Source organism: Flavobacterium plurextorum (assembly GCF_024638035.1).
Lineage (GTDB): Bacteria > Bacteroidota > Bacteroidia > Flavobacteriales > Flavobacteriaceae > Flavobacterium > Flavobacterium plurextorum.
On record NZ_CP100442.1, the window covers coordinates 3,459,013 to 3,574,355 of the forward strand.

Genomic DNA, 115,343 nt, shown 5'->3' on the forward strand with positions numbered 1-115,343 from the left:
AATCTAAGTTTTCCGCCAGCAGATTTTTTTGTAGTTACTAAAATTACTCCATTTGCACCTTGCGCACCATAAATAGAAGTAGAGGATGCATCTTTTAAGACATCAATAGATTCGATATCCATTGGATCTAAAAAGGCAAGACCGCCAGTTTGTGCTACTCCATCGACTACATAAAGAGGTTCGTTACTCTGCGTGATCGAAGTTCCTCCTCTAATTCGTAATGAAGGCTGTGCTCCAGGAGTTCCGTCTGGCATAGTTACTTGCAATCCGGCAATACGACCTTGCATTGCCTGCGCTACATCCTGTACAGGAATTTTAGCTATTTCAGTTCCTTTTACAGAAGATATTGCACCAGTAAGGTTTTTTCGTGTTTTTGTTCCATATCCAACTACAACAACTTCATCAAGATTATTGGCATTGTCAATAAGCTTTGTATTGATAAGTGTTCTGTTCTTTACCTGTTCTTCAGTAGTTTTGGTTCCAATAAAAGAAAATACTAATACAGCATTAGATTTTACTTTAATTTGATATTCACCATCCATAGAGGTAATTGTACTGTTTTTAGTTCCTTTTTCAGAAACGGTTGCCCCAGGCATAGGCATATTTTGGGAGTCGGTTACAACACCTTTAACTGTAATAACATCTTGCCCGTACATCACGCAAGTTGTCAGCAGTAAAAATAAAAATAGAGTCCTTTTCATAATTTTGGTTTTAACCGGAATAAGTTTTGGCTTATTCCAAATAGCTAATATTTGAGTTAGTTTTAACCTTGTAAGGCAAAAGTTACTGATGCATTATTTTTCCGGCAGTTAACGATTGGCTTTAATAAGGTTTGGTTTAATGTCTCTTAAATTGTATTCTTTTTAAATCACAATCGGCCGATGATTGTTTTTGGAGAAAAGTATAACAATTTATGAACTTGAAAAAATGACTTAGGGATTTTTTGTCTTGTAAACAAAAGATGTTTTTGTAAAAATTGATTCATTAGCTTTTGATTAGTCATGTTGGTTATTATTTGATAGAAACAAATATAGAAATCGACCTAAAATGACAGTTTTGAAAACGTCCAAAATACTATTGATTTTGATTAAAACAAGCTTTAAACCCCAAAAAATTAAGGGTAAAAATGTATTTTTAATATTTTTTCTTACTTTTTATTTAGTATTATCTTTTTCTATTTCATGCAAAAGATAAACAAGGTTTAAAATGCGGTTAAAAAGCATTTAAATAAGTGAAAAATAAAGTCGATATAAGCCGTTGATATTTAAGTAGAAAGTAAATTTAATCTGTTACAGTCTATTATTTTGTGTCTAGATTTTGAAAATTATAAGTAAAGGTTATTTGCTAAAAGGTGGATTTAGTTTCTTTGTAATAGACAAGATAAAAACAAGACAAAAAAAAGACGTCCTGTTGAGACGTCTTTGAAATAGAATATTTAAAATATTTTCTTTTACTGCTTTTAGAAGGATGTTTTAATATCGCTTTTCTTGCCGTCAATACTAATTGTAAGGCTCACAATTCCTTTTTCCAGATTATGATCGGCATTTGGTTTAATAATAATTTCAGGAGCTTTAGAACCATTATAAGGATATACGATACTTATAAAATCTTGTGTTTTGTTATCGATTTTATTTTTTTCGAATACAAAAGCAGGTCTTGGAGTTTCTTTGCCGTATGCATAAGATACTTTTCCATCTTCTTCACTAAGAGTTATTTTATCTGAATTTAAAGATTGTATCAACAAGTTGTTGCCGTCTTCGTAAGTAGTATACACCTTATTATTCGTTTTGTCGAAAAACGGTTTACTGTCTTCTTTCAACTGAAAATGAACACCTAATTTTCCAACTGCATTTCCGACAGCTTTATCTATGATCAAGAAATATTTTTTATTAATAAAAAGCACACTTCTCTGATGGTTTAAATCTTTATAACTTGGATTTGTGTAGGTTAAAATATCTAAATTTTGTCCAGTCTGCCATTTTTCTTCTTTCGCTTTAGTAATGACCATATTTTGGTTGTCTAAAGTCAATGTGTTGTGCACTTTGGTTTGACGATACCAATTTCTCATTTTGGTAACTTCGGCATCACCGCTGTAAATATAACAGCCTGTATCTGGCATAAAATTGCGTCCGTTATTCCAAAGTTCAAAAGTTCCGTTGTCAGGTTGTGCGTGAAATTCTCCCGGAGGACTGGCTTTTAAAATCATTACAGTTGACTGCTCGTTCCAGCCGTTTCTAAAAGTATAAAAACCACCATTTGATAATGCGTTTGACAAGTTAGACGGCAGTTTTCCTGATGCGCCATCTGTTGCAAAATATTTAATTTCTTCATTTTCTGGAAACGCTTTCGACCATACAACAAATTGTTTTAATCTTGCGTTTTTCTCAACCAGCCATGCATCGCCAAACATTGGAATGTTATAGTTAGGGAAAGTGATGTTTATAAGTGCAAGTATCATTTTTTCGATTGTTTTCGAATAGGAAGCAGGAAATTCTTTTTCAACTCCTGCCATTTTAGCCGAATTGTATGCTTTTAAGAAAATATCGATTGTAGCAACATGGTAAGTAGGAGATAATTCCCACTGAACACCATCAGCCAAGACTTGTAATTTTATTTCTCGGTTTAGAATTTCAATACCGCTTTTTCGCCATTCAGAAGCTTCTTTTAGTTCAGGAAAAAAAGCACCCGCGCCTAAAATTCTCTGTGCTTCAAACAATAAATGGTTTCCATCTTTTGTGTAATGTGCTGGAATATACGAAGCTTGTTTAGCATAGCAATTCAAAAACTCCATTAAAAAAGCAGGAGTGAAATTGGGAGAGGATACAAACAAATTAAAAGTTCCAGGAAGACTTTGTACACGATCAGAAACTTCTAACGGACGCCATGCATATCGATCATTGTCTTTAGAAAGTCCTAACGGATTTTTTTTCTCCCAATCACGAAATTGAGCAATCCATTCTTTAGCATACTTTTCATCACCAGTACTTCTATACACAATACCCATTGGCTGCCACCAATTTACACGGTGAAGCTGCCAGCGCATTTCGTTGTCTTTTATAGGCCAATAATTCCAGTCTATATCTGCGCCATAATCAAAATAGCTGTAACCTTTTATAGGTTGAAATTTATGCTGCAAAGCGTTATCAGCTTTTTCTTGATTTGCTTTTCCAACATCTTTTCCTTTAAATCTATCTTCATCACCCACATTGAAATCAGGATGTTTTATGTTTTTTCGATTGCGATAGTAGCTTAGCAACTCTTTTGCAGCCTCATTGTATTGTGCTGCGTCAAAGAGTTTTTTTGCTTTTTCTAAACCTGGATAGTTTAAATTGACAACGTCAAAATTTTCTTTTTTAATTAGAGTTTCTTGAGCATTGACAAAGGATGTTGTCAACGAAAGAAACAATATGCTTATAATGTTTTTTAGGTTTTTCATTCAGATTTTTAATTTAATTAGTTGCATAGATTGTGGTTATTTAATAAAATTAAAAGCTGTTTGATTTCAGTTTTTCTGAATTCCAAAGATAGCTTCGTAAAGTTTTTGTTGTATCACTGAGGCAATAAAAGTTGTCCTGAGTTTTTTAATCTTTTAAGGATTAAGGTTTTGTTGAATTTGGTTTATTTTTCCATTTATGGTTAAGGTTAGATCAATTTTACCATTTGGCAGATCATGTCCTTTATTCTCGATGATTTTTATTTCTGGTGGTTTGTTGTCATTGTATGGATAAAGTACGGAGATAAAGCCTTGCGTATGCTCATTGTTTTTAGGTTTTTTAAATACAAAAGCAGGTCGATTTGTCTCTTTTTGATATTGGTAGGAAACAAAACTGGATTCTTCTTTTAGAGTAACTTTATCTTTATTAAGAAGTTGAATAACAAGATTGTTTCCATCGCTATAATTTGTAACGATGCTGTTGTTTAAGCTATTTATGCTCGCTTTACTATCTTCTTTTAAATTGTAATGAATTGCTAAATCGCCTTTTGCGGTTCCAATTGCTCTGTCGATAATGATGAAAAAAGTTTTATCTACGAACAAAAAGTTTCTTTCATGATTTAAATTCTTATAACTTGGATTGAGGTACGAAAGTAGTTGAAGATTTCCATCTGGCTGCCACTTAATTAGTTTTGCATCATTTTGGATATTTTGATCATCAAGAGTTAAGGTTTGATGTGCTTTAGTAGAACGATACCAATCTCTTTTACTATTTTCCTGATTACCAACATTCGCATAAACAAAACTGCCAGCGTCAGGAGTAAAGTCACGACCTTTTACCCAAAGAACAAAATTTCCGTTATCAGGTTGAGAATGAAACCCGGCGGGAGGTCCAGCTTTAATTTGCATTACAGTCGATGTTGTGTCCCAGCCGTTTCTAAAGGCATAAAAACCCGCGTTGGGCAGACTGCTGGAAAGATACTCAGGTTTCAAACCTGATTTTCCGTCTGCAGCGTAATATTCAATTGTTTTATTTTGAGGAAAAACCTTTGTCCATACTTGATAATTTTTAAGCATGGCACTTTTAGTTGTTAGGAAAGAGTTGCCATATAATGGAAATGTATAGTCAGGAAATGAATATTTACCAACTGCCAGTATCATTTTCTCGACTAGATTATGATAACTTTCTGGAAACTCTTTTTCTACACCATTTAGTTGTGCAATTTGCAAGGCATCTAGAAAGATCTTAATTGTGCCAATATGATAGGATGGTGACAACTCAAACTGAACTCCATCAGGTAAAACTTGTTTTTTGATTTCGTCGTTTAAAACTGTGATACCGCTCTTACGCCATGTTTCGGCATGATTCATTTCTGGAAAAGAGCTTCCTGCATACATCATATGGAGTGCTTCGTATAAGCGATGATTTCCAATATCAGTATAATTATTCATTACATAATCAGCTTGTTCCTTATAAGAGTTTAAAAATTCCATTAAAAAAGCTGGAGTAAAATGCGGCGAATTAATAAACATATTAAAATATGAAGACCAGTGATTAAGCCTAAAAGAAACGACAAAGGCTTTCCATGCATATTGTTTATCATCAGGATAAGCACCTTGTTTGTTTTTTTGGATCCAATCGTGTACTTCAAATACCCATTCTTTTGCATATGTTTCATTACCAGTACTATTGTAAACAATTCCTAACGGCTCCCAAAAAGCAGTACGATGCAAAAAGGTAGTCAGTAATTGATCTTGAACAGGACGATACTGCCAGTTGATGTCTTTTCCGTAATCGTAAGCAGGATAGCCTTTGTGCGGTTTAAATTTGTGCAATAAAATATCATTCGCTAGTTCCAAGGTATTGTCGCTTACTTTTTTACCAGCATATTTTTGTCTGTCTGTACTGTTAAAATCTAAATTTTTAACATCAGTACGACCGCGATAATATTTTAAAAGCTGTTCACTGGCATCTTCGTACTTTTTTGCAGTAACTAATGCTTTTACTTTTTCAAGTCCCTTATAATCTAAATTAATAAGGTCGAAACTCGTTTTATTTATTTTGGTTTCCTGTGCTAAAATGTTTTGTGCAGAAAACAGAATAAATGCAAAAATGAATAGGTATTTGTTAGTCTTCATCTTTAATTTATGGAGTTACGATTTCTCTGTAAAATTTATTTTTTTAATTTCAGCATATTTTTTTAATGCCTCTAAATAATAATAATCTGCATAATCCAGTGGTGTATCAATTTCTGAATTGTATAAAAATGCTCCAACACTATGTTTCAATAAAAAGAAATTATTTTCACCTGGTTTAGCTAAATAAGCTTCAGAAGACAATGATTTTAAAATTGCTTCAGCATAATCTTCATATTTTTTTCCGTCCTTAACCTGAGTGCTTAAGTCTAATAATCCGCATGCAATTACTGCTGCAGCCGATGCATCTCTTGGAGCTAGTTCATCAGTATCCATTGCATTATGAACATCAAAATCCCAAACAGGAACCTTGTCTTTTGGCATACGAGGATGATTCATTATAAAAGAAGCAATGTTTTCTGCCTGCTGTAAAAATTTCTGATTTTTAGTATTTGCATAACACATTGCATAACCATAAAGTCCCCAAGCTTGTCCGCGTGCCCAAGCCGAATCGTCTGTTACTCCTTGGTGTGTTGCTTTGCGTAGTACTTTACCCGTTTTTGGATCGTAATCTACCAAGTGATAAGAACTATAATCTTTTCTAAAATGGTTTTTAATTGTTGTTAAAGCGTGTAAATTGGCAGCGTTTGCGTATTCTGGCTTATTAAATTGATTAGCGCCCCAATACAAATATTCAAGGTTCATCATATTGTCGATAATAACAGGGTAGTGCCACCAATCAAAATCCCAAGAACGAATGGCTCCAACTGTTGGACTAAAACGAGCATATAAATTTTGGGCACCATCTGCAAGTGCAGGAAGATAAGTTTTATCGCCAGTAATTCTGTAGGCATTTCCGTAAGAACAATAAAGCATAAAGCCTAAATCGTGCGTATTTTTTATATGTCGGATAGAATCTAGTGCAAGTGTGAACTTTTGTGCTTCTTGAGCTAGCTTTTTATCTCCAGTTAATTCATATCCGTACCAAAGACTTCCGGGAAAGAATCCAGTTGTCCAATCGGTCAAACCAGCAAGTCTAACAGTTCCATCGGGATTTGTCGAACGAGGGTTTTTTCCCGGTTTATACGTTTCAGCTGCTTTGCTTAACTGATAATGTATTACTTCAGATGTCTTTTTTAACCAAGCGAGTGAGGGATCATTTTGGTTGGTTTGCGCAAACGAACTGAAGGTAATTACAAAGGCAGTAAAAAATAGGTTAAAGGTTTTTTTCATAGTTTAATCGTTTTTAGATCTATATCCATTTTGATTGGATATTTACAAAAGCGAAGTTAAACTTGAGGTGCAAATTCGTCTTTCAGTTTTTGTTATAATTGTTTCGAATTTGTCTAAACACAGCTGTTTTACTGGCAATTTTAAGCAATTCTACTGAAAATCGTATAAAAACAAAAAACGGTCTGAAAAGACCGTTTTTGATTTAAAATAGAATTAAGAAATTTCTATTTTTATTCTTTCACTATTACAATTGTTGCTTTGTAACCCGTACCAACATTCCATTGACTCGCTTCAATCACAACACCTTTATCATCATAAACTTGAAACTCTGCTGTATTTGGCGAAGCAGATCCTTCATTTAATGCTTCAAAGTCAATTTTATTAACTCCGTTTACCAAATTAATTTTAAAACCTTTAAACTCTCCGTCTAAACTTACTTCTGGCTCAACAACTTTATCGTTTAAATATACTTTTATTTTATCACCGTCTACAAAAGCAGCGTCGCGATAACGAATTGTAGAAGTAAAAGATGTTGTTTTAAAACTTCCTAAAAATTGATTTCGTCTATAAAAAATACCATCAACATTTGACTCTTTTTTATACAGATTTGTATCTTTAAAAAGTTCCTCTGGATTAACTTTTAAAGGATCTGGTTTTTCGGTAACAACCGGCGGTTCTGCTTTTGGAGTATTTTCTTTAGGAGGAGGAATCACTTCTTTAACTTCTGAATTCTTTTTAGGAATCGGTTTAAATTTGGCATTGAGTTCATCCTGCGAATATCCTTGTAAGCAAACACTAAACATAATAACTAAAAAAACTATTTTTTTCATATCTCTGAACTATTTATTATAGATTAAACACTATTGAGGTGTATTTATAAAAACAATTAATTGAAATATTTATTGTATTTACAGAATAAATTAATGTTCTCAAAAGGATAATTAATTTGATGCCGTTTAAGTTCAAAGTTTTTATGTTTCTTCTCTATTTTTAGATCGTACTGGTTTTTCTTTCGGCAGGTCTAAAATACCAAGAAACAATAGTTAAAACGATCAACAATATTGGACCAAAATAATCTTTGGCAGAATCTCCTATAGCAAAATGCGAAAAAACAGCTCCTGTCATTGCAAAAAAGAAACCAGCATATGCCCATTCTTTCAATAAAGAAAATTTAGGGATTAAAATCGCTATAACTCCTAAAAGTTTCCATACTCCTAAAAGAGTTAAAAAGTATAAAGGATAACCTAAGCGCGTTATCATTTCTGCTTCATCTTTCATTTTTAATAATTGCACAATTCCTGTCGCAGTCATTCCTAATGCCAGCCAGAGCGTAGCAATCCAGTAGATAATTTTATTTCTTTTGCTCATAATATTTTAGTTTAATGTTTTACTTAAAATTTCTTGTAATCGATTATGCGCCATGTTAATACCTTGGGCAAACGGCATTTTCAATGTTTGATCTCTAAGTTCAATTGATCTATAAATAATTTGAATCGTAAGCCTGCTGGTTTCATCGGTAATTTTTTCAAATTCTAAAAATTCTAATTGAGGAGAGAAGCTCGTGTTTTCCATTTCAAAAGTTCGTGTTATTTTTTGATTAGGAATATATTCATGTATAACTCCGTTTGCTTTAAAAACCACATTTCCATTAGGATCTGAAGTTTCAAACTGCCAGCCGCCATGTTTTTTGTTTTCTAGTTTCAGTACTTTCGTTCCCATCCATTGTTCTACAATTTCGGCTTCCGTATATCCTTTGAAAAGTAACTCCAAGGGAAGATCAAAATCTCTAGTAATCACTAATTGCTGTTGTCCATTTACGGCACTAACTTTAGTTTTTGGTTCCATGTATTAATCGTTTTTGGGTTTATAGTTCTTCATTATACTTTCTAATTTATTAAACCTGTCATCCCACATTTTGCGAAAAGGTTCAATAAAATTGTCGATTTCCTTAATTTTTTCTGGATTTAAATGATAGTGAATTTCTCTTCCTGTTTGTGTTTGGTGCAGTAACTCACATTCACTCAATATTTGTATGTGTTTTGAAATAGTCTGTCTAGACGATTTAAAATTCTCGGCTATGGCTCCAGGAGTCATTGCTTGTATAGCAACTAAACTTAAAATTGCTCGGCGGGTAGGATCAGCGATCGCTTGAAAAACATCTCTTCTAATTTCCATTATGCAGTTATTTGACTGCAAATATAATGCAGTTATTTGACTGCGCAATATTTTTTTAAAGTTTTTTTCAAAAAAAAACTCCTAAATAAATAATTTAGGAGTTTTCAATGTCTTTATTTTTTTTGAATTATGATTCTGATTTTAAAAATGTTACACTAAACTTAAGTTAGATTTTCTTAAGAGTAAGCTTCATTTCTTTTGTATCTAAAACCAGTTCATCTGTTGTAATCGTGCTTTCACAAGGGTATGGAGTACCAACTTCATCTTTTATCACTAAACTTTTTCCACCTTTTGTCAATGCATAAGTACCATTTGTAATCTCTCTAGTTAAAAAGCCAGTTACGTGCCCATCTTCTGTAAAAGTTAGGGTTCCGTCGCTTAGAATAACTGCTTTTAAAGAATCTGAAAGTGGCATTTTAGCTTCTACAGCAGTAATTTTCCAAGAATTTACAAGTTTATTTCTACCCTTAGCGCATGAAATAATTAATACTGCAGCCAATGCAATTCCGAAGATAAATAATTTAGATTTTTTCATGATTTTGTGATTAAAAATTAGACAGGAAAAGTTACAAAAAAAAGTATTACTCCTAACATTTTATTAACACAAAATGAATTAATGTATCTGATTTATAATATTTTATTGAAATTGTTATTGCTTTCTTAGGTTTTGTTTATTTTTAAAAAAGGCTTAGTAAAACGCTGTTTTCTTTCTATTATAAAAGTTAATTAAGAGTCAAAGCTCCTAAAATTTCCTCGTACATGAATGGTCCTCCAGGATATTTGGCAGTATAATCAAGATTCATCCACACCTGACCACGTTCATCAATATGATAGTGAATTTTCTTTTTATAGCTTTCCTTTGGAAAAAGCACATTTTTGATTAGATAATTGACTTTTTCCAAATCGATTAAAGAACCAATCAGTATTTCAGGATATATGTGTCCTTTTGTATGAATTAATCGCGGAGTGCCGCCAATAGAACGAATTGCGGCTGCCATTAAAATAGAGTGATCGTCGCAGTCTCCAGAAAAATATTCTAATGACTCGCTGGCAGTTGCAATATAATCGCCCTCTTTTGGATCATTTACATAATTCCAACGGCTGTTGATTTCTTTAAATACTGCAAAACATTGAATTATAGTTCTATAATCAGAATATCCTTTTATTCCTTTAAAATGTTTAGTAGTCGCCATTATAGCAAAATTCCTAACTTTTGGATTTTGATATTCGATCGCGTTTATAATTTTTGATTTGTTTGGAAACGGCAGCAGTTTTGCAACAATAATATCCTGAGGAAAAGGATTGTCTGACATGGTGTAAATCATCGAATTATAATCCTCAGAGATTTCGCTGAATCCATAATTTCCTATCACAGTTCCGTAAAACAGTATCAGCAGATAAAGTGCAACACATAATATTATTATGGTTCTAAGCAGCATTAGAGAGAAAAAAACGGCAGAGAAAACTACAATAAAAATTAATACTCGATCTAAGTTAAAAGCCCAGTTTAAATCGATTAGATTTTGATGCAGTATGATAAAAATAGGTATCGTTATCAAAAGACTCAACAGCATAATAATCACCCTATCCCAAGGTGATTTCACCTGTAATTTGGATTTTAATTGCGGAAAGTCAATTTTAGGAAAATTTATCATAAGAATCGAAAGCAGTTTTTACAGCGCTTTTACCGTTTCAACAAAAGTACTTTTTTTATCAATAATTCCGAGATCAAATAATTGATTTTGGATTTTGATAAAAGCTTTCTCATTTAAATGTTTTTGAGACCATTGTGTTAATTTCAGCCATTCTTGAATGTCTTCTGCTTTTTGATTGAATAATTCAGCCAATGTTTTATCAATACTCGGAATTTGAGCAAAATCAACAGTAGTTTTGTTTATAATTTCTAGGACTTTTTCAACTACTTTTGGGTTTTTCTTCAAAAATTCGTCGCGAACAGTTATTACAAAAGACGGCCATGGAGTAGGACAGTCGCCAATGCGTCTAAAAATACCTTTATCTACAAGAGGTTTGGTCATAAAACGTTCCCACATAAAATAATCTGCAGTTCCGTTTGTCAAAGCTTCAACAGCACCATCAATTGTATTTATGATTTCAAATTGCAAATCATCACTCTTCCAGCCTTGCTCGTTTGCATTAACGTAAGCCATCAATTGAGAACCTGATCCAATTCTAGAAATTGCGGCTTTTTTATTTTTTAAATCTGCGATATTCTTAAAATCAGATTTTGCAGCCACGTGAATTCCCCAGATTAATGGCGATTGCACATAAATTTGAACAATTTTACTAGGGTTTCCTGCAACAATATCTTTTACAATTCCTTCGGTCAAGATAACCGCCATATCAGTTTCTCCGTCGCGCAGCATTTGGCACATTTTACCAGTTCCTTCTGGAATGTCCTTCCATTGCAAATCAATATTTTCTGCTTCAAATTCGCCGTTTTCAATGCATAAATGCCATGGCAGATTGAAGTGTTCCGGAACACCTGCAATTTTTACCGTTTTCATTGTAGTTAAGTTTAAGTTAAGTTTGGTATGCGTATTTAAGTTTGTTTAGTTTTTTAATAAATCAGCACGATGTTTTTCAGAAAGACATGGCTCTGCAAATTCAAAAACAGAAAGCGTTTCATATTCATTTAAAACACTTCGCACAATCGAATAATCTGTTTCTCTTGCAATTTCGACAGCTAGAAAAGTATCGTTTAAACTTTCAGACAAACAATTAATTGCTTTCAGTTTTTCGATTATAATTTCCTTGTCAAAATCTTTTTCTAAAATTAAAATCTGAACTATCGAATTTCCAGAACTTTCAATCGTTTTTTGATAGACCAAACGTTCTTCTTTTTCATCTAATTCAGCATAAAATAAATCGTCTGTTGCAATTAATGCTCCAAAAAAAGGAATATTATCTAATTTAAAAAGTCCCTTTTCTAAATCTACAATTTCAGCCCACATAGTTTCTGAAACGGTTTCTTCTAGATAATCGCTATAGTATTTGAATAGGATTTTTTTATGTGTTTCTGCCATTATTTATTTTGTAATATTTTTTTGCGCAATCTCTTTTCATTATCTAATTCTCAAATTGACTAATTATCTAATTCTATAATTGCTTAATTAATTTCACTTATTATTGCTTTCAATGGAGATATAACAATTCTATAACCATCAGGATCCTGAAACATTTTTCCGTTTTCATTCCAAAAAGGATTTACGGCAGTTATAGTTGAAATATTATGATGCTCAAGCTTATCTATTAATTCGTTGTAATCTAAAATTGTTTTTGGATAAAGGATAATAACATCATCTTCATCAAAAGAATGATTGGCTTTTACTTTAGATTGCGTAAATTCAAAATGCCAGTCTAAACCTGTTTTTCCAATAAAAACGCCGTCATAATCTTTATGATTCTGAAAATCACCTAATCGCTCAAAACCAAGAATATTGATATAAAAATTTTCAATTATTTCTAAGTTATCCGTGTGTCTTGCAACTCTTAAAAACATAACTTAAGATTTTATTTGATTAATATGATGCTCTAAATGTTCAACATAATCGGTCATTAGAAATTTTAAATCAATTTCTGAATGATCGCTTAAGACAATTTTATATGCTAAGGCTTTCTCATTGACAGTTTTCATGATTCTAAGAATTTGTTTGTTGATTGATAACCACAACTGTGTTAATTCCTGAATATCCATTGTTTGATATTGATTTAATTTTACTAAATCAATTTGATTGTATGGTCTGTGTTGATAAGGTTTTTCTAGATAATTAATTTCTGTAAAACGAACCAAATTATGAATTCCTGAATCTGTCAAATGTCCGATGATTTCCTTCTTTAACCATTTTCCTGGATTTCTAGCTTCTAGAATTTCATCCTCTATTGTTGGAAAAAAAAGGAAATTTTCGTTTAGTAATTTTTCAAATTTAAGAATTGCATCATTCATAAATGATCTAATTAACAAATTATCTAATTATTTCCCCGCCAATTTATTCAATGTATAAGTAATAAGCTCATCAACTGCTCTATAAGGATCCTCGCTGAATGTTCCTGATGCACGGTTGGCAATAATGGCATTTAAAGATAAAGCATTATGACCTAAAAGTGCCGAAAGTCCATAAATCGCAGCTGTTTCCATTTCTAAATTTGTGATTCTTTCATCCTCAAATTTAAAATTATCCATTTTACTGTTTAATTCCTCATCCTGAATATTTAAACGTAAAACTCTGCCTTGCGGACCATAAAAACCTCCCGCAGTTGCAGTAATTCCTTTAAAAATTTTATCAGATTCTATAAGTTGTTCCAGTTTTTCTGAACACGGAATTACATAAGGTCTTCCTTTACGGCTGTCCCAATTGGTATGTTTGATAAAAGCATCTTCAAGAGCTGTATTTGAAACTTCGTCGATTAAATAGGAGCGAAGCATATTATCTAAACCAAGTCCAAATTTCGACATTACAAAACTATCTACAGGAATATCTTCTTGTAAAGAACCAGAAGTTCCAATTCTTATAATATTTAATGAAGTTAGGTTTTCTTTTGGTTCACGGGTTTTTAAATCGATGTTTACCAAAGCATCCAGTTCATTTACAACAATGTCAATATTATCAGGACCAATTCCAGTTGAGATTACAGAAATTCTTTTGCCTTTATAAATTCCAGTTTGAGTTTTAAATTCTCTTTTTTGAGTCGAGAATTCAATTGAATCAAAAAACTGAGTGATTTTTTCAACTCTATTTTGGTCACCAACAAAAATTATATCATTGGCAATATGTTCAGGACGAAGGTTTAAGTGATAAACACTTCCGTCTGGATTAAGTATTAATTCTGATGATTGTATCATTTTTTTTTAGATTCTAAGGGTTTGTCTGAGGTTCAAAGATTTTTTTTAGAGACGCACGGCTGTGCATCTTGTTGAAATTCCAATTTTAAAAATTGAGATTTTCTATTTATCCGCCAACGCGTTTCGTTTTAAATCCTTTTTCTTTTAAAATAGCCATAATTTTATCGCGGTAATCACCTTGAATAATTATAGAATCATCTTTAAAAGTACCGCCAACGCTTAATTTTGTTTTTATCTCTTTGGCTAATAGTTTAAAATCTTCATCACTTCCTTCGTAACCTTCGATTATGGTAGTTGCTTTTCCTTTTCGTTTTTCAAACTTGCAGATCATTGGTTCTTTTTGAATGTAAAGAACATGATCTTGCTCTTGAACCTCTTCTGGTTCGTTTGACTCGATATGATCGGGAAACAAATTTTTTAATTGATCTTTAAAATCCATATGTTTTCTTCTTCTAACAAAATAAGCTCCAATTTAAAAATTAAATTCCAAATTCCAATGAAAGTTTGGAATTTGGAATTTTTAAAATTGAAACTTAAATAAGTTTTATTTTTTGATTAAACCTAGATCTACCAAACGTTCGTATAAATAATCACCAGCGGTAATATCATCAAACTTCTTTGGGTTTTCTTCATCAATACAATTTTCTAAACAATCTAAACGCATATCACTTACAGGATGCATAAAGAACGGTACAGAAAAACGTGAAGTTCCCCATAATTCTCTAGGAGGATTCACTACTTGGTGAATGGTTGATTTAAGTTTGTTATTAGTATGTCTAGACAACATATCTCCAACATTGATAACTAATTCGTCATCAGCTGCAATAGCGTCAATCCAGTCTCCATTATGGTTTTGAACCTGAAGTCCTTTACCTTGAGCACCCATTAATAAAGTAATCAAATTAATATCACCATGAGCCGCTGCACGAATTGCATTTTCTGGCTCAGAAGTAATTGGCGGATAGTGAATTGGTCTTAAAATAGAGTTTCCATCTTTTGCATATTGATCAAAATAAAATTCATCTAAACCAAGGTGCAAAGCCAATGCTCTTAATACATAAACACCAGTTTTTTCAAGCATCTGGTAAGTTTCTTTTCCTACAGCATTAAAACGAGGCAACTCAGTAACTTCTACATTTTCAGGATATTCTGATGCGTATTTTGAGTTTTCATCAACGTATTGGCCAAAATGCCAAAACTCTTTTAAATCTCCCTCTTTGCGGCCTTTAGCATGTTCTTTTCCAAAAGAAACATAACCTCTTTGTCCGCCGATTCCAGGAATTTCATAATTATGCTTAGTTTCTACTGGCAAGGCGAAAAATTTTCTAATTTCACCATAAAGTTCGTCTACCAATTGGTCGTCAAGAAAATGACCTTTTAGGGCTACGAAGCCAATGTTTTCAAATGCACTGCCGATTTCATTTACAAATTTTTGTTTACGTTTCGGGTCGTCCGAAAGGAAATCACGTAAGTCTACACTAGGAATGTTTTGCATACTTTACATTTTTATTTAAGAAAAAAAGGCTTTAAAAGCCTTTATATAACAAAGGTAGAGAATATTTTAGAATTGAATTTTAAAAGTTATAATAAAATTAAAAAATTATAACATAAATAAGTAAAATTGTTATATTTTTTTATATTTGATATATAAAAACCAAGAACTATGATCTTTTATAGAGAAAACCTTACAGATGAGCAGTTGCTAGACCTATACAAAAAACTGCTTAAGCCGCGTTTAATCGAAGAAAAAATGCTCATTTTAATTCGGCAGGGTAAAGTATCTAAATGGTTTTCAGGAATTGGTCAGGAAGCAATTTCTGTTGGTGTTACTTCTGTTTTAGACGAATCTGAATACGTTTTGCCAATGCATCGAAATCTCGGAGTTTTTACTACTCGAAATATTCCTTTGCACCGATTATTTTCACAATGGCAGGGAAAAGCAAATGGCTTTACAAAAGGCCGTGACAGAAGTTTTCATTTTGGAACTCAGGAATATAATATTATCGGAATGATCTCGCATTTGGGTCCTCAGTTAGGAATTGCTGACGGAATTGCGTTGGCGAATAAACTTCAAGATAATAAAAAAGTTACGGCTGTTTTTACTGGCGAAGGCGGCACAAGTGAAGGCGATTTTCATGAAGCATTGAACATTGCTGCGGTTTGGAAACTTCCCGTAATGTTTGTTATCGAAAATAATGGCTACGGATTGTCTACACCAACGAAAGAGCAATATTCTTGCGAGAATTTAGCCGATAAAGGAATTGGTTATGGTATTGAAAGTTATATTATTGACGGAAATAATATTTTGGAGGTTTATAATAAACTGTCAAAATTAAAAGAAGACATGCAAAACGATCCGCATCCTGTTTTGCTGGAGTTTAAAACTTTTAGAATGCGCGGTCACGAGGAAGCAAGCGGCACCAAATATGTTCCAAAGGAATTAATAGAGGAATGGGAAACTAGAGATCCGGTCGTTAATTATAGAAATTATTTAACAGAAATTGGGGCTCTTACTACTGAACTTGACGAAGAGTTTCACAATGAAATAAAGCAGGAAATTGACGAGAATCTTGCCATCGCCAATGCTGAACCTGAAATAATACCTACTTACAGCGGTGAATTAAAAGATGTTTATAAACCGTATCAATACGAAGAAGTTATTTCGACATCCGAAAACAAGAATATTCGTTTTATAGATGCTATTCGTAATAGTTTGGAGCAGTCGATGCAGCGTCATAAAAACCTTGTCATGATGGGGCAAGATATTGCCGAATATGGTGGTGCTTTTAAAATTACTGATGGATTTGTTGAGTTTTTTGGAAAAGATCGTGTCAGAAATACTCCAATTTGCGAAAGCGCCGTTGTTTCGACAGCCATGGGATTGTCTATAAACAATTATAAAGCAATTGTCGAAATGCAGTTTGCTGATTTTGTTTCAACGGGATTTAATCCAATAGTCAATTTACTGGCAAAATCACATTATCGCTGGGGCGAAAAAGCCGATGTTGTGGTTCGTATGCCTTGTGGAGGCGGCACTCAAGCGGGACCATTTCATTCGCAGACAAATGAAGCTTGGTTTACCAAAACTCCAGGTTTAAAAGTTGTTTATCCCGCTTTTCCTTATGATGCAAAGGGATTATTAAACACAGCGATTAACGATCCAAATCCAGTTTTGTTTTTTGAACATAAACAATTATACAGAAGCGTTTACCAAGATGTTCCAACAGATTATTACACTATTCCGTTTGGAAAAGCAGCTTTGTTAAAAGAAGGAACTTCGATTACTATCATTGCTTTTGGAGCTTCGGTGCATTGGGCGCTGGAAACTTTAGCGAAATATCCTGAAATCAAAGCTGATTTAATTGATTTAAGAACACTGCAGCCTTTGGATACGGAAACAGTATTCAAATCGGTTAAAAAAACTGGAAGAGCAATAATTTGTCAAGAAGATACCATGTTTGGAGGTATTGCGAGTGATATTTCGGCTTTGATTATGGAAGAATGTTTTGAGTATTTAGACGCTCCAGTAAAAAGAGCGGCAAGTCTCGATTCGCCAATTCCGTTTACAAAAGCTTTAGAAGATCAATTTCTACCTAAAAATCGTTTCGAAGAAGTTTTATTAGAATTATTGAAATATTGATTGTAAAAATCACATAGTTTTGCATAATGAACATTTTTTTTATCTTTAAACCATAAAAAAATAACTTATGAAAAAACTATTTGTTTCGGTTTTCGCGATTACGCTGCTTTTTTCCTGTAACAAAAGTACTAAGTCTAACGAAGATAAAGCCTTAGATGTAAAATTTGACAAGTATAAAGATGGTTTTGTAACCTCTTTATGGAAAATTAGTCCAAATTGGGCTTCAAGTGTTGGTTATCATAAACTAGATAGTGTTTTGGTTATTCCTGATGATAATCAAAGAAAAATAGTGCTTGATTTTGTCAACGCGCAATTGGACTCTTTAAGCAAATTTGATATTGATAAACTATCGGACAATAACAAAACCGATTTTCATTTGATTAAAAATGAGCTCGAAAGCAATATTTTCAGTATTAAAGAATTAAAAGCAGGCGAGTGGGATCCTTCCGGTTATAATGTTTGCGGCTCTTTTGCCGAAATTTTAAATGGCACTTATGAAACTCCTGAAATTCGTTTACGTGCTTTTAATGCAAAAATGAACGCAATTCCTGCTTATTATGAAGCTGCAAAAAAGAAGATCAAAAATCCAACTGTTGAACACACTGAACTTGCAATAGCGCAAAACTTAGGTGGATCTTCTGTTTTTGATGCCAATTTAAAAGCGGTTTTAGAGAAAAGTAAATTAAGCGCTGCCGAGAAAAAAGAAATGCTTGATAAAGCCCAAGTTTCAATAAAAGCAATCAAAGATTATGCTGCTTGGTTAAAAGCTTTACCAAATAAAACTCCGCGATCTTTTAGACTTGGTTCAGCACTATATGCTAAAAAGTTCAATTTTGAAATTCAATCAAGTTATACAGCTGATGAGATTTATAAAATTGCAATTGACCATAAAAAAGATTTACACGAAAAAATGTTCGTTCTGGCTGATAAACTTTGGGCAAAATACAAAGGAAATGAACCAAAACCGACAGATAAATTAGATTTAATTAAACAGGTTATTGATAAAATATCTTTACAGCATACGACTCCAGAAAAGTTTCAATCTGAAATTGAGAAACAAATCCCAGAATTAACGGCTTATGTAAAAGCTAAGGATTTGTTATACATCGATCCATCAAAACCACTTGTGGTTCGTAAAGAACCAGCTTATATGGCTGGAGTGGCAGGAGCATCAATTTCGGCTCCGGGACCTTATGATAAAAATGCAAATACGTATTATAATGTAGGAAGTATGAGTGGTTGGACTGCTGAAAATGCAGAAAGTTATTTGCGAGAATACAACGATTATATTCTTCAAATTTTAAATATTCATGAAGCAATTCCAGGACATTACACACAATTGGTTTACAGCAATCAATCACCAAGTATCATTAAATCTATTTTAGGAAATGGCGCTATGGTAGAAGGATGGGCAGTTTATGCTGAGAAAATGATGTTGGAAAGTGGTTATAAAAATTCTGATGAAATGTGGTTGATGTATTATAAATGGAATTTAAGAACTACCTGCAATACGATTCTAGATATTAGTGTTCATACTAAAAACATGACTAAAGAAGCGGGGATCAGTTTATTGACTAAAGAAGCTTTTCAGCAGCAAGCTGAAGCAGATGGTAAATGGAAACGTGTAACTTTATCTCAAGTACAGTTATGTTCTTATTTTACAGGGTATACTGAAATTTATAATTTAAGAGAAGAACTTAAAAAGAAAGAAGGAGATAAATTTAATTTGAAAAAGTTTCATGAGAAATTTTTAAGTTTTGGAAGTGCCCCAGTTAAATACATAAGAGAATTAATGCTCTCTGAAGAATAATTGTCTTAAAAAGATAGTTTTAAAACAGGTTTGGTAAGATTAAGAATCTCGTCAAACCTGTTTTTTTTAATGCTAAATTATAACAACCAATCGTTTTCCGTCAGGAACTTCTGTGTTCCATTTTTGTTCGATATCAATCAGATTTACTTTTTCAATATTAACTTTTAGTTTGTTTTGAGACGCAAGTAGAAACATTTCGGGAAGAATTTCTGAAAACAATAGTTTAACTTCCTCTTTTGTCCAGCTTCCTAATCCTGAACCTGACAATTGTAAGTCAGCGCTTCGTAAAATTTGCGCTGATAATTGAATTGTATCTCCTGACATTGAGCCAATAGAAACATATCGTGTTTTATTTGTAAAATTTCCATTTCCTTTTAGAATAGAAAGAATAAGTTCTGCCGAATGTCCCCACAAATAATCCAAAACAATATCGATTGGAGTGTTTTGATGAATTTTTTTAAGCTGAGAAATAAAACTTTCGTCATCTTGTTTTAAAGAAATAATTTCATCTGCACCAAGTTCTAAAAGACTTTGAAGTGTTTTTTCATTTCGCCCCGTAACAATTATTTTCTTTGCCCCGTAATATTTAGCAATCTGAACAGCCATTTGACCTGTAAAACCAGTTGCGCCATTTATTAAAACTGTTTCTTCAGGTTTTATTCCGGCTCTAAATCGTAAAGCCATTGCAGAACCTGCAACGGCATTTGGCATTGCTGCTGCAGCTGCACTGTCAAGTTCGTTTGGTATTACAATCATTCTGTTTTTTTCGACTATTGCTTTTTCGGCAATTGTGCCAGAAATTCCGCGGGCATAAACTCTAGTTCCGTTTTGAAGTAAACCAATTCCGTCACTGCCAATGACAAATCCGTTTTGAATTTCATTTTCAGACGAATAATGTTTTCCGCTGGCAATTCCTTTGTCTAAGTTCGTAATTGCGACAGCTTCAATCGAAACTAAAACTTCGTTTTCATTGCTTGCAATTGGTGTTGCAAAATCTGCATATTTTGGCAATTCGCCTTTTTTATAAATTACTGCTGCTTTCATAAGGTTTAAATTTTATGAAGCAAAAGTAGAAAGGCGTTAATCGGCTGACGATAACATTTGTTATCAAATACAATTGAATTATTTTTTGTGTGTCAGTTTGCTTTTTATTCGGCTTAAGTGAACTGTACTTACACCTAGATATGAGGCAATATAATGCTGTGGAACACGCTGAACGATTTGAGGTTTTTCTTCGATTAAATTAAGATAACGTTCAGCAGGAGATTCTTTTATAAAAGAGAAAAAGTGTTTCATATAATCAAATGTTCTCTGAAAAAGCACATCGATTAATTGGTCTCGAAGTGCAGGGATTTCTTTAATTCCTTCTAAGATTTGGTCAACATCTTTTTTGTGAATCCACCATAAAATAGAAGGTTCAATTGTTTCTACAACAACAGGACTTGGAAGCTTTTTAATGAAACTTTCGATAGAAGCAACACTTTGGTTTTCAAAAAAGAATTGAGAAGTTAAGTCTTTTCCGTTATTATTAAACCAAACTCTAACACAGCCTTTTTCAATAACAAATAACTTTTTCGAAATTTCGCCTTCTTCCAAAAGAACCGTTTTCGCAGGTACTTCAATGCGATTGAAATGATTGATGTATTCATTCCATTTTTCGTCAGTTAGAGGGAATTTATTTCGGAATTGGTTAAACATGGGTTTTCTTTGTAAACAATAGTATTATACTGAATTAGAATTATATCCAGTTTTAGTAGATAGAATATGGATTATTATAGGATTTATAAATTCTTCGTGTTCCATATTGAGATTTAATGATATTTTTTGAGTTGTACTCCAAAATTTTCCTTTCATATCAGCTAGTTTAATTTTGTCCAAAAAGTAAGAATGTTTTAAATTAAATGAAAAGTACTTTTCACTTGTTCTTATAATGGTTCTATTTTGATCAAAGGATAGGGAAGTTTTTGTAATTTCAGTTATATCTTTTGTTATGTTTTTATTCTGAAACAAAATTTCAAACTTCGCTGAACTAAATGGTGTTTCATAACTTTGAAGTTCTAAAATGAGTTCATCAGTTGGATCAAAAATTTTGATTAAATTTTTTCGAAGCCAATTAAATTTGATAGTAGAATAAAACAATAGTTCTTCATTTCTATATACAAATAGACTTTGTTTTTTATTCTCGACTATTTCTATTACCATTTAAAAACCTAGTTTGAATCCGTTCTCACTTCAAACAACTGCACTTGACTTTTTAATCTGTCAATCAATAAATTCATCATACGTTTGTTCAAATCAGAAGAATTTTGGATATAAGTATCGTATTCTTCGATTGTAAAAAGCGCCATGACAATTCCTTTTAGAGAATTTCGAAACTTAATATCTTTTTGAATCGAATTTTCTATCGTCTGAAGTTTCTTTTCGATAGTGTACGAATAAAAATCGGCTTTGTTTTTATTTACATAATTAATAAAAACGGCTATAAATAAATCATTTTGAAGCTTTAAAATAGGTCTAATCGTTTGATTTTGAAATAACTCATCTGCCGAAGATTGAGCACTTACAGTTCCTAAAGTTTCGCCTCTGAATTCTTTTAAAAAAGTGTCTCTATCTGCCATGTTTTTTCTTTAAATTTATAAAAATTTCAAATACAAAAAACTCTATTTTTACTTTTATAAATTAAAATTATGCGATTTCATACCAGAAAGTGGGTTAAGCCCGAAGATTTAAATCCTAACGGAACTTTATTTGGAGGAAAATTATTAGCGTGGATAGATGAAGAGCTGGCGCTTTATACAATAATTCAGTTAGAAAATCCGAGAGTTGTAACCAAACATATGTCTGAAATTAATTTTAGAAGTTCTGCAAGACAAGGAGATATTGTCGAGATTGGGATTGATGTGGTTAAATTTGGAAATACTTCGGTAGTTTTAAAATGTGCAGTTAGAAATATGATGACGCGTGAAACCATTATTACAATCGATGAAACTACAATGGTAAACCTTGATGAAAATGGTAAGCCTAGAGCCCATGGAAAAACTCAAATTGAGTTTGTAAAAGATCGTTTATAAATTACTTAAATCATTATAAATGATATAAGTAAATTGTACAGCAGATAAGTTGTAGGCAATATTAGCTTATGTCAAAATAAATATATACTATGAATTTAAAATCACTTTTGTTCCTTTTTTCGATTTTTGCAATTATCGTTTCTTGTAATTCTAAAGAAGAAAAGAACGATTACAAACAAGTTTTTTATCGCGCTGTAAATAAAAATGATACTGCAATTTTGGTTTTAAACATCAGTGATAAACGTTTTTTTGGACGTTATGAAATATTGTATCATAAAATTGGTAAAGATTCTGGAGATGTAAGAGGTGATATAAAGGGAGATACGTTTAGAGGCGATTTTCATTTTATTTCTAATGGCGGAAGCTGGAAAAGAGTTCCTTTGGCTTTATTACGTAAAGAAAATAAACTAGTTTTAGGAAACGGTGTAGTAGGAACTTATATGAACCTTCCTTGTTTTTTACCTGGAACTATAGATTACAAAAGCTCAAAATTTACTTTTGAAGAAGTGGAATAATAGGTTCAGTCTTTACTGGTATCACCTCTAGTTTAAAACTATGTACTTTAGTTTATTAGCTTTAATTGGTAAAAAAATAGCAGCAAATTGTACTAAGTTTCACAAATTAATTAGTGCTAATTAGTGTAATTTGCAACAAATAAATAGATACAGTAACCTTGCAGACTTTTAGTCTGCCAACTAAATCTAAGGACTTTTAGTTCATTGTGGTTTGGTTAAAATTTCTTTTACAAAAATTTCGCTTTAAGCTCTGGTGTTGGAATCATGCAGCTTTGTTTTTTGCCGTACCATTTGTAGCGATTTGCAGCAATATAATCGTAGATGTAATTGCGAAGTTTTTCTGGGAGAATTTTAAAGATTGTGATTATACTGTATAATCCGCCCAAATCTTCGGCAATTTCAAATACAGCATCAGATTTATAATAATAAGCTACGGCAGGATTGTACATAATTATGCTGTCAATTTTAGTTTGATCGACACCAATATAAGTACAGATTTCTTTTCCGAAATCAGATTGCAAAGCCACAAAACGAAAAATGTCTTTTTTATCGTGTTTTATAATAAATTGAACGGCGTTACTGCATAAATTGCAAACGCCGTCAAATAATATTATTTTTTTGTTCTCTGCAGTTTTACTTAGCAGCGAAACTATTTCACTCTGTTTTTCCATTTTATATATACGCTTCATTTCGTCGTTTTCCGACTAAAGCTCCAATTCGCATTTAAAAATCCATTGACGATCAAGTATTAACGATCAAGTATTAACGATCAATCATCAACCACAAACTATCAACTATTTCTTAGCAGCTTCGACAAGCTCCAATTCGTCTAAACTTACTTTTGAGGTAAAGATACCGTAGTTTACTGTTGCTTTATTTTTTTCGATAGAATCAATACTTCCCACAGATCTTCCGTCGAGCATTCTAACTCTGTCGCCGACTTTTAAAACGGGTTTTGGTTTTTCGATAACTGGTTTGAGTTTCTTTTCTTTTTTCTCTTTTCTAATTTCTTCCACTTTCACAGAAACTTCTGCAATTACTTCTTTTTTCTTTTCAATAATCGCTTTGTTTTCTTTTGGAGTTGCTTTTTTACGTTTAGAGTTTTCAATTTCAACAATTTTTAAAAACTCACCAATAAGTTCTTTCTTGTTTTTATTGTTGAAGTATTTCTCCGCAATATCTTCTATTTTTTGACCAATGTAAATTGTCTTCTGATTGCTGTCGTATAATTCCTGATAGCTTTCTAGTTTTTGTTTGATTTTTACATTGATGTTTTCCATCTTTTTACTTTCCTCGCGTGCTCGAGTTTCTTCTTCTTTTAAATTTAAAGAAGTTTTTTCCAGCTTTGATCTTTCTTTTTGGAGTGTTGCAATAGTTTTATCAAAGCGGACTTTTCCAACTTCGATTTTCTTCTTTGCACGGTTAATCAATCCAAATGGAATTCCGTTTTTCAGGGCAACTTCAAAAGTAAAAGAACTTCCCGCTTGTCCTAAAGCCAATTTATACATTGGTTCAAGCGATTTTTCATCAAACATCATATTGGCATTTGTTGCAAATGGTAGTTCGTTTGCTAAAATTTTCAAATTAGAATAGTGCGTTGTGATAATTCCGAATGCCTCACGATGGTAAAATTCTTCTAGAAAAATCTCGGCTAAAGCGCCTCCTAATTCAGGATCAGAACCAGTACCAAATTCATCAATTAAAAACATGGTTTTCTTGTTGCATTTCTTCAAGAAATAATTCATGTTTTTTAATCTATAGCTGTAAGTACTTAAATGGTTCTCAATAGATTGATTGTCTCCAATATCCGTTAAAATTCGATCAAATAAGAAAGTCTCACTTCGCTCGTGTACAGGAATCAGCATTCCAGATTGCAGCATCAATTGCAGTAAACCAACAGTTTTTAAAGAGATCGTTTTACCTCCGGCATTTGGACCAGAAATTACAATAATTCTATTTTCCTGTTTTAGTTCAATAGTCTGCGGATGCGTAACTTCGTTTTTTTCTTTGTTATTTAGATATAAAATAGGATGATAAGCTTCTCTAAAAAACAATCTTCTTTCTTCCGTAATCGTTGGTAAAATTCCGTTGATTCGATTAGCGTATTTTGCTTTTCCAGCAACAACATCAATATCACTCAGGAATTCTTGATATTCAATTAAAAGCGGTAAAAACGGACGAATTGAATTTGATAATTGTTTTAAAATTCGAGTGATTTCTTCTTTTTCTTCGTATTCTAAATTGCTTAATTCACGCGAATATTTTAAAGTCGCTTCTGGTTCAATATAAGCAATGCTTCCTGTTTTAGAACTTCCTAAAATAGAACCTTTTACTTTACGGCGATACATAGCAAGAACAGCCAAAACGCGGCGATTTTGAACAAAGCTTTCTTTAATATCATCAAGATATCCTAAGCTGTTGTATTGTGTTAATGCAACGCCAAAACTTTGGTTCACTTTTCCGCGTACTAAATTCATGCTCTGACGAATGCTCAAAAGAGCAGGAGAGGCATTGTCTTTTATTTCGCCGTATTTGTCTACAATTGCGTCAATTAAAGAAACAATGTCTTTTGTATATTCAACTCTTGAAGCTCTTGCATTTATATTTGGATAATAATCATCAAACTTTTTTAGAAAAGTAAGCAAGGTATTTGTTGTTGACGAAAGTGTGGCAATTTTTCTAAAACTTCCTACTTCTAGAAAACTGTCTTCGATCGCCAGAAATTTAATTTCATGTGTTATCGCATCAAATCCATGATTTGGAAGCGCATTATTGTTTTGAAATGAAGAAACATATTCTGATGTTTGCATTAAAGCCTGCATCAATGTTTCTTTATCTCTAAAAGGTGTTATTTGTAAAGCTTTTTCTTTTCCAATATCTGTATTACAGCCAGCCGAAATAGTTTCGAGCACCGTTGGAAATTGTAAATCTTGTAATGTTTTTTCGGTAATAGATATCATTATATATCGTAAGTTGTAAGGTTTCAAAGTTACAAAGTTTTGAAAACTAAATAGTACTATTGATTAGTAGTTTGAAAAAAACTTTGCGTAATTTGTAATAAAATTTTAAAATGAAAATTAATTTATCTCAAGATTGGCAAGACGTTTTAAAAGACGAAATTCAAAAACCTTATTTTACAGGCTTAATGGAGACTTTAGATGTTGAGTATAAAACGCATACTTGTTTTCCTCCGGCTGAATTGATTTTTTCCGCTTTTAATAATTGCAGTTTTACCGATTTGAAAATTGTAATTATTGGTCAAGATCCTTATCATGGAGATGGGGAAGCTAATGGTTTGAGTTTTTCAGTAAATGATACGGTAAAAATTCCGCCGTCACTTCGCAATATTTTCAGAGAAATAAATACTGATTTGGATTCGATTTTTATGCCTTCATCAGGAAATCTTGAAAAATGGGCAAAGCAGGGAATTTTACTTCTAAATGCTTCGCTGACGGTTCGTAAAGACAGTCCAAATAGTCACAAACATTTAAAATGGAATCTCTTTACAGATGCTGTAATTCAAGCTGTTTCTGACCAAAAAGAAAATGTTGTTTTTCTATTGTGGGGAAGTTTTGCTCAGAAAAAAGGATTAAAAATAGATCGCTCTAAACATTATATTTTAGAATCAGGCCATCCGTCTCCTATGAGTGCAAATCAAGGAAAATGGTTTGGAAATAAGCATTTCAGCCAAACAAATGCTTTTCTAAAGTCAAAAGGGATTAAAGAAATAGAATGGTTGTGAGATTGATCTTGTCATTTCTCTCCGGAGGCTTCGGGATCGAAATGACAAAGCATTCCTTTTACCGGCTATTTATCTGCTGGTTTCTTTGTGATTTCTTCTAAAACAGCTTTCTTTTCGTAGTTTACTACTTTTAAAATAATCTCTTGATTTTTAGCTGTTTTTCCTTCAATAATATATACTTTTCCATTTTTGAATGGAACATTACTTTGGTCAAAATCAACGTCGCCATACGTCAATGTATTTTTTACATCGGCAGTATCAACCCATTTTTCATTTAAAGTCTGAACGGCTTTATCAGAATATTGAAAAGGTTTTGTTCTTAAATCATTTAAAACTCTGGCATTTGGAAAATAGTTGCAACGAGTATCTTTACCACTAAAAATAAGGGCTACAACAAAACAACCCATTACTAAACCAATCAAATAATATGCAAAACGGTGTACGAACTTCATGAAATAAAATTTTTGCAAAGGTACATTAAAGTTCCTTTAAAATACAAGTAAATTAATATCGTTGTCTGGCAGATCAAACCAGTCGCCAATTGCTTTATTTGTTAGAATTCCGTGGTATAAATAAATTCCGTTTTTAAGCCCTTTGTTGCATCTGATCGCACTCTCTAATCCGCCGTCTTCAGCAATTTGATGAAGATAAGGAGAAAGTATATTACTTATTGATAACGAGGCAGTTTTTGAATAACGAGAAGGAATGTTTGGCACACAATAGTGCAAAACGTTGTTTTTGATAAAAGTTGGCTTTTCGTGTGTTGTTACTTCAGAACTTTCAAAACAGCCGCCAGTGTCGATACTAACATCAACAATAACAGCGCCTTTTTTCATGTGCTCTACCATAGTTTCGGTAACAATAATTGGGCAGCGTTCTTTGCCTCGCATAGCGCCAATTGCAACATCACAACGTCTTAAAGCTTTTAATAATGCTTTTTGCTGAATTGTAGAAGTGAAAATACGCTGGCTTAAATTATTCTGCAGTCGGCGTAATTTAGTGATAGAATTATCGAATACTTTTACGCTTGCGCCAAGTCCAATTGCGGTTTTTGCAGCAAATTCACCAACAGTTCCCGCACCTAAAATTACTACTTCGGTAGGAGGGACGCCGGTAATGTTACCAAATAAAAGTCCTTTTCCAAATTCATCCGTAATCATTAATTCGGCAGCAATAAGTATTGAAGCTGTTCCAGCAATTTCACTTAAAGATTTTACAGCAGGATAAGTGCCGTCTTCATCTTTAATATATTCAAAAGCTAATGCTGTAATCTTTTTTTGCGCTAAAGCTTCAAAGTAAGATCTTTTTTTTGTTTTTAATTGAATTGCCGAAATGATAATAGTTTCTGGATTTATCATTTCGATTTCGGCTAAAGTCGGCGGTTCTACTTTTAATAAAAGCGGACAACCAAAAACCCTTTTGGTATCTTTAGTAATTTCTGCACCAGCATCAGAATATTCTTTATCTGTATAACTCGAACTTTCTCCAGCTCCAGATTCTATCATTACGCGATGACCTTCATAAGTTAAAGAATTCACGGCATCGGGAGTCAGACAGATACGCCTTTCCTGATAGCTGGTTTCTTTTGGAATTCCTATAAAAAGTTCTCTTTTAAAACGACCAACCTCAAGTTTTTCTTCTTGCGGAATTAATTGTTGCTTTGTAAACGGAGTTAAGGTAATTGACATGAGTTATGCAAAAAATTAAGAGTACAAATTACGTAAAAAGTTTTAGAATTAGTGTAAAAATTCTGCTAATACTAAGGTCAAATGTTAAGATATTATTTTCTCCATTTTAATGTCGGCTCTTTTGTAAACCCCTGCTTCTAAAGGGATTTCTACGAAGCCAAATTTTTTATACAGATGAATTGCAGGAAGTAAAGTTGTATTAGAGTATAAAAAGAGTTTTTTTATGTCATTTTCTTTCGCAATATCGATACAGTGTTCAAGTAATTTGTTACCAATTCCTAATCCTTGAGCATTATCTGAAACAGCCATTTTGCTTAATTCGAATGTTGAATCGTCAACTTTTAGTAAAGAAACCGTTCCAATAATTTCGTCATTATATTTCGCGTAGAAAATCATTCCGCCTTTTTCGATAATTTCTTCCTGCGGATTTGAAAGTGTTACTTTATCTTTTTCTTCAACTTTAAAATATTTGGTTAACCAAGCTATATTTAAAGTTTTAATATGCTCTTTCAGATCTTCTGAAAAAGGAATTATTTCTACGGTATTTTCGGATTTCATAGTTGCATTTTTTGCATATTAAGTTTATGCAGTTGAGTTGAAAATTTTAAAGATAAATGTAGATCTTCCAGATTTAGAAGTGCTTAACATCCAAAATGCCTTTTCGATACATTTACTTTTGTCTGATACCAATTTTTTGAGAGCACTTTTACATATTCTGGATAATTTGGATATCCAATTGGATTGTCTTTGCAATTACAAATGGGATCTTTTTCATAGATTATGAACATTTTTTTATAGGCTCCTACAATGCTGTAATCATGTTCAGATGTTTTAATGCAAAACATAATGCAATTTTTCGCTTCGCTAATTTCGATGTATTGGCAAAATTTAGTATTAAGCAATTGCTGAAATTTCTGTTTATCTTGAATATTAATTTTTGAGAATAGTTTAGAAATATCTTCGTTGTTTTCGATGTAATATCTTATACATTTTCCGTCTCCATCTGCATTTAGAGAAATACTATCTTTTATAAAATTACTATTTCGATCAATAATACTAACGATTTCTTTGCATTTTGCAATTTCAGAAGCTTCAATTTCATCTGATATAAAATCTGTTGTAATACCAACAACAAACAAGAAGAAAAGTCCAATTAAGATAAAGATAGACCCTAATAAAATAATTAATTTCTTTTTCAATGTTATTTGATTGTTTCTAAGACCGTTTTAAAATTTATATCAATTTCAATTCTCTTTTTCCGTCTGCCAATAACTCAATTGTAATAGTTGATGTGTCTTCTGGAAGCAGATTTGCAATTTTCTCAGACCATTCTATAAAACACCAGTTTCCAGAGTATAAATAATCATCAACGCCCATATCCAGCGCTTCTGTTTCTTTGTTTAAACGGTAAAAGTCAAAATGATAAACAATTTGATTGTCAGAAGTGTAATATTCGTTAACCAATGAAAAAGTAGGACTGCTGGTAGCATCTTTAACGCCTAAATTTTTGCATAACTGCTTGATTAAAGTAGTTTTTCCAACGCCCATTTCACCATTAAAAAGAATGATTTTTTTAGGATTTGAAGCTAAAATTTGTGTTGCTGCTTCTTGAATTTGATCTAAAGAAAAAACGATGTTCATTGTTATGTTATTTTTGCCACGAATTTCACAAATTTTCACGAATTAAAATTTACTTTTTTGACATAAAATAAAAATTCATGAAATTCGAGGAGATATTTTTTTATTTCGGGTTAAAGACCAAAAACGGAATAATCATTTCTTCTAATGAAATTCCTCCGTGTTGATAGGTGTTTTTGTAATAACTTACATAATGATTGTAGTTGTTTACATACGCCAGAAAAAAATCATTTTTGGCAAAAATAAACGAACTACTCATGTTTATTGCGGGTAAACCAATTGTTTTTGGCTCCTTTACTACGTAAACATCTTTTTGTTCATAGGTTAAACTGCGGCCCGTTTTATAACGCAAGTTTAGACTGGTATTTTTATCTCCTACAACTTTCGACGGATTTTTCACATTAATAGTTCCGTGATCTGTTGTCAGAATTAATTTAAAGCCTAAAAGTTGTGCCTGTTGAATGATTTCTAATAACGGAGAATTTTTGAACCAGCTTAATGTTAAAGAACGATATGCTTTATCATCCGAAGCTAATTCTTTTACAACTTCCATTTCTGTTTTTGCATGCGACAGCATATCTACAAAGTTGTAAACCACTGTTACTAAATCATTTGTTTTTAAAGCTTTGAAGTTTTCTGCTAATTTTTTACCGCCGGCATAATTGGTGATTTTAAAATAGTCTTCTTTAATATTTAAACCCAGACGTTTTAATTGTGCCGATAAAAATTCTGCTTCATACAGGTTTTTTCCGCCATCTTCTACGTCATTTTTCCAATATTGCGGAAATTGTTTTTCCATATCCAAAGGCATTAAACCAGAGAAAATAGCATTTCTTGCATATTGTGTAGCTGTTGGCAGAATTGAAAAATACGGAACTTCTTTTTCTAATTTGTAATAGTTAGAAATTACAGTTTCAAAAGATTTCCATTGGTCGTATCGAAGGTTGTCGATCACAACAAATAGAATTGGTTTGTCTTTCTTTTTAAGTTCTGGAACGACTAATTCTTTGAATAAATTGTGAGACTGAATTGGTTTGTCGGCTTTTGGAGTGAACCAATCTTCGTAATTTCGTTCAATGAATTTTCCGAATTGTGAATTGGCTTCTACTTTTTGAGATTCTAGAATTTCAATCATCGCCTGATCGTTGATATTTTCTAGTTTTAATTCCCAAAAAAGCAGTTTTTTATAAAGTTCAACCCAGTCTTCATAAGAATTAACCATTGCTAATTCCATCGAAATTTTCCTGAATTCTTTTTGATAATCTAAAGTTGTTTTCTCCGAAATCAATCTTGAATCATCTAAGTTTTTCTTTAAACTCAATAAAATCTGATTTGGATTTACAGGTTTAATTAAGTAATCGGCAATTTTAGATCCAATTGCTTCTTCCATTATGTATTCCTCTTCACTTTTAGTGATCATAATCATAGGAATAGCTGACTTTTTTTCTTTCATTTCTGAAAGCGTTTCTAAGCCGCTCATTCCAGGCATATTTTCATCCAAAAAAACAATATCAAAGTTGTCTTCCTCAAATAAAGCAATTGCGTCAAGACCATTGTTACAGGTTGTTACAGCGTAATTCTTTTTTTCGAGGAATAATATATGTGGCTTTAGAAGATCGATTTCATCGTCGACCCAAAGTATTTTTATTTTGTCCATAAACGAGTTTAATTTTAATGCAATTTAGAAGTATAGAACTTAAAAAGTATTAAAAATAGTATAAAATTAGGAATGTTAAATATAAATTAATTCTACTTTGATTTTTCTCTATTCTTGAAATTTAAGAAAATACTGATGTTAAATATCAATATTTTAAGTTAAAAACTAAAACCTGTTTATGGTTAATTACTTATATTTGTTGACCAAAAAATAGCCAACTAGTGACTCATTATAACAAACTTAAAATATTCAACGACCCTATTTACGGGTTTATATCTATCCCGAACGAACTTATTTATGATTTAATTCAGCATCCGTATTTTCAGCGTTTGCGTCGTATTTCGCAAATGGGAATGTCGTATTTGGTTTATCCGGGAGCAAATCACACACGTTTTCATCATGCTCTTGGCTGTATGCATTTAATGCAGAAAGCTGTAGATACGCTTAGATTTAAAGGAGTTGCGATTTCTGGAGAAGAAGAGAGTGCGCTTTATATTGCAATTTTACTGCATGACATTGGACACGGGCCATTTTCGCATGCTATGGAAAAAAGTATTGTTGAAGATGTAAATCATGAAGCTATTTCATTGTTATTCATGAATCAGTTAAATGATGAATTTGACGGAAAATTAAGTTTGGCCATTCAAGTTTTTAAAGGGGATTATCATAGAAAGTTTATGCTTCAATTGATTTCAAGTCAGTTGGATATGGATCGCATGGATTATCTAAAACGTGACAGTTTTTATACTGGTGTTGCCGAAGGAAATGTTAACTCTGAGCGTTTAATTCAGATGATGAATGTGGTTGACGGTGTTTTGGTAATTGAAGAAAAAGGGATTTATTCGGTAGAGAAATTTTTACTTTCAAGAAGATTGATGTATTGGCAGGCTTACTTGCATAAAACAAGTTTGGTGGCTGAGTTGATTTTGATGAAAGTTTTAAAAAGAGCAAAAGAATTGACTTTAAAAGGAGTTAAACTGCCTTGCAGTGAGCCGCTTTTGTATTTCATGCAAAACAAAATTACAATTGAAGATTTTGATGCTGAAAAATTGGATTTGTTTTCTCAATTAGATGATTTTGATATTATAAGTGCGCTTAAGGCATGGCAGAAACAGGATGATTTTATTCTTTCTACTTTAAGTAAAATGCTTATTAACAGAGATTTATTGAAGATAAAGCTGAGCGCAGAGAAAATTCCGATGGAAGAATCACAATCTTTAAAAGAAGAATTTGCTGAAGAACATCATATTTCACAGTTAGAAGCAGGTTACTTTATATTTAGAGGAAAAATTAAGAATCAGGCTTATAGTAAAGAAGCGGAACCGATTCGAATTTTGAAAAAAGATAAAACAATTGAAGATGTTGTAGAAGCCTCTGATCAGTTGAATTTGAAATCGTTATCTAAATTGGTGACAAAATATTACATCTGTTTTCCAAAACAACTTATCTAAAATTAACATTTAAAATCTATTTTTTATATTTTTGTCGCGATGAAATTTACAGCAGAACAAATAGCGGGAATTTTAGAAGGAGAAGTTGTTGGGAATCCCAATGCAGAAGTTTCTAGGCTTTCTAAGATAGAGGAGGGCGAGGAAGGATCGCTTACTTTTTTGGCTAATCCCAAATATATCAATTACATATATACTACAAAAGCAAGCGTTACAATTGTTAACGACAGCTTTATACCTGAGCAGGAAATTACTACAACTTTAATAAAAGTAGAAGATGCTTATGCTTCTTTCTCTAAACTTTTACACTTTTACAATCAAGTAAAATTGAATAAGAGCGGAATTGAAGCGAACTCTTTTATGACAGAAGGAACTAAATATGGTGAAAATCTATATTTGGGAAGCTTTAGTTATATAGGACAAAATGTTGTTTTAGGTAATAATGTAAAAATTTACCCAAACAGTTTTATTGGTGACAATGTAGTTATTGGTGACAATGTATGTATTTTTGCAGGCGCAAAAATATATTCGGAGACAGTAATTGGAAACAATTGTACAATTCATTCAGGTACTATAATAGGTGCAGATGGTTTTGGTTTTGTGCCAAATGAAGAAGGAGTTTATAGTAAAGTACCGCAAATTGGTAATGTTATTATTGAAGATAATGTTGACATTGGTGCTAATACTACGATCGACAGAGCAACTCTGGGTTCTACAATTATTAGACAAGGAGTTAAATTAGACAATCAAATTCAGATCGCTCATAATGTAGAGATTGGTAAAAATACTGTGATTGCTGCTCAAAGCGGTGTTGCAGGTTCTACTAAAATTGGCGAAAACTGTATGATTGGCGGGCAGGTTGGTATAGCAGGCCACTTAATAATAGGAAACAATGTTAGGCTTCAGGCACAGTCTGGGGTTGCTAGAAACATTAAAGACGATGAAATTCTGCAAGGAACACCGTCACTTGGATATACAGATTTTAATAAATCGTATGTTCATTTTAAGAACTTTCCTAAGATTGTTGCCGAACTGGAAGAATTAAAAAAACAAATAATAAACCCAAAAAATGGAAATAATGGTTAAACAGAAGACCATCAAAAATGAAATTTCACTAACAGGAGTTGGATTACACACTGGAAAAGAAGTTACAATGACTTTTAAACCAGCTCCAATTAATAACGGTTTCACTTTTGTCAGAGTTGATTTGCAAGGTCAGCCAGTCATTGAGGCTGATGCTAATTATGTTGTTAATACACAAAGAGGTACTAACTTAGAAAAATTAGGTGTTAAGATACAGACTCCAGAACACGTTTTAGCTGCATTAGTTGGCTGCGATTTGGACAATATTATTATTGAATTAAATGCCTCTGAACTTCCTATCATGGATGGTTCATCAATATATTTTGTTGAAGCAATTGAAAAAGCTGGAATCGAAGAACAAGATGCCAGTCGTAATGTTTATGTTGTAAAAGAAGTTATCTCATTTACTGATGAAGCAACTGGAAGTGAAATTCTGGTAATGCCAAGTGATGACTATCAAGTAACAACTATGGTGGATTTTGGTACAAAAGTACTAGGAACACAGAATGCTACACTAAAAAGCATAGCTGACTTTAAAAATGAAATTGCTAATTCAAGAACTTTCAGTTTTTTACATGAATTAGAGTCATTATTAGAGCACGGATTAATTAAAGGCGGTGATTTAAATAATGCAATTGTATATGTAGATAAAGAAATTTCTGAAACTACAATGGCTAATTTAAAGAAAGCTTTTGGTAAAGATGAGATTTCTGTTAAGCCAAATGGTGTTTTAGATAATCTGACTTTACATTATCCAAACGAAGCTGCTAGACACAAACTACTTGATGTTATTGGTGATTTATCTCTTATTGGAGTTCGTATTCAAGGAAAAATCATTGCAAATAAACCAGGTCACTATGTGAATACTCAGTTTGCTAAAAAATTGGCAAAAATCATTAAAATCGAACAGAGAAATCATGTTCCAGTTTATGATTTAAACCAAGAGCCATTAATGGATATCCATAAAATCATGGCAATGCTTCCTCACAGACCTCCATTTTTATTGATCGACAGAATTATTGAAATGTCTGATCGTCATGTTGTTGGTTTGAAGAATGTTACTATGAATGAAAATTTCTTCGTAGGTCACTTTCCTGAAGCTCCAGTAATGCCGGGTGTTTTAATTGTTGAAGCAATGGCGCAAACAGGAGGAATTTTAGTATTAAGTACAGTTCCAGACCCTGAAAACTATTTAACATATTTCATGAAAATTGACAATGTTAAGTTCAAGCACAAAGTATTGCCGGGTGATACATTAATTTTCAAATGTGAGCTTATTTCTCCTATCAGAAGAGGAATCTGCCATATGCAGGCAAATGCTTATGCAAACGGAAAATTAGTTACTGAGGCAGAATTAATGGCACAAATCGCAAGAAAACAATAATAAATTAATCAATTTTATTGTTTAGGTTTACTGCCCCAAATTAGATTATTTTAATTTAAAATATAAAACATAGATGAATCAACCATTAGCATATGTTCATCCTGGCGCTAAAATCGCTAAAAACGTTGTAATTGAGCCTTTTACAACAATTCACAATAATGTTGTTATTGGTGATGGTACTTGGATTGGTTCAAATGTAACCATCATGGAAGGTGCCCGTATTGGTAAAAATTGCAATATTTTTCCTGGTGCTGTAATTTCAGCTGTGCCGCAGGATTTAAAATTTGGCGGCGAAGATTCTCTTGCTATTATTGGAGATAATTGTACAATTAGAGAGTGCGTTACTATCAATAGAGGTACAGTTGCTTCAGGACAAACTATTCTTGGAAACAATTGTTTAGTAATGGCTTATGCTCATATTGCGCACGATTGCGAAATTGGTAACAATGCAATTATTGTAAATGGAGTTGCTTTAGCAGGTCACGTAGTCGTTGGTAATCACGCAGTTATTGGCGGTTTGGCTGCTATTCATCAATTTATTCATATTGGAGATCATGCTATGATTTCTGGTGGATCATTGGTTAGAAAAGATGTTCCGCCTTACACAAAAGCGGCAAAGGAACCATTATCTTATGTTGGAATTAACTCTGTAGGTTTAAGAAGAAGAGGTTTCAGTACAGATAAAATCAGAGAAATTCAAGAAATTTACAGAATTCTATATCAAAAAAATTACAATACAACACAGGCTTTAAGTATTATTGAAGCCGAAATGGAAGCTACTCCTGAGAGAGATGAAATTCTAGATTTTATTAGAAATTCATCACGAGGAATTATGAAAGGTTATTCAGGAAACTATTAAAAATAAAATTTAATTGTTTATTTGTTTAATCGTTTATTCGAAAACAAATCAACGATTAAACGATTCAACAAAAAATTAAATAAAACAAAGTAAAATGGCATCTACATCAGATATTAGAAACGGATTGTGTATTAAATTTAATCACGATATCTATAAAATCATCGAATTTCTTCACGTAAAACCTGGAAAAGGTCCAGCTTTCGTAAGAACTAAATTAAAAAGTTTAACAACAGGAAAAGTATTAGACAATACATTTTCTGCTGGACATAAGATCGAAGATGTTCGTGTTGAAACACATACTTTTCAGTTTTTATATGCTGAAGGAGATGAGTTTCACTTCATGAATGCTGAAACTTTTGAGCAGATTTCTTTAAACAAGAATATCTTAGATGCTCCAGGATTATTGAAAGAAGGTACAAATGTAATGGTTCAGATTAATACTGAAACTGATTTGCCTTTATCAGTAGATATGCCGGGGTCTGTAATTCTTGAAGTTACTTACGCAGAGCCGGGAGTAAAAGGAAATACAGCTACAAATGCAACTAAATCTGCTACGGTAGAAACTGGTGCGTCAGTAAACGTTCCGTTGTTTATCAACGAAGGAGATAAAATTAAAATTGATACAGCTTCAGGTTCTTACATGGAGCGTGTAAAAGAGTAGTTTATGTATTAGATAATTTGTCAATGAGTCAATTAGAAAATTGATACAGCAAAAGTTGAATAATTTTGTTTTCTAATTGACTCATTTTCTAATTGACACATTCTCTAATTGACAAATTTTCTAATTATAAAATATGAAATTTCCAAAAGTTCACTCTTTAGAAGAAATTGCAAATTTGCTTAACTGCGAATTTATTGGTGATAAAAACTTTCCCGTTTTAGGCATGAACGAAATTCATGTTGTAGAACCAGGAGATATCGTTTTTGTTGACCACCCGAAGTATTATGACAAAGCTTTACAATCTGCCGCGACTATTGTTTTAATTAATAAAAAAGTCGATTGTCCAGAAGGTAAAGCTCTTTTAATTTCTGATGATCCTTTCAGAGATTTTAATACGTTAACCAAACATTTTAGACCTTTTCAAGCGACAACTGTATCGATAGCACTTTCTGCAACTATTGGAGAAGGAACTGTTATTCAGCCTAACTGTTTTATTGGAAACAATGTTACTATTGGTAAAAACTGTTTAATACATCCAAACGTTACCATTTATGATCATACCGTAATTGGAGATAATGTTATGATTCATGCAGGAACTATACTAGGAGCTGATGCTTTTTATTATAAAAAACGTCCTGATGGATTTGATCAGTTAATTTCTGGCGGTAGAGTCGTAATTGAAAATAATGTTGGAATAGGAGCGCTTTGTACAATTGACAAAGGTGTTACTGGAGATACAACTATTGGAGAGGGGACAAAATTGGATAATCAAGTGCATGTTGGACATGACACAGTTATCGGAAAAAAATGTTTAATTGCTTCTCAAACTGGTATTGCCGGCTGTGTAATTATTGAAGATGAAGTTACTATTTGGGGACAAGTAGGTACAACAAGCGGAATCACAATTGGAGCAAAAGCGGTTGTAATGGGGCAGACAGGTGTTACGAAATCAGTAGAAGGAGGTAAGTCTTACTTTGGAACACCAATTGAAGAATCAAGAGAAAAGTTAAAACAATTAGCCAATATCAAAAAGATTCCTGAAATTCTAACTAAATTGAAGTAATATGTCTATAAAAGAGTTTGTTCAAAAATTTTATAAGTCGGATGCCTTAATTGATAGTGAAATTCTTAAAACGTATCTCCATCCTGAAGTTATTTTAGAGTGGAATAGCAGTAAAGGATATATTGAGATGAATCATGACTCAATGCTGGAAATGGCCAATGAGCTAAGTCGAGCTTATGTTCGTTCAAAAGTACGTATCAGCCATATTATTGCTGAAGAAGATTTAGTTTCAGTACGTTATTCTCACTATGTAAAAACAATTGAGAATCCTCGTGAAGAGATGCTGCTTGCGCATTTTTCTGCATTTTGGCAGATAAAAGATGACAAACTTTATAGAGGTTATCAGATGAGTCAATTTTCTTAATATTTTTTTGACAATAAAAGAGGCAAAATACATTACAAAACCTTATTTTTGCAACACAATTTTAAAAACTACATAAAATATATATCATGAGTGTTTTAGTTAATAAAGATTCCAAAATAATTGTTCAAGGATTTACAGGGAGCGAAGGAACTTTCCACGCTTCTCAAATGATTGAGTACGGTACTAATGTTGTTGGTGGTGTTACTCCAGGAAAAGGAGGAACGAGCCATTTAGATCGTCCAGTTTTTAATACAGTAAAAGACGCTGTTGATCAAGCTGGTGCTGATACATCTATCATTTTTGTACCGCCTGCTTTTGCTGCAGATGCAATTATGGAAGCTGCTGACGCTGGAATTAAAGTAATTATTGCTATTACAGAAGGAATTCCTGTAGCAGATATGATTAAAGCAAATAATTATGTTAAAGAAAGAAATTCTAGATTAATTGGACCAAACTGCCCAGGAGTTATTACTCCAGGTGAAGCTAAAGTTGGTATTATGCCAGGTTTCGTTTTCAAAAAAGGTACAGTTGGAATTGTTTCTAAATCAGGAACTTTAACTTACGAAGCTGCTGACCAAGTTGTAAAACAAGGTTTAGGAATTACTACAGCTATCGGAATTGGTGGAGATCCAATCATTGGAACTACAACTAAAGAAGCTGTTGAATTATTAATGAATGATCCAGAAACTGAAGTAATCATTATGATTGGTGAAATTGGAGGTCAATTAGAAGCTGATGCTGCAAGATGGGTAAAAGCTGATGGTAACCGTAAGCCAGTTATTGGTTTTATCGCTGGAGAAACTGCTCCTGCTGGTAGAACAATGGGTCACGCAGGTGCTATTGTTGGTGGTTCTGATGATACAGCTGCTGCTAAAAAACAAATTATGAAAGACAACGGTATTTATGTTGTTGATTCACCAGCTGAAATTGGTAAAAAAGTAAAAGAAGTACTTGGATAATCTTCAAGTTATTTAAAATAACAAATTCCAAAAAAGTCTCAATATTTTGTTGAGACTTTTTTACATTTTTAAAATGTTGGAATATAAATTAAAAACTTAGCAACTTTGTGTCTCAGTATCTTAGGAGCTTAAAAATAAAAAACGATGAGTAAAGAATTAGAAAAGTTTAAATCAAGTAATAGTTTTACTTTTACTGTAAATGATAGTTTAGAGGAAGTTTGTAATGCTCCTGAAGGAAGTGCTGGGATTTTTGTAGTTTACGAAATTGATGGAGATGCAAAAGAACTAATCATGGCAGGTTCTACTGGAACTGTGCAAAATGACGGAACTCTTAAAAGCAAAAGCGGAGGATTATACGATAAAATTGTAAATGGACACCAGTTTGCAAAAACTGGAAGAAAATACTCTTGGCCGGCGCAAATGAAATTAGAGAATATCTCTGTTCTTGAAGTAGTTTGGTATGAAACTTTTAATGCAGATGTAAAAGCAATTCCAACTGCTGTTGAAGGACAAGTTTTACAAAATTTCTTAGATGAAAACGGAAAATTACCAAGATGGAATGTTGCTTTCTAAAAGCTGTTTCTTAATGTAAATTACCAAAGCCTTACTTTTAGTAAGGCTTTTTTATTGAGTTGATGTAAAATTATTTGAGTAGTTTAAATCTTACTTTTTATTGTTTTAAAAGAATGAATATTTTTTTAACATTTATTTAAGAACGCTGACACAGTCTAAGTTAAGGGCAGTTTCTGTATTAAGAAACTGCTTCGTTTTTGTAAAATAATTGGTTTTAAATATTTGCTTTTATATATTTAGCGAGCAAAATAAAATTATAATGTTAAAATAATGTGTTCTCTGCATTAATAAAAATGTCTTCTTGTTTAGATAATAATTGCTAATTATGAAAACCCGAATCTTACCAGTCAATTCTATTGATGACAATACACTTTGGAATGATTTAAAAATAGGTGATGAAAAATCATTTTCACTTCTGTTTGAAAGACACTACAGCGATTTGGTGAGTTACGGGAACTCGCTGTCTCCATATGCGGAAAAAGTTCAGGATTGTGTGCAAGATGTATTTACAGATATTTGGCTTTATAGAAATTCATTGCAAGGTTCTGTTGTAGTAAAAGCTTATTTACTATCAAGTGTAAGAAAGAGAATTGCTCGATTGTATGAACGTGATCATATTTTTAGAAAAACAGCAAGCACAGATGCTGTCGAGTTTTTATTAGAATTTGCTGTCGATAATGAACTTTTGGATGATGATTATGCAACAAAAGAGAAAGTAGTTCATTTGAATAAATTGCTAAACGAATTACCTCCAAGACAAAAGGAAGCGCTTTATCTGCGTTACCATCAAGGACTTAGTGTTGAGCAAATCGCCGAAATGCTGGATATTAATTATCAATCTGCAAATAATTTGCTGCACCGCGCTTTACTTACTCTTCGTAAAGAATGGAAGGGCAGTTTAACTATTATTACAATGCTGTTTTCAAGCACTTTTTAAATTAAGTAAAAAAAAATAAAAAAAAATCACAATTTAGTGAGTATATAATAAGAAAGCTGTCCTCTATGTTTTTGTAACCTTATTTTTAGATGCAAAAACGTAACACATATACCGAAATAGAAGATTTTTTATCTGATGAATCATTCCAATCCTGGATTCTGTTTAAAATAGATCAAGATGGATGGGAGGAATGGACTTTAGAAAGTCAACAGAGAGCAAAATTAGTAGAAGATGCTAGATTAATGCTTCTTTCTATGAAAGTTCCCGAAAGTGAACTTACAAAATCTGATATTCACAGAGCGTTACAAGATACTTGGATAAAAATTCGTGAGAAAGAATCTCAAAACGCACAGCAAGATTCAAAAACTACTTTTTTTAGAAGATATCTTCTTTCAGGAATTGCGGCATCTTTTCTTTTATGTCTGATGTCAGTTTGGTGTTACAACCATTATTTTACTTCCGAAAGTAAAATAGTTACTTACAAAGAACTTATCGATGATAATAATGAAGGTTTGGTCGAGCAGACTAATAATTCTAATAAACCACAAATTATTACATTATCAGACGGCAGCTCTGTTTTACTGCAGCCAAATAGTAAATTAAGTTACCCTAAAATCTTTACTGGAAACGAAAGAAAGGTGTATTTATCCGGCGAAGGTTTCTTTGAAATTAGTAAAAATCCTCTTAAGCCTTTTTACGTTTATGCGAACGAGATTATCACAAAAGTTGTTGGAACTAGTTTTAGAGTTAAAGCTTATTCTGATCAGCCTGATGTTGAAATTCTTGTTCGTACCGGTAAAGTTAAGGTAAAGTCGAACGATATGATTTCTAAGTCAGATCAACAAGAGATTGTACTGCTTCCAAATCAAGCTTTACGATTTTTACGTAATGATCTAAAATTTAATAAAATAACAGATATTACTCAAGATGTAGTACTTGCAAAAAGTGTTGGTAATATTGAACAATTAAGTTTCGAATTTAACGACATTCCAGTTTCTCAAATTTTTGAAACAATCGAACAAGCTTATTTAATTGATATTGATTATCCAAAAGATAAATTAAAAGATTGTCATTTAACCACTTCATTGAGCGATCAGCCTTTAACCGAAAAATTAAAAATTGTTTGTAAAAGCATTGGGAATAGTACAAGTTTTGAAATGAACGGAAATCAGATAATTATAACATCCCAAGGCTGTAATTAATCTTTAATGCAACTGTAATTGCATTTAAATGTTTTGTCACTAATTGTAACTTTTTCGATGTAAAAACTTTCAGTTATGAAATTAATTGTAGTTTATTTCATATTTAAAAATATAAGCCAAAAAACCAAAAACTAAACCAACCAAAAAAAATGAAACTGCCTATGTGAAAAAGAATGTTGTAAAAAAAAGTGCCGTGATGCTGTAACACCACGACACTTATTAAATTGAATTTTCTCTCTGTAAAGAGTAATTCATTCGTTTCTTAGAATACACTCGAATAAGTATTAATCAAAACAAATCAAAATTATGAAAAAACCAGTTGTTAAACAACGATTACTCTATAGAATCATGAAAATAACACTATTTCAGTTTGTCTTAGCACTTGTGTTTTCAAGCTTTGCTATGGCAAATAATGTAAATGGGCAAAAGAAATTAGACACAAAAGTTACAATTACAGTTGAGAATTTGACTCTTGATAGTGCTTTGTCTAAAATCGAAAAGTCAGCACATGTAAAATTTTCGTATAATTCAAGACTTCCTCAATTGAGCCGAAAGGTTAGCATTGAGGCAAATCAAGAGACTTTATCTAGTATTCTTAGTCGAATATTAGTGCCTTTTAATATTGCATTTTCAGAAGTGAGCAATCAAATTATCTTGCAAAAAACGACAAGCGAAGATCCGTTTGCAAGTGCAGATAATCATGATTCACTTTTTGAAGTATTAACTGCAGGACCAATTATCAAAGGAAAAGTAACTGATGCCAGCGGAAGCCCTCTTCCTGGTGCAACAGTAATGGTAAAAGGAACAAAAACTGCTGTATTAACAGATTTTGATGGTAATTTCTCTATCGAGATGCCTTCAAACTCAGATAAACTTGTTATTTCTTATGTTGGTATGGAAACCAGAGAAATTGGTATCTCTAATACTACACCAACAATTGTTCTTAGTGAATTAGGACAAAACCTAAAAGAAGTTGTAGTAACTACAGGTTACGAAAAAACATCAAAAAGAACCTTTACAGGGGCGATCAGCAAAATTTCTGGTGCTGAATTGAAAGTTGATGGTGTTGTTGACGTAAGCAGAATGATCGAAGGAAAAGCCGCTGGGGTTACAGTACAAAATGTTACAGGAACTTTTGGTACTGCACCTAAAATTACAGTGCGTGGATCATCTTCTATTTTTGGGGATACTAAACCACTATGGGTAATTGATGGTGTTGTTCAGGAAGATATTATCAATTTATCATTCGCGGATTTAGCTTCAGGAAATTCTGAAACATTGTTAAGTTCGTCAGTTGCGGGATTAAATGCAAATGACATTCAAAGTATTGAAATTCTTAAAGATGCATCTGCAACTTCTATCTATGGTTCTAGATCATTAAACGGTGTTGTTGTTGTAACTACAAAACAAGGACGTAGAGATTCTCCGTTAAAAGTAAGCTATGGTTTAGAGCAAACAGTAAGAGCAGTACCAAACTACAGCCAATATGATATTTTGAATTCTCAAGAGTCAATGAGTATTTTTAAAGAAATGGAGTCTAAAGGCTATTTAGATCTTCCTTCAACTGTAAATGGAAGATATGGCGGAGCTTACAATATTTTAGGGCGTGCTATAAATACTTATATTCCTGAAACTGGTGGGTATTTAGTAAATAATGATCCGGTTAGTCGTAACAATTTTTTAAAGAAATATGAATTAGCCAATACAGATTGGTTTAATGTGCTTTTCAGACCATCGATCACTCAAAATCATTCCTTAAGTTTTTCTGGAGGAGGTAAAAATAATACATTTTATGCCTCTTTAGGATATTATACAGATCCGGGATGGACTATCGCTGATGATGTAAAACAGATTTCAAGTAACATCAAAGGTACATTTTATGTAAATGACAGATTAAACATTACACTTTCGACTCTTGCATCTATTCGTGATCAAGGTGCGCCAGGTAGTTATGAAAGCGAAAAAGATGTTGTTTTTGGAAAAGTGACACGTGATTTTGATATTAACCCATTCAACTATGTATTAAATACAAGTAGAACTCTAAGACCATACGATGAGAACAGAGAACTGGAGTATTACAGAAACAACTGGGCAAAGATGAACATCATCAATGAGTTAAAGAATAACTATATGGAAATTGAAGTAAAAGACATTCGTTTCCAATTAGATTTAGATTATAAAATTAATCCGCATTTAACATATAACTTAACAGGTTCTGCTCGTTATGCAAACACAAGCCGTGAGCATAAAATTTTAGAAGGTTCAAATGTAGTAGGAGCTTATAAAGCTGGTACTCCAGATGGTGAAGACGGTGTTAATACATTGGTTAGAGATCAAAATATCTTTTTGTATCAAGATCCTAATGATTTAACAGCTCCAAAAGTTTCAGTTTTGCCAAATGGAGGTTTCCTAAGAAAGTTTACAAATGATTTAACTTCTTACAACTTAAGAAACAGTGTTAATTACAGAAATACATTCAATGAAAAACACGAATTAGAAGGTTTGTTTGGAACAGAAATGAGAGTTGTAGACAGAACGAGTGATAATTTTACAGCTGCAGGTTTACAATACGACAGAGGTTTAACGGCATTTACAGATCCAAGAATAATCGAAAAAATAATCAACGGAGGAGATTCGTATTATGGCTTCAATGAAGAAAAAGAAAGAACAGTAGGTTTCTTTGGAAAAGTTGGTTATACATACGATCGTCGTTACACAGCTTCTGTAACAGGTCGTTATGACGGATCTAACAGACAAGGAAACAGTGATTCGTCAAGATGGCTTCCGACTTATACTTTTAGTGGAAAATGGAATGTTGCTGAAGAAAAGTTTATGAAAAATGTTGAATCGGTAAACACTTTAGCGCTTAGAGCATCTTATGGTTTAACAGCTACTGCTGGCCCGGCAACGAACTCATTGGCAATCTACAAAAGCTTTATCACAGATCGTTTTCTTCTTGATGACAGGGAATCTGGAATTAGAATTGATGAATTGCAAAATGGTGACCTAACTTGGGAAAAACAATTTGAAACCAATATTGGGGTTGATCTTGGAATGTTTAACAATAGATTACAGCTTACAACAGATGTTTATCGTCGTCAAGCATTTGATTTAGTAGATTATGTGATTACTTCAGGAATTGGAGGTCAAAGAGTTAGACAAGGAAATAATGCTGATATGGAAACGGAAGGTTTAGAGATTGGTGTAACTGGAAAAATTCTAAGCTCTCCAAGTTTTAATTGGTCTTCTACAGTTAATTTCTCTGTGTTTACACAGAAAATTACAAGACTGCAAAATACTCCAACTGCTTTTGATTTAGTTGATCCGAATGGAGGAAATACACTTAGTCATCCAAGAAACTCAATCTATTCTTATCAGTTTACAGGATTAAATAACCAAGGTTTGCCAACGTTTATCCTGCAAGATGGTGCAGAGAATAATATTACGGGAGCTAATTTTCAAGACAATATAGATGTAACGAAATATTTAAAATATGAAGGTTCAATTGAACCGAATAAATCAATAGGATGGGCTAATACATTTACTTATAAAAATTGGTCATTATATGTATTTTTTGTAGGCTCAGGAGGAAATAAAGTTCGTTTAAATCCTATTTATGATAGTGCTTATGACGATTTAACTGTTTTTACTAAAGATTTTACAAATCGTTGGATAAATCCAGGGGATGAAAATCATACTAATGTTCCAGTAATTGCTGACAAGCGTTTGAATGCAAATTATGACGGAGAACGTACCCTTGCAAGAGCTTATAATACTTATAATTACTCTGATGTTCGAATTGCTGATGGTGATTTTGTGAGATTAAAAAATATCTCTTTGAGCTGGGAGTTTCCTAAAGATTTTAAAAGAAAATTAGGACTTAGCACTTTTACGTTAAAAGGTTCTGCTGTTAACCCATGGTTGATTTATTCTGATAAAAGATTAAACGGCCAAGATCCTGAGTTTCGTAATTCTGGAGGAGTTGCATTACCAGTAACATCTCAATACACATTTACTTTAAATCTTTCATTATAATAGTCAAAAACATGAAAAACTTAAAAATAACACTATCCCTATTAATACTTATTTGTATTACTGGCTGTGATGATTTTCTTTCAGAAAAACCAGATAACAGAACTGAAATAAACACGCCCGAAAAAATATCAGAATTGCTAGTTGAAGCTTATCCTCAAATGAGTTATTTTGAGATTGCGGAAACTATGTCGGATAACGTTTTTGACAGCGGACTTCCAGAAACACTGAGAAAAAATGAGGAAAACTATAACTGGGAAATTCAAACAGAAACAACAGATATTGATACTCAAGCTTACTATTGGGATGCTTGCTATAGAGCTATTGCACATGCAAATAAAGCTTTACAAGCAATTGATGAATTAGGAAACACAGCAAATTTAAAACCGCAAAAAGGAGAAGCATTAATAGCAAGAGCTTATTCTCATTTTATGTTAGTTTCACTTTGGGCCAAACGTTATAATCCAGCTACAGCGGCTACAGATTTAGGAGTTCCTTATGTGACAAAACCAGAAACAGAATTAGTGACTAAATACAAAAGAAATACAGTTGCTGAAGTTTTTGATTTTATCGAGAAAGATCTTGAAGAAGGTTTAAAATATGTAACAAACAATTACAAAGAGCCTAGATTTCATTTTAATATAAATGCTTCAAAAGCTTTCGCCAGCAGATTTTATTTGGTAAAAGGAAACTGGGACAGAGTAATCGAATTATCCAATGACTTAGGTTCAAAACCAATTGGTAAACTTAGAGATTATTCAGCTTACAAATCTTTAGGTGTAGAAGATCAGCAGTTAAAATATTCAAGCAGTGCTGCCGAAACAAATTTATTGATCGTTTCTGCAAATACAATTGTAAGCAGAGTATATCATTTAAATCGTTTTAACCTATCAGGTGCACGTCAGCCAGAAGTTTTTGGCCCGACTACAAATCTTTTTGGAAAACCATATTATTACAACCTATATTCATCAAACAGCAGTATAACTTTATTTGTGCCTAAATTTTATGAGTATTTCAAATATTCAAATGTAACTGCAGCAATTGGAGATCCATTTGTCGCCGAAGTTTTATTAAGCAATGATGAATTCTTCTTAAACAGAATTGAAGCTCACGTAATGAAAGGGCAAACTGCTTTGGCAAACGATGAATTAGAATATTTCTTGGCAACAAGAACACCAACCTATGCACCAACAGATAAATTAACGGAAGCAAAAGTGGTGGCTAAATTTCCAGTGGTTGCAAATGAATATACACCTTTCTATACAATGACACCAGTACAGACATCGTACATAAAAGCAATTGCAGAAACAAGAAGAAGAGATTTTATACACGAAGGACTTAGATGGTTTGATATCAAACGTTTTAATATTGTTGTAAAACACGAAACGGCAAACAAACCAGTAAATACATTAGCTAAAGATGACAACCGAAGAGCTTTGCAAATTCCATTGCATGCATCAAGTACGGGCGTTGAATTGAATCCTAGATAATCTTAAAAGTAAAATTATGAAATTATTAAAATATAATAAAATTGCGATTTTAGCAATAGTTTCTACAGTACTAGTTTCATGCGGAAGCGATGAAATGCCGGGAGAAAGCCAGTTAGACTATACGCAGCCAATAAAAACGGAGTTAGATAATTGGATAACAACCACCTATTTAAATCCGTACAATATTAATGTGCAATACAAATGGAATCAAAATACAGTAGATAACAGTCGTTTTCTTTTTCCTCCATTAACAGAAAAAGTACAGCCCGCACTTGAAATTGTGAAAACAATATGGCTTAATAGTTATTTAACGATTGGAGGCCCTGACTTTGTGAAAAAAATTGCTCCAAGAGAAATTGTTTTAATAGGCGGTGTGAATTTAAATAGTGTAGGAACCAGAACTTTAGGTTTAGCCGAAGGAGGACAGCGTGTTACATTATTCGAAACCGATTATATAGATCAAGACGATAGAGCAAATGTATCAGAGTTTGTACATACAATTCAGCATGAGTACATACACATCTTAAACCAAAATAAGCCATTTGATGAAAAAGCATGGAAAACATTGACACCAGGTGGTTACACAGCAGATTGGTACAATTATGAGATACCAGAATCTAATGAACTTGGGTTTATAACCAGTTATGCAAGATCAAACATCAATGAAGATTTTGCCGAAACTGCATCTATGATCTTAATCTATTCAAAAGCTGAATATGCGGCATTTTTAAAAGGTATTAAAAGCCCAACTGCTTTAGCCGCATTAAAAGCAAAAGAAGCAATCATAGTAAAATATTTTAAAGACGCTTTTAACATGGATTTCTATGCTTTAAGAGATGAAGCAGAGAAAAATACAAGTGCAGTAATAAACAATTAATAAAAGTATTATGAAAATAAAACACCTATATAAATACTTATTTGCAGCTGTTTTAATACTGCAATTAACCGCCTGTAATAATAATACAGACGCTGAGCAATTTTTTGAAGAAACGCCTACTACGCGTTTAAATAACCAGAAATCCGAACTAAACGATGCACTACTTTCGTCAGAATTTGGATGGAAAGCAGTCTATTTTACAGATAATACTGTTTTAGGAGGTTATACACATTTATTTAAGTTTGCCAAAGACGGAAGTGTAGAAATGGCATCAGATTTTGATGCTGATACAGATGTATACAAAAGCGAGTACGCCATTCAGCTTGGAAGTACAGTAAGCGTAACTTTTACAACAAAAAATAGAATTCATCTTTTATCAGAATCAGATAATTTCCCTATTCCAGCTTTAAGAGCGAAAGGATATTTAGGAGATTTTCAGTTTTTGTATTATGGTCAGGAAAAGGGAGAGATTATTTTTAGAACCAATAGAAACAATCGTGAATTACGTTTCGTAAAAGCAACAGCTCAAGACTGGGCAGATTTGCATAAAAATATTGAAATGATTCCTAATGTAATTGGCGCTGCGACGAGACCATTGTTTAGATTATTAGAAACAAATGACGGGACAACAAAACATCAGTTTGATTTTTCATTTTCTGACGTAACTCGCTTTGCAGAATCAAATTCTATCGAAGCAGGTTATTCTGTAAGCTATAATATGGGAGTAGGGTACACTCCAACTGGTATTGTTGTGAGTCCTGCGGTAGTAGTGGGCGGACAAAACCTGACTAATTTTGTATATAATGATACCGATGGAAGTTTTACAGCCTCAGGAACAGGTGGTGTAAGTGCTGTAATTAAATATACAGACAAACCTTTATCACTTACAGATGATTATAAATTATTTCTTCCTGGGCAGCCATTTACTGCATTTGGTTATTATACTAATGATTATACTGTAGACGCACCAAGTAACTCGGTACTGTTTAATTCAGAAATAGCAAAAATTAATGCTGCCTTGCCTAAAGGACAAAGCATTGCAACTGTTGAAATATATAGTAATCATGCTATTGGAACATTTATTTATTACACATTTGTAGGAAGAGGAGCTTTACAGCATCATGTAACTATTACAGAAGATGCCGTTGGTAAAAAAGTGATTTTAAAGCATAAATCTTGGAACGGAAATACAACAGTAGCTACGCCGGCATTCCTTGCTAGTTTTGATAAGTATCTGATGGATCCAAACGGAATTTATGTGAAAAAAGAAAGCTTTAGAGTATTTTACACTGATCCAGTTTATACGTTCACTAGCTCTTCAAGTCCTTTTAGAATGACGACTTGGAGGCTTAACTAATAGCTTTAGTTTTGTTTTTAATTTTGGAGAAAAAGCGACTCAATTTAGAGTCGCTTTTTTTAAACAAGAAGACATTAATTATTAAAATTTAATCAGATGAAGGAGAAAATTGCTGCGCCGGTAAGTATTATTTTTTTGTGGGGACTTATACTTATCGCCATAACAGAATGGTATTACGAATATGCGAGGTATTATTTGTATGTCTCAATAGCTGTCATTAGTCCTATTATGATTTGGAATTTGATAAAGCAGAAAAAAAAGGACAAAATTAATGGAACAAGAGAGTTTCAATCATCGATTTATAGAATGCTGATAATGGCCGTAGTACTTATCATTATTTTTTACATCACTAAGCAAGAGCATATAGGTTAATTCTAAGTTTAATTATTAAGGAGAAAAGCGATTCAATTTTGAATCGCTTTTTTATTAGATTAACCTGCAGCAAGTTATATCGAGATATATAAATAACTTAAAAAAAGATGTTTCTATATGTTTAATGTTTCTATACCCAATTCGGATAGAATAAATAATTTCAAGACCAATTTTTATGGCACAAATTTTATTAAACGCCCAAATAATCTATATTTGTATTTCAAAAAATAAAAACGAATACTTCAATATGAAATTACTAGAAGGAAAAGTAGCAATCATTACTGGCGCGAGCCGAGGAATTGGAAAAGGAATTGCAGAAGTTTTTGCTAAACACGGAGCAAACGTAGCATTTACATATAGCTCATCTGTAGAATCAGCTCAAGCTTTAGAAGCTGAGTTAAATGGTTTAGGTGTTAAAGCAAAAGGTTACAAGTCTAACGCAGCCGATTTTAATGAAGCACAAACTTTTGTTGATGCAGTTTTGGCTGATTTTGGTACAGTAGATATTTTAATTAACAACGCAGGAATTACAAAAGATAACTTGTTAATGCGTATGTCTGAAGCTGATTTTGATCAAGTAATCGATGTTAACTTGAAGTCAGTTTTTAATATGACAAAAGCAATTCAAAAAACGTTCTTGAAGCAGCGTGCAGGTTCTATCATTAATATTAGCTCTGTTGTAGGAGTTTCTGGAAATGCAGGACAAACAAATTATGCAGCATCAAAAGCAGGTGCAATTGGTTTTACAAAATCAGTAGCTTTAGAATTAGGATCACGTAACATTCGTTGCAATGCAATCGCTCCAGGTTTTATCGAAACAGAAATGACTGCAAAATTGCCTGAAGATGTAGTAAAAGGATGGAGAGACGGAATTCCGTTGAAACGTGGTGGAACTACAGAAGATGTAGCAAACGCTTGTCTTTTCTTAGCATCAGATATGAGTGCATACGTTACAGGACAAGTGCTTAATGTTTGCGGAGGAATGCTTACTTAATATGTTAATTGATTATGGTTTGTTGTTTATTGTTCAGAACCAAAAACGATAAACTAAAAACTATAAACCAAAATAAAATATGACTACAAACACGATTTTATTATTATTGCTTTCTTTAGTAATAGCGGGTGGGTTATCGTATTTTCAATATTTTTTTAAAGCCAAAAACAAATCAAATCTGATTTGGTTTTTGGCTTTTTTACGTTTTCTAGCCATTTTTGGATTATTGGTGTTGCTTATAAACCCTGTAATTTCAAAAAGTTCGTTGGAAATTACCAAAACACCTTTGGCAATTGCTGTTGATAATTCAAGTTCGATAACTGCATTAAAAGCAGATAAAAAATCGGTTGAATTATATCAAAAGCTAATTTCAAATCCTGCTTTAAAGGAAAAATTTGAAATTCAATCCTATCAATTCGATGCCGATTTTAAAACTTCAGATAAATTTGATTTTAACGGCAAACAAACCAATTTAGATGAAGTTGCAAAGAATTTAAAAAGCATCAACAAAAATCTAATTTTCCCTACTGTAATTATTACGGACGGAAATCAAACTACAGGAAACGATTATGTATATCGATTTGATCCTGTCAATAAAGTTTATCCTTTGGTTGTGGGAGATACAACCACTTTTCTTGATTTAAAAATAAATCAGTTAAACGTAAATAAATACGCATTTCATAAAAATAAATTTCCTGTCGAAGTTTTTCTTCAATATGCAGGTGACAAATCTACAACTGCCGATTTTACAATTTCGCAGGGAAATACAGTTGTCGCAAAAGAGAAAGTTTCTTTTTCACCATCAAAAAAAACAGCGGCATTAAATTTGCTTTTGCCGGCAGATAAAGTAGGACTACAAATATTTAAAGCCAGTATTTCTTCAAATGCAAAAGAAAAGAACAGCTATAATAATATCAAGAACTTTGCAGTAGAAGTAATCGATCAAAAATCTACAATAGCAATTGTGTCAGCCATAAACCATCCAGACGTAGCTGCTTTAAAACGCTCAATCGAAGTTAATGCACAGCGAAAAGTAATTTTGGTTAAACCAAATGATATTAGCCAGCTGAAAGAAGCGTCAGTTTTAGTTTTGTACCAGCCAACATCAGCCTTCAAAGCTGTTTTTGACAATAATAAACAAGCTGGAAGAAATACATTTATTATTACAGGAAATAACACCGATTTTAATTTTCTAAACCAGCAGCAGAATAATCTGGTTTTTAAAATGAGCGGACAAGTCGAAGATTATTTATCTGAATTTCAGTCGCAATTCAATTTATTTGCGGTTGATAATATTGGCTTCGAAAATTTCCCGCCTTTGCAAAATTTATTCGGAACAATTTCAACAAACGGAAATGTATCTGTTTTGCTTTCTTCAAAAATTAGAAACGTTTCTACAAATGCTCCTTTGTTGGCTTTCGCCGAAAATCAAGGAAAAAGAACAGCTTTTCTTTTAGGTGAAAACAGCTGGAAATGGCGTTTACAAAGTCATATAGATAATCAGTCGTTTGAAAAGTATGATGTATTTATAGATAAAATAATTCAGTATTTAGCAACATCAACATCAAAGAAATCGCTTGTTGTAGCACATGAAAGTTTCTATAATTCAGGAGAGGAAATTATAATTAATGCCCAATATTTCAATAAAAACTATGAGTTTGATGAAAAAGCAAGATTAACAATCACTGTTACAAATGCCGAAACCAAACAAGTCAAAAACTACGATTTATTAAAAGGAAACAATTCTTTCTCCGTAAACTTAGAAGGATTAACCGCAGGAAAGTATAATTTTACAGTAAAAGAGCTAAATTCAAATACATTATATTCCAGTCATTTTGAAATTTTAGATTTTGACATTGAGAAACAATTTGTAAACCCTGATGTTGCAAAATTGAAACAATTAGCACTGCAAACCAATGGAAAAGCGTTCTTTGAAGATCAAGCCGATGATTTGATTCAAGAGCTTCTAGAAAACAAAGAATACAAATCGATCGAAAAAAACGTTTCAACAAAAACTCCAATTATTGACTGGGTTTGGTTATTGATTTTAATTGCGGCTTTGTTAGCGACGGAATGGTTTGTTAGGAAATATAATGGGTTACTTTAAAAAAGGGGCAAAGGTTCAAAGTAGCAAAGGTTCAGAGGTTTTTAAACTTGAAACCGTTGCTAATTGTCACGGTTAAGAAATAAAAATTAGTGGGAATTGGTGAAATTGGTGTTTTTTATAAAATAATTATATATGGACTTCAGGCTAAAAGTATTTTACACCGTTGCGCTCCGCCTTAATTTTACTAAAGCGGCAACAGAGCTATACATTACACAGCCTGCCGTTTCTAAACATATTCAAGAACTCGAGGAAACCTATAAAACAAAGCTTTTTGAGCGAAACGGTTCTAAAATTGCTTTAACTCCAGCCGGAAAAATTTTACTTAAGCACACCAAAAGCATCTTTGAAATTTATCGCGAGATCGATTTTGAAATGAGTTCTTTTATAAACGAACGTCAAGGTTTATTGCGATTAGGAGCAAGTACAACAATTTCTCAATATATTATTTCTCCAGTTTTAGCGCATTTTCATCAAAAGCAAAAAGACATAAAAGTTAATTTGTTAAACGGAAATACAGAACAAATCGAAAATGCTTTAATAAACAAAGAAATCGAAATTGGAATTGTCGAAGGACAATCAAAAAATCAATCCATAAAATATATTCCGTTTTTAAAAGACGAATTGGTTTTAGTCTGTAATAGCAATAATCCGTTTGTGAAAAAAAATGAAATTTCAGTAAGTGATTTAAAATCAATGAAATTCATAACTCGTGAACGTGGATCAGGAACACTTGAAGTTATAGAATATGCATTGAAAAAAGCCGGTTTGAAATTCTCAGATTTACAAATCGAAATGCAGTTAGGAAGTACAGAAAGTATTAAGTCTTATTTGTTAAATTCAGAATGCTTTGCTTTTATGTCTATTCATGCTGTAAGTAAAGAGTTGAAAAATAAAGAATTAATGGTTTTGGATGTAGAAGAATTATCTGTAGAAAGATACTTTTATATCATCACATTGTTAGGTAAGTCTGATTCGTTATCAGAGCTGTTTATCCAAAATATGTCAAATCATTATAACTTAAAGTTATAGTCGATTGTAATTTGCGATTGGGAGTTTCGTGTAAAAGGATAGAACTTTGCAGAATAAATTTTTAATTATTCTATTTTGAAAACAAAAGAACATACAGCCTCACAATTATTCGAAGTTAATCGTTACTTGCAACAAGCCATTTTTGCTGCTGTTATCTTTTTATGCTTATTTTCGATTATTTCACCGCCAATAGCTTTGTTGTTTGGAGTTGTAATTGTAAACATTTTTGGTAATCCATTTGTAGAATTCAATAATAAAGCAATTACCTTTTTATTACAGTTCTCTGTTATTGGTTTAGGATTCGGGATGAATGCATCAAGTGCCATTTCAGCAGGAAAAGAAGGCTTTTTACTAACTATATTCTCCATATTCAGTACTTTAATTTTAGGAACTTTTTTAGGGAAATGGTTGAAAACCGATAAAAAAACATCTCACTTAATATCTTGTGGAACTGCAATTTGTGGAGGAAGCGCTATAGCGGCGATTTCACCAGTAATAAAATCAAATGAGAATGAAACTTCAATAGCTTTAGGAGTAATATTTATTTTGAATTCAATTGCCTTATTTGTTTTTCCATTTATTGGTCATCAGCTTGATTTATCGCAAAAAGATTTCGGATTATGGTGTGCTATTGCTATTCATGATACCAGTTCTGTAGTTGGTGCGGCAAATAAATATGGAGCCGAAGCTTTGCAGATAGCTACAACAGTAAAACTAGCGAGAGCCTTATGGATTATTCCAATTTCGATATTAACAGCAGCGATTTTTAAAAGTAAAAATTCAAAGATTAAAATTCCTTACTTCATAGGTTTGTTTATTGTCGCTATGCTTTTAAATAGTTATGTTCCTGCAACTGCAGTAATTGCACCGTATATTGTAAATATTGCAAAAATTGGATTAACGATTACATTGTTTTTAATAGGAGCAACATTGAATGTAAAAACCTTAAAATCAGTAGGAGTGAAGCCTTTACTGCAAGGTGTGTTTTTATGGATTTTTATTGCAGTTTTAGGTTTAGTATCAATTCTGTATTTGGGTTAAAATTTATTTTACATTTGAGAATTTGACAGTTGGTTTGCCAGTAATTTTATACCATTTTCCCGTAAAGGAAAGTCTTTTTTCAATTACAAAATTAAACTGTTTTTTCGTTTTAGCCAGTTCGATAATTTCTGTTGGCAAATCTACATCATAATCATCTTCTGTACCTTTTGCTTTTTTGTAAAAACCAGTTGTAGTAATGGCAAAATCTCTAAAAAACTTTTTCGTACCATCGTTGATTACTTTATATGAACTAGACCACTCAGAGTTTCCGCCATTATTAAACAAACTATAATAATCTAATTCCATTAAAGGCTGGTATTTTCCGTTAAAACCAGCAATAAGATATAAAAAACCATTGTAAGGAGCGCCTGCACCGCCGTTTGCATGTTCTATAGTAAACGCATATTGATCTTCACCAATTTCGACAAGTTTTGGTGTAGGTGCTCTTGAAAATGCACCAAAGGCAGCAACAGCAGGTTGAAAAGATTTCATTTCCCAAACCGCTCCATTTTTAGCAAATTTGGCAACGCCAATTAATCCGCCAGAGAAACGCCCAGTTTGTGCACCATCAGCATCATAAAAGGAATGATTAAAAGTCAATAGTTTGAATTGATTTCCTTTCGAATCAGAATAATCATTATTACTTAGAAGTCTTGTTGCAACACCCTCTTTATATGGAAAAAGCTGATCTCCCTCAACACCATTCACATCAATATAAGGCTGCGGTTTACAATTGCTGCATTTCCAGCTTACAAAAGTATTGCGATCTGGTAAATTATATAATTTGCCTGGAAACAATTTTTGCATTGTTTTTACAGGATCAAAAGAACCAGATATTTTAAGTACTCTTTTTGTATTTAGTATGGTATCGTTGACATTTTTTAATTGTATATCAGTTTCTTGAGCTAAACAAAGTGAACTAAAAAATAAAACGAAATTTAGAATAAAGAGGCGCATATTTGTAAGATTTAATACCAGAACAAACATACAAGAAAAATTCTGACGATTTTATATTTACCATACTTATATGGTTTAAAAATGGTTAGAGATTAAATTAAAAGAATCTTAAAAACGATTCTTTTAATTTATCTTTAAATAAGGTAAATTTGTCTCTCAAATAAAAACAAAAATGAAAAACTTCAAAATGAGACCAAAATTAATTGCTTTTTTTGCATTAATCATAGGTTTTTTTACTTTATCATGGGGAATTGTAGGCCATGAAAGAATTAATAAAGCAGCAGTAATGGCTTTGCCAAAACCGCTTCAGATCTTCTTTTACAATCACATCGATTTTATTACTCAAGAAGCATCAGTACCAGATATTCGTAAGTATGCTTTAAATTACAAAGACGAGAATCCAAGACACTATTTTGATATGGAAAACTTTGGTTCTGCTGATAGTATTCCAAAAACTTTGGAAGAAGCAAAGAAAAAATACGATAGTAAATTCTTGAACACTAACGGAATTTTACCTTGGTATATTGAGGATATGATGGCTAAATTAACCAAAGCTTTTAAAGATAAAAACAGAGCGGAAATTTTATTTCTTGCTGCAGATTTAGGTCATTATATTGGTGATGCCCATATGCCTTTGCATACTTCTGCAAATCATGACGGACAATTGAGTGATCAAAAAGGAATTCATTCTCTTTGGGAAAGCAGACTTCCTGAGTTATTTGCAAAAAACTACAAGTTAAATGTTCCTGAAGCTCAGTACTACGCTGATGTTCATAAAGCAACTTGGGATATGATAAACGACACGCACACTTTAGTGAAACCGTTATTAGACATAGACAAAAAGTTAAGAACTGCAACTCCAGAAAATCAGGTTTTTAAAATGGATTCAGATGGAAAAGTATTAAAAAGCAAATACAATACACCGGTTTTCTCTGATGAGTATGCGAAAAAACTTCACCAAGACTTAAACGGAATGGTTGAAACTCAGATGAAAAAAGCGATTACTGCAACAGCAAGTTTTTGGTATACAGCGTGGGTAAATGCAGGAAAACCAGATTTAAGCGATTTAGATTCACCTGCTGTTACACAAAGAAATCATCAAGCTTTACAAGAGGATTTGAAATTGTTTCAAAAAGGAGATTTATTCGGAATGAAGAATCAGAACGACTAGATTTTTTACTTTGAAGTTTCAAGTTTTAACTTGAAAATATACTAATAAAGAAAAGCCTCAATTTCAAATGAAATTGAGGCTTTTCTTTATATTACGTTTGAGTTTTTTATAGAAATTATTTCTGATACTTCTTTTCCTTTAAAACATAAGAGGCAGTTTGATAGTAAGAAATCGTTTCATTTACCAAGCTGAGTTTTTCAGTTTTTAATGGAATTTCGTCATAATCAACTTGAAATTCTGGAGCAACTCCTGTCTTCGGATTTATTTTCAGTGAAAACTGTTTAACTTGCTGTTTAGGAGATAAAACGGTTAATACATTGTCTTTTATTAAACCTAAATCTTGGTAAGTGGCAATAAAAGCTCTTGGCTTGTAATTGTCTTTAAAAACGTCCTGACCAAAGAATTTACTTTTATAGTCAAAATGCAATAAGCCAAATAATGTTGGCATAATGTCTATTTGCGACATTAGTTTATTGAATTTTTGAGGTTTTCCATTTGGAGTGTAAATAATTGCTGGAATTCGGTATTTATCCAAAGGCAGTTCCGTTTTTCCTGCACTTGAAGCGCAATGATCTGCCACAATTACAAAAATAGTATTATTAAACCAAGGCTGTTTGCGAGCCATTTCAAAAAATCGGCTTAAGGCATAATCTGTATATTTTACACCTCCATCGCGGGATTTTATATCGCCGGGAATGTCAATTTTATTATTAGGATATGTAAAAGGTCTGTGATTGCTGACCGTCATAATATGATTAAAGAATGGTTTATTTTCTTTAGCTTCGGCTGTCATTATTTTCACTGCTTTTTTGTACATATCTTCATCACATACACCCCAAACATTAGAAAATGTGATTTCTTCAGGTGAAAAACTTGATTTGTCTATAATTTGATAATCATTTCCAGAATAAAAATCTTTCATATTATCAAAGAAAGCATCACCGCCATACATAAACTTCACATTGTATCCTTTTTGTTTAAAAAGCGCTCCAGTTGAAAATTTATTTTTATTATCCTCTCTTTTTACAACACTTTCTCCCGCAGTTGGAGGCAGACATAAAGTTACCGCTTCAAGACCGCGAACAGTTCTGTTTCCGGCAGCATACAAATTGGTAAACTGAAGACTTTTTTGTGACAAACTGTCTAAAAAAGGAGTAATGTTTTGCGAGTTTCCATAAGCTTTCATGAAATCGGCGCTTAAACTTTCGATTGTAATTAAAACAACATTTTTGCGTATTTCAGCCGAGTCGCTTTTGATTTCGTGAGTTGTGTCTTCGTTAGATATAATTGGCAATTGCTCTTTTAGAATAGCAAAAGCTTTGTCGTGCGGAATTGTTTTATAAAACTTGAAATAGTCAAGTTTACTGTTTTGAAAAGCCAGATAGAATTTATAGATGCCGTTTGATTGTAATTCATTAACAAAAACATTCTTTGAGTTTTCAGTTTTAGATAAAGTTGGAATAGCGACTAAAGAAATCAGTAATAAACCCCAATATACACCTGAGATTTGAAGTTTCTCTTTTAAAGTTGGAATTTCATAGATGTAATTTTTTGTTTTTTTCAGGATATAATAAGTTATCGTTCCTGTAACCAAAAACAGAGCTGAAAAGATTGGAACTACAGGATAAGACTGCATAATGTTTCCAATTACTTCATTTGTGTAAATCAAATAATTAACAGCTATAAAGTTGTATTTTACTCCAAATTCATTCCAAAAAAAGTATTCACTTAAACCATTTTGAAGAATTAATAAAACGTAAAGAAAAATTACAAAGGCAAAAAGCCAGAATCTAATTTTGTCTCTCCATTTAGGAAGAAAAAGCATAAGACCAAAAAGAACCGTTTTGATTCCTATAAAAATTAAAACTATTTTAGGTAAAGCACCTCCATATTGATCAAAAACACTTTTTCCTGAAGCAACATATAAAAAGGCTGCAATAAAAACGCCTAGAATAATATACCCTGAAGGCTTGTTGTATTTTGAATTTGAAATAAAAATTAGATATAACCAAAGAAAAAAACTAGCAACTGTAAAAACGAAAAAATCGGAAACTAATCCTAGAAAAAAGATTTTTAAGCTTTCAAGCAGTGAGAAAGATGTTTGTGTAATAGGATGAAAAAATAGAACAATTCGTAATAGTAAACTGATAATGAAATAGAACAATGCCAGGTGGTAAAATGGGCTAAGCTTTTTGTAGAATGTCATAATAGATTATTTTGGGCAAAATTAAGGTTGATAAATTAATAATAGATGAAGTTATACTTTTACCTTACTTAGTGTTAACTTAATGTTTTCTTAAGATTATACTTGCAGGTTATTCTAATGAGTTTTAGTGTTTTCAGAAATTTAAAATATTTATCTTTGGTTATTCAAAAGTAAAATTTTTAATAGAAAAAACATATGCATATTTTAATTGTAGAAGATGAGTTAGGTATTGTTCAGTTTTTGCAGCAAGGATTGCAGGAAGAAGGTTATAAGGTTACGACAGCAAATGACGGTTCTAAAGGCTTTGAATTAACGCAGGAGCAAAAGTTTGATTTGATTTTATTAGATTGGATGCTTCCTAAAATTAATGGTTTAGATTTATGCAAAGCAATTAGAATTAAAGATCAAATAACACCAATTATTTTTTTGACTGCTAAAGATACCGTACAAGAAACGATTGAAGGCTTAAAAGCGGGTGCAAATGATTATATTAAAAAACCTTTTAGTTTTGAAGAATTAGTAGAACGTATTAAAGTTCATTTTAGAAATAGAAAAGGAACAGAAGTTCTTTCGTTAGGTACAATTAAAATTGATTTATCAAAACATATAGTTTTGAAAAGCGACGAAGAAATTGCATTAACACAAAGAGAATTTGAATTGCTTACTTATTTAATTAAGAATAAAGGAAAAGTTTGTACTCGAAATCAGATTTTGAAAGATGTTTGGGAAATTAATTTTGAATATGATACAGGTGTAATTGATGTTTTTATGAATGCCATTCGTAAAAAATTGAAGCTGAAAATAGAAGAAGATTACATAAAAACAATTCGCGGTATTGGTTACATCGCTAACGACTTATAAATGGTACAGCTTTCTTTTAAAAATAGAATTGCATTAAATTATATTATTACTACAGGTTTATTGATTGTGGCAGTTTTTTCGGTTATTTATTCTATCGTAAAACATACCGTTTACAGTCATATTGATGAAAAAATAAAAGTTGAAATTCAGAATCATTTAGACGAAATAAAAGTCGTAAACGGCAAAGTAATCCTAATTGATGCCGAAGAATGGAAGGAACGCGAGCATAATACTGTAGATGTGAATCCTGTTTTTGTAGAGTTCTTAGATTTGAAGAAAAGAGTAATTGAAAAAGCTCCCAATTTAAAAACAGAAACACTTCAATTTAAAGATTCTGTCGAAGATTATGAATTGTTTGATACTATGATGGGAGATCATGCAATTAGACAAATTCAAGTTTCACTTCATGTTAATAATAAAAAAATAGGATACGTTATTGTTGCAATGTCGCTGGCCGACTCAAAAATGGTGCTTAATAATTTGTTCGAAATTATGAGTTTGTCATTTTTAGGGATTCTATTGCTGCTGTTTTTTATTGCCCGTTTTTTTGCAGGAAGAAGTATAAAACCAATAAACGCAATTATAAATACATCGCGAATTATTACCAAAGACAATTTAAAAGCACGTATTCCGCTGCCCAAAACGCGGGACGAATTATACACGCTTTCAAAAACCATAAACAATTTATTAAATAGGATTGAAGATGCAATTGAACGCGAAAAGCAATTTACTTCAGATGCTTCTCATGAATTAAGAACGCCTTTAACAGTTATTAAAGGCACTCTTGAAGTTCTTATACGTAAACCTCGTGATAATAAAGAATATGAAGAAAAAATCAATTATTGTATTCGTGAAGTAGATCACTTAAATTTATTGGTAGATCAGTTGTTGTTAATGGCTCGATTTGAAAATCAAAAGCAAGATGTTAATACAGAATTAGTATACTTAAATGCGATAATTTTAGATGTTCTGACTTTGAATTCTGAGAAAATTAAAAGCAAGCAGATCAACATTAAATTTGAAGCAGAAAAGGACTATTATGTGCATTCTGATAATTTTCTAGTTATTACGATTTTGAGAAATATTATTTCAAATGCGATTAAATATACAGAAAGTAAAGGTGAAGTTTCTATTTTGTTATTCAAACAAAATGGCAAAACAAGCTGTAAAATTTCTGATAACGGAATTGGTATTGCCAAAGAAGATCTAGAGAATATTTTTAATCCATTTTTTAGATCTAAATCTACAGAACATCCCGAAATTAAAGGAACTGGATTAGGATTGTCTATCGTAAAAAGAATTACAGATTTACTGGATATAAAATTCAAAATTGAGAGTAAAATTGATATTGGAACATCAGTTATTTTAGTTTTTAACGAAGAGGAGAAAACGTTATAGTAGATTGAAAGAATGCAATGAAATTAGGGCTTGAGCTTTTTTTTAACAATAAACTATCGTTAAGTTATATTAAAAATTGCTTTTTTATGAAATTAACTATTATATTTGCAAACGAATCAAAGAATTATAAAACAAACCAAACAATGATTTCAAATCAATTACATCATCATCATTTTCATTATTGCTCTCAGGCGATGTGTTAATGGTATGTGTGTAAATCATCATATTTTAAAACCCGTTTGAGTACATCAAACGGGTTTTTTTATACCAATTCTTTGTACTCAAACTATTAATTCAAAAAAAAAACTAAAAAATGAGTACTTTAAAAATTGCAATTCAAAAATCAGGTCGTTTAAACGAAGACAGCATTCAAATTCTAAAAGACTGCGGTATTTCAATCAACAACGGAATCGATCAGTTAAAAGCCGAAGCTTCTAATTTTCCTCTTGAAGTTTTATATTTAAGAAACTCTGATATTCCTCAGTATTTAATTGATGGCGTAGTAGATTTGGCAATTGTTGGCGACAATCTTTTGGTCGAAAAAGGCAAAGAAATTGAAGTGGTACAGCGATTAGGATTTTCAAAATGTAAAGTTTCTGTAGCAGTTCCTAAAACCTTCGAATACAATTCGGTTCAAGATTTGGCAGGATTACGAATCGCAACCTCTTATCCAAACACAGTTAACGAATATTTTAATTCTTTTGGAGTAACAGTAGATATTCACCAAATTTCAGGTTCTGTAGAAATTGCTCCAAACATTGGTCTTGCCGATGCTATTGTTGACATCGTTTCAAGCGGAAGTACTTTATTCAAAAATAATTTAAAAGAAGTAGAAGTGATTTTGAAAAGTGAAGCAGTTTTAGCTGTTTCGCCAAAAGTTTCACCAGAGATTCAAAAACACATTGATACCTTAAAATTCAGAATACAATCAGTTTTAAGAGCAAGAAATTCAAAATATATCTTGATGAACGTTCCAAACGAAAAAATTGATGAAATAGGAAAAATTCTGCCCGTTTTGCGAAGTTTAACCGTTTTACCATTAGCACAGGAAGGTTGGAGCAGCGTACACTCGGTAATTGATAAAGACACTTTCTGGGATGTAATTGATAAACTGAAAGATGCAGGTGCAGAAGGAATTTTAGTTTGCCCAATTGAAAAAATGGTTCTTTAAATGCGCTTCGCGCACTTTAGGCAATAAGCTTTAAGCTTTACGCCAGAAAAAAAATAGAAAAAGTTAATAAAGCCTAAAGCCTGCAGCTTAAGGCTTAAAGCCAAAGAATAATGAATAAAATAGACAATCCAAAACAAGACACTTGGTTAGAAATCTTAAAAAGGCCAACTCAAACCATTGATGATATTGAGGTTACAGTAAAGGAAATTTTTAAAGAAGTACAGAAAAAAGGTGATGAAGCTGTTGCAAAATACACTTCGATTTTTGATGGGATTTCTTTAAACAATTACGAAGTTTCAATAGAGGAAATAAATGAAGCAATTGCTTTGATTCCAAATGAATTAAAAGAAGCTATTCAACTGGCAAAAGATAATATTTACAAATTTCACAGTGCTCAAAAAACTGATCGAGTTGAAATCGAAACAATTGAAGGTGTAAATTGCTGGCAGGAGAAAAGACCAATTCAAAAAATTGGATTGTATATTCCAGGCGGAACAGCTCCTTTATTTTCAACCGTTTTAATGCTTGCTGTTCCTGCTGAAATTGCAGGCTGTAAAGAAATCGTGTTGTGTTCGCCGCCAGATAAAACAGGAAAAATAAACCCAGCGATTTTGTATGCTGCAAATTTATGCGGTGTAACTAAAATTTTAAAAGTAGGCGGAATTCAGGCAATTGCAGGAATGACTTTTGGTACACAGTCAATTCCTAAAGTATATAAAATTTTCGGACCTGGAAATCAGTTTGTAACTGTAGCAAAACAATTGGCTACTCAGTTTGGTGTTGCAATCGATATGCCTGCTGGACCCTCAGAATTGTTAATTGTTGCCGATGACACAGCTGTACCAGCATTTGTAGCTTCAGATTTATTGTCACAGGCGGAACATGGAACAGATAGTCAGGTAATTTTAGTTTCGACTTCTAAAAGACTAATTGACGCAGTAGAAAAGGAAATTCAATCTCAGGTTGAAGTGCTTCCAAGAAAAGCCATAGCAATAAAAGCAATCGAAAATTCGAAATTGATTTATGTCGAAAATGATCAAATTGCTTTAGATTTAATTAATGAATATGGTCCTGAACATTTCATTATTTGCTCACAATACGATGATTTTTATTGCAACGGAATTATAAATGCAGGATCTGTTTTTATTGGAAATTATACGCCAGAAAGCGCAGGAGATTATGCTTCGGGAACAAATCACACGCTTCCTACAAATGGTTATGCAAAAAATTACAGCGGTGTAAATTTAGATAGTTTTACAAAATCAATGACATTTCAGAAAATATCCGAAAAAGGAATTCGAAACATTGGTAAAGCAATTGAAACTATGGCTGAAGCCGAAGGTTTACAAGCGCATAAAAATGCCGTTACGTTGAGATTGAAGAGTTTAAAATAAAAGATTAAAGAAAGACAAAAGAAAGAGTAAAGAAGCAAGATTTTATAAAGTTTTTCATCTTGGTTCTAGCTTCTTAAAAAAACAAAACAATGAGCACTTTTGATATAAATACAATTACGCGTGAAAACGTAAAATCTTTAAAGCCTTATTCTTCTGCCAGGGATGAGTTTGAGGATTTTGATACTGCTGAAATGATTTTTCTGGATGCCAATGAAAATCCGTTTCAAAATGGTGTAAACCGTTATCCAGATCCGCAGCAAAGTTCAGTTAAAGCAATTTTAGCTAAAAATAATAACGTAAAGCAAAGTCAGATTTTGTTAGGAAATGGAAGTGATGAAGTTTTAGATTTGCTTTTTAGAGCTTTCTGTGAACCTAAGAAAGATAATATTATTTCGCTGCCGCCAACTTACGGAATGTATGGTGTTTTGGCAAATATCAACGCTGTAGAAAACAGAGAGATTTTACTTTCTAACGATTTCCAGCCGCAGGTTGAAAAGATTTTAGAAGCAGTTGACGAGAGTACAAAAATTATCTTTTTATGTTCGCCAAACAATCCAACTGGAAATTCATTTTCAGATGAAAGTGTTGTAAAACTGCTGCAGAATTTTAATGGATTGGTTGTTATTGATGAAGCTTATATTGACTTTTCTGATAAAGAAAGCTGGCTTGCAGAAATTGATGAATATCCAAATTTGGTTATTACACAAACGCTTTCAAAAGCCTATGGTCTGGCAGGAATTCGATTAGGAATCTGCTATGGATCTGAAGCTGTTATTTCGGTTTTAAACAAGATTAAACCGCCATATAATGTAAATGAATTAACGCAGCAAAGAGCTAAAGAACGTTTAAAAGATGCTGAAAAAATTAAACAAGAAATAGCTTCTATTGTAAAACAAAGAGAGGAATTACTTAAGGTTTTACTTGAAGTAGGTTTTGTAGAAAAAGTGTATCCAACAGAAGCTAATTTTGTCTTGGTAAAAGTAGATGACGCAAATAAAAGATACGATCAGTTAATTAAAAAAGGAATTGTAATTCGAAACAGAACAACGCAGCCTTTATGCGAAAACTGTCTTCGTTTTACAATTGGAACAGAAGAAGAAAATGCTGTTTTAATTAAAGAATTAAAGTTATTAAGCTAAAATTATTAGCCACAGATTTCACAGATTAAAATGATTTTTTTACGCGGATTTGGCAGATTAAAGCAGATTTGTTTTTGATTTTTGAATCTAAAAATAATCAGCGTGCATTTGCTTAAATCTTTTAAAATCAGCGTGAAAAAAATTAGTATTAATTAGTGACTCGAATGATAGCGAACAGGTAATGTAGATTCGCAGCAAAAGAATAAACGCAAACGAAAAAATCATTTTAATCTGTGCAATCTGTGGCAGAAAATATAAACTATGAAAAAAGTACTTTTTATCGATCGTGATGGAACGATCGTTTTAGAACCTGAAAATTTACAATTGGACAGCTTAGATAAACTAGAATTTTATCCAAAAGCTTTTCAGTATTTAGCAAAAATTGCAGGTGAATTAGATTACGAATTGGCAATGGTAACCAATCAGGATGGTTTAGGAACGGACAGTTTTCCTGAAGATACGTTTTGGCCGACACAGAATTTTATTTTGAGAGCTTTTGAAAATGAAGGTGTTTTATTTGATGAGATTTTTGTTGACAGATCTTTTCCAGAAGAAAATGCGCCAACACGTAAGCCAAGAACAGGAATGTTGACGAAATATTTGAATAATCCTGAATATGATTTAGAGAACTCATTTGTTTTAGGTGATCGTTTAACAGATGTTGAATTAGCAAAAAACCTTGGTGCAAAAGCGATTTTCATGAATGATACTGATGGAGCAGGAAGCAATGAAATTTCATCAAAACGTGAAGAGCTAAACGAAACAATAGTTTTGCAAACAATGGATTGGAAAAAAATCTATGAGTTTTTAAAACTAGAAGCGCGTTCAGCATCAATTACTCGTAAAACCAACGAAACGGATATTTATATCAATTTAAATCTTGACGGAACTGGAAAAAGTAAAATCGATACAGGAATTGCTTTTTTTGATCATATGTTAGATCAAATCTCTCGTCATGGTCAAATGGATTTGGAAATTACTGTAAAAGGCGATTTAGAGGTCGATGAACACCACACAATCGAAGATACGGCAATTGCACTTGGTGAAGTTTTTGCAAAAGCGCTAGGAAACAAATTAGGAATCGAACGTTATGGATTTTGTCTGCCGATGGATGATTGTTTAGCACAAGCTGCAATTGATTTTGGCGGAAGAAACTGGCTGATTTGGGAAACGGAATTTAAACGTGAAATGGTAGGCAAAATGCCGACTGAAATGTTTTATCATTTCTTTAAATCGTTTACCGACGGCGCAAAAGCGAATTTAAATATTAAAGCGGAAGGAATTAATGAGCATCATAAAATTGAGGCAATCTTTAAAGCTTTTGCAAAAGCAATAAAAGTAGCCGTAAAAAGAGATACTGAAAAAATGATTTTACCTTCGACGAAAGGAATGCTTTAAAATTTGTTTCAAGTTTAAAGTTTCAGGTTTCACGTTTGGTTGAGTAACTTGAAACGTGAAACCTGAAACAAAACAAACAACAATTAAATGAAAATAGTAATTATAAATTACGGAGCAGGAAATATTCAAAGCATTATGTTTGCTATTGAAAGATTGGGTTTTAAAGCTGTTTTGAGTGATGATCCGAATGAAATTTCGTCAGCCGACAAAGTGATTTTTCCGGGTGTAGGCGAGGCGAGTTCTGCGATGTTTAAACTTCGTGAAAGTGGTTTAGATAGTTTAATTCCGAGTTTGAAACAGCCCGTTTTAGGAATTTGTCTCGGAATGCAGTTAATGTGCAATTCAACTGAAGAAGGAAATACGAAAGGATTAGAAATTTTTGATGTAGATGTCGTAAAATTTTCAAATAAAGTAAAAGTGCCTCAAATGGGGTGGAATCAGATTTATGATTTAAAATCTGATTTGTTTACAGGTATTTCTGAAAATGAATTTATGTATTTGGTTCATAGTTTTTATGCGCCAAATTGCACGGAGTCTATTGCTACGACAAATTATGATCTTGAATACGCATCGGCATTGCAAAAAGATAATTTTTACGGAACTCAGTTTCATCCAGAGAAAAGCGGTGATGTCGGGGAAAAGATTTTGGGGAATTTTTTAAGAATGTAAAATTCCAATTTCAATATCAAAAATCAATCAAAATATCAATTTTGAAAATCAGAGAAGGCTTTATGACTTTCGACTTTCAAACTTTAAGACTAAAATAAAATGAGAATAATACCAGCCATAGATATCATTGAAGGAAAATGCGTTCGTTTGTCCAAAGGTGATTATGATACGAAGATAATTTACAATGAAAACCCGCTTGAAGTAGCAAAATCATTTGAGGCGCACGGAATTGAATATTTGCATTTAGTAGATCTTGACGGTGCAAAATCGAGCAAAATTGTCAATTATAAAATTTTGGAACAAATTGCATCACAAACGAGTTTAAAAATTGATTTTGGAGGCGGGTTAAAATCAGATGATGATTTGCGAGTTGCTTTTGAAAGCGGTGCAAACCAAATTACCGGCGGAAGTATTGCAGTAAAAAACAGAACAATTTTTGAAAAATGGATTTCTGAATACGGTTCAGATAAAATCATTTTAGGTGCCGATGCAAAAGATGAAAAAATTGCAGTTTCAGGATGGTTAGAAGAATCAAACGAAGATTTGATTCCGTTTATACAAGATTATCAAACGAAAGGAATTCAATACGTTATTTGTACTGATATTGCAAAAGACGGAATGCTTCAAGGTCCGAGTTTTGAATTATACAGTAAAATTTTAGCGGAAGCGAAAGGCATAAAATTAATAGCTTCCGGCGGAATTTCAACTTTTGATGAATTACCTCAATTAGCGGAATTAGGTTGTGAAGGAACCATAATTGGAAAAGCGATTTACGAAGGAAGAATCACTTTGAAACAGTTGGAGGATTTTATAATTAGAAAATGAGAAAATTTGATAATTAGATAATTATTTTGCGGACTGTAAATTAATTATCTAATTGACTAATTTTCTAATTAACACATTAGATAAATGTTAGCAAAAAGAATTATACCTTGTTTAGATATAAAAAACGGAAGAACTGTAAAAGGTGTTAATTTCGTTGACTTGCGCGATGCTGGAGATCCAGTAGAATTAGCAGAAATTTACTCGGCTGAAGGTGCTGATGAATTGGTTTTTTTGGATATTTCAGCAACCGAAGAACGACGTAAAACGCTGGTGAATATGGTGCGAAGTGTAGCGGAAAAAATTAATATTCCGTTTACTGTCGGCGGTGGAATTTCGTCTGTTGAAGATGTTGAGATTCTTTTGAATAACGGAGCTGATAAAGTTTCGATCAATTCATCGGCAGTAAAAAAACCGCAATTGATTAATGATTTGGCTCAAAAATTTGGAAGCCAATGCGTTGTAGTAGCTATCGACGCTAAACAAATTGATGGACAATGGATTGTACATTTAGTTGGCGGAAAAGTACCCACTGAATTAAATTTATTTGACTGGGCTGTTGAAGTTGCAGAACGCGGCGCAGGAGAAATTTTATTCACATCAATGGATAATGATGGAACGAAAAATGGTTTTGCAAACGAAGCTTTGGCTAAACTTTCAGAATTAGTAAACATTCCAATTATTGCTTCTGGCGGAGCAGGAAATATACAGCATTTTGTAGATTCTTTCAAAGTCGGAAAAGCTGATGCTGCATTAGCCGCAAGTGTTTTTCATTTCAAAGAGATCGAAATCAAAGCGTTAAAACAAGAATTAAAAAATAACAATATAGAAGTCAGAATCTAGTTTGAAAAACATGAGTAATATTGAAATACAATTAAGTAAAGCAAAATTAGTCAAACTAGTTTTCTTTTCAGTTCTGTTTTTAGGCGCGAGTCTTTGGATATTAATTTATCAACCAAAATCGAATCATTTTATTTTTGGTAATCCCTATATTATGAATACGGTTTCAGTTCTAGGTATTTTATTTGGGGGGATGTCGTTATTTTTTTCAATAAAGAAAATGGGAGATAAAAAGCCAGGAATTATAATTGATACTAAAGGAATTATTGATAATTCAAGTGCTTTATCAATAGGAAGAATTCCTTGGAAAGATATTGACGATATTATTGAAAGAGTCGATTTTAATCAAAAATCAATTGCTTTAATCGTGAAAAATCCAGAGGAATATATTGATAAACAAACATCATTTTACAAAAGAAGAATGATGAGAGCAAATTTTAAAATGTCAGGCTCACCAATTGCTATTTCTCCAAATTCTCTTAAAACTAATTTAGAGGAATTGGGTAACATCTTAACCGAGAAACATACAGAATATTTAAATTCCAAAAATCTATCCTGATAGCCATCGGGATCAAATCTAAAATAATATGAATATAGATATCAAAAGCGCACACGGATTAATTCCGGCGATAATTCAGGATTCAGAAACAAAAAATGTTTTGATGCTGGGTTATATGAATGAAGAATCGCTTCAAAAAACAATAGAAACTCAAAAAGTAACATTTTTCAGCCGTTCAAAACAAAGACTTTGGACAAAAGGTGAAGAGAGCGGTAACTTTTTGAATTTGGTAAGTATTAAAAATGATTGCGACGGAGACACACTTTTAATTCAGGCAAAACCAGTTGGGCCAACTTGCCACACAGGAGCAGATACTTGCTGGCAAGAACCAAACAATGCTAATTACGGATTTATTTCTCAGTTAGAGAACACAATAAAAACTCGTAGAGAGAATGCCGATTCAGAGAAAAGTTATGTTGCTTCGTTGTTTGAAAAAGGAATCAATAAAATTGCTCAAAAAGTAGGAGAGGAAGCTGTGGAAGTGGTTATTGAGGCCAAAGATGATAACGACGATTTGTTCCTCAGCGAAAGCGCTGATTTACTTTTTCATTATCTAATTTTATTACAGGCTAAAGGTTTTCAGCTGAATGATGTTATTGAGGTTTTAAAGAAACGTCAGAAGTAAGATTTGATTTTTGTCATTTCGACCGAAGGGAGAAATCACACTCGAATGTAGACAAAGATTAGATATGCTTTGCAGAGTTTCTTGTGTGATTTCTCCCTTCGGTCGAAATGACAAACTAACAATTATGCTTAATTAAAGATCAACGAAGTCTCATTCCACAAACTCAAAAACAGCAAATTCTCTTGGCTGATGAAAGCCAAATTTTAAGCTTTTATAAGGCTGTAATGCAAGGTATTCAGTATTGCTGCCATAATCAATTCTAAAAGCATTTCCTCTCCATTTAGATCCGATTTCAGGTTTTTTGAAATTACCATTTTCAATTTTTTCTAGACTTGAAAAAGGTATTTTTATTTCGGTGCAATAGCCTTCGGTTGTTGTTTTACTTATGGTTTCTAATCCCTCAATATCAAAATCCATATATGTTTTCCATCCGCCGCATTCGGCAGAAATACATTTTAAAAGCATGTCATAATTGGTTGAAAAAGCATTTACGCCAATTTCTACATAATTTTGTCCATTACCATCTGGATCGATAAAAATTTCGACTAAGTCATCTGTTTTAAAAATTGGAAAATCTTTCTTCTGTTTTGAACCAGTTATTTTGGAATCTAAGGAACGAAAAGCGATATAAAGATTTTCATCATTCCATGCAAAGGAAACCATTGTGTTTTGACTTGCTTTTTCAGCAGAATTATGAATTACAAAAGGACCTGTGAATGGTGTTTTCCAATCTGATAAGTCTCCGTCTACAGTTAATTTTTGATTCGTTTTATAAATCGGAATAGTCTGCGAATGACTTGTTATCGAGCACATCAGGAAAAAGAGAAAAACAATCTTGATAAATTTCATAAAGGTGTTGTGAAAAAAACGAAATGGCTAAAGTAAATAAGAATAATGAATTTTAACACTAAATAGGATTAATAGAAATTATAAAATAAAGAAAAAAATTGATTTGAATGTTTACATTTGTTGAAGATTAAACGGGTTTAATTGCCTTATTTGTCATAAAATTATAAATAATGAAAAAAATCTTTAGCGGCGTTTTTATCGCCTTTTTAATTGGTTTTACTGCCAATGCGCAAGGACTTTTGAAGAAGTCTGAAACGGTTTTTACACATCAGGATACTTTACGCGGAAGTATTACAAAAGAAAGAGCTTGGTGGGATTTAAAATACTATCATTTGGATGTGAAAATAAATCCAAAGGAAAAAACAATTACTGGTTCAAACACTATTCGTTATACTGTATTATCAGAATACAATAAAATGCAGATTGATTTGCAGGAACCAATGCAGATTTATAAAGTTACGCAAGGCGGAAAAGATTTGAAATTTAAACGCGATGGAAATGCTTTTTTTATTGATTTAATTGAAAAACAAAAGATTGGAGAGGTTAAAGAAGTTGTGATTTCATTTGGCGGAAAACCTAGAGAAGCAGTTAATGCTCCTTGGGATGGTGGAATCAGCTGGAAAAAAGATAAAAATGGAAAAGATTTTATTGCTTCATCTTGTCAAGGATTGGGCGCAAGTGTTTGGTGGCCAAATAAAGATCATATGTATGATGAAGTAGAGAATATGCTAATTAGTGTAAATGTTCCAGGAGATTTGACAGATGTTTCTAACGGAAGACTGCAAAGTGTTAAGAAAGAAAAAGATGGAACTAAAACTTTTAACTGGTATGTTTCAAATCCTATTAACAATTATGGTGTAAATATAAATGTTGCGGATTATGTGAATTTTTCTGAGAAATTTAAAGGAGAAAAGGGAGATTTAGATTGCAGTTATTATGTTTTAAGAGATAATCTGGCTATTGCTAAAGAGCATTTTAAAGACGCTCCGAGAATGTTGAAAGCTTTTGAAAACTGGTTTGGTCCATATCCGTTTTATGAAGATAGTTACAAATTGGTTGAAGTTCCTTATTTAGGAATGGAGCATCAAAGCAGTGTAACTTATGGGAATGATTATAAAATGGGATATAAAGGAAAAGATTTAAGCGGTACTGGCTGGGGCTTAAAGTTTGATTTTATTATTATACATGAATCAGGACATGAGTGGTTTGCAAATAATATTACTTATAAAGATATTGCTGATATGTGGGTACACGAGAGTTTTACCAACTATTCTGAAAGTTTGTTTATTGAGTATTATTATGGAAAAGATGCGGCCGCTGAGTATGTAATTGGATGCAGAAGAAACATTGAAAATGATAAACCTATTATTGGGCATTATGATGTGAATAATGAAGGTTCAGGTGATATGTATCCAAAAGGAGCAAATATGCTGCATATGATTCGTCAGGTTATTAATGATGATGCAAAATGGAAATCGATTTTAAGAGGTATGAATAAAACTTTTTATCATCAAACGGTTACAGGTAAGCAAATTCAGGATTATATCAATGAACAGTCGGGGATTAATTTCAACAGAGTTTATGCACAATATCTAACAACAACTCAAATCCCAGTTTTTGAATATATGTTTAAAAATGGAACTTTCGGATATCACTGGACAAATTGTGTAGCTAATTTTGATATGCCGGTAAGAGTGAAATTAAACGGTGTTGAAACCTGGTTGAAGCCTACAACTGAATGGAAATCAGAAAAAACAACGAATGAGAATAGAACTATTGAAGTGGATAAAGATTTTTATGTGACGAGTTCTAATATTATAGAATAAAATTCAAAATAAAAATTTCAATGCGAAGTTTTGTGAGCCCGATAGGTTATAATAACTTGTCGGGTTTTTTGTTTAAATAACGGTTTTGTTTTTCTTGATAAATCAAAAATATTCTTCTGTTTTTGTTAGTAACTTTTTTAAATTGAATCTGTTATGATATTATTTTTTTTATTTTTTGTACGAATATTACCTTTTTATTTTTAACTTAGACGGCAATCGGTTGAATTAAAATCAGTTAATTCAATCAAGTTTAAAGCGTAATCTGAAAAGCTAATAGAGTAAGAAAAACAAACAAATCATGCAATTATGAAAAATTTAAAAAACCTAAAAAACATTGAGATTTTGACTAAAAATGCACAGAAATTTATAATGGGAGGTGTACTTCCATATGTAAATCCAACAATTGGCTTATGCGACAGATTGTGCGGAGAAGCCGGTGGAGTTTTATCGAACACACCAGGTAAAGGAGATGTTTGCCTTACAGGAACTTCTACATGCTGTTATTGCAGATAGATGATTTAAACAATGAAAAGGCTTCCAAATACTGGAAGCCTTTTTGTTTTAGCGACTATTTAATTTCGCTTTTTCTTTTATAATATCAGCAATCTTACGATTTTCGATTTTGCTTTCAAGCCACGAAATTATATCAAGATATAAAAAGGCTCTTTTTTCGTAAGTGTTTTTTTCAAGTTCAACAAAACGTGCGTGCATTTTTTTGAATTCCTTTTTTATATCCGCTGGATAGAAATTATTCAGGTTTCTTAAGAACTTAATAATTTCCTTTTGAACTTCGTGCAAGTCATTCATTTTGATTAGGAACTTATAAGTGTTTTTAAGATGATTTTCTAAGTAATAATCTTTTCCCAGTTCGTAATGTGCAATTAAGGACAATAGTCTTGCAAAACACATTAAATCTTCGCGCATCGATAGATTTTTGTTGTTGATGATTTTATCTAAATAATTGATGCATTCATTGTATTTTTCATTTCCAAAATAAATAGAAGCGATTTTATAGAAGAACAACATTTCGTGATGTTCATCAAGATGTTCACTGTGCAGTTTTATTTTTTCTAAAATTTCAGGAATTAAATATTCACTTTCGGCAAAAGTACCTTCTAGAATATGTAAATTTAGTTTGTTGTTGTATACGTACAAAAACGAAAGTGACGCAATATTATCGTTTACAGGAAATTTTGGATCTTCAATAGTTTCTTCTAGCAGCGAAAGATACTTTTTAAAATTCGAAGTATATTTCAACATATAAAGCGATTCTAGAAAATAATGATTTCCTTTTAAGAAAAATACAGGATTCAGGTAAATCATACTTGGATTATCGTAGAAAAGTTTAACCCATTTATAAGCAAACTTATAACTCGCTAAGAAGTCCTGTACTAGAAAACTTCGCCAAAGATTGGCGTTATAGAACCAATATTTTTCACGAAAACCAAATTGGCTTTCATCAAGTTTGGCAATATGTTTATGAAAGTAATCATCAATATATTTGTATTCTTCATCACTTTTTACGTATCCTGTTTTAAGCATGATTCCGTATAACTGAAGAGAAAGATTCGATAATTTGCTGGAAATTGTATTTCGATAGTTTAATTCTTTTGCCTGTACAACCAATTCGTCGGCGCGCCCCTGAATACTTCGTGTGATGTATTGCGACTCAATAAGTTTTTCGAATTCAACGATTTCATACGCCATGTATTTTTCGTCATTTTCTAAAGCTTGTTGTTTGGTCTTGTCAAGAATCTTTAAACTTTGTTTATATAACCCTTTATTATAAAGTATAACGGCAAAATCTATTTGTTCACGAAGTTGATAACGAATGTTTTGGCTGGGAATATTCAAACGAATGCTAACCAAAATTTGTTTGTATAAGTATGATTTTAAGTTAGACAGCTGCACTTTTTTGATGCTTCCGCTCTTCAAAATAAGTTTTTCATCGTAGGTTTCAGATTTATCCAAGATATTGAATAATTCAATGAATTTAGTATTCGAACTTGTTTCCAATCGACTTGCAAAAATTTTAAACTGCCTTTTTTCAGATTTAGAAAGTGATTTTATAAGAACAAATAAGAAATCTTTTTGATGGTTAGCCATTGTAAAAAATAATATAATAACTTATTGATTATTAGTGATTTAACTCGTTATAAATTGCGTTATATACAGTATAATTTCATTAAAATGAATTTCGTGCTGAAGAAGTACAATATATATTTGTTATCAAGATGTGAAATTACATTAAATAAATGAATATGAATAGAGAGAAAGTTCAAATTTTTGACACCACTTTGCGAGATGGTGAACAAGTTCCAGGATGTAAGTTAGATACTAAGCAAAAGTTAGTTATCGCAGAACGATTAGACAAAATGGGAGTTGATATCATCGAGGCAGGTTTTCCTGTGTCAAGTCCGGGCGATTTTTTATCGGTCTCTGAGATTTGTAAAATTGTTGAAAATGCAACCGTCTGCGGACTTACAAGAGCCGTAAAAAACGACATTGATGTTGCTGCAGCTGCTTTAAAGCATGCTAAAAGACCTAGAATCCACACAGGAATCGGAACATCTGAATCTCATATACTCCACAAATTAAATACTACACCAGAAGATATCATTGCAAGAGCAAAATATGCTGTAGCTCACGCAAAAACATATGTAGAAGATGTAGAATTCTATGCAGAAGACGCTGGAAGAACAGATAATGCATTCTTGGCAAAAGTTTGCGAAGAAGTAATTAAATCTGGTGCGACAGTTTTAAATATTCCGGATACAACTGGATATTGTCTGCCTGAAGAATATGGTGCAAAAATTAAATATTTGAAAGAAAACGTAAAAGGAATCGAAAACGTAATCCTTTCATGTCACTGTCATAATGATTTAGGAATGGCAACTGCAAACTCAATTGCAGGAGCAATAAATGGAGCAAGACAAATAGAATGTACTATAAATGGTATTGGTGAAAGAGCAGGAAATACAGCACTTGAAGAAGTGGTAATGATCTTTAAACAACATCCTTACTTAAACCTAGATACTAATATCAATACAAGAGAATTAAACGAAATGAGTCGTTTAGTTTCTGAAAGTATGGGAATGATCGTGCAGCCAAACAAAGCTATTGTTGGAGCAAATGCTTTTGCACACAGTTCAGGAATTCATCAAGATGGCGTTATCAAAAACAGAGCGACTTATGAAATCATGGATCCGCTTGATGTTGGTGTAAACGAATCGTCAATTATTTTAACAGCTAGAAGCGGAAGAGCTGCTTTGGCTTATCGTGCTAAAAAAGTAGGTTACGAGCTTACAAAAGTACAATTGGATATAGTTTACATTGAATTTTTGAAGTTTGCTGACATTAAAAAAGAAGTTTTGGATGCTGATATTCATCAGATTATTGAAGCTTCTAAAATTGAGGGAGATTTAATTAGAAGTTAGACAGCAAAGAAGGAAGAGAATAGAAGAAAGAGAATAGAAGAAAGAGAATAGAAGAAAGAGAAAAAAATAAAGATTTAAATACATAAAGAACGAGGCATTATGAATTTGAAAATAGCAGTTTTACCAGGAGACGGAATTGGACCGGAAGTAATTTTACAGGCCAAAAAAGCATTATATGCAATTGGCGAGGTGTACAATCATGAATTTGTTTTTGAAGAAGCACTTATGGGTGCAATTGCAATTGACAAAACAGGAAATCCACTCCCAGAGCAGACTTTAAATCTTTGTTTGAATACAGATGCAGTTTTATTTGGTGCAATTGGAGATCCTAAATATGATAATAATCCAAATGCGAAAGTTCGTCCAGAGCAGGGATTATTGAAGCTTCGTAAAGAACTTGGTTTGTTTGCGAATATTCGTCCAATAAAACCTTATAAATCATTAATTGATGCATCTCCTTTAAAGAGAGAGATTATTGAAGGTGCAGATTTTACTATTTTCAGAGAATTAACTGGCGGAGCTTATTTTGGAGCAAAAACACTAAATGACGAAGGAACACACGCTTCAGATTTATGTGAATATTCAGAAGAAGAAATTACCAGAATTGCACATTTAGCTTTTAAATCGGCACAAAACCGACGTAAGAAGCTAACAATGGTAGATAAAGCTAACGTTCTAGAAACCTCAAGATTATGGAGAAAAGTAGTTCAGAAAGTGAGCGCGAATTATCCAGATGTTGCTCTAGACTTTTTATTTGTTGATAATGCTGCCATGCAGTTGATTTTGAATCCAAAACAATTTGATGTGATTTTAACAGAGAATTTATTTGGAGATATATTATCAGATGAAGCAAGTGTTATTACAGGTTCAATAGGTTTGTTGGCATCAGCTTCTTTAGGAGAAAAAAATGCGCTTTTCGAGCCAATTCACGGTTCTTATCCTCAAGCAAAAGGAAAAAATATTGCCAATCCAATTGCGTCGATTTTATCGGCTGCAATGCTTTTAGAACACTTTGGTTTATTTAAAGAAGCTAATGTGATTTACCAAGCTGTTGAAAAAGCAATTGAGTTTAAAGTTGTAACGGTTGATTTAAAACCAGATTCAAAATTCGGTACGAATGAAGTAGGGGAGTTTGTTTCAAATTTTATTTTCAGCAAGGATGACTTGTTATATTTTAATAATGACAACGTTCATATCGGACAATCAACAATTGTTTAGGTATTTTATTAAAATAATGAAATAAATAACAAGAAGTATGTGAAATGTTGAGATTTTATTTTTTTAGTCCTATAAGTTTTCATACTTTTGTCGAACTAAAAAAGAAATAGATGCAAATCTCAATTATTATTACTTCTGTCTTTGTTGTCAATGTGATTCACACATCTGCAGCGGGAATGGTATAAATATAATTGAAAAACTATATTACAAACCTTCCAACTATTTGGAAGGTTTTTTTTTGAACAAAAATTAAAATAAATATTACAATAATGGAATTAAATAAGTACAGCAAGACCATCACTCAAGATCAAACACAACCTGCGGCTCAAGCAATGTTGTACGGTATTGGTTTAACTGAAGAAGATTTGAAGAAAGCACAAGTTGGTATTGTAAGTATGGGTTACGATGGTAACACTTGCAATATGCACTTGAATGATTTAGCAAAAGATGTTAAAAAAGGTGTTTGGGATGCAAATCTGGTCGGGCTTATTTTTAATACCATTGGTGTAAGTGACGGAATTTCTAACGGTACTGAAGGAATGCGTTATTCACTGGTATCTCGTGATGTAATTGCAGATTCGATTGAAACAGTTGCGGGAGCACAATGGTACGATAGTATAATTGCAATTCCTGGCTGTGATAAAAATATGCCTGGAGCTTTAATTGCAATGGGAAGATTAAACCGTCCGTCAATGATGATTTACGGAGGTTCTATTCACTCTGGGAAATGGAAAGGTGAATCTTTAAATATCGTTTCTGCTTTTGAAGCTTTAGGAAAAAAAGTGAAAGGCGAAATTACTCCAGAAGATTTTAAAGGTGTTATTCAAAATGCTTGTCCAGGTGCTGGTGCTTGCGGTGGAATGTATACTGCAAACACAATGTCTTCGGCAATTGAAGCATTAGGAATGAGTTTGCCGTACAGTTCTTCAAATCCTGCTTTAAGTCAGGAGAAAAGAGATGAATGTCTTGCAGCGGGAGAAGCTATTAAAATTTTATTAGAAAAAGATATTAAGCCAAGAGACATTATGACTCGTAAGGCTTTTGAAAATGCTATTACAATTGTAGCTGTTTTAGGAGGTTCAACAAATGCGGTTATGCACTTAATTGCAATGGCGCATGCAGTTGATGTTAAAATTACTTTGGATGATTTCCAAGCAATTAACGACAGAACTCCTGTACTTGCAGATATGAAGCCAAGCGGTAAATACATGATGGAAGATATTCACGCTGTAGGAGGTATTCCTTCTGTAATGAAATATTTATTGAAAGCAGGATTAATTCATGGTGACTGCTTAACGGTAACAGGTAAAACAGTAGCCGAAAATTTAGCTTCTACACCAGATTTACAAGACGGACAAGAAGTAATTCATGAAATACAAAAAGCATTAAAACCAACTGGAAATATTCAGGTTTTATACGGAAATCTAGCTTCAGAAGGTGCAGTTGCAAAAATCAGTGGAAAAGAAGGAGAGTATTTCGAAGGTCCGGCTGTTGTTTTTGAAGGAGAGTTTGAAGTAATTCCTGGTTTACAGGCTGGAAAAATTAAACCAGGCAATGTTGTTGTTATTAGATATTGCGGACCAAAAGGAGGTCCGGGAATGCCTGAAATGTTAAAACCAACATCGGCGATTATTGGAGCTGGATTAGGAAGCAGCTGTGCTCTTATTACAGACGGCAGGTTTTCTGGAGGTTCACATGGATTCGTAGTAGGACACGTAACACCAGAAGCTTTTGATGGCGGTGGTATTGCTTTAGTGAAAGATGGTGATTTGATTGCTATTGATGCTGTTAAGAATACGATTGACTTGAAAATATCTGATGAAGAATTTGCAGCTCGTAAAGCGGCTTGGGTTCAGCCACCGTTAAAAGTTACAAAAGGAGTTTTGCTTAAATATGCAAGATCTGTTTCAAGTGCTTCTACAGGATGTGTTACCGATAATTAATTTATTATCAAGATAAACGTAAAATAACAAAACTCAAAACCTAATATAAAACCTACGTATTGAATAAAATGGTAAAAACAATTTATAAATCATTGTTGTTTCTATTGCCCTTAATTTCATTCTCACAAAATGCAAAAATTGAGAATCTAAAAAAAGAGTATAATTTAAAAGTTAAAAAAAGTGGTTTCATTCTTTTAGAAGATAAGAATAATTCCGAAAACATTAAAATTGCAAATGCTGACGGAGATATTGTTTATTCTTTTAAGAAGAATAATAAAACTGGATTTCTCAGCGGATTAAACTGCGGGAAATTTTTCACATCAAAAGTTAAAGGAAGCGGTAATGATGGTGGTGGTTACATGATTTTTGAAGGTATGGATGTTGAAATACATGATGCTAAAAATCCAGAAGTTGGAACTAAAACCAATTTCAATTTTACAAATGGGTCATGGAATCAGCCTTTTGAGTTTTATAGCTTTTTTGACAGTACTGATAAGGTTGGTATAATTAATTCATGCGGCGAAATAATAGTTCCGGCTCAGTATAAGCGTATTGGAAATTTCAACAAGGCTGGACAAGCACTAGCATATACTGATACAGATTTTACAGTTTTGGATACATTAGGTAAATCTTTGCTGAAACAGCCATTTAAACATGGATTGGAGAGAGTCTTTAAATATGATTATGATGTGTATGTAAAAGACAATCGTGTGAGATCAAGTATAGATGGTAAGCACTTTGGAATATTTGATTTTAAAGAAAACAAACAGTTAATACCAAACAGCTATGATGAAATTTCATCTATGGATAAAATGTATTATCGAATTAAAGAAGAGAAGGATGCTTTTGCTTACTTAGCAAAAAAGAATGATATAATTGAGGTTATAGATTATTCAAATTTCAAGAATATTCTTCCTATTTCAGTAGGAGCCAATGGTATTTCTTCTATATCTGAATTAGGCAATAAATATGTTACTATTTTCTATAAAACAAAGAAAATAATTCGACAAGTAAGCCAAACTGTAAGTAATGACGAATCAAAGTATTGCAAGAATGTCTACTACGATGGAAAAGTACTTTTTGATGCTAAACTAGAAATAGAAGATATTAAGATTTATAAAGATCGTTTGCTTGTGCTTCAGATGTATAATGGAGGATCAATGATTTATGATTTACAAAAATCAGCTTTTATTGCAACATTTCCAGATAATTTAGTTACAGTATACGATTACGAAATGCCGTCATCGATGGTTTTTAATAAAGATTATATGTATGATGCAAGAGATACTTTTTTTAATATAAGCACTCCATGTAAAGGTCCAGGTTGTCAAACAAGTAATTCAAAGAAAGGAGCCCTTTGTGATTTCAATGGTAAGTTAAAAACAGATTTTTTACAAGATGTTAGTTATGTTGTTGTAAAGCTGGATAAAACTCAGGATAAGTTTCTTTTTCTAGCGCATAAAAGACCTGCAGATTTTACTTTGAATTTTAATCTTTATGATAATGACGGAAAGTTAAAACTGGAAAACTTTAAAATCGAGGATAATCAAAGAGAATACGCTTTGCTTACAAAAGATAATACGTTAGTTCTTAATGAAGTTATAGAAAAGACTTCTGTGAATGGTAAAACTGCTTTTGATATTAATGGAAATATGATCGGGGAGCGTTATATGTTTATAAGTGATCCAGCTAAAAAAGAGGTTATAAAAAAGGAGTATACTAAAGAACAAGTTGAATCTCAGAAAAATAATAGATTCTTAAAAAAATAATTTTGATGAAAATAAAAAATACAATAAAATATCTGCCATTAATTTTTGTTTCGTTTCAAGCTTTTTCACAGTTAAAACCTGAAAAAGTCGATTTAGATAAGTTTTCATTCACTGTAAATTATCAGATTCTGCCATCAAAGTTTGTAGCATTAGAGAAAAGAACCTTTAGTACTGAAACCGTCATAGGTAATGATTTTACACCTTTTTATTCGAATAAGGAAACGTTGAATAACAGACTTAATTTATATGGATGGAAAAGAAGTGTAAGATATTCAAATGTTGATATCGAGGTAAGGTTGAAAAGCTTTAAAATGGGCGAACCAAAACTGGAATCAAAAGTTGATGAATCTAAAGATAAAAATGGAGTCGTCGTCAAGACCACAAATTATTTTGTGACTGCATTAATCGAAGCTAAAGGATCTGCTGTCGTCAAGATAAAAGGAGCATTAAATGAATCAGGAAAGGATGAAGAGATTGTTTATGATTTTGATAAAGATTACGTCTATAAATCTCTTAATGCCAACGCTAATTCTGAAGTTGTAAAAGAGGCTTTCAAAAAAGAAAAGACAGAATTTTATAATGAAAGCATTAAATCTTATGTTGATTTTGTTTTTAGTAATACTAACCATAAAATCAATAAAGTCTATGGTCTTGAGCCTACAACATATAGAGAGAACTTGTGGATTATAGATTCTAAAGATGAAGAAGGAGGAATTCAAAAAGAAGCTCTTGAGGCAGTAAAAGTAATTTTTGCTAAGATGTCAGCAACTGCTCCAATTGATGATATTGTATCAGATATTAATCCATTACTTGAATATTTTGACTCTTTAAAAACAAAATATACTGGAAGTGACAAATCAAGTAAAAAGATTAGATATTCAGCATATTATAATTTAGGAAGAATTTATATTCATTTAGATCAGCCCGAAAAAGCAATTAAAGAAGGTGAGGGATTAATTGCTAATGATTATGATAAAAAAGATGGTAAAAAAATTATAGAGGATGCAAATTATGACTTAGAGAATTTTAAAAAATCAACTTATAAGTCAAAACATAATCCCGTATTATATTAATAAATATTTATAGTAGTATTAAGATGCTATAAATGTCAAAAAATAAAAAAAATGAAAATATCAGGGGCAGAAGCCGTTATAAGATGTTTGTTAGAAGAAGGAGTAGACTTGGTTTATGGTTATCCAGGTGGAGCAATTATGCCAGTTTACGACGAATTATATAAATTTCAGGATCAGTTGCATCACGTATTAGTTCGTCATGAACAAGGTGCAACACATGCAGCTCAAGGTTATGCTAGAGCTACAGGAAAAGTAGGTGTTGCAATTGCTACTTCAGGACCGGGTGCTACAAATTTAGTAACTGGAATTGCAGATGCGCAGATCGATTCAACACCAATGGTTTGTATTACAGGACAAGTTGGAAGACATTTATTAGGTTCTGATGCTTTTCAGGAAACTGATATTATTGGAATTTCAACTCCAGTTACAAAATGGAATTTTCAGATAACTGAAGCGTCTCAAATTCCAGAAATAATTGCAAAAGCATTTTATATTGCTCGTTCTGGTCGTCCAGGACCGGTTTTAATTGATATAACTAAAAATGCTCAATTTGACGTTTTTGATTATAGCTATGAAAAATGCAAAGGAATTAGAAGTTATGTTCCAGTTCCAAAGTTAAAATTAGATAAAGTGGCTGAAGCAGCAGCTTTGATTAATAGTGCAAAAAAACCTTTTATTGTTTTTGGACAAGGAATTATTCTAGGTAAAGCTGAAGCTGAATTTAAAGCTTTGGTTGAAAAATCAGGAATTCCGGCAGCTTGGACTATTTTAGGACTTTCGGCTTTGCCAACAGACCATCCGTTAAATGTTGGAATGCTTGGAATGCACGGAAATTACGCTCCAAATTTATTGACAAATGAATGTGATGTTTTAATTGCATTCGGAATGCGTTTTGATGATCGTGTTACAGGTGATTTAAAAACATATGCCAAACAGGCAAAAGTAATTCACTTTGAAATTGATCCTGCTGAGATTGATAAAAATGTAAAAACAGAAATAGCTGTTTTAGGAGATGTAAGAGAGTCTCTTACGGCATTACTTCCTTTAATTGATGCTAAATCACATGATTTATGGCACAATGAATTTAAAGAACTGCATAAAATTGAGGTTGAAACGGTGATAAACGAAGAGTTAAACCCAACAAACGGTAAAGGAATTTCGATGGGAGAAACCCTTGAAATGATCAATAAACACTCAAAAGGTGATGCTATTATAGTTTCTGATGTTGGTCAGCACCAAATGTTTGCTTGTCGTTATGCGAAGTTTAATACATCAAAAAGTAATATTACTTCAGGCGGATTAGGAACAATGGGATTTGCGCTTCCAGCGGCTATTGGTGCTAAAATGGGAAAACCTGAACGTGAAGTTGTTGCAATTATTGGTGATGGCGGATTCCAGATGACAATTCAAGAATTGGGAACTATTTTTCAAACTCAGGTTCCAGTTAAAATTGTGGTTTTAAACAACGAATTTTTAGGAATGGTGCGTCAGTGGCAAGAATTGTTTTTTGACAATAGATATGCTTCAACAAAAATGATTAATCCAAATTTTGTAGCAATTGCAGAAGGGTATCATATTAAATCTAAAAAAGTAACGCAAAGAGAAGACTTGGATGCAGCTGTGGCAGAAATGATGGCTTCAAAAGATTCTTATTTCTTAGAAGTTATGGTAGAAAAAGAGAATAACGTATTCCCAATGATTCCTACCGGAGCTTGTGTTTCAGAAATTAGATTAAGCTAAAGAAAAAAAGTTTCAGGTTTCATGTTTTATTTGTTTCAAGTTCTAGAACCTGAAACCTAAAACATGAAACAAATAAAACTAAAAAACAAAATGGAAGATAAAACATTTACCATATCGGTATATTCAGAAAATAACGTGGGCTTGTTGAATAGAATATCGGGGATTTTCTTAAAGCGTCACATTAATATATTAAGTTTAAACGTATCAGAATCAGAAATAGAAAATGTTTCTAGATTTATCATTGTGGTAAACACAACTGAAAAATGGGTTCAGAATATTGTTGGACAAATCGAAAAACAGATTGAAGTTATAAAAGCTTTTTATCATACTGACGAAGAAACTATTTTCTTAGAAAATGCTTTGTTTAAAATACAATCAAGTTTGTTGTTTGATGAAAAACAAATTCAAAACATCATCAAAGACAGCCAATCTACAATCGTAACCGTTTCAAGAGATTTCTTTGTGATTTCTAAATCTGGAAGACGTTCTGAAATAGAAGAATTGTATGCAAAGTTTAAGCCTTACGGTATCATGCAGTTTGTACGTTCTGGGCGAATTTCGGTTTCTAAAGAAAAAATGGAAATTTCCTCTTTATTAGAGACTTTTAAATAGTAACAATTATACAGTGGTTTTAGGATCACAAACATTTATAGATTAATCAATTATTAAATTTCATTTCATTAAATATTTTAAAACAAAATGGCAAATTATTTCAATACATTACCGCTTAGATTACAATTAGAACAATTAGGAGTTTGCGAATTTATGGAGCAATCAGAATTTGCAGACGGAATTTCAGCATTAGCAGGAAAAAAAGTTGTTATTGTAGGTTGTGGTGCACAAGGTTTGAATCAAGGTTTAAATATGAGAGATTCTGGTTTAGATATTTCTTATGCATTGCGTGCAGATGCAATTGCAGAAAAAAGAGCTTCATATAAAAATGCAACTGAAAATGGTTTTAAAGTAGGTACTTATGAAGAATTAATTCCAACTGCTGATTTAGTTTGTAATCTTACACCAGATAAACAACACACGGCTGTAGTAACTGCTATTATGCCATTAATGAAAGAAGGATCGACTTTAGCATATTCTCACGGTTTTAATATTGTTGAAGAAGGAATGCAGATTCGTAAAGATATTACAGTAATTATGTGTGCTCCTAAATGTCCAGGATCTGAGGTGCGTGAAGAGTACAAAAGAGGATTTGGTGTGCCAACACTTATCGCTGTTCACCCAGAGAATGATCCAAATGGTTTTGGTTTAGATCAAGCAAAAGCATACGCTGTAGCAACTGGCGGACATAAAGCAGGAGTTTTAAGATCGTCTTTCGTAGCTGAAGTAAAATCAGATTTAATGGGTGAGCAAACAATTCTTTGCGGATTATTGCAAACTGGTTCTATTTTATGTTTTGATAAAATGGTTGAAAAAGGAATCGATGCTGCTTATGCTTCAAAATTAATTCAATATGGATGGGAAACTATCACTGAAGCTTTGAAACACGGTGGTATTACAAATATGATGGATCGTTTATCAAATCCTGCAAAAATTGAAGCTTATGAACTTGCAGAAGAATTGAAAGATATTATGCGTCCGTTATTCCAAAAACACCAAGATGATATCATTTCTGGAGAATTCTCAAGAACTATGATGATTGACTGGGCAAATGACGATGTTAATTTATTGAAATGGAGAGCTGCAACTGGAGAAACTAACTTCGAGAAAACTGCACCGCAAGAAGCGGCAATCTCTGAGCAGGAATATTTTGACAATGGAGTTTTAATGATTGCAATGGTAAAAGCTGGTGTTGAATTGGCTTTTGAAACTATGACTGAAGCAGGAATTATTGAAGAATCGGCTTATTATGAGTCTCTTCATGAATTACCGTTAATTGCAAACACGATTGCAAGAAAGAAATTGTTCGAAATGAACCGTGTAATTTCTGATACTGCTGAGTATGGCTGTTATTTATTTGATCACGCTTGCAAACCATTATTGACTGAGTTCATGAAAACTGTTGAAACTAATATAATTGGAAAACCATTCTCAACTTCAAACGGAGTAGATAATGCTGTTTTAATTGCTGTTAATAAAGAGATTCGTCAACATCCTATCGAAGAAGTAGGAGCGTGGTTAAGAGAGTCTATGACTGCAATGAAAAAAATTGGATAATAAATTTGGGAATTTCTATACATATAAATGTAATGGAGTTTGCACTGTATCAATGTTTTAGATTAATATTTTGAATTAGTAAGCACTTATTAAAAAAAAATAGATATAGATGCATGATGCATTCACTTAACTTCGATTGTTTAAGCAAGTTAAGTGAAGCAGATCCCTTAAAAAGGGTATGTTTTTTAAGAAAATGTACTTGTTGAAATTTCTTTTTTAATTAATAAGGATGCTGCTATTTTCAAAATAGAAAAAGCATTGTAATGCAGAATTACAGAATTAATTGTTATTGAAATTTGTTAATGTAAAAAGGTATGATAGTTTAGTTTGTCATACCTTTTTTCAATTTACATTTTATTTCAAAAATGTATTTTTTTAGAATAACCTCAAAAAAAACGAGTATTTTTTTTAATATGTGTTTTTTTTTGATAAAATTTATAAATTAAATAATTTTAAGAATAGACTGAGATTTAATACTTTTATAAAAAAATTCCACAAACATATGAGTTATTATAAAATTGAAAATTTAGAACAATATTTTAAACATTACAATAAGTCAATAAGGGAGCCAAGAAAATTTTGGGGGAAAATTGCAGAAGAAAATTTTACTTGGTACCAACAATGGGAAAAAGTAGTTGATTTTAATATGGCTGATGCCGAAGTAAAATGGTTTACTGAAGCGAAAGTAAATATTACTAAAAATTGTATTGATAGACACTTAAGTAAAAGAGGTGAAAAAACGGCAATTATTTTTGAACCGAATGATCCGTCTGAAAGTGCTTTACATATAACTTATAATGAATTATACGAGCGAGTTTCTAAAATGGCGAATGTTTTGCGTGAGCAAGGTGTACGTAAAGGAGACCGTGTTTGTATTTATTTGCCAATGATTCCTGAGCTTGCTGTTTCAGTTTTGGCTTGTGCAAGAATTGGTGCTATTCACTCTGTAATTTTTGCAGGATTCTCTGCTTCAGCAGTATCTGCAAGAATTAATGACTGCGAATGTAAAATGGTTATTACATCTGATGGTGGTTACAGAGGAAACAAAACGATTGATTTAAAAGGTATTGTTGACGAAGCATTAGACAGCTGTCCGTCAGTTTCTAAAGTTTTGGTTGTGAAAAGAACTAAAACTGAAGTTGCAATGAAAGAAGGTCGTGACGAATGGTTACAGCCTTTATTAGATGCTGCTTTAGATAATAGTGTAGCCGAAATTATGGATGCAGAAGATCCGTTGTTTATTTTGTATACTTCTGGATCAACTGGTAAACCAAAAGGAATGGTTCATACCACAGCCGGATATATGGTTTATACAGCTTATACATTTAAGAATGTTTTTAGTTACGAGGAAAATGATATTTTCTGGTGTACTGCTGACATTGGTTGGATTACTGGTCACTCTTATATATTATACGGACCGTTATTAAACGGAGGAACTACTGTGATTTTTGAGGGAGTTCCATCTTATCCAGATTTCAGCCGTTTTTGGGATATTATCGAAAAACATAAAATCACACAATTTTACACAGCACCAACTGCAATACGTTCGTTAGCCAAAGAAAGTTTAGATTATATTCAAAAGTATCCTCTAAAATCTCTTAAAGTTATCGGATCAGTTGGAGAACCAATCAACGAAGAAGCTTGGCACTGGTTTAATGACCACGTTGGAGATAAAAGATGTCCAGTTGTTGATACTTGGTGGCAGACAGAAACTGGTGGAATTATGATTTCGCCAATTGCATTTGTAACACCAACAAAACCAACATATGCGACTTTACCTTTACCTGGAATTCAGCCTGTTTTAATGGATGAAAAACGTAATGAGATTGAAGGAAATCAAGTAGTTGGAAGTTTATGTATTAAGTTTCCTTGGCCGGGAATTGCCAGAACTATTTGGGGAGATCACCAACGTTACAAAGACACTTATTTCTCTGCTTTCCCAGGTAAATATTTTACAGGAGACGGAGCTTTAAGAGACGAAGTTGGATATTATAGAATTACAGGTAGAGTAGATGATGTTGTAATTGTTTCTGGTCATAATTTAGGAACTGCTCCAATCGAAGATGCGATCAACGAGCATCCTGCAGTAGCAGAATCTGCAATTGTTGGATTCCCTCATGATATTAAAGGAAATGCTTTGTATGGTTTCGTTATTCTTAAAGAAACAGGAGAAGTTAGAGATAGATCAAACTTAAGTAAAGAGATCAATCAATATATTTCTGATCACATTGGACCAATCGCAAAATTAGATAAAATTCAATTCGTTTCTGGTTTGCCAAAAACAAGATCTGGAAAAATTATGCGTAGAATTTTACGTAAAATAGCTGAAGGTGATTTCTCTAATTTTGGAGATACTTCAACATTATTGAATCCTGAAATTGTAGAAATAATTACAAAAGAAAGAGTTTAATTTAATTAAGCAGATATAAAAAAAATAAGCCGTCTCATTTGAGACGGCTTATTTTTTTATTGAATATTATACTAAGAATTGCTAAATTGAAGATTACTAAGGTTTTTGTAAATTCCGTTTTCTAAATTTATCAATTCCTGATGTGTGCCTTCTTCGGTAATTCTACCATTGTCTAACACCAAAATTTTATCTGCATTTCTGATTGTCGAAAGTCGGTGTGCGATGATGATACTTGTTCTTCCTTCCATTAGTATTTCTAAAGCTTCCTGAACTAGTTTTTCGCTTTCGCTGTCTAGTGATGAAGTTGCTTCGTCTAAGATCAAAATACTTGGGTTTTTAAGCAGCGCTCTCGCAATAGCAATACGCTGACGTTGTCCTCCTGATAATTTAACACCGCGTTCTCCAACTAAAGTCTCAAATTTTTCAGGGAAACCGTCGATAAAATTGAAAGCGTTTGCTTGTTTTGCAGCAGCTACAATTTCTTCCTCTGATGCATTTGGTTTACCATAAGCAATGTTTTCTTTTATGGTGCCTCCAAATAGTATAACATCCTGAGGTACTATACTCATATTGCCACGAAGATTTTCTAAATCGTATTCATAAATATTTTTGCCGTCAACTGTAATTTCTCCTGAAGTGATATCGTAAAAACGAAGAAGTAAAGATGAAATTGTTGATTTTCCTGCACCACTAGGACCAACAATTGCAATTTTTTGTCCGAAATCTGCAGAGAAGTTTACATCTTTAAGTACTTGTACTTCTTTACGAGAAGGATAACTAAAGGCTACGTTTTTGAAAGTAACATTTCCTTTTATTTTTTCTAGAGCTGATGCATTTGGTTTAGCATTAATCTCTTCTGGTTTTTCTTCTAATAATTCAAAAACACGCTCAGTAGCTCCAACAGCTTTTTGAATCTGCGCATACATTTCGGCAATTCCGCCAAAAGATGCTCCAATAAAAGTGGTGTAAAGTACGAAAGAAATTAAATCTCCAACTCCTTCAACTTCTCCTTTTATGGTTAATGTGATGCCATACCAAACTACGGCTACTACGCATCCAAAAAGGCATAATATAATGAAGGAAGCAAAGTAACCTCTATATTGACCGCCTTTGATGGCAATTTTCACAATTTCTTTGATTTTATTTTTGTAACGCTGAATTTCATACCATTCGTTAGCAAAAGCTTTCACATTGCTTATTCCTTGTAATGTCTCCTCAACAATTACTTGGCTCTCGGCAACTTTATCTTGAGTTTTCTTTCCGTATTTACGAATGAATCTTCCAAATACAACTGCAGCCACAGCAACTACCGGCACAATTGCCAGCATCATAAGAGTTAATTTCGGACTTATGCTTCCTAATATTACAAAGCCTCCAATAATCAATATAAGCTGACGTAGAAACTCTGCGATTGTTGTGGTGAAAGTATCTTGCAATTGTGATATATCTGCACTTATTCGGCTGTTTAGTTCTCCTACGCGTTTTTGCGAATAGAATGACATTGGCAGCTTAACCAGGTTTTCATATAAGGCAAAACGAATGTTAGATAATGAGTTTTCGGTAAAGTTTACGAAAAGAGAAATCCTGAAGAAAGAGAATATTGCCTGTAATGTTAAAATAACCATTAATCCAACAGCAATTTCATTGGCTCTGTTTAGATCTTTATTAGTTACGCAATCTACCAGCATTCCCATTAATTTAGGAAAGGCAAGGGCAGTAGCGCTGGTTAGTAGTAGAAAAATTAAGCCTAGAAAAAATTTCCATTTATGGTTTTTACCGTATTTAAAAATTCTGAGTGCTTTTTGAAGAGAATTAGAGTCTAATTTAGCTTTTGGTAAATCGTTTTCTTGAAATCTTGCCATTTGTATATACAATTAAAGTATTGCAAATGTATAACTATAGCAAGCGAATACAAAGTGTTATTATAAATTAGACATTCAGATTTTGCTTTTTAACTAAATTGTAAGAAAATGATGGTTTTTGTAATTTGCTTAAAAAGCTGAAAAATAGATTGGTAAATATAAAAGCTAAAAAATATTTCATTTTTTTTAAAAATATGCTTGCAAATACGAAATCTAGCTGTATATTTGCACTCGCAATCACGAAATGATAGCAGCCTAGTAAAATAGGGCGATTAGCTCAGCTGGTTCAGAGCACCTCGTTTACACCGAGGGGGTCGGGGGTTCGAACCCCTCATCGCCCACCAAGAAACTCCTTAAGAAATTAAGGAGTTTTTTTTATGTAAAAAATAAAAAAAGTATATGAGTGATCAATTGATTGGATTTAATATTAGAGTTTACGCATTTTGCATACATGATAATACGATCTTGGTATTACACGAAAAGTATGCAGGAATAAAGATCTGTAAATTACCAGGAGGAGGCTTAGAATTTGGAGAAGGAACAATTGATTGTCTTCATAGAGAATTTGAAGAAGAATTAAACTTGAAAATTGAAATTCTTGGACATCATTACACTCAGGAAAGTTTTATCGAATCTCGTATTAAAGATAATAAACAGATTTTTAATATTTATTATACGGTCAAAATACTTAATATTGAAGATTTACATATTCAAATTCCAGGATTAGAAAAATTAGAATGGATTCCTATTAATACCGAAAATAACCCTTTTGTTTTACAAGCGGATATAATTGCATTTGAGAAATTAAAGAAGGAATTATTGTAAAGTATTTTGGAAAAACAGATTTAGATAAACCAAAAAAACTCTTCAAGAATCAAATAAAAAAAAGGCACAAGTATATTTCTTGTGCCTTTTGTGTTTATTCTATCGTAGGTTTATTTGCTTTTTCTTAAAGAAATTACCGATTGCAGAACAACCGAAATCATTACAAAAAACAATCCGATATAAAATGAAGTATTTACTTCTTTGCTTTCATCGAAAAATATAAATGCTAATATAATGGCATAAATAGGTTCAAGATTAAAACTTAGATTAACCGTAAAGGCAGGGATTTTTTTCAATACTTCGGCAAAAGCGACATACAATCCAACCGTACAGAAAAGTGATAATAAGATTAAGTAAAAAGTATCTTTGAAATCTGGAATAAGGTTTTCTGCAGGAAAAAAATAAAGGTAAGCAGGAAGCAAAATTCCTAAACCAATCGTTCCGCCTATCATTTGATAGTAGTTGATAATTTTACTGTCGTAAACTTTTACGAGTCTTTCATTGTAAATAGTGTAAAGCGCTGCAAAAGCTGATGAAATTACGCCTAGAATTATAGCAAGCTGATAAGAAGTGTCAAAATGAAAAATTAGACTGATACCTAATAAAGTCAACATGCTTAACAATAGTTCAGAAAATTTAAATGCAGATCTATCGATCAAAGGTTTGAAAACCGCAGTAAAAAAACTGGTCAAACAATAACAAATAACACCAATAGAGATATTAGAATATTTAATACTTGCATAAAAGAAAACCCAATGTATGGTAATTAGCAAACCTATTTTAGCAATATCAAATTTTTCTTTTGATGTAGTTTGATTTAATACTTTGAAAAGTTTTAGTATTAAAAATAAAATGACAGCAGAAAAAAAGACTCTGTACCAAGTTAATAAACCTTCATTAAGAGAAATGAGTTTTCCAAAAACACCGGTAAAGCCGGCAAGTATTACAGCGAAGTGTAATAATAAATATGATTTTTTCATAAAAAATTATCTACCAATCCCTTTCGGGACAAGATTTTTAAATTAAAATTTAATGGAGAATTTTAAGTACGATAAAACAGCGAATAAAATATTCGTGCAGTACTTTTAAAATTTCTAAGAAATATTAAAATCTTGGTGGTGGAAGACAACTCTTTCTGTTCATAATCTTTTTATTTATCAATCGCAAAATTAGCAAAAAAAACAGATTATGACAATGCTTAAAAATAATATTCCGTATATAAAAAACGTACTTGCTGTTTTATTTTTATGTAGTATTGTAAAAAACTTGCTCGATCGTTTTTAGTGGGTATGTTTAAGGTAACTGCAAACATTTTCAAAAAAAAGTATATTTTCTAATTAATGAATATTGACAATCAAATATTATTTTTTTTAAGTGCTCTAGGTGTTTTTAATAGTGTTGTTTTGAGTTTTTATTTTTTATTCTTCAAACACAATAAAGCTAAATCGGATTTATTTCTTGGTCTTTTATTATTGTCTCTTAGTATAAGAATAGGGAAATCGGTATTTTATAATTTTAATCCGCAATTGTCAAAAACATATTTACAGATAGGTTTGTCAGCTTGTTTTTTAATTGGCCCGCTATTGTATTTTTATGTTAGATCAGTATTGCAAACTCTTAATCATTCTTTTGCGAAATATACAATTGCTTCATTAATTACAGCTGTAAGTATTTTTGGTTTTCTTCTTCCATACAAAGAGAATCCTGTAATTTGGAGAGGAATAATTTACTATTTTATAAATTTTCAATGGTTTGTTTTTATTGTATTATCCATTTATGAAGCCAGACATATTTTTAGAAAGTTAGTAACTAATCGAGGTCAAATTAACTATCATGAAACTTGGATACTATCAGTTATTTGTGGTGTTTTTGCAATTTGGCTTTCGTATACTTTGGCTAAATACACGTCATATATTTCTGGATCTTTGGCCTTTTCTTTCAGTTTTTACATTTCTTTCCTTCTGATTTATTATGTAAAAAACAAAACATTAATCTCGGCGAGCAATAAAGAAAAATACATAAACAAAATAGATGAAAAATTAGTAAGGGAAATTCAAGAACAGATCAATGTACTTTTTGAAACAAGAAAAATATATACTAATCCAGATCTTACATTATCAATTTTAGCAAAAGAATTAAATATTCGTCCGCAATTGCTGTCACAATTTATTAATGACAATTTGAATAAAAGTTTTACTCAATTCATCAATGAATACCGAATTGATGAAGCAAAACGGTTGTTAAAAGATAGTAATCAGTTTAAAATAGAAGCTGTGGGTTTTGAATCTGGGTTTAATTCCAGCAGTACATTTTATAGTTCTTTTAAAAAAATCACAGGCACGACACCTTCAAATTACCAAAAAGGGTAATTTCTACTCCTAAAATATACATTTGGAGTCCGATATTATAAACTTGGAACGATTTAAAACTTAATCAATATAGTTTTGACGAACATTTTTAAATCATTAAAATCCAAAGTTTATGAGAAAAATCTTTTTCGCAATTCTATTTGTATTACTATCAAATTTATCTTTTTCACAATCAGATCAGTCTCTAATTGAAGATTGTATTCAAAACTATATTGAAGGCACATCTTATAATAAGCCTGACAGTATTAGTAAGGCTTTTTATTCTGAAGCTGATCTTTTTCTAAGTCATAAAGAAAAGCCTTTATGGATAGTTCCAATATCAGAATATGTCACTTGGTTTCAAAAAGGAAAGAATGGTGAATTTAACGGTCGTATAGGGAGAATTATCTCGATAGAATATTATAATGATATTGCTGTTGCAAAAGCCGAAATTCTCATTCCTGAAAGGAAACAAGAATTTATGGATATGTTTTTGCTGAAAAAGATTCAAGGAGAATGGAAGATAATCAGTAAATCGGCAAGTAGTAAACCAAGTAACAAAATGGGAAAAAGAATATTATTCATTGTTTCAAATGCACATTACTACGGAAATTCAAAAATTTCAACAGGTAATAGCTTTGCCGAAATCGTAAACGCTTATGATACTTTTGTAAATTCAGGTTATACCGTTGATTTTGTAAGTCCAAATGGCGGCGACATTCCTTTGGCTTATATTAATACTTCTGATGACATGCAAAAGAAGTATTTATACAATCCAGACTTTATGTACGCAATAAAGTATACTCTGAGCCCTAAAGAAGTTGATTATAAAAATTACAAAGCGGTTCATTATATTGGAGGTGGAAGTGCCATGTATGATGTTCCCGAAAACTTAGACATTCAACGCATCAGTATGCAAGTTTATGAAGATAATAACGGTATTGTTTCTTCGGTATGTCATGGAACTGCGGGTATTGTTAATTTAAAAACTAAAAATGGGAAGTTCTTGGTGGAAGGAAAAAAAATAAGCGGTTATCCTGATTCTTTTGAAAAACAAGATGGCGAATATTTTAAACACTTTCCATTTTTAATTCAGAAGACAATAGAAGAGAGAGGTGGAGATTTTAAATTTTCAAAGAGAAATGAATCTTATGTTGAACAGGATGGTCGAATTATTACAGGACAAAATTTTCAATCATCAAATGGTGTAGCCTTAAAAATTATTGAATTGATTGAGAAGAATAAATAGGATGATTTATCAATAGTTATGTAAGGTCCATAAAAAAAACTTCTTAAGGAATTAAGGAGTTTTTTTATTCAAATTTGAATCTTTTGTCTTAAAAACGGCGTCTAGAGGATTATCAGAGAAGTTACTTTGTCCAAAAGGAAATTGGAAAAAAAAATATAAACAGTTGTAAGAATAAGGTTTTATTACATGTTTAAAATAGTTACTCTTCTAACGTTAAATCTTTCAAATTGATATTTCCGCACGGAATTTCTTTATCGTTGATTGTATAAAAAAGATTTTGCCCTTTTAAACTGAGTCCAGTTCGCAAAGTACCATGCGCTCCTTCTGTTACGCAAAGTAAAACAACATAAAAACTACTCGATTGCTTAGGATTAATTGTTCTTTTTAGTGAAGATGATTTATCACTACTTTTATCTAAGAATGAATTTAAATCTTTCAAGCCATAATTAAATAAGGGAATTTTCTCGTATGTCATTTCGTTGGGAGGAAGCAAAATTTTAAAGTATTGGCCAGGTAATGCGGGAACTTCATAGGAATGTACAGGAAAATCCATTTTTAATTCAAGAGGATTAGCTGTTTGATTGCTGACTTGAGTCCAAAATACAACATAAACATATACTTTGCCTTTTGGATCAGTGTATTTCATTCCGCCTTTTGGTAAACTATTTTCTATTATTAGGCTTCCGCCTTTAGGATCAGAATACTCATATTTGGTGTAAATGGCTTTATTAAGTACCACTTGTTTTTTGTTTTCGATACTTTTTACTGAATCTAAAGTTTTTGCAGCACCATTATCTGGTGTTGATTTGTGATCTTGCTTACAAGAAAAAAGCCCCGTTATTGCCAAAATCAATAGTATTGTTTTTTTTATCATGTTTTTTAAGCTTTTGTACAAATTGGTTATAGTTCAATTGGTTTTCTTTAAAACGAATATAAGAAATATTTTTACTACAATTTAGTAACTCTGTTTAAGATAACGAAGACTTTATTACCTCTAAAATACGATAGTAATTTTTAACTATATTTGACATCGATATTGTCTTATTTAGCAGTTTTAGTGCTGAAAAAGAAATCAAATCATGAAACCCAAATTTTAAAAATGAAAACTAAACTGATAACTCTTTTATTTGTATTTACTGCAATAAATATATTTGGTCAAGCGGCAGTGCAATCAAAGTCCGGCAAAACAAATTATTCTAATAATAAAGCTTTAACAGATATTGATATGGTTACGCATAAAGCGATAAAACCTCTTAAAAAAGTTCCATTAGATAAAGAGTCAATTTTGATTTATGATTACGATGGATCTTTGATGTCATTCAATTTAGAAAAAGAAGCATTTAATTGGACTGTAAAAGCGACAGATCTTACTATCGAAATGTGTGCAAATCAAGTAACGCTGCTTGATGGAGTTATATACATTCCGTTTGTTAACAGTGAAATTTTTGCAATTGACAGTCAAACGGGTTCTATTTTTTGGAAATCTAGACTGGGAAATATCACGGATCAAATTGTACTAAAGAATCAAGTTCCAATTATAAATGACGGAAAATTGTTTATAACGACTCAAAGTCCAAACAATAACATTTATGCTCTTGATATAAATGACGGCAGTTTAATATGGAATTATAAGCTGGATAATTTATATAATGATAATCCGGTTCTATTTTTTGATAACAAAGTTTTTGTACAAAGCGGATCTAATTTCTATAGTTTTGAAGCAAATACGGGTAAACTTCTCAACCAAAAAGGCTTTGAGGAAGCTATGACCGGAAAACCTGTAACGGATGGTGAAAATGTATTTATTGCAAATGAAAAAAATGTGGTTTTTGCTTTAAGTCCAGATAAACTAGATGTTTTATGGCAGTTTAAGATAGATGAAAATCAAAACGATATTAAGGATCGTATATTTTGCAAGGACAAAAAAGTATATTTCGCCGCACAAGGACCAGAAGGGTCTTCTATATATGCGGTGGACTCAAAAACGGGAACTCAGATTTGGAAAACAGACTTTAAAGATAATAATGTCGAATATATGGTTGAAGAAAGTGATAATATTTGGGGATACACTCGCAAAGGAAAACTTTTTCAAATAGACATAATGAATGGTGAGATAGCATTTGAAGTAAAATTAATCACTAAACCTATCTCAAATCTGGAATTTGCTGAAGATGATTTTTTATATTATTATTCGGATGCCGCTTTGATTCAGTTTGAGTTTAAAACAAAAGATGAAAACGAAATTTATCTGCGAACTTCTATTAAAGATGATGCTTATAGTGCTTATTTAAAATTAATTCGATAATCAAGCACTGATTCAATATTGGTGAAAAAATTAAGTAATTAAGAAATATATTTTAAGAGATGTCAAAATTGAAATAAGAGTGACTTCTTAATTTATTTTTTCAAACATCTGCCTCTTGGTTCGTCTCCTTTATGAAGTACAATTTCTGAATGCAGGAATTCTGCTGCTTCTGCTGAATCTTTTACTTTAACGGCACTTCGTTTTAGCATTTCCGATTCATACTCTGTGAGTACGCTTTGTCTGATTCCTTTTTTTCTCCATTGCGACAAAGGTTTGCATCCTTTAAATATGCCGCGTGCAAGTGAGAGTGCGTCTAAAATCGCTTGATTTGCTCCTTGTCCTTTAAATGGGCTCATTGGATGGGCGGCGTCTCCAATCAAGGTTGCAAATGTTGCTTTTTCAAGGGATTCTGGTTTTAGCAGTTCGCGGTCATATACGGGATAACCAGAAATTTGAGCTTCTAAAGTGGCGTCTACAATCTGAGGAACGGGATTATGCCATTGAGTTCTGCGAAATGCTTCTTCTTTAAGGGCTTTTGGTCCTAAGGCGCTTAATGCCTTAGCTTCATCTTCAGACATCGGAAAACTGAGCTGCCACATTACTGAATCTGCTGTATAAGGCATAACGTAGATGCGTTCATTGCCATTGGCGGTTTGAAATACTGTTGCCGAGTCTAATAAAGAACTTTTAAGGTTTTCAAGTGCGCTTAAAGGGCAAATTCCTAATATTACAATACAGCCTAAATAGCGCAGGGGAGAGTTATCATCGCCAATTAGAAATCTTCGGACTGAACTTCGAATACCATCGGCACCAACTACAAGATCAGCTTTGGTTTCTATTATATTTTCATTCACTTGAAAACTTAGGCTGACGCCTTCATTATCTTCTTTTAAATCTACTAATTGATGTCCCCATTTTATTTTATCCTGTCCGCCCAATTGTTCAAGCATTGCTAATCGCAGTTCTTGTCTGGCGATATGTATATTGTTGCGTTTTGGAGCAATTTTTTCGTCTGATTGTATCCATTTTCTAATTCCCCATTCTCCAATTACTTTTCCATCAGTGTTATGAACTATGTGTCTTGTTGAAACGACTCCTTCTTTTAAGGTAAAAATTCCTAATCCTTCAATCGCTTTACTAGCTTGCTGTAAAGTAAGTCCGTAACCTTGAGATCGGGCATCAAAATTTTGATCTCGTTCGAATAGTGTAAAAGGGATTCCACGGTGTAAACAAGCTGTGGCAAGTGCAACTCCGCCAATACCTCCGCCAATAATGGCAACATGGGGATAATTTTCTGTATCTGCTTCTGGATGATTTTCAGATGCAATCAAGCCTGATCCTAAACATTTTAAACAAGGTTGTTGGGGAGCTTTAGGACGAACTGGGATTGTTCCTTCTTTATTTGTTTTTTCAAACTGATCTAATTCAGTTTGGTAACGCAGTCGTACTTTTTTACTAAGTCTTTTACTTATTTTACCGCGTCCTTGACATTCTTGGCAGATAGTCCAGTTTGCTTTCTCATTTTCAACTTTATTCACTTCTTCTTTGTTTTTCAACTTGCCGTCTAAATGAGTTAAGATTTATCCTATTTTCTGTAAACAGATATCCATTTTTTTTAATCAAGAATGGTTTACTATTATTAAGAATAGTAATTGCGAGATTAATGGTTGTTGACTTTTATGGTGCGAAGATAAGAAATATTCTTGCTATGATGCGGCGATCAGTTTTTCAAAACCTTCAAAGTCTTTTGATTTTGAAGGTTTTGTTATTTTTCTTTACTTTATGAAGCTAGTTCAGTTTCAACTCCGCTTGTAAGCCATAGAAATTTTTCGTTAAATGCAGATTTTTCAATCTCATTTTTTAAGGATTTTGCAGATTGTTTAAAATGCCACCAGCCTTCATAATGTATCGGAATTACAATATTTGGATTTAAAAGCTGCGTTGTTTTTACGGCTTCTTCGCCATTCATGGTTACTCGCAAGTTCTTTTTTAGATATGGAAACGCGCCTGAACCTAAGTGTAAAATAGCAATATCTACTTTTTTCTTTCTCTCTAATTGAACTAAGCCATCAAAAAATGGATATGCAAACAAAAACTGGAGAAAAAGTTAAGCTACATTTTTATAATTAGTTAGTTTATTAAATTCTTCAATTGTTTTATAGTTCAAAGCCGAATGTCTTCTTTTTTTATTATACCAAATTTCGATGTATTCAAAAATTTCAAGTTCCATCTGTTCTCTAGAAATCAATTTACTTCCATAAACCAATTCCGTTTTTAAAGATTTGAAAAAACTTTCAGCAACCGCATTATCCCAGCAGTCTCCTTTACGGCTCATACTTCTTGTGATATTTTTATAAGAATCCAATACATTAGTAAATTTTTTATTGGCATATTGGATTCCTCGGTCAGAATGGAATATTAATTCACTTGCAATTGTTCTGTTCTTTACTGCCATTTTCCAAGCCGTCATTGTAGTTTGTTTAGTGCTTAGTCCATTGCTTAAACTCCAGCCGACTATCTTTCTGTCAAATAAATCTAAAATGATGGTCAGATATAAAAATCCATCCTTTGTCTGTATATAGGTGATATCTGAAACCCAAGCCTTTGTTGGTTCGGTTACTGTAAATTCTCTTTTCAGGATATTTGGCACAACAAAATGATTATGTTTTGAATTGGTTGTTACTTTGAATTTTTTACTCAATTTGCTGTACAATCCTAACTGCTTCATGTATTTAGCTACAGTTATTCTGGATATCTGATATCCTTGGCTTTGGAGTTCCAGAGTAATTCTTGGGCTTCCATATCGTTGTTTAGCATTAAAGTATATTGACGTAATTTCTTCTTTAATCAGAGCAGTCTTCCTCTGTCTTTCTGATAGAATCTGTCGCTTCCAATTATAGTAGCTACTTGGACTTATTTTTAAAACTTTGCACATCTTTTCAATCGAATATATTTTTTCATGGTCTTTTATGAAAAGATAAATCATCGACCTCCCTTGGAAAAGATGCTTATAGCCTTTTTTAGAATATCACGTTCTAATTCTGTTTCTTTTAATTTTTTTTCAAGCTCATGGATTTTTTCCTGTTCAGGGCTAAGTTTTAATTTTCCTTTCCCAGGAAAACTTCCTGTTCCAAATTCTTGGTAATCCTGACGCCATTTGTAAAGCAAAGGTGCTGTTATTCCAAGTTCCTTGGCTAATTGTGAGATATTATCTCTTTCATAACTTAATTGGACTGCTTTCTCTTTAAAATTGCGGTCATAAGTTTTACGATTATCTTTCATGCTCTAAAGTTAAGATTTAGTTCTTAACTAGAACTCCATGCTAAGTTAGCACATCCAAACACTTTTTGCAAGTATGACCGGGAATGGGGGATTCTCTACAACGGCCGCTAGTATAACAAATTGGTATATGGGATTAGCTTCTGCTACACTTCCTATTGCGGAACCTTTTACACCAACAGTAATAACGATTACTAATACTGGAAACGTATACAATTATGGTATTGGGGGAGGAAATCAAGTTAACTCGCCACTTACTGGAGGACTTTTTGATATGTATGGAGGAGTAAATACGGCTACTGGTGTTCAGTATATTTTGCAAGAAAACGATCCAAGCAGACCTGTAGTTTCTAAACTGCCGAATGTTTTGGTTGCGGGAGCTTCTTATAATTATTCTTTCGATCTTGGAAATAGAGGTTCTGGCTCTGCTAATAAGTATATTGTATTGCTGTATAATGCTGATACAAAAATGCCTGAAAAAATAATAGAATCAGGTGTTTTAAATACACTGCCAGCAGTTTCTGATACACCTAGCTATAAAAACATCACGGGAAGCTTTATTCCAACATCATCAGCAAACTACTATTTGTTATTTTATCCATCTGTTTCAGGAGGTGCAAATGATGATTTTGTAATAGATCGTGTAGCTGTAGTTGGATCAGGAGTATCTGCTTGTGATATTGATAATGATGGTATTCCGAATTACTTGGATCTTGATAGTGATGGTGATGGTTGTCCGGATACTAAAGAAGCTGTATTGTATAATCATTCAACAGAAGCTTCTATAGCAGGAAATGTACAAAATGGCAGTGGAGGTGCTGTAACTTCTACTGTATCAACACCAAATGCTATGGTCCCTGGTCCTTATGGCAGCAATGGTTTTGCAGATGCTTTACAATTGGCATCTGATGCTAATGCTTATAAATATGTATATACTTATTTATTCTTGGCTACTCTTAAAGATATTAGCGCTTGTGATAATAAATTTTTAATGGATATCGATTCAGATGATGATGGTATTCCAGATGCAGTAGAGTCGCCTTCTTGTTTCTACACAGAAACACAGGCGATGGATATTACTGAGGGAGTAACTTCAGATTTTACTTGGCAGGCCGCCAATCCGCTTTCGAATACCTATGATGATAATATTGCAACAACTAACTTTGGAACAGTAACTCCTGCAATTAGCATTCAGAACAAAGCACTTATTACTTTCGATTTACCTGTGATAGATGCTGCGCTTATTGATAATGTAAAATTAAATGTAGGAAGTACTGCTTTTGGTACAGGAAAGTGGAAGTTACAAGGATTAGATCTTAATACTATGGTATGGACAGATCTTTCTGTTTCTGCTGGTCAAGCGATGAGTGCGGCCAGTACTACTTATACCTTTACTAATACTTTAATGCCTGCAACAAGATATTACTCTTATAGAATTATAGGAATTGATAATATTAATATTACTGATACAGCAAAATTAATAGAGTTCAGTATTCAGTATAAAAATTACAATCCTTCGCTGCATCGTACCAAAATGGGATGTAGTTCTGATCTAGATGGAGATGGTGTTCCTAACTATATAGATCGCGATACCGATGGTGATGGATGTCCAGATGCGGTAGAAGCTGGTATCAGTTTATCGTTATTAGTTCCTTCAAATTTCTATAATATTGGCGGTGAAGTTTCAGGTGCCCACGTTATTGTGGGCGGGAACTACAGTTCTAATGGTATGTCTGATGATGTAGAAACGACGCCAGATAGTGGTATTATTAATTATAATTCTACATATACCCTTTATGCAAGAAATAGCGCTTTTAACTTGTGTACAGATACAGATGGCGACGGTATTCCAGATCTTATAGATATAGACGACGATAATGATGGAATTCCAGATGCTGTAGAAAGCCCTAGTTGTTTCTATAGTTATGACGAAATATCTGTTCCTTCAACTGTAACAACGGCTGTTGCAAATACAGGTGTTTTAAGTAATGTAAACGATAGTAATAAATCAACCACTTTTGCTTTTACTAATAGTGCGACTAAAGCCAATGTTACCGTGTTTGAAATGACACCTCAGTATCCTTTGGAAGCAACAGCTATGGAGATTGAAATGAGCACTGGAGGGCAAACTATTTTTTCTGCAACGAATGCTTCATTAGCGATTGATGGTTGGAATGGTACGACTTGGGTAAACTTATTACCTGCGTTTACGCCACCTACGACAGGAATACTTAATTTCATGACGTTTACATTTACTCAAAACCAAACAGTAAAGTATAGTAAATTTAGATTACAAGGACTTGCCGGCACAGTAACAAATAATTTAGTTAAAGAAATAAGGCTAATTCCTGCAATTACATATGTAGCTTCTGCAAATCCTAAAGCAAGCTGTTCAGATGATTATGATGGTGACGGCATTCCAAATCACCATGATCTTGACAGTGATAATGATGGATGCTTTGATAAGTATGAAGCACATGTTACAGGTGCAACCCTTACAGGTACGTATACAGACAGCCTTACAGTCCCTGCCAATACAACAGGTGATGTAGGTGTTAATGGTTTATCTAATTCTGTTGAAACAGTTAATGATAATGCAATTTTAAATTATAACAATACGTACCAATATGCGATCAACGCTGCAATAAAATTTTGTACGGACACTGATGGTGACGGAATACCAGATTCAATAGATATTGATGATGACAATGATGGAATATTAGATACTGTAGAAGGAAATAGTGATGGCGAAATTGCAATAAAACCAACTTCGAACTCTTTTGCTTTTACTTCATGTTCAGCACCTGCTGCTGTGGTAAACAATACAGTTACTTTTACAACTAATGGAGGAGTTTTATCTACTGCTACGGCAGCGGATGGTTTCACATATGGAGAAAAGGGAACAGGTGTTGATGCAGGTGATAAATATTCATTAACTTTTGCTACACCTGTAATTTTAAGTAAATTAATGGTTAACTCTGTTTTCGCTCCAATAGGAGAGTTTACAGTGGTATACGATGACAATACTACAGCGACAAAACTGCCTGTTACAATTGTTGCTGGTCAATCGCCGGCAACATATGGATACACAAATGTTTCATCAAGTTTGAGCGTAAATATTGATGGTACTTATGGCCCTTATGTAGCCAACTATCTTTGGGGCGGTTCTTCAAACGGTCAGGGAGGAGCAATTCTTAGTTTCCCGACTTTAAGTGAAACAAAAAAAATAAAATCAATCACTTTCACAATTGTAGCTATTCCTACTGGTGGAACAGCTACATTAAATGGTCTTGTTGCTCCAATTCTTAGAGAAAACTGCAATTTAGATACTGATAACGATGGAATACCAAATAATCTTGATCTTGATAGTGATGGTGATGGCTGTACAGATGCTTTTGAGGCAGGAACGTACAATCAAAGTGGTGTGACTATGCAAGCAGGAAATCTTCAAAATGGTTCTGGCGGTGCAGTAACTTCTACGGTTAGCAATCCTGCTGCAGTTGTTGCAGGTCCTTATGGGAATAATGGTTTTGCAGATAGTGTAGAAACTGCAATTGATTCGGGAATTTATAAAGCTGCATATACATATTCTGACGCAACTACTGCTGCAGTTCATAATTGTTGTCCAATAATAACTAATAATACTATTAGTTCAAATCAAACATTGTGCTCTAATAGTACACCAGCGACATTAAGTGGATCATTACCAACTTTAACTCCAACAGGAAATACAGTACTGTACCAATGGATGAGCAGTATAACAAGTGCTTCAACTGGATTTAGCAATATATCTGGAGCTGTATCTCAAAACTATACATTCTCAGCACCTTTAAGTCAAACGACCTATTTTAAAAGAGTTGCTTATGTAACTGGATGTTCATCATCTGATAATACTTCAGCTGTAGTAACCATAACCGTAAATAGTGATACTGCAGGAACAGCTTCATCAACTCCAACGGTTTGTATAAATACTCCTATTACAAATATTACACATACTACAAGTGGAGCAACTGGTATTGGTACTGCTTCAGATGTTGATGCAGGAAAAATTACAAACAGTGCAACGGCTACAGGTAAAGATTCAAATAATACTACGGTAACAGTCACTTCTGATGATCCGTTAACACCAGCTCCAGGGGACAGCACCGTAATTGATCTTCCGCAATCAGGTAAGCTTGATTTAAAGAAAACGGCTGTATTTAATGATACCAATAACAATGGTATTGCCGAAGCAGGTGAGACAATCACGTACACTTTCACTGTTAAAAACACAGGAAATGTAACTATTACTGGAATCACAATTAATGATCCATTGGTAGCGGTAACTGGCGGACCGATCAGCTTGGCGCCGAATGCATCAGATTCAACAACTTTTACAGCTGTTTACACCATTAAACAGTCAGATGTTGATGCTGGAAAAATCACAAACAGTGCAACGGCGACAGGAACAAATCCATCAGGAACACCTGTAGCAGCGACTTCTGATGATCCGTTAACACCAGCTCCGGGAGACAGCACTGTAATTGATCTTCCACAATCAGGTAAGCTTGATTTAAAGAAAACAGCTGTATTTAATGATACCAATAATAATGGTATTGCCGAAGCAGGTGAGACAATTACGTACACTTTCACTGTTAAAAACATAGGAAATGTAACCATTACTGGAATCACAATAAATGATCCATTAGTTACAGTAACTGGCGGACCAATCAGCTTGGCACCGAATGCATCAGATTCAACAACATTTACAGCTGTGTATACCATTAAACAGTCAGATGTTGATGCAGGAAAAATTACAAACAGTGCAACGGCTACAGGAACAAATCCATCAGGAACACCTGTAACAGTTACTTCTGATGATCCGTTAACACCAGCTCCAGGGGACAGCACTGTAATTGATCTTCCACAATCAGGCAAGCTTGATTTAAAGAAAACAGCTGTATTCAATGATACCAATAATAATGGTATTGCCGAAGCAGGTGAAACAATCACGTACAGTTTTACAGTTAAAAACACAGGAAGTGTAACCATTACTGGAATCACAATAAATGATCCATTGGTAGCAGTAACCGGCGGACCTATCAGCTTGGCGCCGAATGCATCAGATTCAACAACATTTACAGCTGTTTACACCATTAAACAGTCAGATGTTGATGCTGGAAAAATTACAAACAGTGCAACGGCTACAGGTAAAGATCCAAATAATACTACGGTAACAGCAACTTCTGATGATCCGTTAACACCAGCTCCAGGAGACAGCACTGTAATTGATCTTCCAAAATCAGGTAAGCTTGATTTAAAGAAAACAGCTGTATTTAATGATACCAATAACAGTGGTATTGCCGAAGCAGGTGAGACAATTACATACAGTTTCACTGTTAAAAACATAGGAAATGTAACTATTACTGGAATCACAATAAATGATCCATTAGTTACAGTAACTGGCGGACCTATCAGCTTGGCGCCAAATGCATCAGATTCAACAACTTTTACTGCTGTTTATACTATTAAACAGTCAGATGTTGATGCTGGAAAAATTACAAACATTGCAACGGCTACAGGTAAAGATCCAAATAATACTACAGTAACAGCTACTTCTGATGATCCGTTAACACCAGCTCCAGGAGACAGCACTGTAATTGATCTTCCGCAATCAGGCAAGCTTGATTTAAAGAAAACAGCTGTATTTAATGATACCAATAATAATGGTATTGCCGAAGCAGGTGAGACAATTACATACAGTTTTACAGTTAAAAACACAGGAAATGTAACTATTACAGGAATCACAATAAATGATCCATTGGTTACAGTAACTGGCGGACCGATCAGCTTGGCGCCGAATGCATCAGATTCAACAACATTTACAGCTGTTTACACCATTAAACAGTCAGATGTTGATGCTGGAAAAATTACAAACAGTGCAACGGCTACAGGTAAAGATCCAAATAATACTACGGTAACAGCTACTTCTGATGATCCGTTAACACCAGCTCCAGGAGACAGCACCGTAATTGATCTTCCACAATCAGGAAATCTTGAATTAATGAAAATGGCAGTCTTTAACGACTTAAATGGTAACGGGATTCCAGAGGCTGGAGAAACAATTACGTACACCTTCACAGTTAAAAATATTGGAAGTGTAACTATTAGTAATATTACAATAAATGATCCAATGGTAACAGTAACTGGCGGGCCTATAAGTCTTGCTCCAGGTGCTAAAGATAATACCACTTTTAGAGCCGTTTATACAGTTTTACAGTCAGATATTGATGCTGGACAAGTAAGTAATTTAGCGATTGTTTCTGGAAAAACACCAGACGGAACACTTGTAACGGCAGCATCAGATGATCCGATGACAGCAACACCAAGAGACAGAACCATAACGCCGCTGCCACAATCAGGTAAACTTGATTTTAAGAAAACAGCTGTGTTTAATGATGAAAATGGTAATAAAACTGCCGAAGCCGGCGAAACGATTACTTACAGTTTCATTGTTAAAAATACTGGAAGTGTAACTATTAAAGGAATTACTATCAATGATCCATTAGTAGCTGTGACTGGCGGGCCGATAGATCTAGTGCCAAATGCATCTGACTCGACAACTTTTAAAGCTGTATACAAATTAACACAAGATGATGTAAATGCTGAAGGAGTAACGAATCAAGCCTTAGTTATAGGAACAGAGGCAGGAGGTATTCCTATTGCAGCCGTTTCCGATGATCCTTCAACTCCTGCTCCTGAAGACAGCACGGTTACTTTATTGCAGCCACACGGAGCTATTTCTTTAAAGAAAAAAGGAGAGTTTAATGATATAAACGGTAATGGTTCGGCAGAAGCAGGCGAAACGATTACATATTCATTTGAAATAAGTAATACAGGAGCGGTTGATTTATTAAATGTAGCGCTTGACGATCAACTTGAAGGCATTGTAATAACAGGCAAAACTATTCCAGTACTGGCAGTTGGAGCAACAGATTCAACTACTTTTAAAGGAACATATACCTTAACACAAGCTGATATTAATAGAAAACAAGTAGATAATCAAGCTGTCGTTTCAGCGAATACGGTAAAAGGACAAAAAGTTTTAGCTAAATCCGATGATCCTTTAACAGCTGCTGTGGAAGACGCAACAGTAATACATTTAAAAGCTTGTGAACTTATAGTATACGATATCGTAAGCCCTGATGGTGATGGCAAAAATGAAGAGTTGGTAATAGAAGGTTTGGATTGTTACACCAGCAACAAAGTAGGAATCTATAACAGATGGGGAATAAAAGTATTCGAAATGGAAAATTATGGAACAAACGGAAATGCATTTAATGGATATTCTGATGGAAGAGCCACTTACAAAAGAGGTCAAAAACTTCCTACTGGAACCTACTATTATATACTTCTGGTAATTGATTCAAACAATACCATTCACGAAAAAACTGGTCCTATATACGTTATCACAGATTAAAATACATTAGAAAATATGAAAAAAAGATTGTTTATTCTTGTTACATTAATCTCATTAAGTACCAGTTTTGTAAGAGGTCAGCAAGACTCACAGTTTACAAATTATATGTACAATACAATGAGTTTTAATCCCGCCTATACAGGCACAAGAGATGCGTTGAGTGTATTAGCATTATATAGAAATCAATGGGTAGGAATAGATGGAGCGCCAAAAACTATGAATTTTTCGGCGCAGGCGCCCGTAGGTAAAAAGCTTGGATTAGGTGTTAATGTAGTCAGTGATAAAATATTTGTGGTTACCGAATCTGCGGTAGATTTTATGCTTAGTTATCAAGTAGATGTTTCTTATAGAGGGAAATTATCATTTGGAATAAAAGGAGGCTTAAATATTTTTAATACCGATTTTACTCAGGCGAACACTGGACCAAAAGATCCAAATGATATAAATTTAAGTATAACCAATGAAGTTTCACCGCAAGTTGGAGTAGGAGCTTACTATTATACAGACTCGTTTTATACAGGTTTAAGTATTCCGAATATAATAGAAACTAATCATTTTAATGATTCAGAACGCAACGTAAAAACAGAGCGTCTTCATCTTTATTACATCATTGGAAAAGTATTTGACTTGAGTCCAGATTTAAAATTTAAACCATCTGGACTTGTAAAAGTGGTAACTGGAGCGCCAGTGCAAGTTGATGTTTCGGCAAATTTTTTAATTTCCGAAAAGCTGACATTAGGACTTGCTTACAGATGGGATGCAGCGTTAAGCGGCATGGCAGCATTTCAAGTTTCTGACAGATGGATGATTGGATATGCTTACGATTGGGAAACAACCAAACTAGCAAACTACAACAGCGGATCGCACGAAATTTTTCTGCGATTTGAACTGATATCTAATAGAAGTAAAATATTATCACCTCGATTTTTTTAATATCTAATTTATGAGAATAGTAAAAACTTTAAAAACTAGTTTTCTTTATTTCTTCCTTTCATTTTCCTGCTTAACGTATTCTCAAAATCGAGTAATTAAAGAAGGTAACAGAGAGTATGATAGGTTTGCATTTATAAACTCGAGAGATTATTACTTAGAACTTGCTGAGAAAGATGCTCCTCCGCAAGAACTCCTAGAAAGGCTAGGCAATTCCTATTATTTTACAGCAGATTATGTAAATGCTGCAAAATGGTACAAAAAGCTATTTGCAAATTACAAAAAAGCAAAAGCTGAATATTTATACCGTTATGCGCTTGCGGTAAAAAGTACTGGAAAGTATACCGTTTCAGATTCGTTAATGAATTCGTTCTATGCCTTAAAAGGAACCGATTTTAGAGCGCAGCTCTTTAATAAACAGCGTGATTATTTGAAAGAAATCGAAATGCAGTCGAATAGATATGAAATAAATAAAGTTTCATTCAATTCCCCTATGTCCGATTTTGCTCCAGCCTTTTATGGAGATTCCATCGTGTTTTCAAGCAGCAGAGGTCGAGTTTCATTAGAAAAAAATATCCATCTCTGGAATAATCAGCCATTTTTAGATTTGTACAAAGTCACAGATCTAAATAAAGAAAATAGAAAAAACACAGTTAAAGAGTTCGATAAATCAATAAACACAAAATTTCATGAATCGACAGCCGTTTTTTCAAATGATTTTAAGACCGTCTATTTTACAAGAAACAATTATTTTAATAATGTCTATCAAGAAGATTCACAAGGTGTTAATTTGTTAAAACTTTTTAGAGCAGACAAAGTCAAAGGCAAATGGATCGTTAAAGAACTGCCTTTTAACAGTAATGAATACTCTGTAGCTCATCCTGCATTAAGTACAGACGGAAAAACACTCTATTTTAGTTCTGATATGCCAGGTGGATTTGGACAAGCAGATCTTTATAAAGTAGAAATAAAAGGAACAGGATATGGTACTCCAGTAAATTTAGGAAGTTCCATAAACACAGAAGGACGAGAAACGTTTCCGTCTATTTCAAAAGATAATAAATTGTACTTTTCTTCTGATGGTCATATAGGTTTAGGCGGATTAGATATTTTTACTGCCGAAATAGATTCAAAAGGAATGCTTGGAGATTCCTTTAACTTAGGAAAACCACTTAACAGCAAGTACGATGATATAACTTTTATAATGAACAGTACTACCAGAATAGGATATTTTTCTTCAAATAGAGATAATGAACCCTATAATGATGATATCTACGAAGTACTGCAAAAGCAAGACATAATTTCAAAATGCAGTCAGTTCCTAAAAGGGAATATCAAAGATGCAAAAACGAATGAACCTGTCGCAGATACAGAAATTCAATTGTACGATCAAGATAACAAACTCATATCGACAACAAAATCTTTAAAAGATGGAAGCTACAGTTTTGATAAAGAACTTTTATGTCAAAAAGTATATTCGATACGAATAGCAAAAAGTATTTATGCTCCGATAGACTTGATTATCTCTACAGCTGGAATGACACAAGATACCATTCATGCAGATGTACTTCTGGAGAGAGAAACTTTAATTAAGAATACAGATTTAGCCCGAATAATGAACTTAAAGCCAATTAAATTTGAGTTCGACCAATCTAAAATTGCTGCAGAATCTGAAAGTGAGTTGAATAAAGTTATTGAAGTTATGCAGTTGTTCCCAGACATAAAAATTGAAGTTCGTTCACATACTGATAATAGAGGTACTGCAGTGTACAACAAAGCATTATCTGATAAAAGGGCCAAATCAACAATTGCCTATATAATCGAAAAAGGGAAAATAGATCCTAATAGAATATCTGGCAAAGGTTATGGCGAAGCTGTTCCGTTATACGATTGTGACAAAATTTTATGTACGCCGGAACAACACCATGCCAATAGAAGAAGTGAATTTATTATTAGATAATCTAATTTTCTTACTTCTTAGTTTCTAATAAATTACGCATAATAACAAAAGCTGTCTAGTAGACAGCTTTTGTTGCGTTTGCCCAGTAGTGGGAATTCTGTAAAATTTTTAATAGTATTTGAATGTTAAAATCTCTCATATATCGTAACTTTATGTGCCCAAATCTTTGTAATTATGAAAAAAATGAAAAATAGTATACAACTTTTGCTTGCACTATTTTTTTCTTCTTCAATGCTCTTTTCACAAAATATTAGGCACTTATCGGTTGACGAAGGACTTCCACAATCTTTTGTATCAGGCATAGTAGAAAATAAAGATGGCTTTATATGGTTGAGTACCAGAAATGGGCTTGCAAGATTTGACGGGCATAATTTCAAGATTTTTCAGCACATTCATAACGATAAAAATTCACTTACCTCAAATTTAATTGAACAAATAAAAGAGAGTGACAGTAATACTCTGTGGATAAAATATGAATCAGGGGAACTCGATAAATTCAATTATAATACTGAAAAAGCAAATCCAGCTATTACTCAGTCATTCTTAGAAAAAAACAATATAACAATAAGCAGAAGAGTTTGGTTTGTTGACCATGAAAATATACTTTGGTTTAGAACCAAAGACAGTAATGTACTTTGTAAAATAAATTTAAACGAGAAGAAAAAACTCGTAAACTATGGTTCCTACTTTAGTCAATTCGGGCCAATTTATAACATACTCGAAACTTACAATAAAGAGCTGTGGGTTTTAAGTAATAAAGCAATCAGCAGGTTCGACAAGAAAAAGAATAAATTCATTCCCGTAATAATACCATATCAACTTTTTCCTGAAGGATACAAAGAAGACGGAGTAATATTTAACGCCTTTACAGAAAGAAAAAATGGCGAGCTAATGTGGGCCGATAATTCTTTTATCTATTTTTTTAATCCAATAAAAAAAGAATTTAGAAAAGTAAGCCTGCCTGTAAAATCGCCATTTCCTGTAAGATATATAGATGCCGATACTGAAGGTAAAAAATTCTTTATTTTCGAAAAAACGATCTACGAGTACTCAGATAAAAAAGGTATCGTGAGCATGGCTAAAATAAAAATGGATGCCAATGCTCAAGCTTTTTTAGTAGATAAATCAGGTCTTTTTTGGGTAGCAGGCGATGCAGATGGCGTTTATACTATTGATACAAGTATAGATTTCGCCAGCTTTGACTATAAAGAAGGTTTTATTACAGATTTATTCAATCAGTATTATCATATTCCGGCCTTACAATTCTTTGATTGGAAGTTTTCAAATGCACCATTAACTCCTTCTTATTATGTGCGATCCGTAAAAATTAAAGATGGCGTTTGGATTGCCCTTAATCGAACAGTTGCATTATTTGATAATTATGGCAGTGTTGTAACAAAACTTCCTCAACTGCCAAAAGTTCCCGAAACACTTTTTGCACCTATAATCGGGTTTTCTTTATATAATGATAATCCAATAGCACTTGATAGAGAAAATTCTATTTATTTTTTCAATAAAGAAAAAAAGGAATGGGAATTATTTATATCGTTAAATACTCTTTCTGTCCATCCAAAGAAAAGAATTGTCTGCAGAGGAATGCATGCCGATATGCAAGGAAACGCATTATGGATTACAACTGAAGCACATGGATTAATTCGTATTGCAGTTGATACAAAAAAAGTTGAATTGTATCAAAAGTCAGAGAAAGGACTGCCTATTAATAATCTTATAAGTATAAGACCTGATTATAAACGCAAAGATGTATTGTGGCTGGGAAGTTCAATAGGTTTGATTTCTTTTAATACCATTACCCATAAAACAAAAGTTTTCTCAGTTGACGAAGGCTTTCCTGATAACTTCATTTACTTGATTCTTCCAGATAAATCGGGCAATCTATGGTTGGGAACTAACAAAGGGTTGGTGCGTTTTAACACCATAACTTACAGAACGAGAATTTTTACAAAGTATCATGGATTAAATAATCTAGAATTTAATCATTATCATCAACTGCCGCTTCCAAATAATAGAATTGCATTTGGAGGGCTAAAAAGCGGAGTAGTATTTAATCCTTCCAGTATAATGGAAGATACAGTGTCTCCTGTAACAGTTGTAACAGATATAAAAATAAACAACATATACATAAATGATCTGAGACCAAGTTTACAGCCGGCTCACACATTAAAGGATTTGCAGTTGTCTTATGAAGAAAACAATTTGTTCTTTTCATATGCAGCACTGCAATTTGGGCAGCCGCTTGGTAATCAATATCGATATCGACTTAAAGGTTATGATGATAATTGGGTTATGGCAGGAATTAAACGAGAAGCCGTATTTACTAAAATCCCTCCAGGAAACTATACTTTTCAAGTAACAGCAACCAATACTTCTGGAAAATGGAGCAGTCACGTAACATCTTTACCTATAAGCATAACGCCTCCTTGGTGGTTTAGCAGATGGGCGGTATTGTTTTACATTTTGATTTCTACAGCAGGAGTATTGTGGTATTTTAAATTTAAAATACATCAAGCTCTGATTAAAAAAGAAATTGAACTTAAAAGACTTGAAGCAAGTGAACTTCGAAAATTAAATGCAGTAAAAATTCGCTTTTTTTCTAATATAGCGCACGAACTTCGTACACCATTGTCACTTATTCAAGGACCAGCTGAACAACTGCAGAAAAGTACAAAAGATAAAGACCGTCTGTTAAAGATGATTACAAAAAACACCAACAGTCTTATCAACCTTACGGATCAACTTTTGGATATAGCAAAATTAGATGCAGGAGTTCTTAATCCTGAAATGATTTGGGGTGATATTGTTATCGTAATTTCAAACATTATTAGCGCTTTTGAACAAGACGCAGAAGAGAAAAATATCAAAATAATACTTGAGTCACCTGAAACTGCCGAGTTTTTATTTTCTGTAAATACGCTCGATCGAATTCTTTATAACCTTATATCTAATGCATTAAAGTTTACCGAAGCCGGCGGTACAGTAAAAGTTTCCGTTTTAAAACAAACAGTAGGACTAGTGTTAAAAGTACAAGATAATGGAAGAGGAATGTCTGTTCAAGACAAAGAGAATATTTTTAAGAGATATTATCAAGGAACTAATAACAGCAGTGAAAAAAAAGGAACAGGTATTGGTTTATCGCTTGTTCATGAACTTGTACAATTGCACAAAGGAACTATTAATGTAGAAAGTCGAACGGAATCACCGTCAGGAACAACCTTTAGTGTTTGGCTTCCATTTTCAATTCAAAGAACACAGGTTCAAAATGATGAAATCCCAGCAGCGGCAACAGATGAAAAAAAACATACCATATTAGTTGTTGAAGATCATCTAGAACTCGCACAGTTTATTGCGGATAACCTTAGAGAAATTTATAATGTAATTACAGCCAAAAATGGTAACGAGGGATTAGATATTTGTTTTGAAAAAATGCCCGACTTGATATTAAGTGATATTACAATGGAAGGCATGGATGGTTATAAATTTTGCAGAGCTGTAAAAAACAATACAACTATAAATCATATTCCAGTGATTTTATTAACCGCCAAAGCTGATATGGAAAGCAGATTGAAAGGTCTTGCGATTGGTGCCAACGATTATGTTACAAAACCTTTCAGCATTAATGAATTACGTCTTCGAATAAAAAATCAGCTGGATCAACAGAAAAAATTGCGAGACAATTATCATAACAGCTTGACAAAACCTTTAGAAAACAACATTAGAGTCGAAAATGAAAGCGATAAATTCTTGAATGAAATTTATAGAATTATCGATGCTAATCTTGATAATAATAATTTAAGTGTAGAAATGTTGGCTGAATCATTATTTATAAGCCGAGCCAATTTACAGCGAAAAGTCAAAATATTATTCAATCTTTCGGCAGGTGAAATTATAAATAGTTACCGTATAACAAAGGCAGCAGAGTTTCTTAAAAATGGTCATTCAATTTCAGATGTTGTGTACATGACTGGCTTCAATTCGCCGTCTTATTTTTCTAAAAGTTTTAAGGATTATTATAAAGTGACTCCAACTGAGTACG

At 32.7% G+C, this 115,343-nt stretch carries 96 protein-coding genes and 1 tRNA gene (2 of these 97 only partly in view); 57 read left to right on the forward strand and 40 right to left on the reverse strand.

All coding sequences use genetic code 11. The annotated features are described in order from the left end of the window. The 17 genes from NLG42_RS15405 to NLG42_RS15485 all read right to left on the reverse strand — a co-directional run. Window positions 1-701: the 5' portion of a SusC/RagA family TonB-linked outer membrane protein gene (locus tag NLG42_RS15405; protein ID WP_165768029.1), read on the reverse strand. Its footprint begins 2,449 nt before the window's first position; 701 of the gene's 3,150 nt are visible here — the first part of the coding sequence; it begins with the start codon at window positions 699-701; its stop codon lies beyond the left edge, outside the window. 758 nt (window positions 702-1,459) lie between these two features. Next, complete coding sequence (gene hepC / locus NLG42_RS15410) at window positions 1,460-3,436, reverse strand: heparin-sulfate lyase HepC (RefSeq protein ID WP_257681493.1); 1,977 nt, start codon at window positions 3,434-3,436, stop codon at window positions 1,460-1,462. Between the two features lie 153 nt (window positions 3,437-3,589). Continuing rightward, window positions 3,590-5,572, reverse strand: coding sequence for a heparin-sulfate lyase HepC (gene hepC, locus NLG42_RS15415; RefSeq protein WP_257681494.1), 1,983 nt, complete (start codon window positions 5,570-5,572; stop codon window positions 3,590-3,592). Window positions 5,573-5,587: 15 nt separating this feature from the next. Further along, complete coding sequence (locus NLG42_RS15420; protein ID WP_099718158.1) at window positions 5,588-6,802, reverse strand: glycoside hydrolase family 88 protein; 1,215 nt, start codon at window positions 6,800-6,802, stop codon at window positions 5,588-5,590. A gap of 230 nt (window positions 6,803-7,032) precedes the next feature. Continuing rightward, complete coding sequence (locus tag NLG42_RS15425; protein WP_257681495.1) at window positions 7,033-7,632, reverse strand: hypothetical protein; 600 nt, start codon at window positions 7,630-7,632, stop codon at window positions 7,033-7,035. 160 nt (window positions 7,633-7,792) lie between these two features. Further along, window positions 7,793-8,170, reverse strand: a complete 378-nt coding sequence (locus tag NLG42_RS15430) for a DoxX family protein (RefSeq protein WP_099718159.1) — start codon at window positions 8,168-8,170, stop codon at window positions 7,793-7,795. Between the two features lie 6 nt (window positions 8,171-8,176). Continuing rightward, the gene (locus tag NLG42_RS15435; protein WP_089056744.1) at window positions 8,177-8,647 is read right to left on the reverse strand and encodes an SRPBCC family protein; all 471 of its coding nucleotides are present in this window, start codon (window positions 8,645-8,647) and stop codon (window positions 8,177-8,179) included. Between the two features lie 3 nt (window positions 8,648-8,650). After that, window positions 8,651-8,977: an ArsR/SmtB family transcription factor gene (locus NLG42_RS15440; protein ID WP_099718160.1), complete on the reverse strand. Its 327-nt coding sequence runs from the start codon at window positions 8,975-8,977 to the stop codon at window positions 8,651-8,653. A 166-nt stretch (window positions 8,978-9,143) separates the two neighbouring features. Then, the gene (locus NLG42_RS15445; protein WP_089056746.1) at window positions 9,144-9,512 is read right to left on the reverse strand and encodes a hypothetical protein; all 369 of its coding nucleotides are present in this window, start codon (window positions 9,510-9,512) and stop codon (window positions 9,144-9,146) included. Between the two features lie 187 nt (window positions 9,513-9,699). Next, the gene (locus NLG42_RS15450; RefSeq protein WP_089056747.1) at window positions 9,700-10,632 is read right to left on the reverse strand and encodes a transglutaminase-like domain-containing protein; all 933 of its coding nucleotides are present in this window, start codon (window positions 10,630-10,632) and stop codon (window positions 9,700-9,702) included. Between the two features lie 18 nt (window positions 10,633-10,650). Next, the gene (locus NLG42_RS15455; RefSeq protein WP_089056748.1) at window positions 10,651-11,502 is read right to left on the reverse strand and encodes a substrate-binding domain-containing protein; all 852 of its coding nucleotides are present in this window, start codon (window positions 11,500-11,502) and stop codon (window positions 10,651-10,653) included. 45 nt (window positions 11,503-11,547) lie between these two features. Further along, window positions 11,548-12,021, reverse strand: coding sequence for a DUF4265 domain-containing protein (locus NLG42_RS15460; RefSeq protein ID WP_089056749.1), 474 nt, complete (start codon window positions 12,019-12,021; stop codon window positions 11,548-11,550). A gap of 83 nt (window positions 12,022-12,104) precedes the next feature. Beyond that, window positions 12,105-12,497 carry a VOC family protein gene (locus NLG42_RS15465; RefSeq protein WP_089056750.1) on the reverse strand — a complete coding sequence of 131 codons (393 nt, stop codon included), beginning with the start codon at window positions 12,495-12,497 and terminating at the stop codon, window positions 12,105-12,107. A 3-nt stretch (window positions 12,498-12,500) separates the two neighbouring features. Then, window positions 12,501-12,941: a DinB family protein gene (locus NLG42_RS15470; protein WP_257681496.1), complete on the reverse strand. Its 441-nt coding sequence runs from the start codon at window positions 12,939-12,941 to the stop codon at window positions 12,501-12,503. Between the two features lie 27 nt (window positions 12,942-12,968). Continuing rightward, entirely contained in the window at window positions 12,969-13,838 is an 870-nt protein-coding gene (locus tag NLG42_RS15475; protein ID WP_257681497.1) for a nucleoside phosphorylase, read from the reverse strand. Between the two features lie 106 nt (window positions 13,839-13,944). Then, the gene (locus tag NLG42_RS15480; protein ID WP_089056753.1) at window positions 13,945-14,277 is read right to left on the reverse strand and encodes a translation initiation factor; all 333 of its coding nucleotides are present in this window, start codon (window positions 14,275-14,277) and stop codon (window positions 13,945-13,947) included. A 105-nt stretch (window positions 14,278-14,382) separates the two neighbouring features. Next, window positions 14,383-15,333 carry an isopenicillin N synthase family dioxygenase gene (locus NLG42_RS15485; protein WP_089055504.1) on the reverse strand — a complete coding sequence of 317 codons (951 nt, stop codon included), beginning with the start codon at window positions 15,331-15,333 and terminating at the stop codon, window positions 14,383-14,385. Window positions 15,334-15,501: 168 nt separating this feature from the next. On the opposite strand from NLG42_RS15485, the gene NLG42_RS15490 reads away from it, so the two are divergent. Together NLG42_RS15490 and NLG42_RS15495 are read left to right on the forward strand one after the other, a co-directional pair. Next, window positions 15,502-17,478, forward strand: coding sequence for an alpha-ketoacid dehydrogenase subunit alpha/beta (locus NLG42_RS15490; RefSeq protein ID WP_257681498.1), 1,977 nt, complete (start codon window positions 15,502-15,504; stop codon window positions 17,476-17,478). A gap of 67 nt (window positions 17,479-17,545) precedes the next feature. Next, window positions 17,546-19,288: a DUF885 domain-containing protein gene (locus NLG42_RS15495; RefSeq protein ID WP_257681499.1), complete on the forward strand. Its 1,743-nt coding sequence runs from the start codon at window positions 17,546-17,548 to the stop codon at window positions 19,286-19,288. A 72-nt stretch (window positions 19,289-19,360) separates the two neighbouring features. On the opposite strand, the gene NLG42_RS15500 is transcribed toward NLG42_RS15495, so the two are convergent. The 4 genes from NLG42_RS15500 to NLG42_RS15515 form a co-directional block, all read right to left on the reverse strand. Beyond that, window positions 19,361-20,332 (reverse strand): quinone oxidoreductase family protein, encoded by a 972-nt coding sequence (locus tag NLG42_RS15500; protein WP_257681500.1) that lies wholly within the window; start codon window positions 20,330-20,332, stop codon window positions 19,361-19,363. Window positions 20,333-20,410: 78 nt separating this feature from the next. After that, window positions 20,411-20,986 carry a Crp/Fnr family transcriptional regulator gene (locus tag NLG42_RS15505; RefSeq protein ID WP_257681501.1) on the reverse strand — a complete coding sequence of 192 codons (576 nt, stop codon included), beginning with the start codon at window positions 20,984-20,986 and terminating at the stop codon, window positions 20,411-20,413. Between the two features lie 24 nt (window positions 20,987-21,010). Further along, complete coding sequence (locus NLG42_RS15510; protein ID WP_257681502.1) at window positions 21,011-21,490, reverse strand: hypothetical protein; 480 nt, start codon at window positions 21,488-21,490, stop codon at window positions 21,011-21,013. A gap of 8 nt (window positions 21,491-21,498) precedes the next feature. Beyond that, window positions 21,499-21,906, reverse strand: a complete 408-nt coding sequence (locus tag NLG42_RS15515) for a glyoxalase (RefSeq protein ID WP_089056759.1) — start codon at window positions 21,904-21,906, stop codon at window positions 21,499-21,501. 69 nt (window positions 21,907-21,975) lie between these two features. Between NLG42_RS15515 and NLG42_RS15520 the strand changes: the two genes are divergently transcribed. Both NLG42_RS15520 and NLG42_RS15525 read left to right on the forward strand, forming a co-directional pair. Beyond that, window positions 21,976-22,359, forward strand: coding sequence for an acyl-CoA thioesterase (locus NLG42_RS15520; RefSeq protein ID WP_089055500.1), 384 nt, complete (start codon window positions 21,976-21,978; stop codon window positions 22,357-22,359). Window positions 22,360-22,448: 89 nt separating this feature from the next. Further along, window positions 22,449-22,874: a hypothetical protein gene (locus tag NLG42_RS15525; RefSeq protein WP_257681503.1), complete on the forward strand. Its 426-nt coding sequence runs from the start codon at window positions 22,449-22,451 to the stop codon at window positions 22,872-22,874. A gap of 227 nt (window positions 22,875-23,101) precedes the next feature. Here the strand turns inward: NLG42_RS15525 and NLG42_RS15530 are convergent, their stop codons facing one another. Together NLG42_RS15530 and NLG42_RS15535 are read right to left on the reverse strand one after the other, a co-directional pair. Further along, window positions 23,102-23,545 carry a thiol-disulfide oxidoreductase DCC family protein gene (locus tag NLG42_RS15530; protein ID WP_257681504.1) on the reverse strand — a complete coding sequence of 148 codons (444 nt, stop codon included), beginning with the start codon at window positions 23,543-23,545 and terminating at the stop codon, window positions 23,102-23,104. A 123-nt stretch (window positions 23,546-23,668) separates the two neighbouring features. Next, window positions 23,669-25,834 (reverse strand): endonuclease MutS2, encoded by a 2,166-nt coding sequence (locus NLG42_RS15535; RefSeq protein WP_257681505.1) that lies wholly within the window; start codon window positions 25,832-25,834, stop codon window positions 23,669-23,671. A gap of 110 nt (window positions 25,835-25,944) precedes the next feature. Here NLG42_RS15535 and NLG42_RS15540 point away from each other — a divergent pair, with 110 nt between their 5' ends. Then, entirely contained in the window at window positions 25,945-26,616 is a 672-nt protein-coding gene (locus tag NLG42_RS15540) for a uracil-DNA glycosylase (protein ID WP_089056762.1), read from the forward strand. 65 nt (window positions 26,617-26,681) lie between these two features. Here NLG42_RS15540 and NLG42_RS15545 read toward each other — a convergent pair whose 3' ends face one another. The 6 genes from NLG42_RS15545 to porX all read right to left on the reverse strand — a co-directional run bounded on the left by NLG42_RS15545 (window position 26,682) and on the right by porX (window position 31,599). Beyond that, window positions 26,682-27,068, reverse strand: coding sequence for a DUF4258 domain-containing protein (locus NLG42_RS15545; RefSeq protein ID WP_089056763.1), 387 nt, complete (start codon window positions 27,066-27,068; stop codon window positions 26,682-26,684). A gap of 36 nt (window positions 27,069-27,104) precedes the next feature. After that, window positions 27,105-28,304, reverse strand: coding sequence for an alanine dehydrogenase (locus tag NLG42_RS15550; RefSeq protein WP_089056764.1), 1,200 nt, complete (start codon window positions 28,302-28,304; stop codon window positions 27,105-27,107). A gap of 84 nt (window positions 28,305-28,388) precedes the next feature. Continuing rightward, on the reverse strand, window positions 28,389-28,862 hold the full coding sequence (locus NLG42_RS15555; protein ID WP_099718169.1) for a GNAT family N-acetyltransferase: 474 nt from the start codon (window positions 28,860-28,862) through the stop codon (window positions 28,389-28,391). Between the two features lie 83 nt (window positions 28,863-28,945). Further along, entirely contained in the window at window positions 28,946-29,503 is a 558-nt protein-coding gene (locus tag NLG42_RS15560; RefSeq protein WP_089056766.1) for a hypothetical protein, read from the reverse strand. Between the two features lie 34 nt (window positions 29,504-29,537). Beyond that, window positions 29,538-29,945: a tRNA (adenosine(37)-N6)-threonylcarbamoyltransferase complex ATPase subunit type 1 TsaE gene (gene tsaE / locus NLG42_RS15565; protein ID WP_099718171.1), complete on the reverse strand. Its 408-nt coding sequence runs from the start codon at window positions 29,943-29,945 to the stop codon at window positions 29,538-29,540. A gap of 100 nt (window positions 29,946-30,045) precedes the next feature. Further along, window positions 30,046-31,599 carry a T9SS response regulator signal transducer PorX gene (porX, locus tag NLG42_RS15570; protein WP_089056768.1) on the reverse strand — a complete coding sequence of 518 codons (1,554 nt, stop codon included), beginning with the start codon at window positions 31,597-31,599 and terminating at the stop codon, window positions 30,046-30,048. A 221-nt stretch (window positions 31,600-31,820) separates the two neighbouring features. Between porX and NLG42_RS15575 the strand changes: the two genes are divergently transcribed. From NLG42_RS15575 to NLG42_RS15670, 20 genes are all read left to right on the forward strand, one after another. Continuing rightward, complete coding sequence (locus NLG42_RS15575) at window positions 31,821-33,050, forward strand: HD domain-containing protein (protein ID WP_089055489.1); 1,230 nt, start codon at window positions 31,821-31,823, stop codon at window positions 33,048-33,050. 39 nt (window positions 33,051-33,089) lie between these two features. Next, the gene (gene lpxD / locus NLG42_RS15580; RefSeq protein ID WP_089056769.1) at window positions 33,090-34,133 is read left to right on the forward strand and encodes a UDP-3-O-(3-hydroxymyristoyl)glucosamine N-acyltransferase; all 1,044 of its coding nucleotides are present in this window, start codon (window positions 33,090-33,092) and stop codon (window positions 34,131-34,133) included. Further along, window positions 34,126-35,514 (forward strand): bifunctional UDP-3-O-[3-hydroxymyristoyl] N-acetylglucosamine deacetylase/3-hydroxyacyl-ACP dehydratase, encoded by a 1,389-nt coding sequence (locus tag NLG42_RS15585; RefSeq protein WP_089055598.1) that lies wholly within the window; start codon window positions 34,126-34,128, stop codon window positions 35,512-35,514. Before lpxD ends, NLG42_RS15585 begins: the two co-directional genes overlap by 8 nt. A 73-nt stretch (window positions 35,515-35,587) precedes the next feature. Then, window positions 35,588-36,373: an acyl-ACP--UDP-N-acetylglucosamine O-acyltransferase gene (lpxA, locus tag NLG42_RS15590; RefSeq protein WP_089055487.1), complete on the forward strand. Its 786-nt coding sequence runs from the start codon at window positions 35,588-35,590 to the stop codon at window positions 36,371-36,373. Between the two features lie 94 nt (window positions 36,374-36,467). Further along, window positions 36,468-37,034: an elongation factor P gene (gene efp / locus NLG42_RS15595; RefSeq protein ID WP_089055486.1), complete on the forward strand. Its 567-nt coding sequence runs from the start codon at window positions 36,468-36,470 to the stop codon at window positions 37,032-37,034. A 133-nt stretch (window positions 37,035-37,167) separates the two neighbouring features. After that, window positions 37,168-38,097, forward strand: coding sequence for a UDP-3-O-(3-hydroxymyristoyl)glucosamine N-acyltransferase (locus tag NLG42_RS15600; RefSeq protein ID WP_089056770.1), 930 nt, complete (start codon window positions 37,168-37,170; stop codon window positions 38,095-38,097). A 1-nt stretch (window position 38,098) separates the two neighbouring features. Continuing rightward, window positions 38,099-38,461 carry a nuclear transport factor 2 family protein gene (locus NLG42_RS15605; protein WP_089055484.1) on the forward strand — a complete coding sequence of 121 codons (363 nt, stop codon included), beginning with the start codon at window positions 38,099-38,101 and terminating at the stop codon, window positions 38,459-38,461. A gap of 86 nt (window positions 38,462-38,547) precedes the next feature. Continuing rightward, window positions 38,548-39,420 (forward strand): succinate--CoA ligase subunit alpha, encoded by an 873-nt coding sequence (gene sucD, locus NLG42_RS15610; RefSeq protein ID WP_089055483.1) that lies wholly within the window; start codon window positions 38,548-38,550, stop codon window positions 39,418-39,420. Between the two features lie 144 nt (window positions 39,421-39,564). Next, window positions 39,565-39,993 (forward strand): hypothetical protein, encoded by a 429-nt coding sequence (locus NLG42_RS15615; RefSeq protein ID WP_089056771.1) that lies wholly within the window; start codon window positions 39,565-39,567, stop codon window positions 39,991-39,993. Between the two features lie 325 nt (window positions 39,994-40,318). Then, complete coding sequence (locus NLG42_RS15620; RefSeq protein WP_257681506.1) at window positions 40,319-40,930, forward strand: RNA polymerase sigma factor; 612 nt, start codon at window positions 40,319-40,321, stop codon at window positions 40,928-40,930. Window positions 40,931-41,019: 89 nt separating this feature from the next. Beyond that, window positions 41,020-42,132: a FecR family protein gene (locus NLG42_RS15625; protein ID WP_257681507.1), complete on the forward strand. Its 1,113-nt coding sequence runs from the start codon at window positions 41,020-41,022 to the stop codon at window positions 42,130-42,132. Between the two features lie 306 nt (window positions 42,133-42,438). Beyond that, a complete protein-coding gene (locus tag NLG42_RS15630; RefSeq protein ID WP_257681508.1) occupies window positions 42,439-46,167 on the forward strand; it encodes a SusC/RagA family TonB-linked outer membrane protein in 3,729 nt (1,242 codons plus the stop codon). 11 nt (window positions 46,168-46,178) lie between these two features. Continuing rightward, a complete protein-coding gene (locus NLG42_RS15635) occupies window positions 46,179-47,654 on the forward strand; it encodes a RagB/SusD family nutrient uptake outer membrane protein (protein ID WP_089059755.1) in 1,476 nt (491 codons plus the stop codon). Between the two features lie 16 nt (window positions 47,655-47,670). Beyond that, the gene (locus tag NLG42_RS15640; RefSeq protein WP_257681509.1) at window positions 47,671-48,531 is read left to right on the forward strand and encodes a substrate import-associated zinc metallohydrolase lipoprotein; all 861 of its coding nucleotides are present in this window, start codon (window positions 47,671-47,673) and stop codon (window positions 48,529-48,531) included. Between the two features lie 10 nt (window positions 48,532-48,541). Continuing rightward, window positions 48,542-49,888, forward strand: a complete 1,347-nt coding sequence (locus NLG42_RS15645) for a DUF4302 domain-containing protein (protein ID WP_089059757.1) — start codon at window positions 48,542-48,544, stop codon at window positions 49,886-49,888. 96 nt (window positions 49,889-49,984) lie between these two features. Then, window positions 49,985-50,260: a hypothetical protein gene (locus NLG42_RS15650; RefSeq protein ID WP_257681510.1), complete on the forward strand. Its 276-nt coding sequence runs from the start codon at window positions 49,985-49,987 to the stop codon at window positions 50,258-50,260. Window positions 50,261-50,507: 247 nt separating this feature from the next. Beyond that, complete coding sequence (fabG, locus tag NLG42_RS15655) at window positions 50,508-51,254, forward strand: 3-oxoacyl-[acyl-carrier-protein] reductase (RefSeq protein ID WP_089055474.1); 747 nt, start codon at window positions 50,508-50,510, stop codon at window positions 51,252-51,254. A gap of 79 nt (window positions 51,255-51,333) precedes the next feature. After that, on the forward strand, window positions 51,334-53,361 hold the full coding sequence (locus NLG42_RS15660; RefSeq protein WP_257681511.1) for a hypothetical protein: 2,028 nt from the start codon (window positions 51,334-51,336) through the stop codon (window positions 53,359-53,361). A gap of 132 nt (window positions 53,362-53,493) precedes the next feature. After that, window positions 53,494-54,390, forward strand: coding sequence for a LysR family transcriptional regulator (locus tag NLG42_RS15665; protein ID WP_257681512.1), 897 nt, complete (start codon window positions 53,494-53,496; stop codon window positions 54,388-54,390). 75 nt (window positions 54,391-54,465) lie between these two features. Further along, the gene (locus NLG42_RS15670; protein ID WP_089059762.1) at window positions 54,466-55,431 is read left to right on the forward strand and encodes a YeiH family protein; all 966 of its coding nucleotides are present in this window, start codon (window positions 54,466-54,468) and stop codon (window positions 55,429-55,431) included. A 3-nt stretch (window positions 55,432-55,434) separates the two neighbouring features. Here NLG42_RS15670 and NLG42_RS15675 read toward each other — a convergent pair whose 3' ends face one another. Next, window positions 55,435-56,388, reverse strand: coding sequence for a hypothetical protein (locus tag NLG42_RS15675; RefSeq protein WP_089059764.1), 954 nt, complete (start codon window positions 56,386-56,388; stop codon window positions 55,435-55,437). Between the two features lie 172 nt (window positions 56,389-56,560). Between NLG42_RS15675 and NLG42_RS15680 the strand changes: the two genes are divergently transcribed. Next, entirely contained in the window at window positions 56,561-57,559 is a 999-nt protein-coding gene (locus tag NLG42_RS15680) for a zinc dependent phospholipase C family protein (RefSeq protein WP_257681513.1), read from the forward strand. Between the two features lie 115 nt (window positions 57,560-57,674). On the opposite strand, the gene NLG42_RS15685 is transcribed toward NLG42_RS15680, so the two are convergent. Further along, window positions 57,675-59,765, reverse strand: coding sequence for an LTA synthase family protein (locus tag NLG42_RS15685; RefSeq protein WP_257681514.1), 2,091 nt, complete (start codon window positions 59,763-59,765; stop codon window positions 57,675-57,677). A gap of 195 nt (window positions 59,766-59,960) precedes the next feature. Between NLG42_RS15685 and NLG42_RS15690 the strand changes: the two genes are divergently transcribed. Together NLG42_RS15690 and NLG42_RS15695 are read left to right on the forward strand one after the other, a co-directional pair. After that, window positions 59,961-60,626, forward strand: a complete 666-nt coding sequence (locus tag NLG42_RS15690; RefSeq protein ID WP_089056007.1) for a response regulator transcription factor — start codon at window positions 59,961-59,963, stop codon at window positions 60,624-60,626. Further along, a complete protein-coding gene (locus NLG42_RS15695; RefSeq protein ID WP_257681515.1) occupies window positions 60,627-62,024 on the forward strand; it encodes a sensor histidine kinase in 1,398 nt (465 codons plus the stop codon). It abuts the gene before it with no gap. Window positions 62,025-62,123: 99 nt separating this feature from the next. Here NLG42_RS15695 and NLG42_RS15700 read toward each other — a convergent pair whose 3' ends face one another. Further along, window positions 62,124-62,249, reverse strand: coding sequence for a hypothetical protein (locus NLG42_RS15700; RefSeq protein WP_255409812.1), 126 nt, complete (start codon window positions 62,247-62,249; stop codon window positions 62,124-62,126). 88 nt (window positions 62,250-62,337) lie between these two features. Here NLG42_RS15700 and hisG point away from each other — a divergent pair, with 88 nt between their 5' ends. The 9 genes from hisG to hisIE all read left to right on the forward strand — a co-directional run bounded on the left by hisG (window position 62,338) and on the right by hisIE (window position 70,641). After that, window positions 62,338-63,195 carry an ATP phosphoribosyltransferase gene (gene hisG, locus NLG42_RS15705; RefSeq protein WP_089059469.1) on the forward strand — a complete coding sequence of 286 codons (858 nt, stop codon included), beginning with the start codon at window positions 62,338-62,340 and terminating at the stop codon, window positions 63,193-63,195. Between the two features lie 110 nt (window positions 63,196-63,305). Further along, complete coding sequence (hisD, locus tag NLG42_RS15710) at window positions 63,306-64,589, forward strand: histidinol dehydrogenase (RefSeq protein ID WP_257681516.1); 1,284 nt, start codon at window positions 63,306-63,308, stop codon at window positions 64,587-64,589. 89 nt (window positions 64,590-64,678) lie between these two features. Further along, window positions 64,679-65,728, forward strand: coding sequence for a histidinol-phosphate transaminase (hisC, locus tag NLG42_RS15715; RefSeq protein ID WP_257681517.1), 1,050 nt, complete (start codon window positions 64,679-64,681; stop codon window positions 65,726-65,728). A 261-nt stretch (window positions 65,729-65,989) separates the two neighbouring features. After that, entirely contained in the window at window positions 65,990-67,126 is a 1,137-nt protein-coding gene (gene hisB, locus NLG42_RS15720; protein WP_089059472.1) for a bifunctional histidinol-phosphatase/imidazoleglycerol-phosphate dehydratase HisB, read from the forward strand. An 87-nt stretch (window positions 67,127-67,213) separates the two neighbouring features. Next, window positions 67,214-67,795: an imidazole glycerol phosphate synthase subunit HisH gene (gene hisH, locus NLG42_RS15725; protein WP_257681518.1), complete on the forward strand. Its 582-nt coding sequence runs from the start codon at window positions 67,214-67,216 to the stop codon at window positions 67,793-67,795. A gap of 99 nt (window positions 67,796-67,894) precedes the next feature. Next, window positions 67,895-68,620 (forward strand): 1-(5-phosphoribosyl)-5-[(5-phosphoribosylamino)methylideneamino]imidazole-4-carboxamide isomerase, encoded by a 726-nt coding sequence (hisA, locus tag NLG42_RS15730; protein ID WP_089059474.1) that lies wholly within the window; start codon window positions 67,895-67,897, stop codon window positions 68,618-68,620. Window positions 68,621-68,704: 84 nt separating this feature from the next. Further along, window positions 68,705-69,460 carry an imidazole glycerol phosphate synthase subunit HisF gene (gene hisF / locus NLG42_RS15735; protein ID WP_257681519.1) on the forward strand — a complete coding sequence of 252 codons (756 nt, stop codon included), beginning with the start codon at window positions 68,705-68,707 and terminating at the stop codon, window positions 69,458-69,460. Between the two features lie 10 nt (window positions 69,461-69,470). Further along, complete coding sequence (locus NLG42_RS15740) at window positions 69,471-70,016, forward strand: STM3941 family protein (protein ID WP_089059476.1); 546 nt, start codon at window positions 69,471-69,473, stop codon at window positions 70,014-70,016. A 28-nt stretch (window positions 70,017-70,044) separates the two neighbouring features. Beyond that, window positions 70,045-70,641 carry a bifunctional phosphoribosyl-AMP cyclohydrolase/phosphoribosyl-ATP diphosphatase HisIE gene (hisIE, locus tag NLG42_RS15745; protein ID WP_089059477.1) on the forward strand — a complete coding sequence of 199 codons (597 nt, stop codon included), beginning with the start codon at window positions 70,045-70,047 and terminating at the stop codon, window positions 70,639-70,641. Window positions 70,642-70,791: 150 nt separating this feature from the next. Here the strand turns inward: hisIE and NLG42_RS15750 are convergent, their stop codons facing one another. Then, window positions 70,792-71,490 (reverse strand): carbohydrate-binding family 9-like protein, encoded by a 699-nt coding sequence (locus tag NLG42_RS15750; RefSeq protein ID WP_257681520.1) that lies wholly within the window; start codon window positions 71,488-71,490, stop codon window positions 70,792-70,794. Window positions 71,491-71,660: 170 nt separating this feature from the next. On the opposite strand from NLG42_RS15750, the gene NLG42_RS15755 reads away from it, so the two are divergent. Continuing rightward, entirely contained in the window at window positions 71,661-73,316 is a 1,656-nt protein-coding gene (locus NLG42_RS15755; RefSeq protein WP_257681521.1) for a M1 family metallopeptidase, read from the forward strand. A gap of 306 nt (window positions 73,317-73,622) precedes the next feature. Then, window positions 73,623-73,829: a hypothetical protein gene (locus tag NLG42_RS15760; RefSeq protein ID WP_089059480.1), complete on the forward strand. Its 207-nt coding sequence runs from the start codon at window positions 73,623-73,625 to the stop codon at window positions 73,827-73,829. 48 nt (window positions 73,830-73,877) lie between these two features. Here NLG42_RS15760 and NLG42_RS15765 read toward each other — a convergent pair whose 3' ends face one another. Further along, window positions 73,878-75,422: a hypothetical protein gene (locus NLG42_RS15765; protein WP_257681522.1), complete on the reverse strand. Its 1,545-nt coding sequence runs from the start codon at window positions 75,420-75,422 to the stop codon at window positions 73,878-73,880. A gap of 155 nt (window positions 75,423-75,577) precedes the next feature. Here NLG42_RS15765 and NLG42_RS15770 point away from each other — a divergent pair, with 155 nt between their 5' ends. The 9 genes from NLG42_RS15770 (at window position 75,578) to acs (ending at window position 89,075) form a co-directional block, all read left to right on the forward strand. After that, a complete protein-coding gene (locus tag NLG42_RS15770; protein ID WP_089055993.1) occupies window positions 75,578-76,753 on the forward strand; it encodes a 2-isopropylmalate synthase in 1,176 nt (391 codons plus the stop codon). A gap of 99 nt (window positions 76,754-76,852) precedes the next feature. Beyond that, window positions 76,853-77,971, forward strand: coding sequence for a 3-isopropylmalate dehydrogenase (gene leuB / locus NLG42_RS15775; protein ID WP_089059483.1), 1,119 nt, complete (start codon window positions 76,853-76,855; stop codon window positions 77,969-77,971). Between the two features lie 269 nt (window positions 77,972-78,240). Beyond that, window positions 78,241-79,914, forward strand: a complete 1,674-nt coding sequence (gene ilvD, locus NLG42_RS15780) for a dihydroxy-acid dehydratase (RefSeq protein ID WP_089059484.1) — start codon at window positions 78,241-78,243, stop codon at window positions 79,912-79,914. A gap of 68 nt (window positions 79,915-79,982) precedes the next feature. Then, the gene (locus tag NLG42_RS15785; protein ID WP_257681523.1) at window positions 79,983-81,683 is read left to right on the forward strand and encodes a hypothetical protein; all 1,701 of its coding nucleotides are present in this window, start codon (window positions 79,983-79,985) and stop codon (window positions 81,681-81,683) included. A gap of 5 nt (window positions 81,684-81,688) precedes the next feature. Next, a complete protein-coding gene (locus tag NLG42_RS15790; RefSeq protein ID WP_089059486.1) occupies window positions 81,689-82,756 on the forward strand; it encodes a hypothetical protein in 1,068 nt (355 codons plus the stop codon). A gap of 51 nt (window positions 82,757-82,807) precedes the next feature. After that, window positions 82,808-84,496, forward strand: coding sequence for a biosynthetic-type acetolactate synthase large subunit (ilvB, locus tag NLG42_RS15795; protein WP_089059487.1), 1,689 nt, complete (start codon window positions 82,808-82,810; stop codon window positions 84,494-84,496). 90 nt (window positions 84,497-84,586) lie between these two features. After that, window positions 84,587-85,108, forward strand: a complete 522-nt coding sequence (gene ilvN, locus NLG42_RS15800) for an acetolactate synthase small subunit (RefSeq protein WP_089059494.1) — start codon at window positions 84,587-84,589, stop codon at window positions 85,106-85,108. An 87-nt stretch (window positions 85,109-85,195) separates the two neighbouring features. Continuing rightward, a complete protein-coding gene (gene ilvC / locus NLG42_RS15805; protein WP_089059488.1) occupies window positions 85,196-86,665 on the forward strand; it encodes a ketol-acid reductoisomerase in 1,470 nt (489 codons plus the stop codon). Window positions 86,666-87,167: 502 nt separating this feature from the next. Further along, on the forward strand, window positions 87,168-89,075 hold the full coding sequence (gene acs, locus NLG42_RS15810; RefSeq protein ID WP_089055988.1) for an acetate--CoA ligase: 1,908 nt from the start codon (window positions 87,168-87,170) through the stop codon (window positions 89,073-89,075). A 71-nt stretch (window positions 89,076-89,146) separates the two neighbouring features. Here the strand turns inward: acs and NLG42_RS15815 are convergent, their stop codons facing one another. After that, complete coding sequence (locus NLG42_RS15815; RefSeq protein ID WP_257681524.1) at window positions 89,147-90,937, reverse strand: ABC transporter ATP-binding protein; 1,791 nt, start codon at window positions 90,935-90,937, stop codon at window positions 89,147-89,149. A 266-nt stretch (window positions 90,938-91,203) separates the two neighbouring features. Here NLG42_RS15815 and NLG42_RS15820 point away from each other — a divergent pair. Further along, a tRNA-Val gene (locus NLG42_RS15820) sits at window positions 91,204-91,281 on the forward strand. 55 nt (window positions 91,282-91,336) lie between these two features. Next, window positions 91,337-91,762 (forward strand): NUDIX domain-containing protein, encoded by a 426-nt coding sequence (locus tag NLG42_RS15825; RefSeq protein WP_099718200.1) that lies wholly within the window; start codon window positions 91,337-91,339, stop codon window positions 91,760-91,762. A 110-nt stretch (window positions 91,763-91,872) separates the two neighbouring features. Here the strand turns inward: NLG42_RS15825 and NLG42_RS15830 are convergent, their stop codons facing one another. Further along, a complete protein-coding gene (locus NLG42_RS15830; protein WP_257681525.1) occupies window positions 91,873-92,742 on the reverse strand; it encodes a DMT family transporter in 870 nt (289 codons plus the stop codon). Between the two features lie 423 nt (window positions 92,743-93,165). Between NLG42_RS15830 and NLG42_RS15835 the strand changes: the two genes are divergently transcribed. Together NLG42_RS15835 and NLG42_RS15840 are read left to right on the forward strand one after the other, a co-directional pair. After that, complete coding sequence (locus NLG42_RS15835) at window positions 93,166-94,131, forward strand: helix-turn-helix domain-containing protein (RefSeq protein WP_257681526.1); 966 nt, start codon at window positions 93,166-93,168, stop codon at window positions 94,129-94,131. A 112-nt stretch (window positions 94,132-94,243) separates the two neighbouring features. Next, window positions 94,244-95,359 (forward strand): nuclear transport factor 2 family protein, encoded by a 1,116-nt coding sequence (locus tag NLG42_RS15840; protein ID WP_257681527.1) that lies wholly within the window; start codon window positions 94,244-94,246, stop codon window positions 95,357-95,359. 199 nt (window positions 95,360-95,558) lie between these two features. Here NLG42_RS15840 and NLG42_RS15845 read toward each other — a convergent pair whose 3' ends face one another. Further along, on the reverse strand, window positions 95,559-96,233 hold the full coding sequence (locus tag NLG42_RS15845; RefSeq protein ID WP_257681528.1) for a hypothetical protein: 675 nt from the start codon (window positions 96,231-96,233) through the stop codon (window positions 95,559-95,561). A gap of 225 nt (window positions 96,234-96,458) precedes the next feature. Here NLG42_RS15845 and NLG42_RS15850 point away from each other — a divergent pair, with 225 nt between their 5' ends. Beyond that, entirely contained in the window at window positions 96,459-97,664 is a 1,206-nt protein-coding gene (locus NLG42_RS15850; protein WP_257681529.1) for an outer membrane protein assembly factor BamB, read from the forward strand. Between the two features lie 92 nt (window positions 97,665-97,756). Here NLG42_RS15850 and NLG42_RS15855 read toward each other — a convergent pair whose 3' ends face one another. The 3 genes from NLG42_RS15855 to NLG42_RS15865 form a co-directional block, all read right to left on the reverse strand. Continuing rightward, complete coding sequence (locus NLG42_RS15855) at window positions 97,757-99,202, reverse strand: FAD-dependent oxidoreductase (protein ID WP_257681530.1); 1,446 nt, start codon at window positions 99,200-99,202, stop codon at window positions 97,757-97,759. Between the two features lie 242 nt (window positions 99,203-99,444). Beyond that, complete coding sequence (locus NLG42_RS15860) at window positions 99,445-99,756, reverse strand: MBL fold metallo-hydrolase (RefSeq protein WP_257681531.1); 312 nt, start codon at window positions 99,754-99,756, stop codon at window positions 99,445-99,447. A 15-nt stretch (window positions 99,757-99,771) separates the two neighbouring features. Continuing rightward, window positions 99,772-100,946 (reverse strand): IS3 family transposase gene (locus tag NLG42_RS15865; protein WP_257681532.1). Its coding sequence is split into 2 segments (ribosomal slippage): window positions 99,772-100,676 and window positions 100,676-100,946, totalling 1,176 coding nucleotides; the frame shifts between segments, so codons are not numbered across the junction. A 73-nt stretch (window positions 100,947-101,019) separates the two neighbouring features. Between NLG42_RS15865 and NLG42_RS15870 the strand changes: the two genes are divergently transcribed. From NLG42_RS15870 to NLG42_RS15885, 4 genes are all read left to right on the forward strand, one after another. Then, the gene (locus NLG42_RS15870; protein WP_257681533.1) at window positions 101,020-108,402 is read left to right on the forward strand and encodes a DUF7507 domain-containing protein; all 7,383 of its coding nucleotides are present in this window, start codon (window positions 101,020-101,022) and stop codon (window positions 108,400-108,402) included. Between the two features lie 15 nt (window positions 108,403-108,417). Beyond that, window positions 108,418-109,335, forward strand: a complete 918-nt coding sequence (locus NLG42_RS15875; protein WP_089057913.1) for a PorP/SprF family type IX secretion system membrane protein — start codon at window positions 108,418-108,420, stop codon at window positions 109,333-109,335. 10 nt (window positions 109,336-109,345) lie between these two features. Beyond that, window positions 109,346-111,292: an OmpA family protein gene (locus NLG42_RS15880; RefSeq protein ID WP_257681534.1), complete on the forward strand. Its 1,947-nt coding sequence runs from the start codon at window positions 109,346-109,348 to the stop codon at window positions 111,290-111,292. Window positions 111,293-111,475: 183 nt separating this feature from the next. After that, a protein-coding gene (locus tag NLG42_RS15885; protein WP_257681535.1) for a hybrid sensor histidine kinase/response regulator transcription factor crosses the window boundary here: on the forward strand, window positions 111,476-115,343 show its 5' portion. It continues 11 nt past the right edge of the window; 3,868 of the gene's 3,879 nt are visible here — the first part of the coding sequence; it begins with the start codon at window positions 111,476-111,478; the stop codon falls past the right edge of the window.

Excerpts from the sequence above, each read along its gene's own strand:
- hisIE (WP_089059477.1), top strand. The coding sequence starts at position 70,045 with ATGAATATAGATATCAAAAGCGCACACGGATTAATTCCGGCGATAATT.
- NLG42_RS15825 (WP_099718200.1), top strand. The coding sequence starts at position 91,337 with ATGAGTGATCAATTGATTGGATTTAATATTAGAGTTTACGCATTTTGC.
- NLG42_RS15535 (WP_257681505.1), bottom strand. The coding sequence starts at position 25,834 with ATGATATCTATTACCGAAAAAACATTACAAGATTTACAATTTCCAACG.
- NLG42_RS15680 (WP_257681513.1), top strand. The coding sequence starts at position 56,561 with ATGAAAAACTTCAAAATGAGACCAAAATTAATTGCTTTTTTTGCATTA.
- NLG42_RS15815 (WP_257681524.1), bottom strand. The coding sequence starts at position 90,937 with ATGGCAAGATTTCAAGAAAACGATTTACCAAAAGCTAAATTAGACTCT.
- NLG42_RS15420 (WP_099718158.1), bottom strand. The coding sequence starts at position 6,802 with ATGAAAAAAACCTTTAACCTATTTTTTACTGCCTTTGTAATTACCTTC.
- hisB (WP_089059472.1), top strand. The coding sequence starts at position 65,990 with ATGAAAAAAGTACTTTTTATCGATCGTGATGGAACGATCGTTTTAGAA.
- NLG42_RS15750 (WP_257681520.1), bottom strand. The coding sequence starts at position 71,490 with ATGAAATTTATCAAGATTGTTTTTCTCTTTTTCCTGATGTGCTCGATA.
- NLG42_RS15765 (WP_257681522.1), bottom strand. The coding sequence starts at position 75,422 with ATGGCTAACCATCAAAAAGATTTCTTATTTGTTCTTATAAAATCACTT.
- hepC (WP_257681493.1), bottom strand. The coding sequence starts at position 3,436 with ATGAAAAACCTAAAAAACATTATAAGCATATTGTTTCTTTCGTTGACA.
- NLG42_RS15465 (WP_089056750.1), bottom strand. The coding sequence starts at position 12,497 with ATGTTTTTAAGAGTTGCAAGACACACGGATAACTTAGAAATAATTGAA.
- NLG42_RS15660 (WP_257681511.1), top strand. The coding sequence starts at position 51,334 with ATGACTACAAACACGATTTTATTATTATTGCTTTCTTTAGTAATAGCG.
- NLG42_RS15695 (WP_257681515.1), top strand. The coding sequence starts at position 60,627 with ATGGTACAGCTTTCTTTTAAAAATAGAATTGCATTAAATTATATTATT.
- NLG42_RS15630 (WP_257681508.1), top strand. The coding sequence starts at position 42,439 with ATGAAAAAACCAGTTGTTAAACAACGATTACTCTATAGAATCATGAAA.
- leuB (WP_089059483.1), top strand. The coding sequence starts at position 76,853 with ATGAATTTGAAAATAGCAGTTTTACCAGGAGACGGAATTGGACCGGAA.
- NLG42_RS15785 (WP_257681523.1), top strand. The coding sequence starts at position 79,983 with ATGGTAAAAACAATTTATAAATCATTGTTGTTTCTATTGCCCTTAATT.
- NLG42_RS15540 (WP_089056762.1), top strand. The coding sequence starts at position 25,945 with ATGAAAATTAATTTATCTCAAGATTGGCAAGACGTTTTAAAAGACGAA.
- fabG (WP_089055474.1), top strand. The coding sequence starts at position 50,508 with ATGAAATTACTAGAAGGAAAAGTAGCAATCATTACTGGCGCGAGCCGA.
- NLG42_RS15545 (WP_089056763.1), bottom strand. The coding sequence starts at position 27,068 with ATGAAGTTCGTACACCGTTTTGCATATTATTTGATTGGTTTAGTAATG.
- NLG42_RS15495 (WP_257681499.1), top strand. The coding sequence starts at position 17,546 with ATGAAAAAACTATTTGTTTCGGTTTTCGCGATTACGCTGCTTTTTTCC.
- NLG42_RS15645 (WP_089059757.1), top strand. The coding sequence starts at position 48,542 with ATGAAAATAAAACACCTATATAAATACTTATTTGCAGCTGTTTTAATA.
- NLG42_RS15740 (WP_089059476.1), top strand. The coding sequence starts at position 69,471 with ATGAGTAATATTGAAATACAATTAAGTAAAGCAAAATTAGTCAAACTA.
- tsaE (WP_099718171.1), bottom strand. The coding sequence starts at position 29,945 with ATGAACATCGTTTTTTCTTTAGATCAAATTCAAGAAGCAGCAACACAA.
- NLG42_RS15485 (WP_089055504.1), bottom strand. The coding sequence starts at position 15,333 with ATGCAAAACATTCCTAGTGTAGACTTACGTGATTTCCTTTCGGACGAC.
- hisD (WP_257681516.1), top strand. The coding sequence starts at position 63,306 with ATGAATAAAATAGACAATCCAAAACAAGACACTTGGTTAGAAATCTTA.
- NLG42_RS15455 (WP_089056748.1), bottom strand. The coding sequence starts at position 11,502 with ATGAAAACGGTAAAAATTGCAGGTGTTCCGGAACACTTCAATCTGCCA.
- ilvB (WP_089059487.1), top strand. The coding sequence starts at position 82,808 with ATGAAAATATCAGGGGCAGAAGCCGTTATAAGATGTTTGTTAGAAGAA.
- NLG42_RS15600 (WP_089056770.1), top strand. The coding sequence starts at position 37,168 with ATGAAATTTCCAAAAGTTCACTCTTTAGAAGAAATTGCAAATTTGCTT.
- NLG42_RS15790 (WP_089059486.1), top strand. The coding sequence starts at position 81,689 with ATGAAAATAAAAAATACAATAAAATATCTGCCATTAATTTTTGTTTCG.
- NLG42_RS15530 (WP_257681504.1), bottom strand. The coding sequence starts at position 23,545 with ATGGAAAAACAGAGTGAAATAGTTTCGCTGCTAAGTAAAACTGCAGAG.
- ilvN (WP_089059494.1), top strand. The coding sequence starts at position 84,587 with ATGGAAGATAAAACATTTACCATATCGGTATATTCAGAAAATAACGTG.
- hisG (WP_089059469.1), top strand. The coding sequence starts at position 62,338 with ATGAGTACTTTAAAAATTGCAATTCAAAAATCAGGTCGTTTAAACGAA.
- NLG42_RS15620 (WP_257681506.1), top strand. The coding sequence starts at position 40,319 with ATGAAAACCCGAATCTTACCAGTCAATTCTATTGATGACAATACACTT.
- NLG42_RS15585 (WP_089055598.1), top strand. The coding sequence starts at position 34,126 with ATGGTTAAACAGAAGACCATCAAAAATGAAATTTCACTAACAGGAGTT.
- NLG42_RS15870 (WP_257681533.1), top strand. The coding sequence starts at position 101,020 with ATGACCGGGAATGGGGGATTCTCTACAACGGCCGCTAGTATAACAAAT.
- NLG42_RS15755 (WP_257681521.1), top strand. The coding sequence starts at position 71,661 with ATGAAAAAAATCTTTAGCGGCGTTTTTATCGCCTTTTTAATTGGTTTT.
- NLG42_RS15700 (WP_255409812.1), bottom strand. The coding sequence starts at position 62,249 with ATGATGATTTACACACATACCATTAACACATCGCCTGAGAGCAATAAT.
- NLG42_RS15430 (WP_099718159.1), bottom strand. The coding sequence starts at position 8,170 with ATGAGCAAAAGAAATAAAATTATCTACTGGATTGCTACGCTCTGGCTG.
- NLG42_RS15625 (WP_257681507.1), top strand. The coding sequence starts at position 41,020 with ATGCAAAAACGTAACACATATACCGAAATAGAAGATTTTTTATCTGAT.
- sucD (WP_089055483.1), top strand. The coding sequence starts at position 38,548 with ATGAGTGTTTTAGTTAATAAAGATTCCAAAATAATTGTTCAAGGATTT.
- NLG42_RS15425 (WP_257681495.1), bottom strand. The coding sequence starts at position 7,632 with ATGAAAAAAATAGTTTTTTTAGTTATTATGTTTAGTGTTTGCTTACAA.
- NLG42_RS15470 (WP_257681496.1), bottom strand. The coding sequence starts at position 12,941 with ATGAATGATGCAATTCTTAAATTTGAAAAATTACTAAACGAAAATTTC.
- NLG42_RS15460 (WP_089056749.1), bottom strand. The coding sequence starts at position 12,021 with ATGGCAGAAACACATAAAAAAATCCTATTCAAATACTATAGCGATTAT.
- NLG42_RS15770 (WP_089055993.1), top strand. The coding sequence starts at position 75,578 with ATGAATAGAGAGAAAGTTCAAATTTTTGACACCACTTTGCGAGATGGT.
- NLG42_RS15605 (WP_089055484.1), top strand. The coding sequence starts at position 38,099 with ATGTCTATAAAAGAGTTTGTTCAAAAATTTTATAAGTCGGATGCCTTA.
- NLG42_RS15445 (WP_089056746.1), bottom strand. The coding sequence starts at position 9,512 with ATGAAAAAATCTAAATTATTTATCTTCGGAATTGCATTGGCTGCAGTA.
- NLG42_RS15555 (WP_099718169.1), bottom strand. The coding sequence starts at position 28,862 with ATGAAATCCGAAAATACCGTAGAAATAATTCCTTTTTCAGAAGATCTG.
- NLG42_RS15520 (WP_089055500.1), top strand. The coding sequence starts at position 21,976 with ATGCGATTTCATACCAGAAAGTGGGTTAAGCCCGAAGATTTAAATCCT.
- NLG42_RS15760 (WP_089059480.1), top strand. The coding sequence starts at position 73,623 with ATGAAAAATTTAAAAAACCTAAAAAACATTGAGATTTTGACTAAAAAT.
- NLG42_RS15690 (WP_089056007.1), top strand. The coding sequence starts at position 59,961 with ATGCATATTTTAATTGTAGAAGATGAGTTAGGTATTGTTCAGTTTTTG.
- NLG42_RS15480 (WP_089056753.1), bottom strand. The coding sequence starts at position 14,277 with ATGGATTTTAAAGATCAATTAAAAAATTTGTTTCCCGATCATATCGAG.
- NLG42_RS15840 (WP_257681527.1), top strand. The coding sequence starts at position 94,244 with ATGAGAAAAATCTTTTTCGCAATTCTATTTGTATTACTATCAAATTTA.
- NLG42_RS15510 (WP_257681502.1), bottom strand. The coding sequence starts at position 21,490 with ATGGTAATAGAAATAGTCGAGAATAAAAAACAAAGTCTATTTGTATAT.
- lpxA (WP_089055487.1), top strand. The coding sequence starts at position 35,588 with ATGAATCAACCATTAGCATATGTTCATCCTGGCGCTAAAATCGCTAAA.
- NLG42_RS15665 (WP_257681512.1), top strand. The coding sequence starts at position 53,494 with ATGGACTTCAGGCTAAAAGTATTTTACACCGTTGCGCTCCGCCTTAAT.
- hepC (WP_257681494.1), bottom strand. The coding sequence starts at position 5,572 with ATGAAGACTAACAAATACCTATTCATTTTTGCATTTATTCTGTTTTCT.
- NLG42_RS15450 (WP_089056747.1), bottom strand. The coding sequence starts at position 10,632 with ATGATAAATTTTCCTAAAATTGACTTTCCGCAATTAAAATCCAAATTA.
- NLG42_RS15440 (WP_099718160.1), bottom strand. The coding sequence starts at position 8,977 with ATGGAAATTAGAAGAGATGTTTTTCAAGCGATCGCTGATCCTACCCGC.
- NLG42_RS15830 (WP_257681525.1), bottom strand. The coding sequence starts at position 92,742 with ATGAAAAAATCATATTTATTATTACACTTCGCTGTAATACTTGCCGGC.
- NLG42_RS15675 (WP_089059764.1), bottom strand. The coding sequence starts at position 56,388 with ATGCGCCTCTTTATTCTAAATTTCGTTTTATTTTTTAGTTCACTTTGT.
- ilvD (WP_089059484.1), top strand. The coding sequence starts at position 78,241 with ATGGAATTAAATAAGTACAGCAAGACCATCACTCAAGATCAAACACAA.
- hisC (WP_257681517.1), top strand. The coding sequence starts at position 64,679 with ATGAGCACTTTTGATATAAATACAATTACGCGTGAAAACGTAAAATCT.
- acs (WP_089055988.1), top strand. The coding sequence starts at position 87,168 with ATGAGTTATTATAAAATTGAAAATTTAGAACAATATTTTAAACATTAC.
- hisH (WP_257681518.1), top strand. The coding sequence starts at position 67,214 with ATGAAAATAGTAATTATAAATTACGGAGCAGGAAATATTCAAAGCATT.
- NLG42_RS15845 (WP_257681528.1), bottom strand. The coding sequence starts at position 96,233 with ATGATAAAAAAAACAATACTATTGATTTTGGCAATAACGGGGCTTTTT.
- porX (WP_089056768.1), bottom strand. The coding sequence starts at position 31,599 with ATGGACAAAATAAAAATACTTTGGGTCGACGATGAAATCGATCTTCTA.
- NLG42_RS15525 (WP_257681503.1), top strand. The coding sequence starts at position 22,449 with ATGAATTTAAAATCACTTTTGTTCCTTTTTTCGATTTTTGCAATTATC.
- NLG42_RS15650 (WP_257681510.1), top strand. The coding sequence starts at position 49,985 with ATGAAGGAGAAAATTGCTGCGCCGGTAAGTATTATTTTTTTGTGGGGA.
- NLG42_RS15550 (WP_089056764.1), bottom strand. The coding sequence starts at position 28,304 with ATGTCAATTACCTTAACTCCGTTTACAAAGCAACAATTAATTCCGCAA.
- NLG42_RS15850 (WP_257681529.1), top strand. The coding sequence starts at position 96,459 with ATGAAAACTAAACTGATAACTCTTTTATTTGTATTTACTGCAATAAAT.
- NLG42_RS15490 (WP_257681498.1), top strand. The coding sequence starts at position 15,502 with ATGATCTTTTATAGAGAAAACCTTACAGATGAGCAGTTGCTAGACCTA.
- NLG42_RS15635 (WP_089059755.1), top strand. The coding sequence starts at position 46,179 with ATGAAAAACTTAAAAATAACACTATCCCTATTAATACTTATTTGTATT.
- NLG42_RS15880 (WP_257681534.1), top strand. The coding sequence starts at position 109,346 with ATGAGAATAGTAAAAACTTTAAAAACTAGTTTTCTTTATTTCTTCCTT.
- NLG42_RS15475 (WP_257681497.1), bottom strand. The coding sequence starts at position 13,838 with ATGATACAATCATCAGAATTAATACTTAATCCAGACGGAAGTGTTTAT.
- NLG42_RS15685 (WP_257681514.1), bottom strand. The coding sequence starts at position 59,765 with ATGACATTCTACAAAAAGCTTAGCCCATTTTACCACCTGGCATTGTTC.
- ilvC (WP_089059488.1), top strand. The coding sequence starts at position 85,196 with ATGGCAAATTATTTCAATACATTACCGCTTAGATTACAATTAGAACAA.
- hisA (WP_089059474.1), top strand. The coding sequence starts at position 67,895 with ATGAGAATAATACCAGCCATAGATATCATTGAAGGAAAATGCGTTCGT.
- lpxD (WP_089056769.1), top strand. The coding sequence starts at position 33,090 with ATGAAATTTACAGCAGAACAAATAGCGGGAATTTTAGAAGGAGAAGTT.
- hisF (WP_257681519.1), top strand. The coding sequence starts at position 68,705 with ATGTTAGCAAAAAGAATTATACCTTGTTTAGATATAAAAAACGGAAGA.
- NLG42_RS15515 (WP_089056759.1), bottom strand. The coding sequence starts at position 21,906 with ATGGCAGATAGAGACACTTTTTTAAAAGAATTCAGAGGCGAAACTTTA.
- NLG42_RS15640 (WP_257681509.1), top strand. The coding sequence starts at position 47,671 with ATGAAATTATTAAAATATAATAAAATTGCGATTTTAGCAATAGTTTCT.
- NLG42_RS15875 (WP_089057913.1), top strand. The coding sequence starts at position 108,418 with ATGAAAAAAAGATTGTTTATTCTTGTTACATTAATCTCATTAAGTACC.
- NLG42_RS15500 (WP_257681500.1), bottom strand. The coding sequence starts at position 20,332 with ATGAAAGCAGCAGTAATTTATAAAAAAGGCGAATTGCCAAAATATGCA.
- NLG42_RS15505 (WP_257681501.1), bottom strand. The coding sequence starts at position 20,986 with ATGTTTAACCAATTCCGAAATAAATTCCCTCTAACTGACGAAAAATGG.
- NLG42_RS15435 (WP_089056744.1), bottom strand. The coding sequence starts at position 8,647 with ATGGAACCAAAAACTAAAGTTAGTGCCGTAAATGGACAACAGCAATTA.
- efp (WP_089055486.1), top strand. The coding sequence starts at position 36,468 with ATGGCATCTACATCAGATATTAGAAACGGATTGTGTATTAAATTTAAT.
- NLG42_RS15615 (WP_089056771.1), top strand. The coding sequence starts at position 39,565 with ATGAGTAAAGAATTAGAAAAGTTTAAATCAAGTAATAGTTTTACTTTT.